This is a genomic window from Paenibacillus paridis (assembly GCF_006345825.1).
Taxonomy (GTDB): domain Bacteria; phylum Bacillota; class Bacilli; order Paenibacillales; family Paenibacillaceae; genus Pristimantibacillus; species Pristimantibacillus paridis.
On the sequence record NZ_VCIX01000092.1, the window covers coordinates 980,418 to 1,095,760 of the forward strand.

Genomic DNA, 115,343 nt, shown 5'->3' on the forward strand with positions numbered 1-115,343 from the left:
CACCCCTTGAACCGACTGCTCTAGGTTCGACAGGGTACTGCTTTCGATATTTTCTTTAATGTAAAAATAAGAGGGAATGGAAACGCCAAGCGTACAGACCAGAATAATAAGCATGTAGGTTAGGAATAGTTTCGCGCGCAAGCTGCTGGAGGAGAACATGAGCATCCACCTATCATCTTCGAATTCGATTATTTTTTTAATACTGTAACATGAACCTATTTTAATTGAAATAGAATCAGGGTTAACTATGGAGCTAGACTGACGATTGCGTGATGTAGATAAGATTATCCACCTGCAATGAATAAGAATGTCTATTTTGTTTGAGGGATACAGGGCTTAAACTGAGACCGTTATAAACCTATCTTTTGATATGAAGGTAGGCCTTGAAGACAAGATGCACGGTTTCGCTTTGAGCGATCGAGTTGTACTGTGTTTGCAAGCTAACCATGAAGGAGATTCCTATGCCCAGTAAAGCCACTTATTTGCGCTGTGAATATTTGATCAATCCACTCGGGATCAGCACTCCCAAACCTAGATTTTCTTGGGAAATCGTAGATGAAAGAAGAAACGTTAAACAAGCCGCTTATCAAATCCTGGTTGCCTCCGAACCGGCTAAATTAAGGCCGGACTTGGCTGACCTCTGGGATTCTGGGAAAATTGACTCCGATGACACGCTCCATATCGAATATGGTGGGTCAGTGCTGTCTTCAGGAGACGGCTGTTTCTGGACAGTATATATATGGACGGTTGCGGCTGGCGGTATGGCAGAAAAAAGTGAAGCCGATGAGACTGCCGAATTTTCCATAGGGCTCTTGCAGAGTGAAGATTGGAAAGCTGAATGGATTACTGCTTTAGAGTTTATCGAGGATTCACCGGTTTGTCTCGGTTATATGTCTTTGGAAACACCAAATCCTTTGGAGCAGAAATGGGTGCAAATTGATCTTGGCCAATCACGCAAGATCGATGGCATTCGAATGTTTGCTGCAGCCGGAAGGCGGGGGTTACGCCCGGAGGGTGGTGAAATACCTCCGTCCGATGGTTTTCCTGTACGTTTCAAAGTCGAAGTTTCAGAAAATGTGGATATGCTGGACTGTACTCTGGCAGTGGACTATTCTGAAGTGGATGTCGCATTTGAATCGTGTGTATCCTCTGCTTTTGCTGAAACTAGTGGACGTTATATCCGATTGACTTCACTCAAGCAAACGGAAGCTGCATTCGCAGGCCCGACCTACTGTTTGAAGCTGGCCGAATTAGAGGTGCTGAGTAATGGCATTAATATAGCTCTAGGCTGTAAAGTGAGTGCGCTGGATTCCTATGAGAATGTGGAGGAAGGATTCGGAACGGTCTTTCTGACAGATGGGCAGACGGCATATGATCCCGGCAGTCGCCGTAATCTGCGCCCATCTCCGTTTTTTAGAAATGAATTTATGATCGGCCAGCCGATTAAACGGGCTATGGTTTATGTCACGGCCCTTGGGCTTTATGAGCTCTATTTGAATGGTTCACGTGTCGGTGACCACTGCCTGGCACCGGGTTTTACCCAGTACAACAAACGGGCCGCAGTGCAGGCATTCGAGGTAACCGCATTATTAAATCAAGGCGCTAATGCCATCGGCGCAATATTGGCTGATGGCTGGTACCGCTCACGCTTTCGCCTCGACGGGTACGATCAGTACAAGAACTTTGCCGAAGGGAGATACGGGGATGCGATTCCGCGAATAATTTCGCAATTGGAGATCGAATATACGGATGGTTCGCAAGTGACGATAGGCACCTGCTCCGACTGGACATATACCATGGACGGCCCCTATCGCAAAACTAGCATGTATGATGGAATCCATTATGATTCCCGGCAAGAGATGCCGGGCTGGGCTGAGCCCGCTTTCTCAGGTGCATCCGCTTGGAAGCTGGTTGAAGTATCGCCTGTTTCATGGGCTTTGGAGAAATCACCGCAAACCGTGCAGCCGATCCGCCGTTTATCGGAAATCCCTTCCGAGTCCGTCAAGGAGATTGGCTTCAACGTCTGGCTAGGTGACTTCGGCAAAACCGTCGGCGGCATTTGCCGGGTCACCTTGCAAGGTCCGGCAGGTTCCCGGATAAAGCTGCGCTATATCCCGGAATTGAAGGATGACGATTCACTTTATACAGACAGTCTCTGGGGTGCATATAATAATGGTGATGTTTATATTTTGAATGGCCAAGGAGTGCAGACGTTTGAAGCCTCATTTACCTTTCAGGGGTTTCGTTATATCGAGGTAACGGGCTTGAATGCACGGGACCAACTGGTCGATATAACCGCTATTATGATTGCGGATGATTATGCGGTGGCATCCAATCTGCAAACCTCGGACAGACGTTTGAATCAACTCTGGTCCAACATACGATCGACTTATCAAGCCTGTATGAAAAGTGTGCTTGTTGATGTCGTGGATCGGGACGAGCGCTGGCCTTGGCTGGGCGATTGCTTCACCACCCATTCCCAATCACTCCCTTATATGCTGGATATGTCCTCCCACTTTTCGCGCAGAATCACCGATATGGCCGATGAGCAGAGCGATGACGGGTATTTCTACAGCACGGCGCCACGGATGAGATTAATCTCTCCTTCGGCCGGCTGGTCCGATGCAGCTGTTACCACGGCATGGTCTTCATATTTGAATTACGGCAACAAACGATTGTTGGAGGAGACGTATCCCTTACTGCTTGCTTATTGTATGTTGCTGCAAAACCGGCAGGAATGCGGGCTGGAGCCCTTTGAGTATTGCTGGAATGATCACTTGGCATCCCACATGACGGTCCGGCCGGGAGCGACCTTATGGAAAGATACCGGACCTCCCTGCATGGACAAATATCATTATGAAATGCTGGCGTTTCTGCAGATCAGTCAACTGGTGCAGAAAATCGCACGCGTTGTCGGTGACTTAGATGTTGCTGATAAGCTTGAGCAGTTTGCAGCGAAGCTGTCTCAGGAATTTGTTGGTACGATAGTCGCCTCGCAGGAACCAGCTGTGGCTGCTCAAACCCTTTACGGTTTGCTGCTTGGCTATGGACTAGTGAAGCCTCTTGAAGCAGCCGTTGTCCTGAAAAGGATGCTGGAGGCGATTGAGCAGTATGACGGCTTCTTCACAACGGGTACATCGACTACGAATACTCTGTTAAATGCCCTTTCTGACAATGGGCAGCATGAGCTGGCTTTCCATATGGCCATGCGGTCGGAGTCACCGTCTTTTGGCCATATGATTGATCACGGAGCCACCGCGGTTTGGGAGCGCCTCGACTCCTATGTTGCCGGATTAGGCTTTAACCCCAGCGCGATGAACGGCTTTGTTCATTCCGGTTTCGGCTCCATTGCCGAGTGGATGCTTCAAAGCTTCGGCGGCATTCGTCCGGATGAATACGCACCCTCGTATAAGCGGGTCCGAATTGAGCCGAAGATCGCCGGCTCAATCGACTGGGTGGAGGCTGCTTACCACTCAGTTCGAGGAACTATTTCTTGTGAATGGAGCAAGAATGAGGACGAACTGAAATTAAAGGTTGAGGTGCCGGCCAACACATCGGCTACAGTTATTATTCCGACCTTCCCGCAGCAAATGGTTACAGAAAGCGGAGTATTAGCTGGCGATGCATCGGGAGTCACGCTCGTCTTAGCGACAGAAAGTTCCATAGAATATCTCGTTTCATCCGGATGTTATTCGTTTCATTCGCGGTGAACCAAGTGTGGCTGGCGGGTGTTTTGCCAATGGAACTCGGTTGTCATTTAAATAGGGCTTGCTGACAAATGAAAAAGATTATAAAAAACGCATTAGAACACTAGGGCATTAACCTTTCCGTTTAGACAAATATATTTCCCCCCTTTAGCTATCATTCTTAAGAGGGGAAATTGTTGTTTCATAATATTTTTATTGGTGAATTTTGAGGATGTTAGTTATTTAATATAGGTCCTGAAGCCAAGACCGTATCGGTATTGCCGACAGTATCATGATTCAGGTAGAGCTGCGTGCTTATATGATCAAATTTATTCTGATAGGCATCTTTGAAGCCTATCATTTTTTAATGCTGTAACATGAACCTATATCAATTGAAACAGAGTCAAGGTTCACTATGATGATTAGACTGACGATATCGAGAGGTGGATAAGATTATCCACCTGCGATGAATAAGAATATCTATTTTGTTTGATGGATTCAGACGGTACACTGAGAACGTCTCAACCAATATTGATTCGAAAAGAGGGGAAAAGTTTGAGAAAAAAACATTTTGGAAAAGTTTTTGCTGCAGCGATATTAGCTTTGTTGATGGTGGTCGTTACAGCATGTGGCAGTGGGAATAATGAGGGTTCAAGCAGTTCCACAAACAATGGGAGTTCACCAAGTGCTAGTCCATCTACACCTGAAGAAAGCCCAAGTGCACCTTTGGAGAAAATCAAGATCAAAGGGATTGGACATGCGAGCTGGTTTAAAAGCGGTATGGATGAAGTCCTAATCGCAGCAGCCGAGAAAACAGGCATTGAATTAGAAATAGAGAAAATCCCAGAGGGCATGGATGGGGTCAATCTAGTAAAAGCCCGCTTTGCTACTGGCGACAAGCCGGATCTGCTATTCTATTACGCTGGGCTAGGGGATACTCAAGGCTTCGGTAAAATGTCCGATACATTCGTAAGCCAAGAGGATCAGCCGTGGATAACTAACTTTGACAAGGAATCCTGGAAGGGCATTATGACAGCTCTTGAAGACGGTAAATATTATGGAGCTCCATATGGCGGTTCTAATACAAGTGTTGTTCTGTATAACAAAAAGGTATTCGAAAGCCTAGGGCTTCAAGTACCCACGACGATGGATGAATTCTGGAGCGTTAGCGAGGCGCTCAAGAAAGGCGGGAAAATTCCGGTATACCTCTCGGGTAAAGATGCATGGACATTGCAATTACCCGTGCAGCATGCACAAGCCACACCTTCAACGGCTGAGATTCTCGCTAAAATCGATGTTAATCAAGCAAAATTCACAGATTGGACAGCTCGTAATACAGGGCTGCAGTTCCTTAAAGATGTGACGTCTAAAGGGCTGACAAACAAGGACGTGCTTTCTGATACTTACGATAATGCACAGAAGGCTTTGGCAACGGGCGAAGCAGGCATGTACATTATGGCGACTTGGGTGATGACCGATATTGCCAGTAAATTTCCGGATCAGACAGCAGACATCGGCGCGTTCATTATGCCTTATCAGGGCGCTGATGCCGACAAAAGCTATATTTTTGCACCAAATGCTGTCTTTGTGGTCAAAGGTAAAAATGAAGAAGCTGCACAGAAGTTTGTTAACTTCTTCGAATCCCTTGAAGCGCAAAATATTTTCTTCGGCAAAGATGGCGGTATTCCAGCAATTAAGGGAGTAACGGTGACATCACTAACCCCAGCAGAGCTTGAAGCTAAAGCCTTTTTGGATGCCTGTAGAGCGAGTGGCGACGGGTTTAGTATGAAATACGACATCAACGCGGCTTTCCCAGCTTATTTGCAGGATATCATTATTGGCGGAAAAACACCTGAACAAGTGCTAGAAGCACAACAAAAGGATTATGAAAAAGCAGCAAAAGCCAAGGATGATTCGAACTTCAAGTAAAGACATTAGAAAAAGGGGGGAGTTCTTACTCCCTTCCTTTTATATAGAGGTGCCGAATGATAAAAAAAATGTATTATAGCTACTGGTTACTGTTGCCTGGCTTGTTGATTTTTAGTGTTTTCTTCATTTATCCGAATCTAACAGGATTTCTATATGCCTTTACGAATATGGACGAAAGTTTCAAATATACTCGTTTTGTTGGATTCGACAATTTCAAATCCTTGTTCCAGGAGGATGATCAGGTTATCGCGTTCAAGAATACCTTTATCTTCGCCATTATTACGACCGTTTTTAAGATTGTTTTAGGCTTGCTGCTTGCGTTGCTGGCTAACGCTAAGTTAAGGACAACACTCTTTTTTCGGTCGATGTTATTTTTCCCAGTTCTTCTAAGCACATTGGCAGTTTCCCTTGTATTCAGTGCTTTGCTGCATCCAAGCAGGGGGCTTTTAAATGTGTTTCTCGAAACGCTTCATTTGGATATGCTTGCGCAATCATGGTTGACTGATCCGCAAATAGTTATCTTTTCTGTGAGTTTTGTTGAAATATGGAAGTGGACGGGTCTATCGATGATTCTATTCCTAGCGGCACTACAAACCATCCCTCAGGAATTGAAGGAGTCGGCCATGGTTGAGGGCGTTAATTCCTGGCAAATGTTCAGACATATTACGATTCCCTTGATCATGCCAATCGTCAATACAAACGTGATTCTCAGTGTAATCGGCGGCTTGAAGGTATTTGATATCGTATATGCCTTGACAGGAGGAGGACCAGGAAATTCATCTCAGGTCATTAACACAATCGTATTTAAGAATTTTGCTGCAGGTAGAAATGGGGAGGCTACGGCAGCAAACGTCATGTTGTTCCTGATTGTCCTGGTGATTGTGCTGCTGGTCAACAAAGTGCTGAACCGGAAGGTAGAAGGGTGATCAGATGCGCAAATGGAAAAAAAGAGTACTAGAGCTGATTTCCTTGATTCTAAGCGGAATTGTAGCAATTCCCTTATACATGGTTATTGTGAACTCTCTTAAGAATCAAAGCGATGCAGCGGACCTAAAGTTGACACTTCCTAAAGATTGGTCAGGTTTCAATAATTATATAGAGGTATTTAGAATTGCACGTATTCCACAAGCGTTCTGGATTACGCTGTTCATAACCGTTGTGTCTGTTGTCCTTATTATTATCGTTTGTGCAGTTGCCGCTTTTGTTATTGAACGCAGAGACAGCCGTCTTATGAGACTGTTGCAGCACATTCTAATAGCGGGAATGATTCTTCCTGGCTCTATTATTACGACCTATTATTTAATGCAATCGCTGCATCTCATTCGTACGCTCACGGGGATTGTTTTACTTTATGTAGCAACCAATTTCCCCTTCATGACTTATTTGTATATTTCCTTTCTTCGAGGTGTGCCTAAAGAACTTGACGAAGCGGCTATTATCGATGGAGTAGGAAGGTTTAAATTATTTTTCAAAATTCTCTTTCCGTTATTAATGCCAGTCAATGCATCTGTTGTCGTCCTTTCATCCATGAACATATGGAATGATTTTCAAACGCCATTTTATTTTCTGAATACGGCAAGTCGCTTTACGTTAAGCATGACCATTTATTTCTTCTTTGGTCAACATTCCAGTGACTGGAATTTGGTGTTTGCCAATATTGTGATTGTCTCGTTACCCGTTATTTTATTGTATATATTCGTCCAAAAATACATTGTTTCAGGTCTTACTGCTGGTGCAGTTAAGGGTTAATAGAGATAGCAATTCATTATAAGAGTAATGGGAGGCGTTTTCTAAGATGATACAAGCTATGAAAATGATGAAAAATAAACTTCTAACGGTAACGCTCGTTTTTGCTGTATTGGTGGCTACTTTTCCATCTTATGTTATTTACGCCGAAGATGATAGTGGCGTTAATACACCCATTTTACAATCAACGTCTGAATACTTATGGCTAGAAGGAGAGAATGCACAATCCTACGACGGAGGCTACCAAGTTGTCGGAGAAGGGGCTTCCAGCGGATCCAGTTTTCTGAAGTTATATACTCATGATGCGAATACCATCGCTACTGCGGATTATCAATTGGATATTCCAGCAACGGCTAAATATGATATTTGGGTGCTGGGTACGCCTGGAGATAACATATGGCTGTCGGGTTACAATTGGAAGCTGGATACAGGTGCTTACAGCGCTGCGGGCTCCTTTTACGGAGAAAGCGTATTTACTACGCCGGATGGCATGCCATTCTATTGGATAAAGCTGAGCTCAACTGATTTGGAGCAGGGTCAGCACGTTTTGGGGTTTCAAACGAATACCCCGAGACAGGGAAATTCGGACGGGTTATACTCGCAAGGAATTGATGCCGTGGTAGCTGTGCCGCATGCATGGGAATGGAAGCCTAATGGATTGGAACAGCCTACAAATATGGTTCTTCCTGAAGCGGATTCCCTGTGGGTAGAAGGAGAGGATGCGCAAGCCATCAATGGAGGATATCAAGTCGCGGGTGAAAGCGCCTCCAGCGGAGCTAGTTATTTGAAATTATATACTTACGATGCAAATACGGTCGCTACGGCGGATTATCAATTGGATATTCCAGCAACGGCTAAATATGATGTTTGGGTGCTGGGTACGCCTGGGGATAACGAGTGGTTATCCGGTTACAAGTGGAAGCTGGATACAGGTGCTTATAACACTGTTGGCGAAGCTTTCGGAGAAAGCGTGTTTGGTACGCCGGAAGGCATGCCGTTCTATTGGGTAAAACTAAGCTCAATGGATTTGGAGCAGGGTCAGCACGACTTGAGGTTTCTAACGGATGCCCCGAGACAAGCCGCGTTGGACGGTTTATATTCTCAAGGGATTGATGCTGTGGCTGTCGTGCCGCAGGTGTGGGAATGGACACCAAATGGGTTGGAACATCCTGCACCCAAACCTATTATTCCTCCTAAATATGTTTGGATGGAAGGCGAAGCTGCTTCTATAACCGGAGAGTATCATTCGAAATATAATGCTAAGGCAAGCGACAAACAAATTCTTGAAATGTATACAATGGCACCGGGGGCTACGGGTACAGCGGATTATGAGTTTGATATTCCTGAAGCCGGAAGCTATTCCATCTGGGTATTGGCTTCACCCGGAGATAACCCATGGCTATCCCCATTTAAGTGGAAGCTGGATGCTGCCAGCTATAAAGTCGTCGATTCCCCTTCAGCTAATACGGTGTATGTCACACCGGAAGGATTGCCTATGTCATGGCAAAAGCTAGGTGTATCTGAATTAAGCCAAGGCCAACATTCGCTAGGCTTCTTAACGGATACGCCAAGGCAAGCCTCTTTAGATGGCTTGTATTCGCAAGCTATAGATGCTTGGGTCATCGTTCCGGATTCGTGGGGATGGTCACCGAAAGGCCTCAATAAGCCGTTTAATGGGCAAGAAGTGAAATTTAGTTATGTTGGCGGCGAACTAGATAAGACGATTGTGCAAAGAGAGGACATATTGACCGTCACCACTACGAACAAGGTGGAAGCAGATTTTAACGGCGAGCTGTACTTCTTTGCCGATCTGATGCTAAACGAAGAAGTCGTATCACGCGAGGTTGTTCCCTCCGTTAAGAAGACATGGACGAACGGGGAACAAAACGTTCAGACGATGCAATTGAAAATTCCGTTTAATGCACCTGACGGCTCTTACGAGGTAAGAACTGGAATCGTCGATATTCCCTACACGAATGCGCCGGATGGTAACGACTCCGTACTCGTGCAGTCATTCGCAATGGGATCGGCTCAAGGGGATGCGCCGGAGCTTAAGGCGGAAATACAGGAATTGATCATACCGCAACAAATGAACAGTGAGGCGACCCTGCAGGGAACAGCTTCCTTCGAATTGCTGCAAGCTGTGGATTTCGATACGACAGCCTATCTAAGCTTCTGGAAAGATGATGTATTGTGGGGCATATCGGAGCTTGCATCGGTGAGTACATCTAGCTTGCCCGTCGGTGAAAATAAGGAAGTCGCGTTCGATTTCCAGCTGCCCAAGGACATTCCAGCCGCGAGCTATGTCGTCAAATTTGGACTTCATAAGCTGCAAGCGTTACCATCAACACCGAGCTTGGCGGTGGTTTCCACTACGGCATCGAGCGATGGCTACAAGCCGCTCACGAATGGCAGCTTCGTTGACAAGAAGCTAGGTGAAACCCACTTTTGGTATGCAGACCAAAACCATACGATGATCTGGGATGGGGCACCGTTTGTTCCCGTCGGGGGGTTGTTTACCTCTGACTATTTGATTTATTTCTCCACAACGGATGCGGCTGCCAACAAAGCGCGTTGGGAAGACGATAAGCAGGTTTTACAATATATGAAGGCTCAAGGGTTAAAGGACTTGTATATCAATGCCGTTGTGCATGGAGCTGGAATACCGGCATGGGCATGGCAGTGGTTACTCGATTATTTGGACGAAGAAGGATTTACTTACGGTATTCAATTTAATGCGATCAACCACGGAGATGAGGAAGAGGTCGTTCAGACTGCGTATATGCCTAGGGCGAGCGATGGGGCTACGTCACTCAAGGCAGCCAGTGGCGGACAATTCCTGAAGATGTACACTAAAATTCCGGACTCTAAGGGGACAGCAGATTATTCATTTCATCTTCCAGCCGCGGGGAACTATGACATTTGGGTGCTAGGCACGCCGAATAATCAATCCTATGTTTCCACTTACCAGTGGAAGCTTGACAACGGGGCTTATCAATCAACGGGAGCTGCATCTGGCGAACCGGTATACAGTACCATTGAGGCCTTGCAAATCGGATGGCATAAGCTGGATTCTGTACAATTAGCAAGCGGAACGCATTCACTTGGCTTCTTGACCGACTCGCCGAGGCAAAGTGTCAATGACGGCTTATACGCCCAAGGACTCGACGCGATCGCGGTAGTACCTCAAGATTGGGCATGGACACCGAATGGAATCGCTAAACCGAATCATCCGATCAATGATTACGCCTGGATTGAGGCGGAATCAGGGAACGTTACAGGAGCATATCTATCTGGCTGGCTGAAAGTGGAGGACATTATCCAAAGTGGCGAAGTCTCTCTCACCGTTCCATCCGCTAATGTTCAGAATGCTGTAGCGCCAGCTTCGAGCTTTAGCATAACGGCTATATCTAATTTGTTTACAGTCATTAATCCCAAGACGGGGGAAGTAGTCGCCTCGGGCAAAGGGACGGTGGAGAAGCAGAGCGGCAGCATGCTTGAATTTAAGGCGGATGTCACGGTGCCGACTTTAAGCGATGGCACGTATACGGTCTACTTTACTCCGCAGGTGAAATACAAGAGTCACGTACTGGTCAATATTTGGGATAAGGGAGATCTCTTTCTTGATAAAATCAAGAGCCATGTCAGTAAGTTAAGGCTCGGGCCTAACTTCCGGTTATTCGTAGACCCGGTCAATAACGAATCGGGCGTATATGCCGAGAACGAGAGCATGTTGATTGATTCGCCTGTCTATCGCGCTCAATTTATTACGTGGCTGAATCATCGTTATTCGACGATTGAGGATTTGAATGAAGCATGGAAAATGCTTACACCGCTTCCTTCCTACGAAGCAGCAGCCCGTCTCGTGCCTATCGTGAGGGGGGAGAGGGAAGAAGCTTGGAAAAACCAGCTTTTGCTAGTCGATTCAGCATCTCCTGATGTCACCTATAAAGCGGATGCCTATCAGGGTCGATTGTGGGATGATTATGCTGATTTCCGGGACGATTCCTTTAACGATTATCAAATGAAGGTGGCCGACGCTATTAATGAAATTGTATCCATACCTGTCATTTATAAATACGTTTCAAGCCAAAGGAAGTATTTTATCAACCATAAGCAATCCGGCGGTTTTCAAGGCATAGGTGGAGAAGTATACGGAAATACAGAGTATTTGGTAAGGGAGCGGGCCGGATATCCTTACTCGGCAGCCGAACAGTCGGCGCAAACGATGTGGCTGATTACAACCGAAACACAGTTAGATGAGAATATGGAGCTGAAGTATAATTCGGGTGTGAAAGGCTATCCGGATCAGCAAACGATGTACAATCATTTCGATAATTTGATCAAGAGCGGCTCGAAAGGCATTTATGATTTCTTGCTCAATTGCAGCTATCATACAGCTTGTACCGAAGCTTATGCCTATTACACAGCCAAGCCTATTCAATTTGAATGGCTGGATGAATATCGGACGAATCTATTAGATCCAGATTCGTTAGCTGAGCTGGTTGCTTATCGTCCGGAGGTTTATTATGCCTACCCCGCAGGAGAAATGTGGTGGGGACCTAACCGACGCAATGTCGTATTGCCTGGAAATGACTATCAGGGTGGAGCAACGCTTACGACTGCGAATGACAAATGGGTGCTGCCTACATTCGATCCTAAGGTAAAAACCGATGTACTGCTCGTCAATCTCGAGGATGACCCAGCGACGACGGTTTATGGAAAAGCATTGCTGGAGTTAGGGAGCTTAAAGGATGGAACGCGGGATACCGTCTATATGGGTTATCGCCGAAATTTAGGCGCATTGCCGGAGATTGATAGCTATTTCACGAACGAATTTACAACGTTAGAGAATGGGACGGTTGTTCAGGTTCTGAACCCACAGGCAAGTGCTACCGCTGAGATTGTATATCAGACGGCCGAAGGCAAAGTATGGGCACTCAGGGACGGAAACCTTTGGATTATTGGGGATACAAACTGGATACAAAGCTTTGAAGGCAAGGAGCCGAAAGGAACGGCCAAGTACATTGATGAGTTGGATTTTGCAGCTGTAAATGGCACTACGCCGACACCATCACCAATAGCAACGCCAACGGCAACGCCAACAGCAACACCAACGCCAACAGCGACACCGACAAGCAACAATAGTAATAAAACAAGTCGTTTTGTGATCGATGAGGGCAAGGTGATTGTAGAGCTTGGCAGCAATGAAACTCTCTTTTCAGTACCCCTAGAGAAAGTGGGGAACCTTCCTGTGCAGGTGAAATCAGGAGCGGCCGTATTTACGATTAATCCAGCCGTACTTAGCAGGCTTTCGGAGCAGGCGGGGGTAACCTCGGGCGCTATTCTCGAGGTTCAAATGTTGCCTGTAAAAGATTCGAACATCTCGAACTCTCCGGTACGGGGAGGGAAAGCGCGAGTAGTCGCCGCAGGCCAAGTGTATGAGCTTGGCATTACGTTAACGAAGCCAGATGGAACGGTTTACACAGCTGAACAAGTATCGGGTGACGTGGAGATCACATTGCCTTTTACAACGGGATTGGATCAGGATCTTCTAGGCATTTATTTCTTTAACGAGTCCACAAAGCAATGGGAGTATGTAGGCGGCACGGTAGATACGGATACGATAAAGGTCAAGCTGAAGCATCTTAGCAAATACGCAGTGCTGGAGTATAACAAGACATTCGAGGATGTTCCAGCAGCTCATTGGGCCGCTAGCACACTTCAAGTACTGGCAGCGAAGCATCTTGTAACCGGCGTGACCGAATCCATATTCAAGCCTGCAGCCTTGACGACCCGAGCTGAATTCACTGCTCTACTGGTTCGGGCATTAGATCTTGAGCTCACGGACATTGCTACAGGATTTAAGGATGTTAAAGCGGATTCGTGGTATGCGAAAAGCATTCAAGCTGCTGTAGCGGCGGGTATTGTTACAGGAATAAGCGAAGACAGCTTCGGGCCGAATCAACCGATCACACGTGCGGAAATAGCGGCTCTGATGGGGAGAGCACTTAAGCTAACGGGGAATACCGCTAGCGGTGATTTGTTCTCCGATACGCAAGAAATACCAAGCTGGGCATTGTCTTACGTAACGGAGCTTAAGCTTGCAGGCCTTGTCCAAGGCAGAACAAACAATCGTTTCGCGCCACAGGAAAAGGCAACGAGGGCGGAAGCCGCAACCTTTATCTTTGCCATCATCAAGGATAAGAACTAAGACGGTTAGGTTGGCGGCCTCATAGCCTTTCGTGAGGCCGCTCCACCCCTCTTCAATGAAAGTAGCGCAGTTGGTCAACAGGGTAATTATCATAAATAAGAGGTGTTAGTATGTCGAAAGCAGGTTTCATTCCTTTTGGTTTTCAGTATTACCGTTCCCCAACTCCTTATCGGGATCAATGGGAAGAGGATCTACGCAACCTATCCCAAATGGGATTTAACTGCGTAAAGTTCTGGGTGCAGTGGCGGGCGAGCCATCCAGCCGAAAACACTTTTGTGTTTGATGATATCCGAGAGTTAATGGATATCGCCGGCCGCTATGGATTAAAGGTTGTGCTCAACACCCTGTTTGACGTCGCTCCGGCGTGGTTTTACAAGAAATATCCAGATTCCAAAATGATCACATCAGATGGAACGGTTATTGAACCGAGAGCGTTAAGTTACCGACAAATAGGCGGAGCTCCAGGCCCTTGCTATCATCATGCGCCGGGACAACTGGAGAAAGACAAGTTTTTGGCGGAGGCGGTAAAGGCGTTTAGGGATCATCCTGCTTTGTGGGTATGGGACTTATGGAACGAACCTGAGCTGACAGCCGGAATTAAACGTGAGCTGTCCTTTGATAATCAGGTTTGTTATTGCGGGCATTCTTTGCAAGCATTCGGAGGATGGCTGGAGCATAAATATGGCACGCTGGAAGCACTTAATTACAAATGGCAGCGTACCTATCAAGATTGGGATGAAATTGAACCCCCTCGCGGGCAAGCCGTATTTAACGATATGGTCGATTGGCGCTTGTTTATGTCAGATGCTTTAACGGATGACTTGAAAAGCCGCGTAGCGGTAGTCAAGCAATTCGATTCCATTCATCCTGTCATGGTGCATACCGTTCCCTCCCCGATTTTTAATCTCATTACAGCAGGGTCGGATGATTTCAAATTGGCGGAGCCTTGCGACTTATTCGGCAATAGCTTGGGATCGTCGGCCTGGTCCGCGGATCTCTTGATCTCAGCGGCGAAGGGAAAGCCGATTATTAATTCGGAAATTCATGCGCTGCCTGGAAATACGGCACTCAAACCGCAAAAGCTTCCATGGCTAGAGCTGAAAAAACATATATTAATCCCGCTCGCTAGAGGCATAAGCGGTTTTTTGTTCTGGCAATACCGTCCAGAAGTGCTAGGACATGAGGCGCCAGCATGGGGAAGCACTTACTTGGATGGAAGCGAAACACCGTGGCTAAGGGAAATGGCGAGCTTAAACGAGACGATTCAAGCGAATCGCAATTCATTGCTCAATTCGTACAGACCATCGGATGGAGTCGCCATTTTGTTCAGCTCGGAAAACCAAATTGCTAATTTCTCCGTTTACGCGCATTTGGATACCTATACAGATTCCGTACAAGGAGCACACAAGCTTCTGCATGATTTGAACTACAAGGTCGAATTTATTCATGACCATGATATTTCAAAAGAGGAATTGGCCAAGTATAAATGCCTGTGGATGCCTTACCCTCTCTATTTAAACAAACAAATGACGGATGTCATTCGTGAGTGGGTAAGGGAAGGCGGAATTCTTCTGTCCGAATGCTCCTTTGGAGCTTTGCAAGCGGAGGATGGCACGCATAGTTATCAAGTGCCTGGTTATGGGTTTGATGAAGTATTTGGAATACGTGAAACGTGGATTCACTCTATAGAAAATTTAGATCATAGCTATCATCATGTTACAGTTCAATCCAAGCAGAAAATTCCATTGAACAGTGCGCTTGGAAATGATCCTGCGCAAGGTTCCTACTACAAAACGGAAATTGAGCTGCTAAAGGATGTAAGGGTTGCCGCAACATTTAGTGAAGATAGCTCGGCTGCCGTAACGGTTGCAGATTACGGGAAAGGGAAAGCGGTTTGGGTAGGCACCTTACTCGGCGCATCCTATTGGCAAGATGAGGATAAGAATACGCTTGATTTTATACGAAAACTACTCGGGGAAGAACTTGGTATGGAGCCTTATGTGAAGGTTCATGGCGGTCAGGCTCGTGCAGATGTTCTGGAATGGAAGCATGATGGCGAAGCGGGAGCTTTTCTATTTGTTCATAACACGACGAATAGGGATACGGAGTTTACGGTGAGTTTACCATTCACCTATGAGCGAGTAACGCCATGGTTTCCAGAAGGAGCTAATACCTTAGAAGAGAACGATGTTACCGATTCTATAAGGCTATCCCTAAAAGCAGGCGATATCCAAGTGTTTCAATTGCATCAGCCATTTACTCGTTAATTCAAGCAGCAGCGCTTTTTTTTTAATTGCATAAGCAGACAAACTAACGAAATGGATGGGGACTAGAACAATGATAACGATGAATTGGCAAGCAAAGTGGATTTGGGGAGAAGGTGAGGAAAGTCCCCGCAATGAATGGAGATGCTTCCGTAAAACATTCGACGTGTCGGCTGTAACCGAGTCTCTCTCAGGCGCAAAACTAAGAATTACGGCTGATTCACGATATGTTCTATACGTAAATGGAACTAGGCTTGGGCGGGGACCTGTTCGATCATGGCCGAACGAGCAGTCTTATGATACGTACGAAGTTAGTCATCTTCTAAATGCTGGCGAAGAAAATACGATTGCTGTGCTCGTCATGCACTTCGGGTTGTCGACGTTCTACTATGTAAGGGGACGGGGAGGTTTGTTGGTTGAGCTTAATGATGCGGATGGGAATGTCCTCGTCGCGACCGACTCGACTTGGCTGAACTCGCGTCATCTTGGGCAGCATCCACGAGCACCGCGGATGTCTGTTCAGCAAGCATTCTCCGAATACGTTGATGCTACAGCTTGGGATTCATCATGGATGGAGCTGGCAGATAACAATACGGGATGGACGAATGCGATCGCTCTTGGTTCGGTCGGTATGGCGCCTTGGACGACGCTTAAGCCGAGGGACATCCCGATGCTGACGGACGAGACCGTATACCCTGTGCGGGTGGAGTCATTGGCGAAGGTGAGATCGTTCCATGCGACAACAGCGATTGATGTTCGGAATGCGCTGAACGACGGCAGTGAGGACCATGCGAATAGGTTGGAATTCACGGGATTCCTGGTGACTGCAATTCGCGCAAAATGTGCGGGTGCAGTAACGCTTGGCTTCCTGCAGGGGGGAGAATGCTTTCGCGAGCTGTCCGTTAATGGTGAATTGGTCACCGAGGATCGGATATATGGGACCGCTCCCGAACGTTATATGGATGTTAACCTGAACGAAGGGGATAATCTGCTCATCATCGATGTATCTGGCAGCCTCCATGCCGGCAAGCTGCAGCTCGGCATATACGGAGAAGAAAGCGGGGAATTGTCATTCGTTGCCCCTTTAGAGCTGCAAGCAGATCATTCTACATCCACCTTCTTACGAATCGGTCCATTCGACGCTATCATGCCAATTGATCATCAGCCCGTTCGTGCGCTCGATTGGAATCATCCGACCTATCTTGAATTGCTCGGAGCGCTGAAACGACCGGAGGATTTGGAGCGATACGAAAAATGGATAAGCCCCATTGATCCGAAGTACGTGTCCGAGGTCGATGTGTTCGCACTAAGTGTTTGGCGTAAAGAAAACGTGAAATTTGCGATCCCCGCACAGCTTCAGAACGCTATCATTCCGAATACTGAGGCAGGTATCGTGCCCTTATTCGAAGGCTACGATACCGAGGTGCTGTTCGATCTGGGCAAGGAATATTCGGGGTATCTATCATTTGAAATCGAGGCAGAAGCGGGAACGGTACTTGATTGGTACGGATTTGAATACCTATCTGGACAATATCGACAGGATACATTCGATCTAGATCATACGCTTCGTTACGTATGCCATGAAGGCAGGCAAGTGTATGAGACGCCTATTCGCCGTGGCTTCCGTTACTTGGCGTTGACGGTGCGCGGGGCAAAGGTACCGGTGCGTATTTATGGCGTGACCTTCATTCAAAGCAACTATCCGATGGCTGAGATTGGGCGGTTTGAATGCTCCGACGCGCTTCTGAACGATATCTGGGAAATTAGCCGGCATACGACAAAGCTGTGCATGGAAGACACATTCGTTGATTGCCCGGCGTATGAGCAAACGTTCTGGGTCGGTGACAGCCGGAACGAAGCGCTTGTTAGCAATTACTTGTATGGGGTGCAGGATATTCTGAAGCGTTGCTTGCGACTTGTCCCAGGCTCCAAGCACCATTCGCCTCTCTATGCGAACCAAGTGCCGAGCGGATGGAGCAGCGTGATTCCGAATTGGACGTTCTTCTGGGCGATCGCTTGTGCGGAATATTACGAGCAAACCGGGGATGAAGCGTTCGCGGTGGAGATGTATGACGCTATTCGGTACACGGCGGAGCATTATTTGCTCAAGATTGACGAACGCGGCTTGTTTAATGTAGAAGGCTGGAACATGCTGGATTGGTCGCCAATCGACCAGCCGAATGATGGTATTGTTACGCATCAGAACATGTTTTTGGTTCAGACGTTACGGGTAGCTGCACAATTGGGGAGGATCGCGAAGGATGAGGGAGGCGCTGCGAAATTCGAAGCAGCAGCTAACGATCTTGCAAGTGCAATCAATGAGCAGCTGTGGGATGAAGAGATGAAGGCGTATATCGATTGCATCCATGCGGATGGCCGTCGTTCCGAAAGCCTTAGCATACATTCGCAGGTTGTAGCCTCACTTACAGGAGTCGTTCAGGGGGAACGCAAGCAAACGATTGATGCTTATCTTGTTCAACCTCCTGAACACTTCGTGCAAATCGGTAGCCCATTCATGTCCTTCTTCTATTATGAGTCGTTGGCCAAGCTGGGCGAAGTTCGTCTCATCTTGGACGATATCCGCCACCACTATGGCATGATGATCCGTCATGGCGCAACTACGTGCTGGGAGCAATATCCGAACTTCCTCGAGAATCGGGCTAATCCGGATATGCTATCGCGCAGTCACTGCCATGCATGGTCGTCTGCCCCAGCCTATTTCTTAGGTCGTGAGGTGCTCGGCGTGAGAAGCTTGACGACGGGCTGGACCGAAGTTGAAATTGCGCCTGTTCCATGCGGGCTTACATGGGCGAAGGGCAGTGTTCCTCACCCGGCAGGCGGACGGATTGATGTGTCATGGACCGCTGATGAGCGTAACCGGACGATTCAACTGCACGTGTCCTATCCGGAAGGGATGATGGCTCGTTTCCGTTTGCCGGAAGGCTATACGGGATCGATCACTGAAATGAAGCTGGGAAATTTATAAGCTAAGCTGTGAATGTAATGAAGAGAGGCTCTAAGGCTGCTATTACCTTGGAGTCTCTCTTTTCGTTTTGATACTTGTGCTTCCTGTCTCCAATTTCTCTTCATTATTTTATTTGAAATACCTCTTGAATGTATCAGTGACACATAATAGTATTAAGTGTATCAGAACATATCAATTAGGATCAATTGATTCGGAGGAGTGTTGGAATGGCCAATTTAAAGCTGGGAATCAATCTTGGTTTTGCAATCAACAAGTACGTTGAGCCAGAAGTGTGGACGCGTATTGTAGCTGAAGATCTCGGGATCAAATACGTTCAATTCGTCGCCGATTTATTAAATGTCTTTCTACCGCCCGACATTGTGGACCGCCAGGTGGAGAGGATTAATGAATGTACACAGAAACATGATCTTGCAATTACGAGTACGTTTACAAGTGCATTTACGCGTGTTAACCACTTCATGCATCCAGATGCAGATACCCGCAAAGCTTGGCTGAATTGGTTTAAGCGATTCGCAAACATCTCTGTTCAGATGGGTGCGAGAACGACAGGCAGCCATTTCGGCATACTCACCTTTGCTGATTATGACGATGTTCGGCGCAGAGAATTTATCATCGAAGAAGGGATCAAGAATTGGCAGGAGCTTAGCTGGTATTGTAAGGAGCTCGGCATGGAATATTTGAATTTTGAGCCGATGTCTATTCCGCGGGAAATGGCCAATACGGTCGAGGATACCAAGGAGCTGCTGGCAAGATTAAACGATGGTGCCGGAATTCCGTTCAAGGTATGCCTGGACGTGGGCCACGCTCCCCATCCGAATGACCGTGATCCGTACCGGTGGGTTAGGGAGCTTGGCAGCGTCTCGCCAATCATCCATATCCAACAAACCGAGAAGGACCATAGTCGGCATTGGCCCTTCACGGAAGAATACAATAAGCTTGGCATCATTCATGGCGAGCCATTGATCGAAGCAATTAAACAATCGGGTGCGACCGAGGCGGAAATTATATTCGAGCTTTCCCATCGGGAGGCGTGGTCGACCGAATTCAGAATTATCCAGGATCACATAGAGTCGGTAAACTACTGGCGCCAATTCATTAAGAACTAAGCAGCACGGATAACAGATTGGAGGGGGAAGGATGAAGGGTTGCGTACTGCACGGACTCGGAGATTTGAGAGTGGAGGAAGTCGATACTCCCACGCCCAAAGAGGGCGAAGTGCTTCTGCAGATTAAAGCATGCGGGGTGTGCGGCTCCGATATTCCACGGGTATTCACCAAGGGAACCTACCGTTTCCCGACCATACCCGGGCATGAATTCTCCGGGCTAGTCGTACAAGCGGGAGAAGGCGTTGATCCCGGCTGGATCGGAAGAAGAGCAGCAGTCTTTCCTTTGCTGCCTTGTCGCAAATGCGCTTCTTGCGAGATTGGCGAATTCGCCCAATGCGAGGACTACGATTACATGGGCTCGCGGCGAGATGGTGCTTTCGCGGAATTTATCTGCGTCCCGATATGGAATTTGGTCGCTGCGCCCGATACGTTGTCCTATGAGGAATTGGCCATGGTTGAGCCGGCGGCAGTAGCCGTACATGCTTTGCGGCAAGCTGGAATTGGCATCGGAGATCAGGTTCTGATCAGCGGAGCAGGTCCGATCGGCATGATGCTGGCATTGTGGGCCAGAGCCTGGGGGGCATCCCGTGTATTGCTCGCGGATATTGATCCGGCTAAGCTTGATTTTGCTGTAGGCAAGGGGTTCCCGGATGTATGCAATCCCTTGCAAGGCGACATCAAAAAGTGGGTATACGGTCTGACAGGACGAGGCGCAGATGTATCGGTAGAAGGAGCCGGAAGCCCGGTTTCATGGGAAAATTGTCTAAAATCAACTCGGAACTTTGGTAAGGTAGTGCTGATGGGCAATCCAGCCGGAGGCATGAGCCTGACGCAGGATGGCTATTGGGAAATTCTCCGCAAGCAGCTGACGCTAAGCGGTACTTGGAATTCCTCCTATTCGGACATTCCTAAGAACGAGTGGAAACTAGCCGTCGATTATATGGCAGCGGGCAAGCTGGATGTGAAGCCCCTCATTAGCCATAGGCTTACGCTTGAGGGGATCTATGAGGGAATGGTTATGATGCGTGACCGTAAAGGCTTTTTTAACAAAGTCATGTATGTCAATTCTAACGAATCCATAAAGGTGGAGATGAATAAATGATGAAAGCAGCTGTTTTAGAGCAATTAGAGCAACTGGTCGTAAAGGAAGTGGAAAGACCAACCGTAGATGGGGACAGTATTCTAATGAAGGTCGAGGCTGTAGGCATTTGCGGTTCGGATATCCGGATATTCCGCCATGGGAACAACAGGGTGACGCTTCCGCAAGTGCTCGGGCATGAAGCTGCGGGGCGAATTGTTGAACTAGGCTCCAATATAACCAAATTCAAAATGGGAGATCGAATTTCCCTAGGTGCGGACGTACCTTGCGGGGAATGTATCTTCTGCGAGGCTGGAATCGGCAACAATTGCCAGATCAACTACGCTATGGGCTACCAATTCGCGGGGAGCTTCGCAGAATATGTGCTTCTGAACAAGACGATGGTGAATTACGGTCCGATCCACAAGATCCCGGATCATATCTCCTACGAGGAGGCCGCTTTGGCCGAACCGCTTGCTTGCGTTCTAAATGCCTTGGAGCTATCGAATATTAAGCTGGGGGATTCGGTCGTTGTCATCGGTGCAGGTCCAATTGGCTGCATGATTATAGAGGTTGCGAAGCTGATGGGCGCCACGAAGGTGATCCTCGTGCAACGTTCCAGACCCCGATTGGAGATGGCTAAGCAGTTCGGTGCACACGCTTATATCTGTTCATCGGAAGAGAACGCCATTGAACGGGTATTGGAGGAAACGGGCGGACTCGGAGCAGACGTGGTCATCACTTCGAACCCATCGCCGGAAGCACAGGTAGATGCGATCCATATGGCGAAAAATCGCGCGCGGGTGAACTTTTTCGGCGGTCTGCCTAAGGGGAAATCAATGGTTACGCTAGATACCAACATTATTCATTACAAAGAGTTGTTCGTTCACGGGGCGCATGGTTCCTTGCCTGCACATCATCAGAAAGCCATTGATTTAATTGGCTCCGGCGTCATCGATATGAAGCGTTATATCTCTCATCGCTATCCCCTTGATGAGATCAACCAAGCGATAAGCACGGCAGAAGATCATGTCGGGATGCGGGTTATTGTGCAACCGTAACCCTTAATAACTAAGGAGGTGCAGGTATGGGAGGCAGAATATCGCCGTCTATCATGTGCGCAGATTTCAGAAATTTGGAGACTACGATAAGAGCCTTGGAGCGAGCCCATGTTGATTATTTGCACGTGGACATCATGGATGGCAGCTTCGTGCCTAATTTTACCCTCGGCCCAGACTTTATGAACAGTGTCAGAGAGATGACGGACATTCCGCTCGATATTCACCTGATGATCAACCGGCCAGAGGATTTTCTTCCGATCTTCGCGATTCGACCCGGTGATATCGTCTCGGTCCATCAGGAAGCCACGATTCATCTGCAACGAACGCTTCAACAAATTAGGGACAAGGGGGCGAGGGTTTCGGTCGCGCTAAATCCTTCCACGCCAATTTATACGCTAGACGATATTCTCGACGATATCGATATTGTATTGATTATGACGGTAAATCCGGGATTCGCTGGCCAGAAGCTTGTCCCAGCGACTCTAGGAAAGATCCATAAATTGAAGCAATATCTTCAACAATCCGGCCATTCGCATATCGAGATTGAAGTAGATGGCAACGTTAGCTGTGAAAATGCGCAAAAGATGCGCTTGGCGGGTGCGGATATATTCGTGGCAGGCACCTCGAGTATTTTTAAGAAGGATCAGGATTTGTACGAATTGACGGAGAAGTTCCGCGAGTATATTGCGTGAGGTTGATTAGTCGATCCAGATGCATTATGTTAGTATCAGTGATACATTGCTGATGAAGGATGAGCGGATATGAACAAAAACATAAAGGAACAGCTGACTAAAGGACCAATCGCGTTATATGAGCAAATGCGGCAGAAGGTCATGGCTTTAATTGTGGAGAGACAACTGAAGCCCCATGACCCGGTTCCGTCAGAGGGAGAGCTTGCTGACCTGTTTGGCGTAAGCCGAAGAACAAGCAAGCAGGCGCTCGAGCTTCTCGCCAAGGAAGGCATTCTCTATCGCTTGCCTCGGAGAGGGACTTTCCTCTCCGAGAATACGGAGACGATGCTTAAAGCTGCCGCTCTGTCAGGAATGTCGCTGGTGCCCCAGCAAGCGGTCGTCATTGTTGTTCCTATGCTGGATGAGTTTATTGGTTTGGCCGTTACTGCGTTCCTGCAGGAGGGGGCTTTCCATGGTTGGGAAGTACTCATCCGAGTGACGGGTAACGATCTTGAGCAAGAGGACGCAATTCTACGGGAAATTAGCAGCGGGGGAAGAGTGCGCGGTATTGTGCTATTTCCGGGCGAGCGGAGGATGTGCGGGCAAGAGGTGTTACGGCTGCACTTGAACGATTTTCCGGTCGTTATTATCGATCGGGTGTTTCGTGAAGTGGACATTACGGCGATCTACCATGATCATTTCTTGGGAGCGTACGAGATGACCAAGTATTTAATCGACAAAGGACATCGTAATGTGGGTTTTATTTCTGAGCCGATTACGGGCATTATGAGCAGGGAAGACCGCTATTATGGGTTTATTCAAGCTCAGCTTGATGCTGAGATCCCCTTTATGAGCAATGCCATCATCTCGGATTGGGATAACGAACAAAAGGATGCTAGCAGATTGGCTCGTTTTTTTGAGCAGAACCCAGACATGACGGCTCTATTCTGTTCGAATGATTTAGTCGCGATACAAGTGATGAATATAGCCGAAGCATTAGGCCGTAAAATTCCGGAAGACTTATCCGTTGTCGGGTTTACAGACCTGATGATTTCCAGAGTGGGTAGAGTTTCGCTAACGACCGTGATGAAATCTCCAGAACAATTAGGCAAAAAAGCTTTTAGTTTACTCCTTCAGAAGATGGCCTCAGAGGGTAGCAGAATTGAAAGCATTAAGCTTCCTACCCAGATTATTGAACGTGGAAGTGTTCGGCAAGTGAACGTGTAATTAACAAACCCGCCAATGCAACATGGCGGGTTTGTTGTTTGTCTAGCAATACATACAATTGCTTATGGGATTAACCAGATCGATCAGCATGGCCATTGCATTGAACGCTACCTTTTAAATCCAATCTAAAATAACGCCAAGCTTAGCCTGTTTCGAATCCAATAATAAATCCCATGCTTCCTTTGCCTGTTCGACAGGAAAGCGATGAGTAACAAGTGATGTGGTTTGAAGCCAACCTTCTGCGATTCCTCGCAAGGTCTCATCCATATCTTCTTGGCTCCAGCCGGATGGGCAATGCAAGGTAACTTTTTTGGTACGCAGCATTTGGATATCAATCCGGCCATCCTCGCCGAGAAATCCAGCCGATACCAAGTGACAGCCGTACTGCGCGAATGAGATTAATTCCGTTACCGTTGCTAATGATCCCACCGTATCCACTATGATCGAGAATGTATCCCTGACATCCTGAAGGGCTTCCTTCATAGAAGATACTTTCGTGTTTACTTTGCGAATGCCTTCAGGCAGCTGGTCCAAGCGGTCATTATGTCTGCCAAGTACAATGACATGAGCCCCGCGATGTTTTAGCGTTTGGGCAGCCCATTGCCCAACCATTCCATCTCCAATAACGACTGCATAATCGCCTTTTTTAACGGGTGGACACATGCCACAGCTATAACCAACCTGAGTCAATACGAGCCCTGAATAAGCAAGGGGTTCAGCTTCAGCCGGTAGTTTCCATATTTGGCTTTGATGGGTGACAGCAGGGCTGACATGCCCTCCAGTAGAAAAAAACATCCCATTCACCTTGCTGATCGTAGCAAAGACTCGATCGCCAACTTTAAAGCCTTGCACATCTTTCCCCAGTGAGGTGATTACGCCAACCTTTTGATACCCTGCTACTTGTGGAAATGGAAGCGGATCGCCATCCCTGTACGGTGTTTCCCCATCTATTCTCTCGCCTCGGAGAAAAGAGGACTCTGTTCCATTGCTAATCCAAGAATGCTCGATGTCTATCATAACCTCATCATCCTGTAGATCGGGAATGCTGACATCTTGATAGGCTACTTTCAGTTTTTCGGTAAAAACGACCCCTTTTCCAATCATAAGGATTCACCATTAACGAAAGCATCGTTGAAGTCTTCTTGGGGATGGAAATAAACCTTAATCGCTTTTTGCTCTCTTAGCAGCTGCACCGCTTCATTATATTTCGTAAAGGAGCCATGATGGGTTTGGAGGCACTCCATGTTTAAGCCTTTATTCGCGACCAGATCGATCAACAGATCATGATCTCTCTGAACGAGTCCTCGATATTTGTAAGACTCCAGCTTAAAGCCTTTAAACCATAAATGGTCGGCGTATTTCAATTCCCCTCGTAATACGCCGAAAATAACGATATGCTCCTCTACGAAGTTGAATAGATTTTGCACCGAAGGCGCTGCTCCTACACAGTCGTAGCCAAGGTCGAACCTCTCATCGGTCAAATCGCTAACTAGCATGGCTTCAGCAAGACCAAGATCGTGAATAAACTGTACACGCTCTTGGTTTAAGTCTATCCCAACAACACGGGAAGCCCCCCATAATTTAGCCATTTGTACGGCCAAAATCCCTGCAGGTCCAAGCCCTGAAATCAAGATGGTTTTCCCTTTCAAATCCCCGAGCTGCAGCATTCCGATCATAACGCATTTAAGCAGCTCGAATGAAACCGCTTGTTTATAAGTAATCGAATCGGGCAGCTTCAGTAAATCCTCTTCTCTGAAGCAAACATATTGCGCATAAGCACCTGGAGCATCGCCAATATGTTCAAGCGCCGCAACGCGATCACCCACTTTAAACTTACGGATTCCGCTACCGACCGCTTTTACTACACCCGCCATTTCATGTCCGGGAAAACCGTATGGCAAAGGATAATCGGGAGCAAGCGAATAATCGAACATATTAATTCCGCCAAGCATATTCATATCCCAGCGCGGACAAGTCGAAACAATTTGAATTTCCACCAGGATTTCAAAGTCTTTAACATCAGGGATTGCAGTCTCGATAATTGAATATTGCTCTTTTCCAGCAATTTGCAATGCTTTCATATCAAAGCTCCATTCTATAGTTGAAGTGTGATTATCATTCCTCCTTCATTGTAAGAGATATATCCTTCGAAGTATTTGTTAAATCTTACTTTAATTCATCTAAGCAGCTGTGAAATTCTACTTATTCAATACCTATATAGACTTTTAATTTATATAATATTTCACTCTTTCAGATATATTGACTTGAAAAGGGTTTACAAGCGATTCGGCTTTAACTAATGTTAGGCATATAGATGTGTACGGAAAAGGGAGGCGGGATGAAATGAGGGTAAGAAATTATGGTAAGGTCTATCATGATTCTACGGTTACTGTTAAACCAGAATACAAAACGGGCGGCATACACCCGACCTATGAATTGCTATTTCTTGCTTCAGGTTCTTTCCAGCTGCATTGGTTAGGTGAACAATACGAGGTCTCGCCGTCATCGTTATTTATTTTGACGCCTAATACCCCGCATGATTTAATGATCTACTCCAAAAATGCTGTTTTTTGGTATATCGAATTAACGGGTATTGAGGAAGAACCGTACCTTTCGAAATTACAAAATATTTTATTGTGGAATAGGCTGCAATCCGGATTAGATCCCCACTTCACGTCATCCCCCCTTATACAACTATGTTTGAATGAAATCAGCCAAATGCTGGACATGAAAGTTCACGATCAGCCCTATGGCGAACAATTACTGCTGCTAAACGTCCAAAAAATCTTGCTCCTGGTTAGGGGTACGCTCGAGTTGTACGGAAAAGATAGGAAGTTGAGTAACAGCAGCACGGCACTCTCATCCGGTTATTCTTTAAGCAAAGAAGTAATCAAAACGTTAGCAGGTTACATGGAATCCACCTATAAAAGCAAAATTACATTACAGGATTTAACGCGTATTAGTAATTTTCAAGCCACTTATTTAATTAAAAGGTTCAAAGAGGAAACGGGGTTTACTCCGATTGATTACTTATTGGAACTGCGTATGGAAGCGGCCAAAACGTACTTATCCACTACGGAAATGCCGATCCAAAAGGTGGCTGAAGAAACGGGGTATCCGAATATCCATCATTTCAGCGGAGAATTCAAACGGAAAACAGGCCTAAGTCCAACGAACTGGCGAAAGCAAAAATCATCATTGGAATAGCTAATATTCTGTAAATACTTCCCTACTCCATTGAGGTAGACTGAGCTTGAATTACGATCAGATTACTAAGGGAGTATGCCATTTATGAGTAAAAATGAATTCCCACGGCTTCATCAACGGTTGAAGGATAAGTCCGAGAATCCAGGAGCAAGAACGGTGATTTATGTTGCCATAGGGGACAGCGTCACCCAGGGCTGCCTAGGCCCGAATGAGATTGAGCATGAACAAGTCTATCATGAGCGTTTGCGCCGTCGGGTAGAGAAGCATTATCCGGAGGCTAATTTTAATGTCATTAATTCAGGTGTCAGCGGGGATACGGCAGAGCAATCGAGATCACGTTGGGAGCGTGATGTCCTCCAATACAAGCCGGATTTAGTAACGATATGCTTTGGTCTCAACGATTGTCATGGGGGCGAAGCAGGAATCGAAACGTATATAACGGCTATTGGTGACCTTGTTAATCGGATACGGCTAGAGACAGAAGCGGAAATACTACTCTTAACCACGATTATGATGCTCAAAACCGATCATCCAAACGTCCCAGATTGTTTTCAAGCACAGGTTCCTGATTTTATCCGCCTATATGAAGAGGGTACCTTATTAAAATATAACCAGGCGCTTCGCAGCTTTGCTTCTGGTCATGCTATCCCTTTGCTTGACGTATATGCGATCTGGGAGCAGATGGATCAAGCTGGCGTTGATATTCATACCCGCTTGTCGAATGGAATCAATCACCCGGATATTGCCTTCCATCAACAGTTGTCTGCTCTGCTTGAAGCAAGGCTGTTGGAGTAATCAATCGTATGCGTATGATCGAGAGCTTTATTAGAAGGGGCTGGGGATTTAAATGGGGCAAATAGGCGTGATCATTCAACAATGCCCACAGCATTGGGCGATTATTCAGCAGGAAAAAGGCTTTGGAAGCGTAGCTATATCTGGCGTTTGGGCGGGCATGGTCGATCGGGTAATCCACCACGCTCAGGTTTTGGCTCGAATTGTTCATGAAGCGGATGGTAGAATAGTGGTCCCTTGGCAGACCTGTAGAATGCAAGAGGGGCAGGCTTGGGAGATTCTCTTGGATGAGATTCCGGCAGGAGGATTATATCGACTTGAAACCTGTCTGCAAATCGATAACCATCCGGCTTTGGAATGGGCTGCCCGAGGGGATATGATCCACCATTTCGGAGTAGGGGATATCTGGGTTATAGCAGGGCAAAGCAATGCTGCTGGATATGGCAAAGGTCCTATTCAAGATGCGCCGCAGCTCGGCATTCATTTGCAGCGACACAACGGGATATGGGATTTGGCGTCCCATCCGTTTAATGAATCTACAGCTTCCATTCACTACGAGAATAGAGAATTTGCCAATCCAGGCCATTCCCCGTTTCTAGCTTTTGGTAAAATGATTCAGGATAAAACGTGCCTACCCATCGGATTCCTGCAAACCGCCTTTGGCGGATCGCCTTTAAAGGCTTGGAATCCGGAAGAGGACGGTTTTTTATATCGCCATATGATGAAAATCATTGCATCCGCTGGGGGGAAAGTTCGCGGTATTTTGTGGTATCAGGGCTGTTCGGATTGCAATCCTGAGGAATCCTCCAGCTATCTGGAACGATTCGAGAAGTTTGTACAACACGTTCGTCGAGAGCTAAACGTTTTGGATTTGCCAATATTAACCGTTCAGCTTAATCGATGCACGGATGCGGCGACCATAGAGGGTGACCAGTCATGGGGTAGAGTGAGGGAAGCCCAGCGGCAAGCCGCACTTACCATTCCGGAAGTGTACATGGTCCCTGCCTTAGATTCTCCCTTGTCAGATACCATACATAACAGTCCCGCTGGAAATATAATCATTGGCGAGAGATTGGCTAAGGTTGCGTTAGGTCATCTCTATTCGAATACGCTTGAACCTGCAGCCGCCCCTAATTTATCCTCCGTTGTTTGGCTGAATGGAGACAGGATTCCTAGTATTTGCTTGAAGTTTGCCAATGTGGCTGGTTATCTTATTGCCATCGGCCCGACGGATAAAGTGTTCTCTGTTGAAGATGCAAACGGAGAAATTGAGCTTACTCAGTGGGAAATAACGGCACGCGATGAGATCTCGCTGCGCTTATCTAGATCTCCAGAAGGGGATACTTTCGTTCATGGCGCCTATGAAATGAATCCTTCCAATCATTTGCCGTTAGATACGGGCACTTATATGCCGATGCTCGCTTTTTATAAACAGCAAGTAAAGTTAGGGGAGTAATAGCGTTGGACGATTAGGTTCATTTCATAGATGCTACATACACATGTTTTTTATAAGCCTCCAGAAATGAGGGGCTTTTTTTCGCATTTAAGTTTATGATCAAAAGGTTCATTTGGACAAAGCCGGAATTTATTGTTATCCTATTTTTAGTAGATTTAAGGATGAAAGGAAGAAAGCTGTGACTCCCAGAAAATATGTGCCTTTTTTTGTTGGCATGTTGCTGTTGGCAGCGTTGTTGCTGATCCCCTTTTCCAGAAATACGAATCAGGTCAGTATTGGCAAGCCGGACGGAAAAACCAGTGTTCAACCCGTACCTGGCAAGCTCATCGTTGATCAGTCCGCTCCTATTCATGTAAACGTTTCCTTGCCTGAACCGCAATTTGAGCAGCTCAAGGAATTGAACCGGAATTTTATTATGAAATATCCTCATATTCAAGTGGAGCTTGCCAATGAGCCAGTTAAGAGCGTGGCCTATGAGTCATGGGAGCTGGAGAGCCAGCAAGGGGAAGGAGCCGATATTTTTCTGCTGGACAGCAGCTGGATCAAGACGTTTGCTGTACGAGGATACCTTAAGCCGGTGGACAGTATGATGACCGGCGATATTTTATCCGACCAATTAGCCGGTCTGCTGGAGCCGCTCAAATGGAATGGCTATTTGTGGGGGGTGCCAAGGGATGTCAATCCCTACGTCATTGTCTGGAGCAAGGTGCTGCTGGAGGAAGCGGGACTTACGGAGCCACCTGCGGATTGGAAGGCTTATCAGGACGTTGCAGCGAAAGTGATAACGATCCATCCGGAAGCGAGTATACTCAATTGGAGCCCAGGGGATTTGCGGCAGCAGCTGATATGGTTGAAATCATTTCAGCAAGGGTCTTCCCGCTTGCTCAGCATTGTGCCTTTGGATGAATTTCAAATCACGCAGCTGGCATGGCTGCAAACGATGGAGTCGCATATTAGCAATCTCTCTATGGAGGTCATTCACCCGCTGAACGCAGCTTTTCAAGATATGCGTTTATTAGCTGCAGTTATGCCTTGGACAAATTATGAGCTTCTAAGCGAAAGCATACGCAGCAAGCTGACGGTTGACCAAGGCCAGATATCATTTCCTTGGTTAAACGGCCGAAGTTACGCGATTTCATCGAATAGCGAATCGGAAGAAGAAGCCATCTTATGGATTCAGGAAATGACGGATGCGAATAATCAACAACTACAGTATAACGAAGCTGGGGAGCTGCCAACCAGAGCATCCTTATATTCTTTGAATAGCTCCATTCAAGTTGATCAGGTACTCGTGCCGCCTGCATGGTGGAAGAAGGTGCTCAATACAAAGCCATCGGAATCTGAATTACTGCCAGCTGACCCAAGATGGATCAAGAAATGGCATTTTCGTGAGCAGATGTGGAAGCAGCATTCGGTAGGCTCTACATTCCAATTGACCGCGTATTTGGAATCGCTTTCCTTAAACGGAGAATAAAGAAGAGCCTAACCACCGCAAGTGGACTAGGCTCTTCTTTCATAGGGAAGAGAATGCTATAGCTTTAGCTGGAGCTTAATGGTAAGCTCGCCGTCCTTGATCTCGACTGCATTTGCTTTCAGGAATGAAACGATCAGATCGGGATAAAAGCCTAAATCAAACTCTTCTTCAAGCGCTCGGCTAGTCGTGTCCGGTAGCGAGAATCCATTGAATACAAGTTCGTCGGAATGGAAGAGAATCGCGTTTTTAGGGTCGTTTTCTATCGTATAATGTCCAGTAATCTTTATTTCCATATTGTCGCTTTTACCTTGGGCAATGATTTTATCGTCCTTGAACGTAAATGCGAAGTTGTTGAAAATATCGTTTTGCTCGCGCAAAAACGAATTCAAATCATCCTCAGGCACCCGAATGGTGTAATTAAACCCTTTAATTTCGAGCAGCTGTTTGTTATCCTGTACCCAAGATGGCAAGTTCTTCATGGCCTTCGAGAGGGCTCGGAAATATTGTTTGACTTCGGTAATGCCCGCGCTTTCCCAATAAGAGGTAAGCTCGTTCATCAAAATACGGATTCGGTCAGCATCTGAACGTCCAGAGAGCTGGGCATCGAGCTGTTGTTCGAGCGCAAGTACCCGTTTTTTTTGCGTTTGAAGCTGCTCCTCAATGGCGGTAAGCTCCGCTTGGCGGGTCTGCAGCTGTTCATAACCTTGCTTGACCTTTCGATATTGCCCAACGTATGTATTCAAGGTATTTTTGTCATGAGTAAGAATAATTTCGGCGTAATCCAGCATTTGAAACAGCTCGGATAAGGAATTAAAGGACAATAGCGCTTGAAGTAAAAAATCCCTGTCTCCCATATAATAGGCGCGAAGAACATTTCCCGCTTCTTCCTGCTTGTCCGATATTTGCTGTTCCTGCAGCAGCAGCTGCTTCTCTGTATCTGTCATGGTAAGCATTAGCTCCTGCTTTTGCGCAGAAATTCGGCTGATTTCCTTATCAATTTCCACAACGGATAGGCTTTTTTCAAGCAGTGAATGCATTTCCTCTTCATCGGTTGGCAAGGGCTCAGCCCAGACGGGAAGCCGAATCAGCAGTAATGCGACCAGAAGCATAGCTGTTGCTGCTGCGGAAATACGATTGCGCTTGGCTGTCCATGTCAACGGCATCGTCCTCCTCAGCATTCATTTTATGCGGCAATCCATTCTATTATATCTTACATTTGGAAAAGGATGAACCTTATGATGAAGGAAAATGCTCTTGCAGCCGCATTAACGATAAAGATATCCGCTTCCCCTTTGAGCGGCTGGCATATCAATACGGCTGGAAGTCATAGAACGGTGCCATGCATCACGTTTCGTGACTTCATGGAAGCCTGTTTGTACGATGCGCAATTGGGCTATTATCGTTCAGGCCCAGTTCGAGTAGGCAAGGAAGGTGATTTTTACACGAGCTCAGCCATTGGAAACGTGCTTGCGCAGGTGCTTGCTAAATTCGCGCTGGACTATGCGCAGGAAATAGGAGAACCGCTGGGCTTCGTTGAATGGGGAGCCGGAACGGGAAGACTCTCAGCGCAAATTGCAGAAGCTGGTTGCAAACAAAGCATAGTGTGGGGCCATAAATTTCACAGTATTCTGATTGAGGACCATCCGGGACACCAGAGAGAAGCCATGCAAATGTTTTTGGAGATCGGAAATCGGTTTGGGGTTCATATGCAAATGTTGTCTTCCGAGGAAGGCTGGAAGTCTGAGTTGCTGCAAAAACCAGCGCTAATTCTTGCAAATGAGCTTTTGGATGCTTTTCCCGTGCACCGCATTCAAAAGATAAATGGTCAATTGCTGGAGATTGGGGTAGCACATAGTGTAGAAATGGGTTTTTATGAAGTATATATGCCAGTAACCGATGACCGAATTGAGGGATGGCTCATTCGCGATGGCATGGAGCTGAGCGAAGGACAGCAAACCGAGATTCATGCCGATGCTTCATCGTTTTTAAAAAAGCTGGGGACAGTTGTGAAGAGGGGGAGGCTCGTCCTCATAGATTATGGGCATGAATCCGCCGAATATGCAGCCAAGCACCGGATGATGGGAACGCTTATGTGCTACTATCGGCACCAAGCGGGTGGTTCCCCCTATAGCCGAATCGGGGAGCAGGATATCACTTCGCATGTTCCCTTTACATTCATAAAGCATGAAGCGGAGGAGAGCGGCTGGCAGGTGAGCAGCTATGCTACCCAAAAACAATTTTTGATCGAGCATGGTGTACTGGAGCTTCTGCAAAATCATAACAGCTTCGACCCGTTTAGCGAGGCGGCGCGGGCTAACCGTGCCATTAGGCAGCTATTGCTTAGTGATCAAATGAGCGAATCGTTTAAAGTGATGGTACTGGATAAAAAGTAGCAGAAATAAACAAAAAGGTACCGTCCTGGATAAGGACGGTACCTTTTTGTTTGAAATATAGGAAAGGATATCATTCGCTATCCCTTCATTACATTTCTCGGGATGAAACGCGCTGCGCCGCCAAAGGCTGGAGCAGCTGCTTCACCTTGGTTGTTTAAACCTTGCTTATGTATGCGTGTGACGTATACATTTTAAGGGAATCGGTGAGCAGGCTGCTTGTCCCGATTAGAGGCAAGTGCTGATCACGTTTCGCTTTGTAGTTTGCTTGCCACGGCGTATTTCTCTGTTGCCTTGGTTAGAAAGGCAAGCCCATCTTGAAGACCGACCAATACGTGAAACCCACGAATGAAATGATCATATATCCCCAGAACATTACAATGTAAGTTCTTTCGGAGAAATTCAAGTAGCCTAGAAATACGAAAGCTACGGCTTGCGCGAAAAACAATAGCGCAAATTCCGTCATATGGCCTGCAAAAGCCATTAGTCCGATTACCAGGGTCCAAAAGCCAAGTACCCGATACATGCGTGCCATGATAACATCCCCCTTTCGCTGCGACCCGATTTTCTAATGATCATTATAACGTTTGATGAAATAAGTGTAAACTAAAAACCTTGACGAAATCGCAAATTTTTTGTTTAAAGGCCGATAATGCATACTGTGCTTGAATATAGTTTGCTCAAATATAACGGATATCATGTATGAGCAAGCGAAAATTTGGTTATACAAATTAGTATCCAATAGATTCTATGAACTCTACCAAGGGCATAGAGATAAAGTAAGCGCCTTTACGTTAGGAGGTTTTTGTTGCATGACAGCAGTTAGACAAGATGCGTGGAGTCCGGACGACGATCTAATACTCGCCGAGGTTACACTACGCCATATTCGCGAAGGCAGTACACAGCTTGCAGCATTTGAGGAAGTAGGAGAGAGGATTGGCCGGACGTCCGCAGCCTGTGGATTTCGGTGGAACAGCTGTGTTCGCAAAAGGTACGAGGATGCCATACAAATCGCTAAGCAGCAGCGTCAGAAACGTAATTATTTAAAGAAACAGACCATTGTCGCTACGCCTCATGTCTCATCGATTGCTGTATTTGAAACCGATGATCGCGGATTGAGACAAGAAAGCAATTCAATGGAAGAAGGCTTGTCGGTAGATGCTGTTATTCGTTTTCTTAGAGGATGGAAGACGACCTATCAGGATTTAGCTCGTCAAATCAAATGGTTCGAGAAGGAATTGAAAGAGAAAGACGATGAGCTTTATCGCTTGAGGGATCAGAATGAGAGATTGTCCAAAGAGGTTAACAATGTTCAGACGGACTACCGCGCAGTAAACGATGATTACAAAACGCTGATCCAGATCATGGATCGTGCACGGAGACTGACGGTACTCACAAGCGACGATGAAGCAAAACCGAGATTCAAGATGGACGCGAACGGCAATTTGGAACGTATTGAATAAGATATACCGATTGAAAAAAGAGAGGCAGCCCTTATGAAAAGGCCAGCCTCTCTTTTTGCATGCGTGCATAATATTGCTGAAGGAGCATGACAAGCAGCATATTTAATGGTTGCATTATTTTCGGCACCTTTGATACGATAACTGAAAATTGACAACCACTATTGGCTTGCAAGGAGGAACATGTGAGAATCGATGTAGTTGGAGCAGGGGCGATAGGACTTCTCTATGGAGGAAGGCTGGCTGAAGCTGGCGCCGAAGTGACGGTCTGGACGCGAACCATGGCGCAAGCAGAGATGATTGCAGGTTCAGGCATTCGTCTCCGTGATCTCGGTGAAAGAAATGAGCGGATCGTTCCGCTCAAAAGCGGCTGGATCGGACAGGCTTCCGCACTTGAAAATGCAGAGACTGCATCCGAACAGGGAGGAGCCTACCGGTGGATATGGCTGACGGTCAAGCAAACGGACATTAATGATGAGCTTCTGGCAGCCTTAAAAATAATGACGTCAGGCAGTGAGCGAACGGCTGTTGTATGCTTGCAGAACGGTATCGGCCATCTGGAGAGAATTAAAGAAGAACTTCCAGCCATTCCGCTATTTGCAGCGGTTACAACAGAAGGGGCTAAACGTCTGGATATGCGCTCGGTTGACCACACGGGCCGAGGGCAGCTATGGCTAGGCGAATGGAAGGGAGAGCCCCTCTTTCCTGAGGCGTGGCATGATTTGTCACAGCAATTGTTGATTTCTATGCTGCAAACGGCAGGATTTTCCTCTACACTGTCGAATGAGTTGAATAATCGTATTTTTAATAAATTGCTTATTAATGCCGTTATTAATCCGTTGACTGCTATTTTTGATGTGGAAAACGGTGATCTGCCCAATCATCCGACCCGGGAGACGCTGATGCGTTCGCTCTATGCCGAAACGGAGCGGGTGCTCGTCACAGCAGGCATGAACGCACCCGAGGATGGTTGGCGGCTCATTCTTGATGTGTGCCGGCAAACCAGCCGCAATATTTCCTCCATGCTAAGCGATGTACGTGCAGGAAGAATAACAGAAATCGATGCCATCAACGGCGGTGTTGTGAGGCTAGCCAAGAGGCATGGTCTGCAAGCGCCGCTCAACCAAGCAATTGCTGAACTAGTGCAAGCGCTGCATCCTAAGCAGAAGTAGGGGGTAATGAAGAAAGATGGAGTTCATCAAGCATTTGTATGCTTATATGGCGGTCCTTCCAATCATACCTTTCGCAATCATATTATTTGGTTACGGGGCATACATTCAGGATCGGAAGAAAGCCTTCCGGTTAGCCATGGATATTACAACAGCATTATTGATCGGCTGCGTAGCGGTGTTGTTTGATGATTTATTCAAAAGCAACTTCGGTCTCTACGGCATCATGCTGTTTATGCTGCTTGGAGGAGGGCTCCTCGGAAACGCGCAATTTCGCAAGCGGGGAGCGGTTGACGTCAAAAAGGTTTTTCGGACGATATGGCGGCTTAGTTTCTTTACGATGAGCTTGCTGTATATCCTGTTCATGTTTATCGGGATTGGAAGAATGGTGTTTACTGTCTGACTCCGCCAAGCGGGCCAAACGTCTCTCCTATGCAGAGGCGTTTTTGTTTTGACGGACGGCTTCTCCTTTGTGTACAATTATGGAGCTAAGTTTATTTATATTAAAGTCGTCGTTGACGACTATAAAGCGGGAGGTTGCAGGCTGCGCTATGAGAGAAGAAAACTATGCATTGAAAAGCGCTCAGCCTTTGACAGAGGCTTATATACATCGCACTGATGAACGTGCTGAAGCTTTGTACGGCTATCATGCGGGAGCGAAGCAGGATTGGGAAAGACGGTTTAAACGGCTGCAGGAGAGTGCCCATGTGCGGGCAGAGGCAACGGAGGCAGCGAGCGTGCTCCGTGCATACAATGAGAAGGCGGGCGCAGCTCCTGAGGTGTTTGCATCTATTTCAGCGATTGCGGAAGGAGCGCCTGTCGTGATTGGCGGCCAGCAAGCAGGCTTATGGACCGGACCGCTGCTCGTCATACATAAAGCGGTATCCATTATTGGTGCTGCAAGATCGGCGAGTGAGCAGCTCGGACAAAAGGTTGTGCCTGTGTTCTGGATTGCGGGTGAGGATCATGACTGGGACGAGGCTAACCATGCCTATGTGCTGACGGCAGACCAAGAGCTGCGCAAGCTATCCCTTGCCCGGCCCGAAGGGCCCCGCACGTCGGTCAGCCGAACGGAAGTAACCGCTGAAGATTGGACACAGTTGCTCTCTGAACTGGAGCAGGCTCTTCCATCCTCTGAATTTAAGCCCGTAATGCTTGAGGAATTGCGTACAATGTCGGAGAAAGCGCGTTCCTTGTCCGATTTTTTCGCCATGCTGCTTAGCCATTTGTTTGGAAGCCAAGGCCTGGTGCTGCTTGATTCCGATGACGAAAGCATTCGCCGCTTGGAGTCGCCTATGTTCAGGCGCATCATTGAGCGAAATGACGACTTGGAGAAGGCTTATGCAGCCTCAGCTGCCAAAGTTAAGGAGCTTGGTTATCAACTGCAGGCGGACGTAACGCCTGGAAGCGCGAACCTGTTTCTTTTTCAATCATCGAATGGCAATGAAAGAACGCTTCTCCATAAGAAGGACGGTCGTTACGAGGACCGTAAAGGCCAGGTATCCCTTACTCAGGAAGAGCTGCTTAAGATTGCACAGGATGAGCCTTATCAGCTGAGCAATAATGTATTGACCAGGCCGCTCATGCAGGATTATTTGTTTCCGGTTCTGGCAACCGTGCTTGGCCCCGGCGAAATTGCCTATTGGGCGCTGACAGGAGAGGCTTTCCGTACCCTTGACATGGAAATGCCGATCATTGTTCCGCGCATGTCCTATACTTTAATTGAAGGAATCGTAGCGAAGCATATGGGCAAATATGAGCTTTCCTTTGCAGATGTGATGGAGCGTTTTGAGGAACGCAAGGCTTCTTGGCTAAAAGAGCAGGACGGATTATCGATTGAACAGCAGTTTGGCGAGGCAAGGGACACTTTTGAAGAACTCTACAAGCCGCTGCTTGCGCTCGCTGCATCTGTGCAGCCATCCCTCTCCAAGCTCGGAGATACCAATCTGCAGAAGATCTTGGAGCAGATCAATTATATGGGATCCAAGACGGTTGATGCTTTTAATAAGCAGTTCGAAGCTTCCACGCGTCAGCTTGACCGCATTCATCTATCGATTCAGCCGTTAGGAAAGCCGCAGGAACGCGTAATGAATATGGCGGCCTACTGGAACCGCTATAGCTTGAATTGGCTGGATTCCCTGCTGGAGGCGCCTTATAGCCGAACGGGCGGTCATGAAATCGTATATTTATAACATTACAGGAGGTTTTTTACGATGAGCACAGCAAACAAAAGCATTGTTGCCGATATGTCATTGGCGCCCGAAGGGCATTTGAAAATCGATTGGGTCGCGGCACATATGCCGGTTTTAAATACGATTCGCAAGCAATTCGAAAAGGATCAGCCGTTTAAAGGGTTGAAGGTAACCATTGCGCTTCACTTGGAAGCGAAAACGGCCTATTTGGCTAAGGTTGTCAAAGCGGGCGGCGCGGATGTCACGATTACCGGCAGTAACCCGCTATCGACGCAGGATGATGTGTGTGCTGCGCTGGTGGAAGACGGCATTACCGTTTATGCGAAATACAACCCAAGCGCAGAAGAGTTTAAGGCATTGAATGTTAAAGCGTTGGAGTGGAAGCCTGATCTCATTATTGATGACGGCGGAGATCTTGCGACTATTCTAAACTCAGAGCATCCGGAGTTTGGTGAAAATCTTCGCGGCGGGGCGGAAGAAACGACAACGGGTATCATCCGGCTTAAAGCAATGGAGAAGGATGGTTCTCTGAAATTCCCAATGGTTGCTGTTAATGATGCTTATTGCAAGCATTTGTTCGATAACCGATATGGCACCGGACAATCGGTATGGGACGGCATAAACCGGACGACTAATCTGATGGTTGCCGGCAAAACCGTAGTTGTGGTCGGTTATGGCTGGTGCGGCAAAGGTGTTGCGATGCGTGCCAAAGGACTAGGTGCAAACGTTGTTGTCACTGAAATTGATGCAATTAAGGCTGTTGAAGCCTATATGGATGGATTTGCGGTGATGCCGATGATTGAAGCGGCTAAAGTTGGCGAGTTTTTCGTAACTGTTACCGGAAACCGGGACGTTATTCGCGGGGAGCACTACGAGGTCATGAAGGACGGAGCGGTTATTTCCAATGCGGGGCACTTTGACGTGGAGGCTAACAAGCCGGAGCTTACCGCTTTGTCGGCAAGCGTACGTACGGTCCGCCGCAATATTGAGGAATATAAGCTGAAGGATGGACGCAGCATTTATTTGCTGGCTGAAGGACGTCTGGTTAACTTGGCAGCCGGTGACGGACATCCGGCAGAGATTATGGATATGACATTTGCGCTACAAGCGGTCGCACTGCGTTATGTGAACGAACAGTACCAATCCATCGGCGCGAAGGTCGTTAATGTGCCTTATGAGCTTGATGAGCAGGTCGCAAGATTGAAGCTTGAATCGCTGGGCTTTGGCATCGACAAGCTGACAGAGGAGCAAATCGCATACCTAGACAGCTGGAAAGAAACCGAATAAATTTGGAATCATGCAGATTATAGGTATTACCGACGAGAAAACCGCGAGCAATCGCGGTTTTTTCTATTTCTATGAGAGACGGACCCCTCCTCTTACAGAGGGTCGTGGTGATGTTAATTCTTGAATTGGATATGTAACCTTTTATTCCCAGACAGCGTCTATAGGGGAAATGAACAGGGGGGGATATCCATGTATAAACAGAAGAAAGAGAAAAAAGCACGGGCAGTTTGGGCCGTCATTGTCGTTATATTGGGCTTGCTTGCGGGCTGCTCATCCGCAAACAGCGATTCAGCTAATTCCAAGGCTTTAGCTGATCAATTAAGTAAGGATACCAATGGTGCTGCTGCGAGTGAAGCTTATGTTACTGAAAACGGTAGTCCGGTTGCACAAGAGGCAAATGGAGAGGCGTTAAGATTTTCAATTGCAGCTACAGCCGGAGGAGGCATGGCTGCGGATACCGCTGTTGGTTCCGAAGAATGGAATCAGAAAATTATTTATACCGCCTCGTTAAATATGCAAGTAGCTATTCTGGCCGAAGCCGCGACCGAGCTGCGCAATGCCATTCATCAGAGCGGCGGTTACATTTTACAATTCCAAGACACTAGAAATGAAGGTGAAATCGGTTCAACCTATACCATCAAGGTTCCGGCTGACGGTTTTATGTCATTCATTGACCGTATTGAGCTGATTAAGCATAACGACTTTGAACGTAAGATTGGCGGGAAGGACGTATCGGAGGAATATGTAGATCTAGAGTCGAGATTGAAAGCGAAGCAGCTTGTGGAAAAAAGGCTGTTAACGCTGATGGAAAAGGCGGATAAGGCCGACGATTTACTCAAATTCTCCCAGCAGCTCGCAAGCGCTCAAGAGGAAATCGAGCAGATTAAAGGAAGAATCCGTTATTTGGACAAAAATGTCGCTTTCTCAACGGTGGAATTGCGGATGTACCAGACAGAGCAATCCCTAACAGATGCAGGTGGTAAAAACAAGCATCTTGGAGGAAAAATGGCTGATGCGCTCAGCGGCAGCACAAAGGTCGTATGGGAAACGCTTAAGCTGCTTCTCATTGTGATTGCCGGAGCTGTTCCGGTTATCGTCGTGCTTGCTGTGCTTGCTATTCCCGCAATTTGGTTGGCAAAACGAAACAAGAAGCTTCGATCTGCGAAGCTGCCTGACAAGGACGAGGAGCAGCCTCCCACCCTTTAATTATTAATAATCATTAATACTATGAAATATTTTAGAAAAATCCTGCTCTTAGAGCAGGATTTTTATTTTAGGTGGCGAACTACTGTATCTTAGTGGGGAAAAGTGGGGCAAAGTGGTGGAGATAGGGGAAGGGGTGGGGCGAACTCATGTTTATGGGTGAATATCAACATAGCATTGATGACAAAGGCCGCATCATTATTCCTTCGAAATTCCGCGAATCACTTGGCGCTTCGTTTATCGCAACACGCGGATTAGATAATTGCTTGTTTGTGTATCCCATGAGCGAGTGGAGTGTATTGGAGCAAAAGCTTAAATCATTGCCTCTTATGAAATCCGACGCGCGCGCGTTTACCCGATTTTTCTTTTCTGGGGCAACCGAATGTGAGCTGGATAAACAGGGAAGGGTAAACATACCCAGCCATCTCCGCGAATATGCGAAGCTGGACAAAGATTGCATGGTGCTCGGGGTATCCGGTCGTGTTGAGATTTGGAGCAAGCAGACATGGGATGGCTACTATGAGCAGTCGGAGCAAACCTTTAACGAAATCGCCGAGAAGCTCGTCGATTTTGATTTCAACTTCTAGAATGGACAACAAGAATGGGAGGGCTGAGGCGTGTTTCAGCATATTACAGTGCTATTGGAAGAAGCGGTTGACGGTTTGGCTATCAAGCCGGACGGCATCTACGTCGATTGTACGCTTGGAGGAGCTGGCCACAGCGAGCTGATTGCATCTAGGCTAGGCGAAGGAGGGCGGTTAATCGCTTTCGATCAGGATGACTGGGCGCTGGATAATGCTCGCGTGAAGCTGGCTCCATATATGGATAAAGTAACGCTGGTCAGAAGCAATTTCCGCGATTTAGAGCAGGAGCTGCGGGGCTGCGATGTTCCAATGGAGGACGGCATTCCGCAGGTGGACGGCATTTTGTTCGATCTGGGTGTCTCCAGTCCGCAGCTTGACGAGGCTGAGCGTGGTTTCAGCTACAATCATGATGCGCCGCTCGATATGAGGATGGATCGGGAGGGCGATTTAACAGCTCACGAAATCATCAATACTTGGGAAGAAAGAGACATTTCCCGTATTTTGGACCGCTATGGTGAGGAGAAATTCGCGCGTTCCATTGCGCGGAATATTATAAAAGCAAGAGAAAAAGCACCGATTGAGAAAACCGGCGAACTTGCCGAGTTGATCAAAATGTCTATACCAGCCGCCACAAGGCGCACGGGCGGTCATCCCGCCAAACGTTCGTTCCAGGCGCTCCGCATTGCAGTAAATGATGAGCTTGGAGCCGAAGAAGAAGCGCTTGAACAGACGATTCGCTGTTTGAAGCCTGGAGGACGAGCCTCAGTGATTACATTTCATTCGCTAGAGGACCGCATTTGTAAGCAAATATTTGTTAAGTTTGTGGAGAAATGCACGTGCCCGCCTGACTTTCCGCTATGTGTGTGTGGAAACGAAGGAAAAGTGAAACTGGTTAATCGCAAGCCTATCGTTCCTTCCGAGAGAGAGCTGGAGCTTAATCCAAGGGCACGGTCGGCAAAGCTTAGAGTCGCAGAAAAATTGTAAGAGGGGGATTTGAATTGGCGTATGTGAATGGCAATTTAGCGCTGCAGCCTAAGCGCAAGCAGGATCAGCAACCGGTAATCAAAGAAACAAAACGATTGGTAAAAACACGTAAATCCTTACCGGTTCAAGAAAAGCTATTGTATATGTTTACCGTATTAATGTGCGTTGTAGTCGCTGGTGTCATTATTTTCCGCTACGCGCAAATCTACGATATGAATCTAGAAATTAAACAATTGAATACTCAGTATCAGTCGATGAACATTGAATTGGAAGATTTAAAGAAACAGGTGGAAACGCTTAGCGATCCGGAACGGATTCGCAAGCTGGCTGAGACCCAAGGAATGGTAAGCGCGCTGGAAGGCGGCATTACGGTGAATACCGGCGACAGCGAGTTGAAATCGGCTATGAGTGAATAAGGTGATGAAGATGAAAAAGAGAATCAGATTGCGCACACTGTTGTTTGGAGGGGTAATGACCCTCCTTTTTCTCATTTTAATAAGCCGAATGTATGTTGTGCAGGTAGTAGAAGGCGCGAAATGGTATGATCTTGCGAAGATTAGGTGGTCTGCAGCCGAGGAGCTTGTTGCCAAGCGTGGCACAATCACAGACCGGTCAGGCAATGTTCTAGCGATGGATACGATTGCTTATAACTTGTCCCTTAATCCGAAAGTGATTAATGAAGCAGAGCTTGCCGAGGAAGTTATTGACGGGCTGCACGAAATTCTTGGCATATCGAAGGACGAGTTAAGAAAGAACGTAATGGCCAAGAAGGAGGATGGTAACTTCGTCGTGCACCGGGAGGTGCGTAATGGCGGCTGGCAGATGGATAAGTCGGTCGCGGACCAAATCAAAGCGTTCCGTGAAGAGCTCTTGAAAGAAAATAAAGAAAAGAAGGTGTATGATGTTGGCATCGATTTGACCGATAATTTAAAACGCTATTATCCCCGTAAAAATTTGGCATCACAGCTGGTCGGTTATTTGGACCGTGACGGTGCTGCGATGACTGGCGTGGAAGCTTCCTTTAATGAGCAGCTAAGCGGCGAAAATGGCTACATCAAGTATGAGAAGGACGGAAAACGGGTCCAATTGGCCGAAGGCGACGTGGATTATAAGCCGGCAGCGGACGGGCAAGACATCAAGCTGACCATCGATAACGATATTCAGCTCTACGTCGAAGAAGCGCTGCAGGAAATTGTGAAGAAGTATGCGCCAAAAAGCGCAACCGCCATTGCGGCGGATCCGAACACGATGGAAATACTCGCAATGGCGAATATGCCGCAATTCAATCCAAATGAATATTCCGTAAATAATTCAAGCTCTTATAATCATGCTATTAAATCACTTTATGAGCCAGGCTCAACCTTTAAGATCGTTACGCTTGCCGCAGCGGTGGAAGAAGGCGTATTTAATCCGGAGGAGATGTACAAGTCCGGGCAAATCAAGCTCAAAGGCGTGCCTACTCCCATTCGCGATATTAAGCGTGACGGCTGGGGAACGATCTCGTTTCTGGATGGCTTAAAATATTCCAGTAACGTTGCTTTCGTTAAGCTTGGTTATGAAAGATTAGGCGAAGAAAAGCTTAGAAAATATTACACTAATTTCGGTTTCGGCCAAAAAACAGGCATTCCGCTAGGCAACGAGTCGACCGGAACGATTAATTTCCGGTATGCAAGTGATATCGCCCGGGCAACTTTCGGGCAAGGGGTTGTTACGGTAACGCCAATCCAACAGGTTGCGGCCGTTGCGGCCGTTGCTAACGGAGGAAAGCTGCTGCAACCGCAAATCGTGAAGAGCATTACAGATCCGGTAACGAAAACGACCCAAACCTTCGAGCCAAAAGTGGTCCGCCAGGTTATTTCGGAGGAAACCTCCAAAAAAGTCGGAGAGTATTTGGAGCAGGTCGTCTCCGATCAGGAGAAGGGTACAGGGAAAAACGCCTACATTGAGGGTTACCGCGTAGCGGGAAAAACCGGTACAGCCCAAAAAGTGGATGGCAAAAACTACTCGACTACCAAGTTTGTCGTTTCTTTTATCGGTTATGCGCCCGTGGATGACCCTAAAATTGTCGTCTACGTTGTAGTCGATGAACCCAATGACCCTTTGGTAGGGGGAGGTAAGGTAGCTGCTCCTGCATTCAAGCAGATTGTGCTCAAAAGCTTGCGCAAAATGGGCGTAGCTCCTAACTATCCGGCAGATTCCGAAAGTGCCCAAAAAGAAGTATCCATTACCGTACCGGATATGAAGGATTATAAAGTCGCCCAAGCCAAAGCGGAATTAACCGCCAAGGCGATGACCTTTGAATTAGTCGGAAATGGTAAAACGGTATTGCAGCAAATTCCGGCTGCAGGCTCCGCGGTTCACCCAACGCAGCGGATCTATTTGATTACAGAGCAGCGGGAGAAGCTTGCGATTCCGGATTTGAAGGGAGTCTCCTTGCGTGATGCGCTGGAAATTACGTCGCTGATCGGCATTAGGCTCATCCCTGAGGGACAAGGTTACATCGTCTCCCAGAAGGAAGAAACCTTGAATAACGTCAGAGTGTTAAAGGTCGTGCTGGCACCGCCATTTAGCGAGGCGCCTTCAACTGACAATACAGATGCAACCGGAGATTCAGAGCAGCAGGGCGATGGAGAAACGGGTGCCGAGGGCGAAGCCTCGGGCACGGATGGTGCGACTGCGCAAACCGACCAGCAGAACACGGCTGGCGATGAAGCTTCCGTTAACTCTGGGCCCTAAGCTCGCGGTTTACAAACGTACTAAAGCCGTTAATGCGTAAAGCTTGTTCTATCCGCCGCTTGTCCCGAATAATCTGGGAATGAGCGTCAGTGTACGCTCCTTCGAAACAGTCAGGCGGAGGGGGAACAAGTGGTGAAGGTATCTAATGTAACTGTAAGGCGACGTTTATTTATCGTTCTTATATTGGCCGGGGTTTCATTCCTAGCCTTATGTATCAGACTTAGCTACGTCCAGCTATGGCAAGGGGAAGAGCTTGCGAATAAAGCGGAAAACTCATGGCGGCGCGATATTCCTTATGTGGCAAAGCGCGGCGAAATTGTGGACCGCAACGGCGTTCAGCTGGCTTATAATATCAGCTCGCCGACCGTCTATGCGATTCCTGTGCAAATCAAGGATAAGGAAGCTGCGGCTGTTGCTCTTGCCCCTTTGCTGGATATGTCGCAGGAGACGTTGCTTGAAAAAATTAAAACAAAAAAGATGATCGTTAAGCTCGGGCCAGGCGGCCGGAAAATTACGATTGATAAGGCAAAGGAAATCCGCGACCTAGCTCTACCAGGCGTAGTCGTGGCGGAGGACAACAAGCGTTTTTATCCTTACGGCAGCTTGGCCGCGCATGTGCTTGGTTTTACCGGTATTGATAACCAAGGATTAACTGGCATTGAGGCAAAATACAATGCCGAGCTTAGCGGGATCGGCGGCAGCGTATCTTTTCTGTCCGATGCAGCCGGCAGGCAAATGCCGAATTCCTCGGATACCTATGTCGAGCCGAAGGACGGGCTTACGATGCAGCTCACGATCGACAAGCAAATCCAGACCGTTATGGAACGAGAGCTGGATCAGGCGATGACGAAGCTGCAACCAAACGGAATCATTGCGATTGCCATGGACCCAAATAATGGCGAGATTTTGGGGATGGCCAGCCGGCCTACCTACGAACCTGACAAGTACCGCGAGGTGCCGACGGAGGTTTACAACCGGAATCTTCCTATCTGGATGACTTACGAGCCAGGGTCTACCTTCAAAATCATCACGCTTGCCGCCGCTTTGGAGGAGAAGAAGGTTGATTTGAACAATGAACGCTTTTTTGACCCTGGAGCGATTGAGGTTGGCGGTGCAAGGCTTCGCTGTTGGAAGAAAGGCGGCCATGGCAGCCAGACGTTTCTTGAGGTGGTTGAAAATTCCTGCAACCCGGGGTTTGTCACGTTAGGGCAGCGGCTTGGCAAGGATATGCTGTTCGACTACATCAAAAAATTCGGTTTCGGCACGAAAACAGGCATCGACATTGGCGGGGAAGAAAACGGGATTTTATTCAAACTTAGTCAAGTTGGTCCTGTAGAACTGGCTACAACGGCCTTTGGGCAAGGGGTTTCCGTAACGCCGATTCAGCAAATTACAGCTGTATCCGCCGCGATAAACGGCGGTACGTTATATAAGCCGCATGTGGCAAAAGCATGGATTAATCCCGAAACGGGAGCAACGGTAGAGACGGTAGAATCTGTCGCCGTGCGGAAAGTCATATCGGAGGAAACCTCCAAACAGGTGCGCGAGGCTCTTGAGAGCGTCGTTGCGAAAGGGACGGGGCGCAATGCGTTTATCGATGGCTATCGTGTTGGCGGCAAAACCGGGACAGCCCAGAAAGTCATTAACGGACGTTATTCGCCGAATGAGCATATCGTATCCTTTATTGGCTTCGCGCCTGCCGATGATCCAAAGATTGTTATTTATGTGGCGGTAGACAATCCCCAAGGGATACAATTCGGAGGCGTCGTTGCCGCTCCGATCGTCCGAAATATGATGGAGGACGCTCTCTCTATACTGGAGATTCCAGCTCGTGAGAAGCAGATCGACCGCATCTACAAATATGGGGAGACTCCGATCGTAACGGTACCGAATCTGGTTGGCAAAACCGTCTCCGATATTTACGAGGACATGAACATGAATTTCAACCTGACTTCTGCCGGATCCGGGAAAACGGTTATCCGCCAGGCGCCAGCAGCCGGAACCCGCGTGGACCGTGGGTCAACCATTCGAATCTATTTAGGCGAAGACGATAATATATCCCACTCCCATTGACTATAATGGTACTTAACGAGGACGTTCCTGCGGCCTAACGGTTTTTCGCCGGCGTCCAAGGGGGGAGTGGGGCAGATGCGTTTAAAGGAAGTGGCTGAGCTGCTTGTCACCGCGCGGCTCATGGGCAACGGGGAAACGGAATGGAACGGAATTGAATCCGATTCTAGAGCTGTTTCGAGCGGTCAATTGTTTATCTGCTTGCGAGGGCATACCGTCGATGGCCATTTGTATGCACCAGAAGCTGTAGAGGCTGGCGCTGCCGCGATTGTTGCGGAAAGAGCGCTTGATCTTCCGGTACCGCAAATCATCGTTAGGGATTGCAGGCTTGCGATGGCTGCGATCGCCAATCATTTTTATGCCTATCCCAGCCAGACGCTAAAGCTTATCGGAGTGACGGGTACCAACGGAAAAACAACAACGACCTATTTAATTGAGCAAATTTTAAATGACCAGCTCCTGCCTTCAGGAGTGATCGGCACGATTGAGCGCCGCTTTGCCGGAAAGTCCTTTCCGATGAGCAGCACGACTCCGCAAACCCTCCAGCTTCAGCGCTATCTCGCCGAAATGCGGGATGCAGGCACGAAATACTGCGCGATCGAGGTTTCCTCGCATGCGCTGGAGCAGGGCAGGGTCAAGGGCTGCCGCTTTCGAACGGCTGTCTTTACCAACTTGACGCAGGACCATTTGGATTATCATGAAACGATGAGCCGCTATGCTGCTGTAAAGGGCTTGTTTTTCTCAAGGCTTGGCAATGAATATAAAGCGGTAGAGAATGATCGCTCGTATGCCGTCCTCAATGCAGATGATACCATCTCCTCCGCATATGCAGAGCTTACGGCAGCCGAGGTGATCACTTACGGCATAGATAATGAGGCAGACATTCGTGCCTCGAACATACGGATTAATGCTCAAGGAACTACCTTTCACGTTCATACGTTTCGAGGCGAGGCAGACATTACCTTGCAGATGGCCGGGAAATTTAATGTATATAATGCGCTTGCTGCTATAGGAGCGGTGCTGATCGAGGGCGTAGAGCTCAGTGCGATTGCAGAAAGCCTTCGTGGCATTCCCGGCGTGCCTGGCCGGGTAGAAGCGGTCAACGCCGGCCAGCCCTTTGCGGTTATCGTGGATTACGCGCATACGCCTGATGGGCTGGAGAATGTGCTCCGGGCCGTGCAGCAGTTTGCGGAGAAGCGAATTTTATGCGTATTTGGCTGCGGAGGCGACCGCGATCGTGCGAAACGGCCGCTAATGGGAAAAATTGCCGTTCAATATGCGGACTATGCGATCATTACGTCGGATAATCCCCGAACGGAGGCGCCAGAGCTCATTTTAAAGGATATTGAGGATGGGCTTATTCGAAGCCATATTGAGCCGTCTGTGTATGAATTAATAGCTGACCGCAGGGCAGCGATTCAAAAAGCGGTTGAAATGGCAAGCCCAGGCGATGTAGTATTGATTGCGGGGAAAGGTCACGAAACCTACCAGGATATCAATGGAGTTAAATATCCATTCGATGATCGAGAAGCAGCGAAAGAAGCGATAAGGGGAATCATACATTGATTAAACGTACGATCAAGCAAATAGCCGAGATGAGCGGCGCAAGATGGAACGGCAAAGAGACTGAGCTTATGATTACGGGCGTGACGACGGACTCGCGGCAAGCTGCCGCGGGCCAGTTGTTCGTTCCGCTAGTTGGTGAGCAATTTGACGGGCATGCCTATTTGGAGCAGGCTGTCCAAAACGGAGCGGTTGCTTCGTTATGGAAGAAGGGGCAGGAGGTTCCCGAGTCAATGGCCCATGTGCCACTCCTTATTGTTGGCGATACCCTCGTTGCCTTGCAGCGACTGGCTACGGCATACCGAAGCGAGCTGTTCGTGCGCGTGGTTGGCATTACGGGCAGCAATGGCAAGACGACGACAAAGGATATGGCGGCTGCGATTCTTGGCACTTCCTACAAGGTGCACAAAACAGAAGGCAATTTCAACAATCATATCGGGCTGCCGCTAACGGTGCTTCAACTTGAAGAGGATACCGAGGTTGCGGTGCTGGAGATGGGCATGAGCGGCTTCGGCGAAATAGAGCTGCTAACGAAGATTGCCCAGCCTGATGCTGCTATTATAACGAATATAGGCGATGCCCATATGCTGCACCTAGGCTCCAGAGCGGGAATCGCGAAGGCTAAGCTAGAGATTGCACTCGGATTAAGTGAGGATGGATTGCTGCTGTACAACGGCGATGAGCCGCTTCTTGAAGCGGAGCTTCAGAGCGCAATTCTGCCTGCTGGCATCGTTCGCCGCACATTCGGATTATCTGCGGATAACGAGTGGTCTGCCGCTGATATTCGAATTGAATCCGAGGCGTCTTCTTTTACGGCAATTTATAACGGAACGCCTAGCGGCCTGGGAGAGGTTCATATCCCGGTTCCCGGCCAGCATAACGTGAGTAATGCACTGGCAGCGATTGCAATTGGCCGTTTCTTCGGTGTCCCAGCAGCACAAATAGTCGATGGGTTAAAAGGGATGAAGCTGACGGGCATGCGCATTCAGCCGGTAAAAGCATTTAACGGCGCGATGCTCCTCAATGACGCGTACAACGCTAACCCTACAGCCGTACGCGCTGCTATTGATCTGGTTGAGCAATTGGACGGCTACAGCCGCAAATGGATCGTGCTTGGCGATATGCTAGAGCTTGGTCCCGAGGAGCAGGCGCTGCATTTTGAGGTCGGTGCATACATCACACCCAGCAAAGCCGACGCCGTGCTTGCGTTTGGTCCCCTAGCAGAGCATATAGCAGCAGGAGCGGCATCACAGTTTGCCTCTGTTCCGGCAGATGCGGCTGTCAAACATTTTAATGACAAAGAAGAGCTTGCACTGTGGCTAAAAACGAAGCTTGAGCCGACTGACCTGGTTCTAATCAAAGGCTCGCGCGGCATGCGGATGGAACAGATTGTCCAAGCTTTGGAAGTGGGGTGAGGATATGGACATGATGGTCATTTTATTTTCGATAGGCGCTTCTTTCCTGCTAGCGGTTCTTCTCGGACCATTGTTCATTCCGATGCTTCGAAGGTTGAAGTTCGGCCAGCAAATTCGTACGGAAGGCCCGCAGAGCCATCTGAAAAAGAGCGGTACGCCAACCATGGGCGGCATTATTATTATGCTCGCGCTTACTATTGCGTTCCTGAAGTTCTCGGATAAAACGCCTGAATTTTGGGTGCTGCTGACGGCATCGCTCGGCTTTGGTCTTGTTGGCTTCTTGGATGATTACATTAAAATTGTTTTCAAAAGGTCGCTCGGCCTTACGGCAGGGCAAAAGCTGTTCGGTCAGCTGTTGTTCTCCATCATCGTTTGCGCGATGCTCTATAATATGCACCACAGCACCGTGATCTCTGTACCTGGCACAAGCTGGGGCTTAGACTTAGGCTGGTTCTACTACCCGCTGGTGGTGATTATTTTGTTTGCGGCAAGCAACTCGGTCAACTTTACCGACGGGCTCGATGGCCTGCTTGCGGGAACGAGCGCAATCGCGTTCGGCGCATTCACGGTCGTTGCTTTGCAGACCTCTGCCCATGAATCAGCTGTCTTTTCTGCGGCGATGGTTGGCGCGGTTCTTGGTTTTCTCGTATATAATGCGCATCCGGCCAAAGTCTTCATGGGAGACATGGGCTCGCTCGGGATTGGCGGAGGCATTGCGGCCGTAGCCATTCTGACCAAAACAGAGCTCCTTCTTATTGTCATCGGCGGCGTGTTCGTGCTTGAAATGCTGTCCGTTATTTTGCAAGTAGGCTCCTTTAAACTCAGAGGCAAGCGTATTTTCAAAATGAGTCCTATCCATCACCACTTCGAGCTGGTTGGCTGGTCGGAATGGAAGGTCGTTACCGTGTTTTGGCTCGTCGGATTAGTGCTAGCTGCCATTGGCTTGCTGATTATACTATAATTGAGAGTAATATAACGGAAAGCGGCTTCCGATACCTATTGGGGCCGTTTCATGTATCTATATGTATCTATAGGAGGGACTGTCAGACATGAATCATCCGGCATCTTATCAAGGCCGCCGAGTTGTTGTACTAGGCTTGGCTAGAAGCGGCGTTAGCGTCGCTAAAGTTTTTCATCAGTTCGGAGCGGAAGTCGTTGTCAATGATAAAAAGGATCGCGAATTATGCCCCGAAGCGGACGAATTGACTGCTTTGGGCATTTCTGTGCTATGCGGTTATCATCCAGACGATCTAATTACGGAAGAGACCGCATTGCTCGTCAAAAATCCCGGCATCCCTTACAGCTCTCCTCCCGTTCAACGTGCGGAGGAACTTGGGGTTGAGATTATTACAGAGGTTGAAGCCGCATATTGGCTTTCCCCTGTGCCAATCATCGGTATTACAGGCTCTAATGGAAAAACCACTACCACAACCTGGCTCGGCAAGATTCTCAGCGATGCAGGCTTAAAGCCGATCGTTGCCGGCAACATAGGACGTCCCCTGTGCGAGGCCGCACTGGAGGCTGCCCCGGATCAGTGGATCGTCGCCGAGCTCAGCAGCTTCCAGTTGAAAGGGACTCATGCGTTCCGGCCGCATATCGCAATGCTGCTAAATATCGCGGAGACGCATCTGGATTATCACGGTGACATGGATGACTATGTCAACTCCAAGGCCAAGCTGTTTGATAACCAGACAGAGGATGACGTGGCCGTCATTAATTGGGATGATCCAGAATGCAGAGCTATCGCAGAGCATCTCATCGCGCAGAGATTTCCATTTTCCCTATATGAGAAGCTTGACGCGGGGCTGTATATCGATCCCCCCTATCAGCGCGATTCGAACGGTGCACTTATTTCGGATGAAACCGAAGAGCTCGCTGAGAGGCAAATTGTTTTTCGCCAAACGGACGGGGAGGAAACAGTCATCTTGCCTGTAGCCGAGCTAGGGATTCCAGGCGTACATAACGCCGCTAACGCGCTTGCGGCTATTGCGGCAAGTATTTCTGCGGGTGTGACCATAGAGCAGCTTAGAGCGCCCCTCAGAGAGTTTGATGCCGTAGAGCATCGTTTGGAGTTCGTGCGGGATGTGAATGGCGTCAAATATTACAATGACTCGAAAGCGACCAATTCGGTTGCTACCACTATCGCTATTCGATCCTTCACGGCGCCTATCGTACTTATCGCGGGTGGCTTGGACCGCGGATCGGACTATATGGAGCTTGAACCGCTGTTTAAGGAAAAGCTGAAGGCGCTTGTCGCTTACGGTCAGACCAGTGAAAAGCTTGCGAATGTCGCTAACCTTGCAGGTTTAGCCAGCGTGGAAATCGTCGAACCTAGTGAGGACGCTGAATCCGTTCTGCGGCAAGCGGTGAAGCGAGCAGCTGCAATTGCAGAGCCGGGCGACATCGTGCTGTTGTCTCCTGCTTGTGCCAGCTGGGACATGTTTGCTTCCTATGAGCAAAGAGGGCGCATTTTTAAAGATTCGGCGCATACCTTGTAAGTAGGGGGCATGTCCCTACTTTCCCATGCTAAGAGGTGTGTTCGCTATGGCCAAAGCGCGTTCTGCCCCGGATATCTGGATGCTGACTGCAATTGGGCTCATTCTCACGATCGGGTTAATTATGGTATACAGCGCCAGTGCGGTGCTTGCTTTTCATGAATTCGGCGACCGATTCTATTTCGTGAAGCGCCAGCTTTTATTTGCCGCTTTAGGAATAGGCGCGCTTCTGTTTACGATGAACACGCATTATACCGTCTGGAAAAAGTGGGCGCCGATGGCGTTGATCGTTTGCTTCGGCCTGCTGCTGCTCGTTCTCATTCCAGGCGTAGGCGTCGTCCGCGGAGGCGCACGCAGTTGGCTCGGCATTAGCTCCTTCGGCATTCAGCCATCGGAATTCATGAAGCTGGCCATGATATTGTTCTTGGCAAAGTGGCTTTCAGAGAAGCAGCAAACGATTACGCAGTTTAAAAAAGGCCTCGTACCGCCGCTTGGGCTGGTTGGACTAGCCTTTGGTCTGATCATGCTGCAGCCGGATCTCGGCACAGGCGCGGTCATGGTAGGCGCATCATTGCTGCTGATCTTTACGGCTGGTGCCCGGATGGCTCATTTGGGCGGCCTAGCGATGATTGGCGTTGCAGGCTTTGTCGGCTTGATCATTGCGGCGCCGTATCGGCTGAAGCGCATTACGAATTTTCTTGATCCTTGGGCCGATCCGCTTGGCGGCGGCTATCAAATCATCCAATCTCTTTATGCGATCGGACCCGGCGGCCTCGTTGGTTTAGGCCTAGGGATGAGCCGGCAGAAGTTCAGTTATTTGCCTGAGCCGCAAACCGATTTTATCTTTTCAATTTTATCTGAAGAGCTAGGCTTTATAGGCGGCGCAACCTTAATTTTATTATTTTTAATCGTTGTATGGCGCGGCATTCGCGCGGCGATTGCCGCTCCCGATACATTTGGGAGTTTGCTTGCCGTGGGCATCACGGGCATTGTCGGAGTTCAGGTGCTGATTAATATTGGCGTCGTCATCGGTATGATGCCGGTAACCGGAATTACGTTGCCGCTCGTTAGCTACGGGGGCTCATCACTAACGCTATTGCTGACGGCGCTAGGCATCTTGCTCAATATTTCGCGCTATTCGAGGTGAGGCCAGGTGCCTGTCCGGATCGTTGAAAATCAATTGTTCACATTGGTTCGGATTATGCTGTTGATGTTAAGGCTTTGCAACTCGAAAACCTGGATCCGGCTTCTGGCAGGCTGCAGTGCGCTTAGGCGCAGCTGTGCCTATTAGAGCCGGATATTGCTGTCGTATTTATAGAAAGCAACCGTGAATGCGAAAATTGGCCAATATGGGCGACTGTCACACAAGAGCCTATAAGGGCATAAGATACACTATATTCGTGACCGTCACCCACGTGGAGCGGTTATTGCAGCAGAAGCCTCCGGTTGCGACTTTTACAGCCGGAACGCAGCGAATTCTATTGATTATCATCATGTTGAGCAGTACATGAGCATGGGCATGCTTACGAAGTAGGTTTTGCTTCACAAAACCTAAGCGACTGCTTACGAAGTAGGTTTTGCTTCACAAAACCTTAAGGAGGTTCTACTAATGGAAGCATTTAAAGCGGAATTGGAACAAGCCAATCTTGGCGAAGTTTTGTACAACGAGCCGCTCTCGAACTATACGACATGGAAAATCGGCGGTCCCGCCGATATATTAATCCTCCCTCGTAGCAAAGAAGAATTGGTTGCTGCGGTTCGTTTGGTGCAAAAGCATCAAATGCCATGGACTAATTTGGGCAGGGGCTCAAACATGTTGGTGAGCGATAAAGGAGTTCGGGGTGTTGTAATTAAGCCGCACCGAGGATTGGATTATGTGCGCTTTGAAGGGCCTACAGTTACTGCAGGAGCTTCATATTCTTTAATCAAACTGTCAGTAATGGCGGGTAAGGAAGGCCTAACCGGTCTGGAGTTCGCGGGGGGAATACCCGGTACGGTAGGCGGAGCCGTTTATATGAATGCTGGCGCGCATGGATCGGATGTGTCACGTATTTTTAAGTCAGCTGATATTGTACTGGAAACAGGAGAATTGGTTCGCTACGAACGAGACGATATGCATTTCTCTTACCGGCATTCCATTCTGCATGAGCAAAAGGGTCTTGTCGTTGAAGCAACCTTTGAGCTCGCAGAAGGAGATAAGAAGGAAGTTCTTGCCATGATGGCCTCCTACAAAGAGAGAAGATTGAGAACGCAGCCGCTGCAGCTTGCTTGCGCAGGAAGCGTATTCCGCAATCCGCCTAATGATCATGCTGCCAGACTCATTCAAGAGGCGGGACTTAAGGGTGAGCGTCTCGGAGGTGCGCAAGTATCAGAGCAGCACGCCAATTTCATCGTAAACACCGGGCAAGCAACAGCTGAAGACGTTCTCGCCCTCATGACTCATATACAAAGCACTATTCAGGATCGCTATGACATCCTGTTGGTGCCGGAAGTATTGGTGGTGGGTGAGCGGTAATTCGGAGGTGATACATTGGACAAATTGGTGATTGAAGGTGGGAAACCTCTCTCAGGAACCATAGTTATCCAAGGAGCGAAAAATGCCGCTTTGCCGATTCTGGCTGCCAGTCTGCTGGCCGAAGGCACAACAACGATTGATCATGTGCCTGATTTGCTGGATATCGACGTCATGCTGAACATTTTGCGCGAATTAGGATGCCGCGCCGAGCATGTGGGAGGAACGGTTGTGCTGGATACAGAAACTGCACATACGTCCCACGTGCCGGAATCGTTAATGAGACAAATGCGCTCTTCTATTTTTCTAATGGGGCCTTTGCTTGCTAGGTTTGGAGAGACGCAGGTTTACCAGCCGGGCGGTTGTGCGATCGGCGAGAGAAAAATTGATCTTCACCTGGAAGGCTTGAAGGCTCTTGGTGCGGAAATTGAAGAAATTGGTAACCGTATCATTTGTCGTGCAGATAAACTGCAGGGCGCTGATATTCACTTAAGCTTCCCAAGCGTTGGAGCTACAGAAAATATCATGATGGCCGCTGCTTTGGCGGAGGGCCGGACCACGATCAGCAATGCTGCACGTGAGCCGGAAATACAAGATCTGCAACATTTTCTAAATGCGATGGGCGCGAAAATTATGGGTGCCGGTACAGATACGATAACGGTAGACGGGGTACAGTCGCTAACGCCATGCCGTTATAAAGTCATTCCGGACCGCATAGTAGCAGGGACAATTATGGTAGCGGCCGCCGCAACGCGGGGGCAGGTAACGCTCCAAAATACACAGCCCGCGCACTTATCCTCCTTGATTCATGTTCTGCGTCGTGCAGGTGTTCAAATTGTTGTCGACGGTGATATAATTAAAGTCGGCTGTGCAACGAGGCCGAAAGCGGTCGAAAGAATCGTAACCTCTCCATATCCGGCTTTTCCTACCGATTTGCAGTCTCAAGTAATGGTTCTGCTTACGCTGGCGGATGGCGTGAGTATACTAAAAGAAACGATTTTTGAAGGCAGATTGAAGCATGTCGATGAGCTGTCCCGAATGGGAGCGGATATTCGGGTAGATATGAATGCTGCATTTATTCGCGGTGTCCCTAGGCTTTATGGTGCCACAGCGGAAGCCACAGATTTGAGGGCAGGCGCTGCACTTGTTATTGCAGGTTTGGCTGCGCAGGGCAAAACCGTTGTTGAGCAAATTCATCATATCGACCGAGGCTATGAGAAAATTGAAACGATGCTGTCTAGATTAGGTGCACGGATATCGCGATATGCGCCAGTGCCTAATAATTAATACTATGCGTTTGAGCTGCAAGATAGAAACAGCCGGTTTCCTGGCACTGCTAAGCAATGGCTGAAGCAGAGAGGAGAGCCGGATGTTTTTTGGGGAAAGAAGGGACAAGTTATGAGCGCACAGATGCCTGTGCTGAAAGAGCCAAGTCGCAAGCGGATGGGCAGCCCTAAGCTGCTAACGATACTTATTTTATTGTTTGTTGCTCTTTTGGCTGTATTATTTTTTAATTCCTCTATCAGCAAGGTTTCAGAGATTCAAATAGAAGGAACGAGATTCGTGACGAAGGAAGAGATTGGCAAAGCGGCTGCGATTTTGATTGGGGATGCGTTTTTTCGAACCTCATCTTCCGCGATAGAGAGCCGGGTGCTTACGCTCCCGCAAATCAATGAGGTCAAGGTAACCAAGGTATTTCCCGGTTTGTTGAAAATAACAGTGGAAGAATACCCTGTGGTTGCCTTCGAACTCTCCAAGCAAGGTGAAATGACAGCGCTTTTGTCTAACGGAACGACGGTAGAAGCGGATAGCGACGTTATGCAGCTCGTGGACAAGCCCGTGCTTTCAGGCTGGGCGGATGATGACCCCGTCAAGGCTGAGCTGACGAAGCAGCTCGGTAAAATTACGGCAAAACAGCTGTCGGACCTGTCTGAAATTATTCCCAATCCCTCCTCGGCGTACCCGGATCGTATTTTAATGTATACGCGAACGAAATTTGAAGTCATTACTGCAGTCTCTGTACTTGTTGAAAAAATCGATACGTTGAATGCGGTAATTGAAACGCAGGAACCAGGGAAGATTACGATGCTGCTTGCAGATAAATATGAAGCATTTATTAATGAAAATTTAGACTCTGAGGAAAAAGAGACTACTCAATAGCTTGAAAGAATGGTAGAATTTTATTTATCGCTTTTATACTCGATGAAGCTGGATAACATTAGGATATATCAGGTGCCGCAAGGGGCGGGACTCGTCAGAAAATGAAAAAACAATGAAAACTTTGTTGAAAAAAGAGGGAAAATATTAAAGGCGTTGAATTAGTAGAAAGACCTTAACGAGCAATGTAATAATTTTTATTTGAAACGGAGGTGCCGCAAGATGAGCAGCAACGACATCATCGTCAGTTTGGACATCGGTACATCCAAAGTTCGTGCTATTATTGGTGAAGTGAATAATGGAGCCATTAATATTATTGGAGTTGGATCTGCCGACTCAGAGGGTATTCGCAAAGGAGCAATAGTAGATATTGACCAAACCGTGCAATCGATCCGTAATGCCATAGAGCATGCGGAGCGCATGGTAGGCATTCAAATATCCGACGTTTACGTGGGCATTCAGGGCAATCATATTGCACTGCAGACCAATCGTGGCGTCGTTGCAGTATCCAACGAGGATCGTGAAATAGGCGAAGAAGATATTGAACGCGTATTGCAGGCGGCTAAGGTTGTCGCGCTCCCGCCAGAGCGTGAGATCATTAACTTGGTGCCTAAGCAATATTTAGTTGACGGACTGGAAGGAATATCCGATCCGCGAGGCATGATTGGAGTTCGCCTTGAGGTTGAGGCGACAATCGTCACGGGGACGAAGACTGCCATACATAACCTTATGCGTTGTGTAGAGAAAGCAGGCCTTCGTATTTCTGGCGTCATATTGTTATCATTGGCGTCCGGCGTAGTTTCTCTTACTAAAGACGAGAAAGCTATGGGAACTGTACTAACGGATATTGGAGCGGGCTCCTGTACCATCGCCATTTACGATCAAGGCGGACTGGCAGCTACGTCTACCCTGCCAATCGGTGGCGAATACGTAACGAATGATATCGCGTATGGCTTGCGTACACAAAGCGATCAAGCAGAGAAAATTAAGCTGAAGTACGGCTGTTCGAATGTACTGGATGCAGCGGAAGACGTAAAGTTTAAAGTGGCACGCATGGGCAGCAATGTGGAGAAGGAATTTTCACAGGTTGATCTTGCAAGCATCGTGGAGCCTCGCATGCAAGAAATTTTCCATCTGATACGGCAAGAGGTACGTCGACTTGGATACGGAGACAAGGTAAATGGTTATGTCCTGACCGGCGGTTCCGTATCCATGCCAGGAACGCTCGCTTTGGCCCAGACAGAGCTGGAGGCTTCCGTGAGAATCGCATTGCCTGATTATATCGGAGTAAGAGATCCGGCATATAGCAGCGGTGTTGGCATGATTCAATACGTGTCGAAGTATATGGGAGCTCGTGGAACTGGAGCAGTGAAGAAAACGGCAAGCCGCAAAGCAAGTCCAGCACCTTCAACCAAACCCGGTATGTTCGAGCGGATTAAAAGTATGTTCAATGAGTTTATCTAAAATATAATATAAGTTTCACCTTTAAAATATAGGAAAGCATATGGCTTCGCCATCCTTTCTCTATATTTCTTGGATTGAAACGCGCCGCGCCGCCATAGGATGGCGACAGCCGTTTCACCTTGTACGATGCTTATATTTTACCGCGAAACGTTGCTGTGCCGTCAGATGATGCTATCAGCAGTTTACGCTTGACTGGGGGAAAATGAAAGATGTTGGAATTTGACTTTGAGCTTGAGCAGCTTGCTCAAATAAAAGTAATAGGTGTAGGCGGTGGCGGCAGCAATGCGGTTAACCGAATGATTGAAAATGGTGTGAAAGGTGTAGAGTTCATTACGGTGAACACGGACGCTCAAGCACTTCATCTGGCGAAATCGGAACATAAGCTGCAAATCGGCGACAAGCTGACGCGCGGACTTGGCGCGGGTGCTAACCCTGATGTAGGCAGCAAGGCTGCTGAGGAATCACGCGAAATTATTATGAATCAGCTAAAAGGCTCAGACATGGTATTCGTGACAGCAGGAATGGGCGGCGGTACAGGTACGGGAGCAGCTCCGGTTATTGCCGAAATCGCTCGCGAATGCGGCGCACTTACTGTAGGGGTCGTTACTCGTCCTTTTACCTTTGAAGGACGCAAGCGTGCTGGACAAGCTGAGCTTGGCATTGAAGCGCTCAAAGAAAAAGTAGATACGCTTATCGTCATTCCTAATGACCGTTTGCTTGAGATTGTAGACAAGAAGACACCTATGCTGGAAGCTTTCCGTGAAGCGGATAACGTGCTCCGTCAAGCGGTTCAAGGCATCTCGGACCTTATTCAAGTGCCAGGTCTGATTAACCTTGACTTTGCAGACGTAAAAACAATTATGACCGAGCGTGGTTCAGCTCTGATGGGGATTGGTATCGCAACAGGCGAGAACCGTGCAGCAGAAGCAGCGCGCAAAGCAATTATGAGCCCATTGCTCGAAACGTCTATTGATGGCGCTCGCGGCGTAATCATGAATATTACAGGTGGAAGCAACCTGTCCCTTTATGAAGTGAATGAAGCGGCTGAGATTGTTATTTCCGCTTCCGATCCAGATGTAAACATGATCTTCGGTGCGATCATTGATGAGGATTTGAAGGACGAAATTAAAGTAACCGTTATCGCAACAGGTTTTGAACATAAGGCGCCAACACCGCGTCGTTCTCCACAGCAGCCAGAATCAGTGGATACAAGACCATCAGGCAATTCTGGGGCTGTTAAACCATTTGGTGCAAGCAACACGTCTAGCGACCAACTGGAGATCCCAGCATTCCTTCGCAATCGCCCACGCAGCGATCGCTAATCTTTTTTTGAAACGCCTCACCATTTATGGTGGGGCGTTTTTTTTGTGTTGAGGGACATTGTTTGTCGATGCGAGAGAGTGCTGTAAGCACGTATGTGCTCTTACCGCTAGCGAGAGGCATGAATAGTTGCTCTGTAAGCACGTATATGCTCTTACAGCATGAGAGCAACATGGATTAGTGGTCTGTAAGCACGCATGCGTGCTTACAGAGACCAAGCGGCGTAGGATTGAGGTCGAAAGAGTGCTGTAAGCACGTATGTGCTCTTATAGCCAGAGAGTAACCTGTATTAGTCGTCTGTAAGCACATATACGTGCTTACAGAGCCTAAGCGGCGTAGGATTGAGGTCGAAAGAGTGCTGTAAGCACGTATGTGCTCTTATAGCCAGAGAGTAACCTGGATTAGTGGTCTGTAAGCACACATATGTGCTTACAGAGTCCGAGCGGCGTGTGAATTGGAACCTAAAGAGTGCTGTAAGCACGTATATGCTCTTACAGCATGAGAGCAACATGGGTTAGTCGTCTGTAAGCACATATACGTGCTTACAGAGTCCGAGCGGCGTATGCTCGGGATCGAAAGAGTGCTGTAAGCACGTATGTGCTCTTACCGCTAGCGAGAGGCATGAATAGTTGCTCTGTAAGCACGCATGCGTGCTTTCAGAGACCAAGCGGCGTATGATCGGGATCGAAAGAGTGCTGTAAGCACGTATGTGCTCTTACCGCTAGCGAGAGGCATGAATAGTTGCTCTGTAAGCACGCATGCGTGCTTACAGAGACCAAGCGGCGTATGATCGGGATCGAAAGAGTACTGTAAGCACGTATATGCTCTTACCGCCAGAGAGTAACATGGATTAGTGGTCTGTAAGCACATATACGTGCTTATGGAGTCCAAACGCCGTATGATCGAGATCGAAAGAGTGCTGTAAGCACGTATATGCTCTTATCGCCAGAGAGTAACATGGATTAGTGGTCTGTAAGCACACATATGTGCTTACAGAGAGGTGAAGTTAGCCTCTTGCTTTTCCGGGTTGATTTTGTAACAACGGATTCTGGTGGTACCTTTGCCTGCGGGAAGTAACTGCTGTTTGGCTGTCATGCTTTGCAGAAGTTTAAGCGCATCACGCTTTTTGATTTTTAACAGTTCCATGACATCGGAAGGCCGGAGATGATGCTCCAAGCGGGACGCATGCCGTAATACTTCTAACTGCAAGAAAATTTCTGCACTGCTTTCAGATCTTCTGCCTAATAAACTTTTGCCCATAAATTGTTGGAGAAGCTGCTGACACATGCGTGGCCTTTCCTTCATATCGTCAAAAGAGAAACGCAGCACCTTCCAGCCATCCAATACGAGATGATTTTGGCGCATAAGCGAATCTGAGAACTGCAAACGACTGATTTCAGCAGAATGTGCTCGGTAACCGTCAATCTCAATGGCAAGCCGCAGCCCATCATTTAAGTAAGCAAAGTCTAGATATCTTATCCCATCGCGATAGTCGGCGACTTCAAACTCCGGATGCAATCTGTCGAGGTCATGGAATGCGGGATACCATATGTACTCGACAAAATGTCTTTCTGCATGGCCAAGCCCTTGTTCCAGCCTTCGTCTACATGCCCCTTTGCGATTAATCAGCTCCTTATCCATCCATTTCTGCAAATCCGCTTGAAACGACAAATCGATCACCCTTCCTTTTCAAATAAAAAAAACCGCATACTGCGGGTAGGTACTCCCGAGTAGGCGGTGTGCTTCACTGCTTTCCTTCTATGCTTCGTATCATACGATAATTTATAAGCGCGAACAAGTTTTTTCTGAAAGGAAGAATCGCATGATGTGCAAAAGTTGTGGCGGTTTTTATACTCCTACTCGACAAAAAAAGATATGTCATGCTGTCATGAATAGACAGACTTTGAAATAGGATTTTAATATACTAGTCTCAATCGTTCTCCCGGGAGCCGGATGCAGGTCCGTGTATCGCCAGTTGCAGGAAGGTGACCGAAGTGGCTGTTTATGTGGATGTTATGTTTTTGCGAGAGCTTCTCGTGGACGGTGCGATTCTACTAACTTCCGCATGGGCGCGTCATCTTAAACCTAAGCCTTGGCGGGTGTTAGCGGCTTCTGCTGTCGGAGCTTGTTATGTCGTTTTGATGCTTTTTCCGCAATTGTCTTTTTTATTTACGCTAGTTGTAAAGATCGGAGTATCGCTGCTTATGGTTTGGATTGCGTTTGGTTTTGCTTCAATTCAGCATTTTGCAAGGAACATTGCGGCATTTTATGCGGTTAACTTTGTGGCAGCGGGTGCCGTGCTAGGGCTTTATTATTTGTTTATGCAAGGATCAGGTGAGGTATGGAGAACGATTAGTTTCGTCAATGGCAGTATGCATGTGGAGCTTAAGATGGGATTGTTTTATTTAATTGCTGCGTTTTGTATCGGATTGTATATTTACCGTACCGTATTGACGCAAAAAAGAGAACGGGAGCTGGTGCAGACTCATTTAGCAGAAGTGAAGATTACGATTGGTGAACGAGTTCAAACCTGTGTTGGCCTAATCGACACCGGGAACCAGCTATATGACCCGCTAACAAGAACGCCAGTTATGGTGATGGAAGCTTCTATTTGGCAAGAAGATTTGCCCGAATCGTGGATGAATAGCATACGAGATGCACAAGTAGATCGTCTTGTGGCGGGAATGGATGAACAGCCTTACTTCATCTGGCAAGACAGGCTTCGTCTCGTTCCATTCAGAGGTGTCAACCGGGGATCACAGTTCATGCTCGCAATAAAGCCTGATGCGGTTGAGATTACTAGGGAAGGACAAGTTTTTGAAACGCGAAAGGTGCTTATCGGGCTTGACGGCGGAAAGCTAACGTCTGATGGGGCATATCGAGCCATTATCCATCCGTCTATGGTACAACAATAAAAACGTATGCTCATACAAACGAGGAGGGATGGGCCAAATGCTCGTCAAGTACAAATTGATCCTTCAGTTATATTATTATCGTGTCATGTTTTTATTCGGATTAAAAAGCGAAGAGATTTATTATATCGGTGGCAGTGAAGCGCTTCCACCACCCTTAACACGCGAAGAAGAAGAATATTTGCTGGAAAAGCTGCCTTCGGGCGATACGGCCATTCGGGCGATGCTGATCGAACGAAACCTGCGGCTTGTCGTATATATTGCCCGTAAGTTCGAGAATACCGGCATTCATATTGAAGATCTCGTATCGATAGGCGCGATTGGTTTAATTAAAGCGGTCAATACGTTTGATCCGGAGAAAAAGATCAAGCTGGCCACTTATGCCTCGCGCTGTATCGAAAATGAAATATTGATGTACCTGCGCCGCAACAGCAAAACGCGCACCGAGGTATCCTTTGATGAGCCTCTCAACATCGATTGGGACGGCAACGAGCTGCTTTTGTCCGATGTGCTGGGAACTGAAAATGATACGATCTACCGGAACATCGAAGAGCAAGTGGATCGCAAACTGCTGCATAAAGCACTCGATAAGCTTTCTGAACGTGAGCGGATTATCATGGAGTTGCGCTTTGGTCTGGCTGATGGTGAAGAGAAAACGCAAAAGGATGTTGCAGACCTGCTTGGCATTTCCCAGTCCTATATTTCAAGGCTGGAGAAGCGGATTATCAAAAGACTTCGCAAAGAATTTAATAAAATGGTCTAGAGGCCGCGTCCTGCCTACGGTTGTCGAACGATGTCACAATAGGAATAAAAAGGCCTCCTGAGGAGATAATGTACAGTAATGTTTCTCCTTGGGAGGTAATCACGTTGACCCGAAATAAAGTCGAGATCTGTGGAGTGGATACCGCGAAACTGCCTGTCCTAAATAATGTCGAGATGAGAGAATTGTTTACGGCATTGCAAACCCGCAACGAGTGGGCAGCAAGAGAGAAATTAGTAAACGGCAACCTGCGGCTGGTACTTAGCGTTATTCAAAGGTTTAACAATAGGGGAGAGTTTGTGGACGACCTATTCCAGGTCGGCTGCATCGGACTTATGAAGGCGATCGATAATTTTGACCTTAGCCAAAATGTCAAATTTTCCACCTATGCCGTACCGATGATTATCGGAGAAATACGCCGATACTTGCGAGACAACAACCCAATTCGCGTCTCGCGCAGCTTGAGAGATATCGCTTATAAGGCGCTCCAGGTAAGGGATAGCTTAACGAACAGGAATTCACGCGAGCCGACGATCTTTGAAATATCAGAGGCCTTGAACGTTCCGAAGGAAGATGTTGTTTTTGCACTGGATGCGATTCAGGACCCGGTTTCCTTATTCGAACCCATTTATCATGATGGCGGTGACCCCATCTATGTTATGGATCAAATTAGTGATGAGCGCAATAAGGATGTCTCCTGGATTGAGGAGATTGCGCTTCGGGAAGCGATGCACAAGCTGAACGACCGGGAGAAAATGATTTTGTCAATGCGTTTCTTTGAAGGCAAGACGCAAATGGAAGTAGCCGATGAAATTGGGATCTCGCAAGCCCAAGTATCACGTCTGGAGAAGTCAGCGATTCAGCAAATGCAAAAGCATGTAAAATCATAAAAAACGGTGCCGCGAGGCACCGTTTTTTTGTGCGTGAAAAAGCATATGCGGACGAGCTTTGCAAACTTGAAAAATTAGAAGCACGATTTTTGGATAAGAAGGACATTTTGGGCAAATGCCTCATATAGTTATAGGAGAGGTTAAAAGGACGATCACTCTACGTGAAAAGCGGTGAACGGTGATGAAAATATCTGATTTTCAGACGAAGGATGTCATTAATATTGTTGACGGGAAAAAACTCGGTCAAATCTCCGATTTGGAGCTGGATTTAAGACAAGGGCGCATTGATTCGATTGTTGTGCCTCAGTTTACTAAGTTTTTGGGGATGTTTGGCGGCGGAGGGACGGAGGTTGTTATCCCTTGGCGCAACATTGTGAAGATTGGTGCGGATGTTGTGCTGGTGCGCATGGATGATACGAAGCAGCTCCGCGCTGAAGAGGATGATTTGCACGCCCGCTCTTAACGCGGTAAACTATTTTTAGAAAATAAGGCAGAGACGCTGGTCGCTGGGGGAAATGTCCGGCAGCTCTCGGCATGGCTGGTGATGCAGCCAGCTTCTCGAATCTTTGGATAGAGGTGGAACAGTGGAAGCTTTCGAACATTTTCAATTAGCGAAGGGGCCTTCGCTTTTTTTATTGCCCAATTGGACGGTCCGAAATGAACGGTTAACCGTCGGTTTTACAGGCCGGGATGGCGGCTCTAGCGAAGCGCCGTGGTCGTCCTTGAACATGGGACTGCATGTTGGGGACGAGGATCACTCGGTCATCGCTAACCGGAGAGCATTAACAGATGCGATAGATTGGCCATTTGACGCGTGGACATGCGCGGAGCAGGTCCATGGGAATGCCGTGAAGCAAATGATGGAAGGAGACAAGGGACGCGGCAGAGACTCGTTAGGCAGCGTCATAAAGGATTGCGATGCGATAATGACGGATGTTCCAGGCGTGCTGTTAGCTTCATTTTATGCGGATTGCGTACCTCTTTATTTCTATGATCCCGAGCATGATGCAATAGCCCTTGCGCATGCGGGCTGGAAAGGAACGGTACAGGAGATTGCGGCAGTGACAATTCATGCGATGGAAGCCGCGTACGGGACCAATCCTAAGGCTCTTCTTGCAGCGATAGGGCCATCGATTGGCGGATGCTGCTATGAGGTTGATGGTCCCGTCATTAACCAGGTGCAGCGGCTGCTGCACGAGCTTGGCGTAGAAGCGGATACCGCAGAAACGATGTTGAAGTTGTCTGGGGATGGAAAAGCGAACTTGCACTTGAAAGAAATAAACCGACAGATTATGATAAAAGCAGGAATTTTGCCGATCCATATCGAATTAACAGAGTGGTGCACCGGATGCAGACGAGATTTGTTTTTTTCTCATCGCAAAGAAGGTGGCCTAACCGGCCGGATGGCCAGTTGGATCGGCATTCGGGAGAGGTGAAGCATGTCATCTGCATTTGAGGATAGAATAAGGCTCGTAGAAGAGCGGATTAGACAAGCTTGTGAGCGTTCAGGACGCAGCAGGGATGAGGTTCAAATTATCGCAGTGACCAAATATGTGTCTTTGGACACAACAAAGGAAGCGCTAGGACATGGCTACCGGCATCTAGGCGAGAACCGTTGGCAGGATGCACAGGCTAAATGGGAGGCCATTAGCGGCAATCCTATCGGCGTGCCTGACGATCAGCCCATCTGGCATTTCATCGGTTCATTGCAAACGAATAAAGTGAAGGACGTCATTGGGAAGTTTACATACATGCATTCGTTGGACAGGCTATCGCTTGCCGAAGCCATCGACAAGAAGGCCTCTCAGCTTGGTATTGTCGTTCCTTGCTTTATTCAAGTTAACGTATCGGGCGAGGATTCGAAGCAAGGCTTGGAGCCAGAGGACCTGGTTCCGTTTGTGGAACAGCTGAAGCGGTTTCAGTCGATTAAGCCCATTGGCTTGATGACTATGGCGCCTTATGAGGCCGAACCGGAGCAAACAAGGCCCGTGTTTCGAGCATTGCGCGCATGGCGCGATGAGCTTCAGCGGCAATCGAACCATACTAGCACGATCACCCATTTGTCTATGGGAATGTCGAATGACTTTGAGGTCGCGATTGAAGAAGGAGCCACTTGGATTCGTCTTGGCACGATACTAGTTGGGAAAGAGGAGGAATAAAGGATGAGTGTCATGAACCGATTTATGAGCTTTCTTGGTCTGCAGGACGAAGAGGAAGTTGTAGAGAGAGAGCGTGTTGTACAGCAGGAAGAACAAGAAGCTGAAACCACACCGTTCGAAGCACGTAAGACTACAAAGAGCAATAACGTCGTCAGCATCCATTCGCAGAAAAATGTACGAGTTGTGCTTAGTGAGCCTCGTTCGTATGACGAAGCGCAAGAAATTGCCGATCATCTGCGCTCGCGTCGTGCCGTCATCGTTAATCTGCAGCGCGTCCGGAGCGATCTCGCCGTTCGCATTGTTGATTTCCTGAGCGGTACAGTGTACGCTTTAAGCGGGAGCATCTCTAAGCTTGGTCCTAATATTTTTCTATGCACGCCGGATTCAGTGGAAATTCAAGGCGCTATAACGGAAATGCTGGCGGAGGAGAACGACTACAACAAAATGAGGTGACCTTGAGTTGTTTAATAGTGTGGGAGATGTAATTGGTACACTGCAAAGTATTTACAGCTTTATGATTATTGGTTACGTGCTGCTGTCATGGCTGCCGAATGCCAGAGAAAGCTTTATTGGCGTTTTTCTAGGCAAAATGGTCGAGCCGTATCTCGGCATTTTCAGAAGATTCATTCCCCCGATTGGCGGAATGCTTGATCTTTCCCCGATTATCGCACTTTTCGCTTTGCGTTTCGTGGCGATGGGCCTGGTTGCGGTTATTGAATTTTTGATCCCGTAATGGAATGACTGATTTAAATAAAGGAATGAGATCGTATGAAACAAGGCATATATGATCATTTTCACCCCGATGAGAAGTCTTTCGTAGATCGGGCAGAGGAATGGATAGAGCGGTCCGCACAGCAGCATGAGCTGAAGCGGACCGATTTTTTAGACCCAAGACAAGCTCAAATATTGACGATTCTGGCTAATCGCAATCCGGATGTCAGCATTCGTCTGGATGGCGGATATGAGCAAGCTGAACGCTGCCGTGCGATCATTGGGCCGGAATACCGTCATCTCGATGACGAGGCAGCGGGCATTTCCGTTCTTGTGGTAAACGGGCCAGGACAAGCCCAGCTTGAACTGGACCATGGTGACTTTTTGGGTGCCTTGCTCGGACTTGGCATTAAGCGTGACCGAATTGGTGACATACATGTTCATGAACATTTTTGCCATATTGTCGTCATGGATGAAATTGCCGACTACTTAAATATCCATCTAAGGCAGGTCCATCGAATCAGCGTTCTAACCGACGTTATTCCTCTTCATGAGCTTAAGACGGTCGTTCCGAAGCTGGAGGAGATGAACTTGTCGGTCGCTTCCATGCGATTGGACGGTATCGCTAGCGACGTATACCGGATCAGCCGGTCCAAAATAGTGGACCCGATCAGGGCTGGCAGATGCAGAGTAAACTGGAAATCGGAGGAGGACCCTTCGAAGCAGCTTCGCGAGGGCGATGTGGTGTCCTTTAAGGGACTGGGCCGGTTTAAAGTACTAGAGATGGACGGAGTGACAAAAAAAGGCAGAATCCGAGTAAAGGTCGGCAAATTTATTTGAGTGAATGCAGGAATTTCACTGCGGTTGTCGAAAATGTTCACAACAAATAGTATTTCCGGTTGCCAGAGTCACAAATACCATGAGGAGGTGCGCCAATGCCGTTATCGCCATTGGACATACATAACAAAGAATTCGGCCGGAGACTGCGCGGCTATGACGAGGATGAAGTTAACGAATTTCTCGATCAAGTAATCAAAGACTACGAATCGCTCATTCGTGAAAATAAAGAGATGCAAAATCAAGTGCTGGGCCTGCAAGAGAGATTGAATCATTTTACGAATATCGAAGAAACGCTTAGCAAAACGATCATCGTCGCACAGGAAGCTGCCGATGAGGTAAGAAGCAATGCGAAGAAGGAAGCGCAGCTGATCATTAAAGAGTCGGAGAAAAATGCTGACCGCATTATTAATGATTCACTGGCGAAATCCCGCAAAGTATCGCTTGAGGTCGAAGAGCTTAAGAAGCAAGCCTCGGTCTATCGGGCACGTTTCCGTACACTAGTCGAGGCGCAGCTTGAACTGCTAACGGTTGACGGCTGGGATACGTTGGAGCCGCAGGCTTCCAGATCCTCCGAGCATGAGCTAACGAGAGGCTAATGTTTAAGATTTAGGCGAAATGCCATTTGACATTTGGCCTGTCGGTAAGCTATAACTAGGATAATGAATTGATGATCCAAACTTCGTTGATGAGAACAAGTACGCTTTACGTTCACTCCTCAGAGAGCCGGCGGCAGCTGAAAGCCCGGTGTGTGAACCATTGCGAAATATCCTCTCTGAGAAGCGGCGCCGAACCTGCAAATGCAGCAATAAGCGCTGACGGCCGTCCCCCGTTACAGGGAACGCGAACGAATCGTTCGCGACTAAGGTGCCGCATGAAGCACAGCTCGGCTTGAGCTGACTGTCTTCGGCTTCAAGCTTACTTTGTATGGCTGAAGCATGTGCGGAACAAGGGTGGTAACGCGACTAAGCCTCGTCCCTTCTCATAGGGATGAGGCTTTATTTTTGTTTAAAAAATAGGAGGCTGAACTGATGCAACGCGTAGACGTAAAGGAACGTGCACGCTCTCGTGAGCTGCGTGTGCTTGAGAAATGGAAAACGGAAGAGACATTCAAGAAATCAATCGAAAACCGGGAAGGCCAACCCAATTTCGTCTTTTATGAAGGGCCGCCTACCGCTAACGGTGCTCCGCATATCGGTCACGTGCTTGGCCGCGTAATAAAGGATTTTATTTGCCGCTACAAAACAATGGCAGGCTATCGCGTCATCCGTAAAGCGGGCTGGGATACGCATGGCTTGCCGGTCGAGCTGGGCGTAGAGAAGCAGCTCGGGATTTCCGGCAAGCAAGAGATCGAAGAATATGGCGTAGAGAAATTCGTCAAAAAATGTAAGGCAAGCGTATTTGAATATGAGAAGCAATGGCGCGAGCTGACTGAAGGCATTGCTTATTGGACCGATTTAGACAATCCATATATCACCTTGAAAAATGAGTACATCGAAAGCGTATGGCATATTTTATCGACGATTCATGGCAAAGGGTTGTTGTACCGCGGCCATCGCGTTAGCCCATACTGCCCGGATTGCCAAACGACACTCAGCTCCCATGAGGTTGCTCAGGGCTATGAGGATGTTAAAGATTTGAGCGCCACTGCAAAATTCAAGCTAATCGATTCAGGCGAGTTCGTACTGGCTTGGACGACAACGCCTTGGACGCTGCCGGCGAACGTAGCGCTTGCTGTCAATCCGGAACTGGATTACGTTCGCGCGGCTAAGAACGGCGAAGTATATATCGTTGCTCAAAACTTAGCGGAGAAGGTATTGAAGGATGAGTACGAAGTGCTTTCGGTCATAAAAGGTGCTGAGCTCGTTGGACTTAGCTATGAAGCGCCATTTCATTATGTAGCGATCGATAAAGGCCATATCGTTATTGCCGGTGATTTCGTTAGCGACACAAGCGGTACCGGTATCGTTCATATCGCTCCGGCTCACGGCGAGGATGACTACCGTGTTGCGCGCGAGAACGGCATCAGCATGCTGAGCGTCGTTGATTTGGCAGGCCGCTACGTTGCAGATGTAACTGATTTTGCCGGGCGTTTCGTCAAAGACAGCGAGCTTGATATCGATATCGTGAAAAACTTGAGCGAACGCGGCTTGCTTTACTCCAAGGAACGTTACGAGCATAGCTATCCGTTCTGCTGGCGCTGCAAATCGCCATTGATCTATTACGCAATGGAAAGCTGGTTTATTAAAACGACAGCGGTGAAGGATCAATTGATCGCGAACAATAATACCGTTGATTGGTATCCGGGCCATATCCGCGAAGGCCGGTTCGGCAAGTTCCTGGAGGATCTGGTTGATTGGAACATCAGCCGGAATCGTTACTGGGGAACGCCGCTGAACGTTTGGGTATGCGATGTGACTGGCAAGGAGTATTCGCCAAGCAGCATTGCCGATCTTCGTGCGATGGCTATCGGCGATGTACCGGAGGATATCGAGCTTCATAAGCCTTACGTGGATGGAATCAAGCTCAAATCGCCATTTGCTGAGGGAGCGGAAATGACCCGTACGCCTGAAGTTATCGATGTCTGGTTCGATAGTGGCTCGATGCCGTTTGCACAGCACCATCATCCATTTGAGAACGAGAAGCAATTTGCCGATCAATACCCAGCGGACATCATCTGCGAAGGAATCGACCAAACGCGCGGCTGGTTCTACAGCTTGCTGGCTGTCTCAACTCTATACAATGGCAAAGCACCATACAAAGCGGTCATCTCAACTGGCCATATTTTGGATGAAAACGGGCAAAAGATGTCCAAATCCAAAGGGAACGTTATCGATCCTTGGGAAATCATCAATGAATACGGAACAGACGCGTTCCGCTGGGCTTTGCTAGCAGATAGCGCTCCTTGGAACAGCAAACGCTTCTCGCGCGGCATCGTTGGCGAAGCAAAATCCAAGGTCATTGATACGATCGTTAACACGCATGCATTTTTCGCATTGTATGCTTCCATTGACGGTTACGATTATAAGGCGCATGAAGAGAAGAAATCGGACAATAAGCTGGACCGCTGGATCATTTCACGCTTGAACAGCTTAATCAATACGGTGAATAAAGGGCTCGAGGTCAACGACTTCCTTAACCCTGCCAAATCCATCGAGCTGTTCGTTGATGAGCTAAGCAACTGGTATATTCGCCGCTCGCGTGACCGCTTCTGGGGAAGCGGGCTGTCAGAGGATAAGCTTGCAGCTTATCAAACGCTGCGCAGCGTTCTGCTGACGCTCTCGCGTCTAATTGCGCCTTATGCACCGCTTCTGGCTGAAGATGTTTACGGCAATCTTGGCGGAACAGGCAGCGTTCATCTCGCAGATTATCCGAAAGCGGATGAGGCGGCAATCGATGAAACGCTGGAGCTGGACATGGAGAGCGCCAAACAGATCGTCGAGCTGGCACGCAATGTCCGCAACGAAACAGGCATCAAAACTCGGCAGCCTCTTTCGGAGCTTATCGTATCTCTTGACCGTGAGTTTCATGTGGCGGACTACGAGGATATCGTAAAGGATGAAATCAACGTAAAATCCATTACGGTACAACATTCGGACAGCGGCTTTGTCGACTTTACTTTAAAGCTGAATCTTAAGGTTGCAGGCAAAAAATACGGCAAAAACGTCGGGGCTATCCAAGGCCAGCTTAAAGGCCTGAACGCTGATCAAACTCGCGATATCGTAAACGGCGGAAGCTTCGCCTTTACAAGCGTGGAGGGCGAGCAGCTTGCGATCTCCGTAGAAGAGCTTCTAGTCGAAAAACAAGCGAAATCCGGCTTTGCATCCGCATCCGGAAATGGCGTGACCGTAGCCCTGAATACGGATATTACGCCTGAGCTAGAGCAAGAGGGCTGGGTGCGTGAAGTAATCCGTGCCGTACAGGATACGCGTAAAAAGCTTGACCTTGCTATTGAGAAGAGGATTGATCTTGTCCTTGACGTGGACACTGAGCTTAAGGATGCGCTTGAAGCGTTCACTGAAGTGCTCTACGACAATGTGCTCGTTCAAAGCGTCACTTACGAGGCAGTGGCTGAGATGGAGAAAGTAACCCTCGGCAGTAAGGAAATAGGGATTTTCATCCGCGGTTAAGGATATAGTATAGAGTAGAATAACAAGCGAAAAACGAGGCCGTCGCCTGCCGGCTGCTGCAGCCCGCGACCAAACGGTCACATGGCGCAAGCAGCAGGAGGAAAGGGGCCTCGTTTTATTGTTTGACAAAGGGGATGCCTCGTATGAAACCAAATAACCCGGAACAGCCGAAAAATTTGAACGAGCTACATACTTCGTTAAACATGCTTGATAGACGGTTGCAAACGATCGCCGCCGATATGGAACGCTCGCAGATGGCCGAATATGTTGACTTATTGAATAGGCCGCGAGCGTTGATATGGAGAAATCTGCTCGCTGGTACGGCCAGAGGCGTCGGCATTGCCATCGGTTTTACTTTTTTTGCTGCGACTATCCTTTACGTGCTAAAGATACTTGGCGCTCTAAATCTTCCTATTATTGGCGATTATATTGCAGATATCGTCCGCATTGTTCAAATACAGCTGGAAGGGAAAACGTACTAATTATTCGTTTTCGTTCTGCTCATCGTTTTCCAGTCCGTGATCGCCTTCGCCTGCTTCTAAGTAATGCTGATATTCGCGGTTTCGAATAACGGACACATGTCGGCCTGTAATGTCAGTCGCCAAAAAGCTTTCAATGGACTCAACAAAACCGTCATGCTCAAAGGCATCGATACCTACATGCTCATAATCAGCGACATCGCGATTTTCAGACATAGCAGGTGAATCGGCATTGCCCCATTGCTCGACAATTTGCCAGGCATCCTCTCCGTCAAAGCCGTTATAAGAATCCTGCTCGTCCATGCTGGTTCGGCCAAATGGAGGATCAAGCAGCAATTCTTCTACGGGCCTGCGCAGCGACACATGCTGACGGGGAGCGTGCTCGATGCAATGAAGCGTGTCTGGAACAGCATCCAGCCGCTCAAGCGGAATCGGCTCATTGCAGGTTGCACATATCCCATACGTGCCATTTGCAATGGCTTCTAAAGCGGCGTCAATCCGCCTTAAATGAAGCTCCTCTTGTTCCAGCAGCGCGATATCCTTCTCACGCTCATAAAGCTCGGTTGCCGTATCGCCGGGATGGTTATCAATCGAGGTTAGCTCGCCGGTGTTGTCCCGCAAAGATTGTGAAAGCCCATAATGGTCTTCGTCGGATAGGCGATGTTCGATTTCGCGCTGCTCATCGAGCAGTCTGCTTTGAAGCAGCATGACATGAGCTGATGATGGGGTTGTCATTTAGAGCACCCTCCTTAAAAGGAAACATAATTGCTGTATTAGCTTAACCGAAAGCCGGCTTTTCAGTATGGACTTGAATGGAAGACAGGCCTTTATTCGCCGATGCTGGCTCTCTTTTGGTTCAATATGCTACAATTGATTGGAATAATAGGGACAAGCGTGATTATGAGGCTCGATTGAGCTGCTGTCATGGGTGTCGTGAAACGTGGCTTCACCAAAAAATAGGAGTGATCACATGCGTTTTTATTATTACTGGATCGCGGTATTGGTTTTTATTCTTGATTTTGCAACAAAAAGATTAATTGAATCCAAACTAGTCATTGCGGAGCAAATTAGCGTTATCGGTAATTTCTTTCTGATTACTTCGCACCGCAACCGTGGAGCAGCATTTGGCATTTTGCAGGAGCAGCGCTTGTTTTTCATCATTATTACCTTGGTTATTGTCTCAGGCATTATTTGGTACATACAGATGATGCGCAAATCTGCAAAGCCATGGCTTCTTGTAGGGCTAGGCCTTGTGCTTGGCGGGGCGATCGGGAACTTTTTGGACCGTGCTCGCTTTGGCGAGGTTACGGATTTCCTGCAATTTAATTTTGGCAGCTATGAATTTCCGATTTTCAACATTGCGGATTCGGGAATCGTTTGCGGCGTCGCTTTAATTTTAATTGACACGCTATTATCAGCTAAAGAAGACAAAAAACGTTCGCAAAATGGAGAGGACAAGGATCAAAACAATCATGAGCAACAGCCTATATAATGAAGAACCGCTCGAATGGATCGCAGAAGCGGAGCAAGCCGGCGAGCGAGTAGATAAGTTTGTAACCGACAGCATGGATGAACAAGGTGTGTCAAGAACGCAAGTACAGGAATGGATCAAGGCTGGAGCCGTTCTGGTAGACGGCAAGGTTGCGAAAGCAAATGTGAAAATTGCCGAGGGCAACAAAGTTGTGCTGCACATTCCGGAGCCGGAGGAAGCCGCAATCGTTCCTGAGAACATTCCGCTGGAAGTGATTTACGAGGATTCGGATTTGATCGTCATTAACAAAAAACGCGGCATGGTCGTTCACCCAGCGCCTGGACATTCATCGGGAACACTAGTTAATGCGCTAATGTATCATTGCAAGGATCTGTCAGGCATCAACGGCATGATCCGCCCGGGGATTGTACATCGTATAGACAAGGATACAACCGGATTGCTGATGGCAGCGAAAAACGATCTCGCACATGTTTCTTTGGCGGAGCAGCTTAAGGACCATACGGTTACCCGTAAATATATCGCTTTGGTGCATGGCAATTTGCCGCATGATCAAGGTACCATCGACGCGCCGATCGGACGTGACCAGAATGACCGCAAGCTGTTTACGGTAACGGAACGAAACAGCAGGCATGCAGTAACCCATTTCCATGTGCTGGAGCGTTTGGGAGATTACACGGTAGTGGAGCTTCAGCTGGAAACGGGCCGAACTCACCAAATTCGCGTGCATATGAAATATATCGGGCATCCGCTTGCCGGCGACCCCGTTTATGGAAGAAACAAGACCGTTGCACTGAAAGGACAAGCTTTGCATGCAACGCTGCTTGGCTTTACGCATCCGCGCAGCGGGGAACGATTGGAGTTTGAAATGCCTTTGCCCGCTGACTTTGAATTTGTGTTAAGCAATCTGCGTTCCAGATAATGTGAAACGTCCAAAAGTGCAAACTTTTCACCACTTTATTCATTATTTCGAGCTGAGAAGTAAGTTATTCTAACAATAACAACAGAAATCAATGAGAAAATAAGGATAGGTGACATGAAATGACATCCATTAATCAAAATTACTTGGAGCTGCAAGGCAGCTACTTGTTCTCTGAAATTGCCAAGCGCCGCACAAAATTTATTCAAGACAATCCGAATGCTGAAATTATCAGTTTGGGTATTGGCGACGTTACACGCGGTTTGCCAGATGCGGTATTAAACGCTATGCACAGTGCAGTAGATGAGCTTGCAGCTCCCGGTTCTTTCCGCGGCTATGGCCCGGAACAAGGATATGATTTCTTGATTAATGCGATTATCGAAAATGATTATAAATCACGCGGCATTGACATTGCCACGAATGAAGTATTCGTGAGCGACGGATCCAAATGCGATGTCGGCAACATTCAAGAAATTTTCAGTGAAAACAGCATTGTAGCCGTACAAGATCCCGTGTATCCGGTTTATGTCGATACGAACGTAATGGCGGGACGCTCGGGCAAATACAACCAAGAAACAAAGCGTTATGAGAATATTGCTTACTTGGAGTGCACAGCCGAGAATGACTTCAAGCCAAGCTTGCCGGACCGCAAGGTTGATATCATTTACTTGTGCTACCCAAACAATCCAACCGGCATGACGCTTACTAAAGAAGAGCTTAAAGTATGGGTTGACTACGCGAGAGCGAACAACTGCATCATTCTTTATGATTCTGCTTATGAAGCGTTCATTCAAGAAGAAGATGTTCCGCGCAGCATTTATGAAATCGAAGGCGCGCGCGAAGTAGCCATCGAATTCCGCAGCTTCTCCAAAACAGCAGGCTTCACAGGCGTACGCTGCGCATATACCGTCGTACCTCGTGAGCTGAAAGGTCTTGATGCTTCCGGCAACGAAGTATTGATCAATGATTTGTGGAATCGCCGTCACACGACAAAATTCAATGGCGTTTCTTATGTGACACAGCGTGGGGCTGCTGCGATTTACTCAGCCGAAGGCAAAGAACAAATCAAAACGCTCGTTGATTATTACATGACAAATGCAGCGATTATCCGTGATGGGTTAGCCTCGCTGGGCCTTGAAGTGTTTGGAGGCGTGAACGCTCCTTATATTTGGTTGAAAACACCGAATGGCATGGATTCTTGGTCTTTCTTCGACAAGCTTCTAACAGAAGCTAACATTGTAGGAACGCCAGGCGTAGGCTTTGGCCAAAGCGGCCAAGGCTACTTCCGACTTACTGCTTTCGGAAGCAGAGAAAATACAGAAAAAGCTGTGGAAAGAATTCGCAAGCTTAGTCTGTAACATTTTTAATCATTGAAGACTTGCTTACAACGCTTACCTTGTATAGCCAATCGGAATCGGATCACACTAAGTACAAGCGGAAATATTCGTTTGGACTTGACATCTTTTGTCGAACGTGGGATAATTCCTATGATATACATCAGTACCTTTAACTCAGTCCCGAGAGGCTGGCAAGGTAGCGTGAATAACAGGCACATCGAAGAGTGAAATAGGACAGCCTAAAGAGCAGCTTTCTGTGACGGAAGCGGCTTGGGCGTGTACCCTGTCTCTTCATGGCCGGTCACAAGCTCCTTGCGATTTATTGCAAGGAGCTTTTTTTGTCGCAACCTGGCATTTGGGCGATTATGGAAGGAGTCAGCGGAAATGACGGAAGAAGAGCATTTAGTCATCATGGATGAAACGGCAATTCGACGTGCATTAACGCGAATTGCTCACGAGATCGTGGAGAAGAACAAAGGCATCGATAATTGCGTAATCGTCGGCATACGGACGCGGGGCATCTACCTTGCTCACCGCATTGCCGAGCGCATCGGCGAGATCGAAGGCAAGCCAGTCATCGTAAGCGAGCTCGATATCACACACTATCGGGATGACCGGAAAGCAGGGATTGCAGCGGACATTGAAGTTGCCGCAGCAATCGGCGATACGGACGGCGTACCCTTTACGGTACAGGACAAACGGATTATTTTATTCGATGACGTACTGTACACGGGTCGCACGATTCGCGCGGCAATGGATGCGCTAATGGATTGTGGCAGACCACAAAGCATACAGCTTGCCGTGCTCGTGGATAGAGGCCATAGGGAACTTCCGATCAGGCCTGATTTTGTAGGCAAAAACGTGCCTACCTCAAAGCAGGAGCAAATTGAAGTGGCTTTAACTGAAATTGATCAAATCGACCAGGTAACGATCATTAACCAGAGGGGGCAAGCCGGATGACGATGACACAGCTTAAACAACGGAGTTTGCTCGGATTAAAAGAGCTTAGCAAGGAAGAGATTGAATCTATTCTAGATCGCGCCGCTTATTGGGAAAACCAACCGGTGAAAGTTCATACGACGATGCAGGGCAAGTTTGCGGCCAATATGTTTTTTGAAAACAGCACGCGCACCCGTTTCTCATTCGAAGTAGCAGAGAAGCGCCTCGGGACAGAGGTACTAAACTTCTCGTCCGCGGTGTCGAGCGTTCAGAAGGGTGAGTCGATCTACGATACGGTTCGCACCTTGGAATCAATGGGAATCGATGTGGGTATCATTCGATTGAAGCCCATTGGCGTCCTTGCCGAGCTGGCAACAAAAATCAAAGTGCCTTTGATCAATGCTGGTGACGGCAATAACGAGCACCCTACACAAGCGCTGCTCGATATGTATACGATGAGAAAGCATTTTGGTCAGCTGAAAGGCTTGACGGTGTCCATTATTGGCGATGTGCTTCACAGCCGTGTAGCCAGGTCTAATCTGTGGGCGCTTCAGAAGTTCGGGGTCAACGTAAACTTCTGCTCGCCACCGAATATGCAGGCTTCTGAGCTTGATGTCAATTATATATCTATAGATGAAGCTTTAAAATCAGACGTTGTCATGATGCTGCGCGTGCAGCTTGAGCGTCATGAGAGCGGCATGCTAAGCTCTGCCGAGAGCTACCGCGAGCACTACGGCCTTACAGTGGAGCGGGCAAGCAAGCTGGCCAGCCATGCGATTATCATGCACCCTGCGCCAATTAACCGCAATGTTGAAATTGACGATGAACTGGTAGAGCATTCGCAATCACGCATTTTCCCGCAAATGGAGAACGGGGTTCCGATTCGAATGGCCGTTGTAGAACGGGCTCTCAGCTAGCGCTAGCAGCATAGATCGAACAAATCCGGAGGGGGAATCATCAATGTCATTATGGATTATAAACGGTAACGTATGGAACGAAACCTCGGGCAAACTAGAAAGCAAGCATATTCAAATCGCAAACGGTAAGATCGAAGCAGTCATTGACGGCGGACAATCGCCGGATACGGGCAGCGCCGAGGTTATCGATGCGCAGGGCAAGCTGGTATCGCCAGGCTTCATCGACATGCACGTGCATTTGCGTGACCCTGGTTTCGAATATAAAGAAGACATTGCAACAGGAACTGCTTCGGCAGCCAAGGGCGGCTTCACAACGATCGCCTGCATGCCTAATACGCGTCCAGTAACGGACACAGCGGAAACCGTTCGATACATTACAAACAAAGCCGAGCAGGTGGGTGTGGTTAAAGTGCTTCCTTACGCATCCATCACCAAAAATGAGCTTGGCCGTGAACTGACTGATTTTGCTTCTCTGAAAGAAGCCGGCGCGATTGGCTTCACGGATGACGGAGTCGGCGTGCAAAACGCCCAAATGATGAAAAATGCGATGGCGCTGGCACAATCGATGGATATGCCAATCATCGCACACTGCGAGGACGATACGCTGGTTGAAGGTGCATGGGCTTCGGAAGGCGAATTTTCCCGCAAGCATGGCCTGAAGGGGATTCCGAATGAATCGGAAGCGATCCATGTCGGCAGAGATATTCTGCTCGCAGAAGCGACAGGCGTGCATTACCATATTTGCCACGTCAGCACGGAGCAGTCGGTTCGTCTGATTCGCTTAGCGAAATCGATCGGCGTAAAGGTAACCGCAGAGGTTTGCCCGCATCACCTGCTGCTGTCCGATGAGGATATCCCAGGCCTGGATGATGCCAATTGGAAAATGAATCCGCCGCTCCGCACGCCGCGTGACGTGCAAGCGGTAATCGAAGCGCTGGAGGACGGCACAATCGATATGGTCGTAACCGATCATGCGCCGCACAGCGCAGAAGAAAAGGCGCGCGGCGTTCAGCTAGCTCCTTTCGGAATCGTTGGCTTCGAGACGGCTTTCCCGCTCTTGTACACCAAGTTTGTACAAACCGGAAAATGGACGCTTGGCTTCCTGCTGCAGCGCATGACGGCTGACCCGGCTCGCGTCTTCCGTCTTCCGACTGGCCGCCTTGAGCAGGGTGCTCCTGCCGATGTCACAATCGTAGATCTGGATAACGAACGTTCGGTAGACCCAAGCACCTTCGCTTCCAAAAGCAACAATACACCGTTCGGCGGCTGGAAGCTTAGCGGCTGGCCGGTAACTACCATTGTTGACGGCGCGGTCGTCTGGTCCGAATAATACCTGATTAACAACTTACTTAAGCCTATATATAGGATGAATCAACACCTGAGGAGTGATACGGATGCAAGCAAGATTATTGTTAGAAGATGGTACGCTATTTACTGGCCTCTCGTTCGGCGCTGAAGCACAGATGATGGGTGAGGTCGTATTTAATACAGGAATTACCGGTTACCAGGAGGTTCTGTCCGATCCTTCCTACTGCGGTCAAATCGTGACGATGACTTACCCGCTTATCGGCAACTATGGCATCACTCGCGACGATTTTGAAGCGATGCGCCCATTCATTCACGGCTTTGTCGTGCGCCGTCATGAAGAAGTGCCAAGCAACTGGCGCGCGCAATATTCGCTCGGCCAGCTGTTGAAAGAGTACGGCATTCCGGGCATTAGCGACATCGATACTCGTATGCTTACTCGTAAGCTGCGCAACTACGGTACGATGAAAGGCCTTATTACAACAGGCAACGAACGTGTGGAAGAGCTTGCTGAGCGTCTGAACATTTCTAAGCTGATGACGGATCAAGTCGCTCGCACTTCGACATCGCATGTATTCTCAAGCCCTGGACAAGGCGAGCGTATCGTGCTTGTTGACTTTGGTGCGAAGAGCGGCATTTTGCGCGAGCTAACGAAGCGCGGCTGTGACGTCGTGGTCGTTCCTCACAATACAACAGCAGAAGAGATTCGCCGCCTAGCTCCGGATGGCATTCAATTGTCGAATGGCCCTGGGGACCCGCAGGATGTACCTTACGCCGTAGAAATGATCTCTGAGTTGCTTGGCGAATATCCGATCTTCGGAATTTGCCTTGGCCATCAACTGTTCGCACTGGCTTGCGGCGCACAAACGACTAAGCTGAAATTCGGCCACCGCGGCGGCAACCACCCAGTTAAAGAGCTGGCAACGAACCGTTGCTACATTACTTCCCAGAACCACGGCTACACGGTGCTTGAGGATTCTATCCAAAATACACCGTTGTCGGTTACTCATATCAACAATAATGACCGGACAATCGAAGGCTTGAAGCACAAGACATTCCCAGCGTTCTCGGTTCAATATCACCCTGAAGCAGCGCCAGGACCTTACGATTCCAGCTACCTTTTCGATGAATTCCTGGAGATGATCCGCACGCATAAGAAAAATAACCCACAAAAACGTCGTCAAGCGGTATTATCGGAGACGTTGAAAGGAGAGCTTCAGTATGCCCAAAAATAATGAACTCAAAAAAATTCTCGTCATCGGTTCCGGCCCAATTGTCATCGGACAAGCGGCGGAATTTGACTACGCAGGTACACAGGCTTGCCAAGCTCTAAAAGAAGAGGGCTACGAGGTTGTCCTTATCAATAGTAACCCTGCAACAATCATGACCGATACAAACATGGCAGATAAGGTTTATATCGAGCCAATCACGTTGGATTTCGTATCCCAAATCATTCGCCAGGAGCGTCCGGATGGTCTTCTTCCAACGCTAGGCGGACAAACGGGCCTTAACATGGCGGTTGAACTTGCGCGCGCTGGCGTTCTTGAACGCGAGAACGTTAAGCTGCTAGGAACGCAGCTGACTGCGATTGAGAAAGCGGAGGATCGCGATTTGTTCCGTGACCTGATGCGTGAGCTTGAGCAGCCGGTACCAGATAGCGATATCGTAACAACAGTAGAAGCTGCGATCAGCTTCGCCAACACGATTGGTTATCCAATCATCGTTCGTCCTGCATACACGCTTGGCGGAACTGGCGGCGGCATTTGCGCTAACGAAGAAGAGCTTCGCGAGACTGTAGCTTCCGGTATTCGTTACAGCCCAATCAGCCAGTGCCTGATCGAAAAATCGATCGCAGGCATGAAGGAAGTTGAGTACGAAGTTATGCGTGATGCGAACGACAACTGTATCGTTGTCTGCAACATGGAGAACTTTGACCCGGTTGGCGTACATACCGGCGACAGTATTGTCGTAGCGCCAAGCCAAACATTGTCTGACCGCGAGTATCAAATGCTCCGTTCGGCATCATTAAAAATCATTCGTGCTTTGAACATCGAAGGCGGTTGTAACGTACAATTCGCGCTTGATCCCCAAAGCTATCAATATTATGTTATCGAAGTTAATCCGCGCGTAAGTCGCTCTTCGGCGCTAGCTTCCAAAGCAACAGGCTATCCAATTGCCAAGATGGCAGCTAAAATTGCGATTGGTTACACCTTGGATGAGCTTGTTAACCCAGTTACTGGTCAAACATACGCTTGCTTCGAGCCTACGCTGGATTATATCGTATCGAAAATTCCACGCTGGCCGTTTGACAAGTTCGTGAATGCGAACCGTAAACTAGGCACACAAATGAAAGCAACGGGCGAGGTTATGGCGATTGGCCGTACGTTCGAGGAGTCGATCCACAAAGCTGTGCGCTCCCTTGAAATCGGCGCACACCGCATTCATTTGAAAGAAGCATCTTCATTAGAAGATGCTGTACTGCGCTCGCGCTTGGAGAAACCGGACGATGAGCGCATGTTCCTTGTAGCGGAAGCTTTCCGCCGTGGCTACAAGCTTCAAGAAATTCAAGACATTACGAATATCGACTGGTGGTTCCTAGATAAAATCCAATCGATCGTCGCGTTTGAAGATCGTATGCGCAGTGAATCAACCTTGTCGGCGCAGACGCTTTATGAAGCGAAACGTAAAGGCTTCTCCGACCGTTCGATTGCAGAAATTCGCAGCGAAGGCTTCCCTAATGGCAGCCATACGACGGAAGCAGACGTTCGCGCGCTTCGCGTACAGCAAAACCTGAAGCCTGTATACAAAATGGTAGATACTTGCGCGGCGGAGTTTGAAGCCTCAACGCCGTATTACTACTCGACTTATGAAGTTGAGAATGAAGTAACTCAAACAGACAAACAGAAAGTGCTCGTTCTTGGCTCTGGTCCGATCCGTATCGGCCAAGGTATCGAGTTCGATTACTCCACTGTTCACGCGGTTTGGGCGATTCAAAAAGCAGGTTTCGAAGCGGTTATCATCAACAACAACCCGGAGACAGTTTCCACCGATTTCAGCACATCGGATAGATTGTACTTTGAGCCTTTGTTCTTCGAGGATGTAATGAACGTCATTGAGCAAGAGAATCCAATTGGCGTAATCGTTCAATTCGGCGGACAAACGGCAATCAACCTTGCAGCGCCGCTTTCCAAAGCAGGAGTGCGCATTCTTGGCTCCAGCCTTGAGAGCATTGATGCTGCTGAGGATCGCAAGAAGTTCGAAGCATTGCTTCGGAGCCTGAGCATTGCTCAGCCTGATGGCAAAACGGTAACAACGGTTGACGATGCTGTCGTAACAGCGCAAAGCCTTGGCTATCCGGTACTCGTACGCCCTTCGTACGTGCTTGGCGGCCGCGCGATGGAAATTGTCTACTCGGACGAAGAGCTTCTGAACTACATGGAAGTTGCCGTAAAAATCAACCCTGAGCATCCGGTGCTTATCGACCGTTACATGCTTGGCAAAGAAGCAGAAGTAGATGCGATTTGCGATGGCGACACTGTCCTGATCCCAGGCATCATGGAGCATGTTGAGCGCGCAGGCGTTCACTCCGGGGATTCCATTGCAGTGTATCCGCCGCAATCATTGTCTGATGATATCAAGAAACAAATCGTTGATATTACGATCAGCATTTCCAAAGCGCTCAACGTTATCGGACTTGTCAATATCCAGTTCGTTATCCATCAGGAGAAAGTGTACGTGATCGAGGTTAACCCGCGTTCATCCCGTACCGTACCGTTCTTGAGCAAAGTTACAAATATACCAATGGCTAACCTTGCTACGCAAGCGATTCTTGGAACGAAGCTTGCTGATCTAGGTTATGTAGACGGCTTGTGGCCAGAAGATGAGTATGTATCGGTTAAGGTACCTGTATTCTCCTTCGCTAAGCTGCGCCGCGTTGACCCGACCTTGACGCCTGAGATGAAGTCGACAGGCGAAGTTATGGGCCGTGACGTACAATATGCGAAGGCACTTTACAAAGGCCTTATCGGTGCAGGCATGAAAATTCCAACATCGGGAGCGATTATCGCAACCGTAGCGGACAAAGACAAAGAAGAAGCAACGGAATTGCTGCGCGGATTCTTTAATCTTGGTTACAAAATCATTGCTACTGGCGGAACGGCCAAAGCGCTTGAAGAAGCAGGCTTGATCGTAACGACTGTCAATAAGCTAAGCGAAGGATCGCCGAATATTCTGGATCTGGTACGTGAAGGCCAAGCGCAATTTGTTGTCAATACGCTGACAAAAGGCAAAGCCCCTGAGCGTGACGGATTCCGAATTCGCCGTGAAGCCGTTGAGAATGGCGTTGTTTGTATGACATCGCTGGATACGGTTCGCGCATTGCTAGTCATGCTCGAAACGTTGAATTTCTCTTCGCGCTCGATGCCGGTGCTGCTTCAAAAAAAATAAGCTGATCTCAGCTTAAAAGTACGGCCAGCGTGATATGCTCCGCTATTCTTCGCTTGACATCCTGTCATGCGAGAATAGCAAGGGGCAGACGTATGGCCGTTTATTATGCCAATGAACAGAGAGAAAAGGAGCGATTTCGAATGAAATTGTCAAACGAGCAAGCAGCAGGGCGCATTATGGTTGCGCTGGACTACCCGGATGCGGCGGCGGCGGAGCGGTTAATCGCGGAGCTGGAGGGCATTCCTTGTTACATGAAGGTAGGAATGCAGCTGTTCTATGCTGCAGGCCCTTCGTTTGTGCAAAGCTTGAAAGAGCGAGGCTACTATGTTTTTCTCGATGTCAAAATGCATGATATTCCGAACACGGTCAAAGGTGGAGCTGGCAGCGTTACGAAGCTGGGCGTGGATATGTTTAACGTTCATGCGGCAGGAGGAAGCGCCATGCTGGAAGCTGCGATGGAAGGCGTGGATATCGCTCTTACGGGCAGCGGTCTGCAAAAGCCAGCCGTCATTGCGGTTACGCAGCTGACGAGTACAAACCAGGCGACGCTGAATGAACAGATTGGCATCGGAGGCACGGTTGAAGCGGCGGTATTGCGTTACGCGGAGCTAACGAAAAAGGCTGGTCTGGACGGGGTTGTAGCCTCGCCTTCAGAGGTGGAAGCGATTAAAGCGTTATGCGGCCCATCCTTTAAAACAGTAACGCCAGGCATTCGTCCCGCTGGATCCGATGTCAATGACCAGTCCCGCATTATGACGCCTAGCGAGGCTCTGCGGCAAGGAACCGATTATATGGTTATCGGCCGTCCGATTACAGCAGCGCCTAACCCGCGTCAATCGATAGAATCCATTATTGAGGAGATGACTACTCATGAGTAAATTTACAGTAGCCGAATTGCCTAACGAGATTGCTAAGAGCTTGTTTGAGATCGAAGCGGTCGCTTTGCGCCCAAATGATCTATTTACTTGGACTTCAGGCATCAAATCGCCTATTTATTGCGACAATAGACTGACGATGACCTATCCTGCCATTCGTGATTTGGTTGCGGAAGGCTTTGCTTCGATTATTCGCGAGCAATATCCAGATGCAGAGGTCATTGCGGGTACGTCTACGGCAGGTATCCCTCACGCAGCATGGGTTGCTCAGAAACTTAATCTACCCATGGCTTATATTCGTGACAAAGCAAAGGGCCACGGGAAACAAAACCAAATCGAAGGACGAGTTCTCCCAGGCCAGAAAGTAGTCGTTATTGAGGATTTGATCTCAACGGGCGGAAGCTCTTTGAAAGCGGCACTGGCCGTTCGTGAAGCCGGAGCTGAGGTTTTGGCGGTGCTTGCCATCTTTACTTACGAATTCGCGACAGCGATTCAAGCGTTTGAAACGGAGCAGGTTCCACTGGCAACGTTGTCGAATTACAGCGCCTTGATTCAAACGGCATTGGAGCTTGGCAAGGTTGCTCCTGAGGATGTAGCTTCCCTGCAAGCTTGGAGGCAAGATCCTCAATCCTTCGGTAAGTAATTGTAAAATTACGCGTAGACGAAAGGTATGCTCTCTGATTCAAGAGAGCATGCCTTTTTTTGTGCATTTGGAGCGAAAGATTCGACACAAAAAAATTAATATTTCTCATAAAACCTGTTGAATCGTTCGATTTCTCCGATAAATATAGATAGAAGTATTTTTTATGTTTGAGGGGCGGGGTTATTAATGAAATTTTCTTTGCGTCAGAGACTAGCTATGCTAGCGGTTTTGCCATTGCTTTGTTATGCGGGAACAGGGTTTTATTTACTTGGGGAGCAGCGTAGCGTTTTTACAGAAATGAAACATGATATTTATATGACATCAAACCAGGTGGATACGCTGGTCTTAAATGCCGATCGTGATATGTACCAAGCTTTTCAGGCTTATTTGAAAATCGAATCGGGTACGCTGAACGGCGCGGAGACGGAAGCGGAAAAGAAAGATTTGGCTGATAATATTCAGCAGGTAAGTGATCGGATTGAAGCGGCTCAAACTATTTTATATGAGAATAAGCTGGAGGAACTGGCAGAGGGAGAATCCAAAAGAACGATAGACCAAATTTTAATTGAATTCAAAGCTAATTTTAACTATTGGTCGGCCGCAGCGATTAAAGGAGCTGGAGATGCTTCACCAAAATTCAGAAATGATAAAATCAATGAAAGTTTTACGAAAAGTCGATCAGGCATCGATGAGATTGGACAAAGCATAGATATTTATTCGGAGCAGGCAATCGCTAAAATTGAGCAGGATCTTAATCAGACACAGCTCTTTACGTATACGGGCATTGGATTAATAAGTCTTCTACTGGCTATCCTTGTCTACTTTATGATACGTCAAATCATGAGGACCGTCCAAAGCGTTGTTTTCAAAACAGGACGTGTCTCAGAAGGCGATCTTACGCTTCCCCCTGACGAAAAATACAGCAAGGATGAGCTTGGTAGCATATCGAAGTCCGTCGACCACATGATCGAGGCGATGAAGAAGCTAGTTGGCGGCATTGCAGACAATGCAGCGGAGGTAACAAGCTCGACCCTGCAATTATCAACGGCTTCCAAGGAATCTGCTGCAGCGACAGAGCATGTGGCTTTGAATATTCAGGAAGTGGCAAATGGCTCTGAGGTACAGGCAAGAGGGGCCGAAGAGACCTCTCGCGCTGTTGAAGAGATGACCATAGGTATTCAAAGAATTGCGGAGAATACGGCATCTATCGCTGATAAGTCAACTTCAACCTCTCGCCAGGCCGAACTCGGGCATGAATCGCTGCTGCGCCTAGTTTCTCAAATGGGTGAAGTGACGGCGGTTATTGTGAAGCTGTCGGCTACCATTATGACTTTGGAGCAGCGCTCCAAGGAGATCGGTACGATTGCCGAGAGCATTACAAGCTTCGCTAATCAAACGAACATATTGTCGCTCAATGCATCCATTGAAGCGGCACGGGCGGGCGAGCAAGGCAGAGGCTTTGCGGTTGTTGCGGGAGAGATTCGCAAATTGGCAGCGGGTTCACTTGCATCCGCGGACGGTATCCATCAGCTTGTTGATGAAACCCGCGGAGAAATTGCGGGAGCATCCGCCTACATGGCACAAACGAAGGAAGAGATGGAGCGAGGCAGCGAGCGCGTAAATGACGTCCGGCAAAATCTCGATATCATTGTTGCTTCTATTAACCAGATGAGTGAGCAAATTCATGAAAACTCTGCGATTACGCAGCAAATGTCTGCAAGCTCAGAAGAGGTGAGCGCTTCGATGGAGCAAACTGCTTCAACTGCGGCTGCTAACTTGGAGAAGACGGAAAGCGTTGCGGCTGCGACAGAAGAGCAGCTGGCTTTGATGGACAATATTTCGTCTGCTGCCGGTCATTTAGATGCGATTGTTCAAGAGCTGGACCGTGCGATTTCGCAGTTTAAAGTGAAATAAGAAGCTTGCCAATAGCTGTCGTCAGCGGGATGAAACTGCCTGGTCTGCCGGCAGTTTTTTTGCGCTTACAAATGTTTTAAAAAGATGTTTAAATTTGACGTAACTTTTTGAGCATGTCCTACGTCTATCATGTAAGATGAGAATTATGAAAGTTGGTTAAGGAGGGATCGGAAGCGCTAATGGCTATTTCGCAGGGAGAAGATCAGACAACAGAAGCGCAGCTGGAACCCGCTGAAGAAAGGCGTAATCTACTAACCGTTACCGATGTAGAGCGTACATTTCAAGTTGGAGGTTCTTCGCTGCATGTATTGAAAGGCATTCGAATGGAGCTCAAAGAGCGCCAATTGGTGATGCTGAGGGGCAGATCCGGCTCGGGAAAGACGACGCTGCTGAATTGCTTGGGCGGACTCGATACTCCCAGCAAGGGAGAAATTTTGTTTAACGGCTTGCCTTTTCACACCATGAGCGATGACAAAAGAACATTAGTCAGGCGCAAGCACATGGGCTTTATCTTCCAAGCCTTTGCTCTTATGCCGCTTTTGTCCGCCCGGGAAAACGTTGAGCTGTCGCTTCGCATGGCCGGTGTTCCTAGGGCGCAATGGAAGGACAGGGTAACGCAATGCCTGGAGCTTGTTGGTTTGGAGCGGAGGATGAGTCATCGTCCCTTTGAGCTCTCCGGAGGCGAGCAGCAGCGTGTAGCTATCGCCAAGGCGATTGCCCACAAACCCATGCTGCTGCTGGCCGATGAGCCAACGGCAGAGCTTGATACCGGAATGTCTGCTCAGATTATGGCGGTTTTCCAAAATATTATTCGCACTGAACAAGTAACAATTTGTATGACTACACATGATCCTACGATTTTGGAGGTTGCCGACCGTGTCTATGAAATGGTGGACGGAAAATTTATTTAAACGTTCAATGGTTGTTGTAATGAGTGTATCCCTAGTGTTTGCGAGCGGCTGCTCGCTTCTTCCCGCAGAGCAAGAAGAAGAAGTATTGCCAGAAATTGCTCCACCGCAAATCTCGAAAAAGCCGGAGTATGAGGTGACGACGGCTAATCTCGAAACGAAGGTGCCTGTGATTGGGAAGCTTATTTCCCTGGAAGAAGAAACGCTGTTTTTCACATTGGACGGCAAGCATTTGAAGACGTTGAATGTGAAGGCGGGCGATCCGATTAAGGCGGGCCAGGTCATCGGTTCCTTAGATGTTGATGACTTGTCTAAAACCCTGCGCATGGCGAAACTAAACTTTAAAAAAGAAGAAATTGCCATGAAAGAAACGCTTCGTGCGCGCGATGAGATGGATCCGATCGAATTCGAGGAGAAATCCATTGCTTTCGAAGAGAGCAAGCAAAAGCTTGTGGACATGGAAGAGGAAATCGCAAAAGCAACCTTGACCGCACCGTTTGGCGGAACGCTAGTCACGCTTAACGTACAAAAAGGCGATCTAATCAAGGCTTATGCGCCAATTGCGATCGTTGCAGACACAAGCAAAATTACGGCTGCTGCGAAGCTCTCCAAAACCGAGCTGGAAAAAGTTGCTGTTGGTATGGAAGTCACTGTGAATATCAGCAACGTGGGTACATTTAAAGGGAAAGTTAAGCTGCTTCCCGTTAAGACAGAAGAAACGAACAACGGTGGAGGCGGCGGTGGCGTTGGCGGCGAAACCAAGCCTGAGAGACCTGAGGATTTTCTTATTCTTGATCTGAAGGACTTGCCGAAAAACCTGAACCGCGGAACGCCATTATCCATTAATATCATTACGAAGCGCACAGAAAACGCAATAGTCATTCCTCCTTCTACGCTTCGCTCGATTGGTTCCCGTACGTATGTGCAGGTTATTGATGCCGAGGGCAAACGCGAGGTGGACGTAGAGGTAGGCCAGCAAACCGCAACGCAGGTAGAGATTCTGCAAGGTTTGAAGCCAGGGCAGAAAGTCGTAGGTCGATAGCCGATGGGGATTCCGCTGTTTCGTTTTTTGTTCCGCAAAATGTGGAACACGCGCTGGCTAACCTTGAGTACGCTGGCGGGTCTGACCTTGGCGGTTGCGTTTGCGACCAGTATACCGATGTACGCGGATGGCGCGCTCAAGCGAGTCGTTGCTGAATCGCTGCAGCAGAAGAGCGCTGGTTTGCCGGCTGGCTCGCTGCTTATGAGGTATCAATCACCCGCTGGCGGGAAAACGGATTTATCGGCGTTATCGGAGCTTGAACGCTACATTTCTGAAGGCGTACCGAAGGAAATCGGTTTTCCATTCAATACTTTTGTCAATAGCTATTCCATTCGCAGTACGGAGGTTGTGCCAGAGGATTCCACAAAGGTGGATGCGGGGCGCAATCGGCAATTGACGATTATGACCATGTCCGGGCTTGAAGCCAATACGGAACTAACACAGGGCCGTTGGTTCGTCAATTCCGAAGGAGATGGAGATCTGCTCGAAGCGGTTATGTTCGAGGAGGCTATGTATCGAAATGATGTACATATCGGCGATGTATTTGAATACCCGGTATACGGCGGTTTAAACCTTACGCTAAGGGTCAAAATCGTCGGAGCGGTTAAGCCGCTCACGGAAACGAGCTCGTACTGGTATCAAGGAATGGAAAGCTTGCTGAATACGTTCCAAATCAGCGAGACTGCATTCGATAAAGTGCTGCTTGCGAAGAAAAACATTCCGCTTCATAATGCGAGCTGGTACTATGCTTTTGATCTCTCGCAAATTCAAACGAGCCAGCTTTCTCCGCTTGGAAGAACGCTGGAGCGACTGAATATCGAATTGTATCAGCGCCTTACCGATACAAGGGTTGAGATTTCCTTTGCTTCTACGCTTACGGAGTTTAAGAAGCAGAGCTTGCAGCTCCAAACGCTGCTGTTCACGCTAGCGGCTCCGATGCTCGCTATGGTCTTCTTCTTTATCGCAATGAATGCAAGGCAGTCGCTGGATAAACAGCGCAGTGATATTGCTGTACTGCGAAGCAGGGGAGCGGGCACACGGCAGATTATATGGATCTATCTGCTAGAGGGGCTGCTGCTTGGAAGCATAGCGCTTGCCAGCGGTCCGTTTATCGGCTGGTTTATGGCCAAGAGTATAGGGTCTGCCAACGGATTCCTCTCCTTCGTCAACCGGAAGTCAATTCCGGTCGGTTTCTCTACAGAAGCCATGATTGCAGGCGGGGCCGCAGTGTTGATTGCGCTTCTAGCGACCATCATTCCAGCGATTATTTATGCCAGATCATCGATTGTCAGCTACAAGCAGGATTTGGCAAGATCCGATCGCAAGCCCGTATGGCAGCGCTGGTTTCTTGATGTCTTGCTGCTGGCGGCAGCTGGATATGGCTGGTATATGTTCAACGAACGGCAAATGCTGACGTTCAAAACGGGAATGACAACGGATCAATTAAATGTTCAGCCGTTTTTGTTCTTTGTACCTGCATTATCGATCTTTGCGCTTGGGTTATTTTTCCTGCGCTTGTTTCCGTGGCTGTTGAAGGTATTCACTTGGCTCGGACGCAAGTTCTTGCCAGTACCGCTTTATTTAACGCTAACGCAGCTTTCCCGATCATCCAAGGGTTACTATCCGCTGATGATTCTGTTGGTGCTTACGCTTGGACTAGGGGTATATAATGCATCCGCAGCCAGAACGATCGATTTGAACTCGACAGAACGGACGCTTTATAAGTACGGAGCAGATGTGACGATTCAAACCGTCTGGGAAGGCTCAGCTGAAATTACGACGACACCAAGTGGCAACGGTGGAGGAGGAAATGGCGGCAATGGCGGAGGTTCGGGTGGCGGCTCGGGTGGCGGTGGCAACGGTGGAGGCTCTGGCGGGGGTTCCGGCGGTGGAGGCGGAGGCGGAGGCCAAAGCGTCCCTACCAAAATCTTGTATAGCGAGCCCCCGTTCGAATTATTCCGGTCTCTAGAAGGCGTAGAAGCTGCAGCGCGTGTATTGCAAGCGAAAGGCAGCGTCGTCATCTCAGGGAAGTCCATTGGTCAAGGTACGATTATGGGAATCGATAACGTGGATTTTGCCAAAGTAGGCTGGTTCCGCAATGATCTATACGCCGCTCATCCCAATTATTATTTGAACAATCTGGGCAAGTACGAGAACGCAGCGTTAATTCCTTCTAAAGTTGCCGAGAAATATCAATTGAAGCTGGGAGATCCCGTATCGGTAGGTTTCCCGGAAGGGAAGGTCGACTTTGTCGTTGTAGGCATATTGCCTTATTGGCCTAGTCAATATCCCGATAAGTCACCATTCATTATTACGAATCTGGATTACATTTACGATCAGCTTCCGCTAATTCCATACGAGGTATGGCTGAAGATGGAGCCAGATGCGAAGGTAGCGCCGATCGTTGATGAGCTCCAAAAGGCGGGTGTCGAGATTGCGGCCGTTAAGGACGTTAGGAGCGAGCTGATTTCTCAATCCAAGCTGCCGACAAGAGGCGGAGTTTTTGGCATTTTGAGCTTGGGCTTCCTCGTCTCCGTAGTTATTACTTTAGCTGGTTATGTCCTTTTCTGGTTCTTCAATCTATCTGGACGTGTTGTACAATTCGGGGTATTGCGAGCAATGGGATTGTCCCGCAGGCAGCTGACAGGCATGCTGCTGCTGGAGCAGCTATTTACGGCTGGTTTGGCTATAGGACTGGGTGTATTGATCGGAAAGGCAGTCAGCTTGCTTTTCCTGCCGTTTCTGCAAACCACAGAAAACGTTGCGGAAACCGTACCTCCTTTCCGGGTTATCTTCGAAGCGAGCGATACGAATCAATTGTTTATCGTAGTCGGATTTATGATGCTGATTGGCGCAATGCTGCTCTTCCTGCATATCCGCAGACTTAGAGTGCATCAAGCCGTCAAGATGGGAGAAGAACGATGACAACAGCGATGATCGATTGCGAGGATCTGGTAAAGATCTACAAGACCGACGATCTGGAGGTCGTCGCCTTGCAAGGCTTGAACTTAAAAGTAAACGAAGGCGAACTGATGGCGATCATCGGCAACAGCGGCAGCGGAAAATCGACGCTGCTCAATACGCTGGGCGGTCTTGACCGCCCTTCTGCCGGACAGGTGCATGTTGGGCCTTGGGATCTGCTCAAAATTACCGAAGAGGATCTTGTGAAATACAAGAGAGAAACGGTAGGCTTCATTTGGCAGAACAATGCCCGTAACCTCCTTCCCTATCTGTCGGCACTCGAGAACGTAGAAATGCCGATGATGCTCTCAGGGAAAGTGGATCGCCCTTACGCGAAGCAGCTGCTGGAATGGGTCGGGTTGAAGGAGCGCATGCACAACAAGCTTCATCAGCTGTCCGGGGGCGAGCAGCAACGGGTAGCGATAGCGATATCGTTATCCAACCGTCCCAAGCTCTTGCTTGCCGATGAGCCTACAGGCTCAGTTGATACGGCAACATCCGATTTAATTATGGGGATTTTCAGAAGGCTTAACCGCGAGATTGGCATTACGATTGTCATTGTTACGCATGATTTGACGCTTGCCGGCAAGGTCGATCGGGTAGTTGCCATTCGCGATGGATTGACGAGCACAGAGTTTATCAAACGCAATCCGAACATTAATTCTGATGGAGGTGAGGCCGAGCTTCCGGCTGCTGCCAGCGGACTGCAATCGGTGCATGAGGCATATGTCGTCGTTGATCGGGTCGGACGGTTACAAGTACCCAAAGAATATTTAACAGCTCTAAACATTAAGGACAAAGCAACTATGGAATTTGACGGTGAGCGGATCATTATAACTCCGCCAAAATCATTGGAGGTTAAATCGAATGAATAACAAACGAATGTCAGGAATGCGTTTACGCAAATTTACTATAGTGAGCCTCACGCTTGCGCTGCTTGTTGGCTTGCTTGCAGCTTGCAGCAGCGGCTCTGATGAATCTGCAGAGAAACGGGTACTCCGGATTGGCGTTCTATACGGCGGATCGGACAACGAGCCTTACTTCCGCCAACAGTATACAGATATGTACGAAATGTCTCATCCGAATATTGAATTTGAAATCGTGGGTGCTATTAATTACGACGAGCAGCGTTTTGAACAAACGGATTCAACGAAGCCGGTACCGCAGGCTGATCCGTACGAGAAAATGAAAGAAATGCTTAACGGTCAAAACCCGGTAGACGTTGTCGTTTTGGACTACAACATGCTTCGCCGGTTCACGCAGGATAACCTGCTTCAACCGCTTGATCCGCTTGTAGCGCAAGATAAGTTCGACTTGAGCGATTATGTACCGACGGTTATTGAGGGTATCAAATCCGCAGGCGACGGCACTTTGTATGCCCTGACGCCAACGTTCAGTTCTTCCGCACTCTTTTATAACAAAAAATTGTTCTCAGACGCTGGCGTGACGCCTCCGACGGACAAAATGCAATGGTCGGAAGTGCTCAATGTAGCTCGCCAGGTTGCTAAAGGCGAAGGAGAGGACCGTAATTTCGGATTCTCCTTCAACCGCTGGGCTTCGGATGGCTTTAATAACTCACAAGTATACAGCCAAGCGCTACAGTTGAAAATGTTTGATGACAAAGGCGAAAAAATGCTCGTTAACAGCGATCAATGGGAAGAGGTTTGGAGTACTGTAGCCTCGCTGGAAAAGGATGCAATCACGCCGACGCAGGAATTCATGAACAAATTGTATGAAAAGCAAAGCGCTGAGGGCGGCGGCAATGATCCGTTTTACGGTGATTTGTTTATCAAGGGTAAAGTAGCCATGACAATTGGCGACTATGGTTACATTAACGAATTGAAAAAAGCATCGGATAACGCGTCCAAAATTAAAGATTTTGAAATGGTAGACTGGGATGTCGTAACGGTTCCGGTCAGCCCGACCGATCCTGACGTTGGAGGAAGCATTTCGCTTAGCCAGCTCATGGGAATTAACAGCAAAGCGCAAAACGATAAAGACGCTTGGGATTTCATTAAATATTCAAACAGCAAGGAATGGGCAAAGCTTAAATCAAGAAGTCTTTATGAAATGGTTGCACGCAAAGAGTTCTTGACGCCAATTGGCGGTATGCAATACAATCTCGAAGCCTTTACTTCTTTGAAGCCATTGCCGCCATCCAGCACGGATAGCGAGAAAATTTACCGTGAAAACCCAGGCATCTGGGAAGCGCAGCAACCAGGCTATGAGCTATTCCAAGAAGTAGTTAAAGGAACCAAGACGGCACGCGAGGCACTTGCCGAGTGGGAAACCAAAGGAAACGCGGTGCTTGAGAGAATTAAAAACAATCCGACCGGCGGAGGCGTGACTGACGGCGGAGGCGGCATTGAAATTATGCCAGTTCCTAGATAACCGCCAGTAACGCAGAATGCCCGTAAACGACAGAAATGTCGTTTACGGGCTTTTATTTATATCGATGAAGTTTTTCCTCATCCTCTTAACAGAAACGACTGATAGGCGGTCCAGGAGCCGTTATCGGTCTGATAAAGCAAATGGATGCGGTCAATTTTCGTAAGCAGGTCGATCGATTGCATTCGGAGGTTCCCATATAAATCATGCAGCTCATCAGCCGACAGCTCTTGCCCAATGGTGACGTGGGGAGTGTAAACGTACTTTGGGGATGCGACGGTTAAAGGACCGCTGCAAATCGCCGATTGAAGCTTCTCCATGGCAGCTGTATCTTGCAGCGCGAGATAGAGCACATGACTTACAGGATAGAAAGTGGAGACACGGTTGAGGGATATCGTGAATGGCGGCATTGCTGAAGTCACCTGCTCCAGATGGGCGACCGTATGCTGCAGCTGCTCCTCGGACCATTCCTCCGCCTCTCTTAAAGTCATGTGAGCGGGAATGGAGGCATAATGCGGATCATGCCGTCTTCGCCAGCTATTAGCGATGTCCTGAACATGTTTTTCCGGGAAAGCGACGATTCCATATAACATGGTGCTCAGCTCCTTCGTATTGGCCTATTTTGAGTATACCCGATTTGCATGAATAATAAGAGTTCATAAGCGTGATATGAAATAGGGAGCGGGATGAGGACCACTGTGTTTCTTTTGCTGGCATGCTCTTCTTATAATAAGGATTCCATTGCTTCGCTTGTATTATCCGTATTTTGGGGTATTCTAATGGCTACAACCTTTGTTAATGCGGCTTAGCGGCTGCTTATCTTATCAGACAGCGGAGGGAATAGGATGAGATGGATATACTGGGTTCGCCTATATGAGTCGAAGTTTCAAGCGGGATGTCTCGTTAGAAGAATGGAAAATGATTGGTGGGTATACGGGTACGAATGTCCGCGTGAAATCGAGGTTTTTCGGTCTCGGAAAGGTCGTTTTGGCGTGAGGTATATTCCGTGAAAAATAAAGAAAAAATAAATTAGCATATTTTGCTTGACTTAAAACACCTCCATATAGTATATTATTTTATGTCGCCATTTCAAGAAGCTTTGCTCAAATGGATATACATCGCGGGGTGGAGCAGCCCGGTAGCTCGTCGGGCTCATAACCCGAAGGCCGCAGGTTCAAATCCTGCCCCCGCAACCAACCTTTCGATGAATACGTTGAAATAGACGTTTTTCGAGGGCCCTTAGCTCAGTTGGTTAGAGCGGTCGGCTCATAACCGATTGGTCGGGGGTTCGAGTCCCTCAGGGCCCACCATAAGCAAAACCTTCACAACATGCCGGGGTGGCGGAACTGGCAGACGCACAGGACTTAAAATCCTGCGGTGGGTGACCACCGTACGGGTTCGATTCCCGTCCTCGGCATACCAGAAAGCCTTGAGCTTTCACGAAGTACATAAGTTTTGTTTAGCTGAATCCTGTGTGTCTTAATCTAGTACACAGGATTCAAAAAGAAGACGATAAACCTCCTTTGTAGTATCTGACTAGAATCAGATGCAATCGAAGGAGGTTTTTTCGTTGTTTAAGTAATTGAACAAAGTGAAAAAGGTAGTGTCAGCTATAAAAATTGAATTGAAACTAAGGGCAATGGGAGTAAAACACCTTGGAATTACTGACAATTATTCTGAAAAAAGGATAGATTCATTACACATCGAAAAAAGGCTATATAGTTGCCAACACGAAGATTGAGCTCTGTGATATCACCAGTTAATGCGTTGGGACGAGGCATACCTTTCCTACATAGATAACTCTAGCTATCCATTTGGGAGTCTACTCGCAATCATTCCTTGTAGGCGTGAATTAATAGTCTATCATCTTGGAGACTTAAAACGTCAATACCCATAATATTGGGCATGAAGGTGATCTAGACCAATAAAATAGAACTATAACGATTATTGATCCGCCTATATACCTACTATTTTTACCTAAAAGCAGGAAAATAGTCGTAAGAGGTCGAATGTGTATGCTTTGGAATTATTTGTGTCACTTATCATATAAACATATTATCGTTTTGAGGGGGCAACATGGCTAGAACCTATTCTTCAGAGGGGAAACAAATAGCATATTTTTCAAGAGGAATCTTCATACTTGGGGGCTTAATCTTTTATTTCAAGGTTCCAGGATTACACTGGGGATTTTATTTTGGATTTATTATTGGAGCAGTGCTTATTGCAGAGATAATTGGATTATTATGGATAAACAAGCGACGTTCCAAGGCTAAATCAAAGAAGAAAACAGCGGTGAAGAAAGTTGTAGCCAAGCGTAAGGTTGCTACTTTAAACAAAAAGCTAGCTGATCATCAAATTATACAAGCTAACGTAGATTCACTATCTGGAACAGATTTTGAGCGGCTAATGGAGTTGTATTACATAGATCAAGGGTATCAAGTAGAACGTGTTGGTGGCGCGGGAGATCATGAGGTTGACCTTATTATTCGAGGCAAGGAAGGCTACAAAATTGCTGTCCAGTGCAAGCGTTGGAAAAAGGATGTTGGTAATGATATCGTTCTAAGGCTAAAGGCTGGTAAACAGGTGCATGGCTGTTATGATGCATGGATTGTGACGACAAGCAATTTTACAAGATCGGCTAAAGAGGCAGCTGAACGTTTGAATATAAAGCTGATTAACGGAGTCTCACTCCAAGACAAGCTGAGCAGATGGCGCAAGGCAGATCAAGGCAAGATGAGGCACACGAAAACATGAACAACAAAGACAGAGGTATCTAATGATATATTTACTTGCTGGAATACTGCTAAACCTATTTATACTGTCAAAATCACCTACCTTTAAAGGTTTTATTGGAGAAGCGTCTGTCCGAGCAAAGCTGAAAAAGCTTAATCCGAAAGAGTATATCCTTCTAAAGGATATCGTGCTTAAGAAGGCAGACGGAAGAACATCGCAAGTTGATCATATTGTGATTTCGAAATACGGTCTGTTCGTCATTGAGACTAAAAATTATACAGGTTGGATCGTAGGCAATGAGAAAGCGGAATATTGGACACGGGTGATTTATAAGCGTAAAGAGAAGCTGTACAATCCAATACGTCAAAATTATGGGCATATGAAAGCGATAGAAGCTGTGCTGGAAGACACTACAATTCTATTATTGCCTTCAGTACGCGAGCTGAACTAAAGCTGGATCCGATGAGTGCGGAGATAATTTACACAACCAAACTCGTTTCTACTATAAGGAAATATAATATTCCCGTGCTGAGTGACAGCCAGGTGAAGTATATACACGATGTATTATCAACAAGCACGATTAACAACAGACAAGAGAGAAAGCAGCATGTGAAGGTCATTAAAGGGAATATGATAGAAAACAGAGAAATGACAACCAGGTTTTTTGCCCAAAGTGCGGGAATAAACCGATGAAACAAAATGGGAAAAATGGTGCTTTTGTTGGATGCAATAACTATCCAAGATGTAGATTTACCAGCAATGCATAAACATTTTGATTGTGAGGGGTTATATGATGGACACCATATGCAGCGAGCTTCATCATTTTGCTTGGCAATCTCCCAGGTACAACTTCACTTTCGATAAAAAGATAACCCCGGAAAACGTCATCTATCATCTATTTGAAAAAGAAGGGCTAGGCCACGGTGGTGATTGCATTGTTCGAATTGGAACACATACTGGAGTGAATCAACTTCGTTCACGGTTCATGCAGCATTTTACGAATGATAAGAATGACAAGAGTATTTTTCGCGAAAATATTGGAAGATTCCTCTTGCACCGAGCGAATGGTTCATATCTTGTCGTGTGGGAGCTTGATGCAACTTCTTCAAAAGATAAACATAACCATAGCCATCTCATTATGCCCGACTATCAGAAGGAAATTGAGCGACAGGTAGCCTGGCTAGGGAAACTCGTGCAACAGGCTGGCTTCCCTCACTTGAAAACCTTTGAAGGTTACTTACGCAAGCACATCTCATTTCCCGGAGGTTGTACGTTTGAGACGTTGCTCGACATGAGATGGTTGACGCAGCGTGAAAACCTACTATTAATGGGGGCGGTTGGAACAGGCAAGACGCATATGGCCACTGCGCTTGGCGTAGAGGCTTGCAGGAGAGGATATGCCGTTCAATTCTTTCGAGCTACCGATTTAGTATGGTTACTGCAAGAGAAGTTTGCGGCGGGCATGCTCAGCCGCTTTCGGGAGAATCTGAAGAAGGTGGATATTATTATTTTTGGATGAAGTGGGCTATGTCCCGTTTAACCAAACAGGCTCAGAATTGTTGTTTAATGTGATTGCCGACTGCTACGAACAGCAGAGCGTGATCGTCACATTTAATCTAGAGTTCGGGCAGTGGACCTCGATTTTCGGGGATACGAAGCTGACGTCTGCTTTGGTCGATCGCCTTGTACATCATGCACACATACTTTCATTCACGAGCGATAGCTTCTGACTCAAGCAAGCGATGGAACATATACCGCAGTGACAATTTAACCGGCAAGCGGTCTCGGCATTTTTTGCAGCAAATTTAAGCATATTTCGCTTGCAAAAAACATGATCTTATCGCTAAGATATCAGGAAGAAGATGGGCTTAAAATATCAAAATAAACTCTTCGATGAATATGTGTATCAAGTTCATATACAGGAGTAAATAAGAAGCATTATACATTAAGCGCTATATGGAAGTTTTACTCCATAGCTAAAACGATCGCAAGAAGCACGTTATGAATTTGAAGGAGAGCATTAAAGTTGATAGGATGAAGATAAGTTTGGGTATATGGCTTAAGTGTCATAGCTTAGTTGAACGGTGTAGAAAGAATAGTGCTTTCATGTTGAAATCAAGGAGGTAATAAAGATTACTATTGAACTTGCAACATTACCAGAGAAACTCCGTCGATACAGAGATCAATTTCAAGTAAGTGTGATTGAATTATCCAAGCATACAGGTATAGAAGAGAAACGTCTGATTGCTTTTGAGGATAATTTGGTGGAACCCTCTGGGGATGAGGTTCTTATTTTAGCTGATTATTACAAGTGTGACTTCCGTTTTTTTATTTCAAACAAGAAAGTAACATCGTTCGAACAAACCGATTTTTTATTTAGAAAATATGGAACAGAACTATCCAAAGCAGATCGTTGGGCAATTCAAGAGGTTCTTTTTTTAGCGGAGAATGAAGCTTTTTTAACTGAAAAATTAGGTGAAGAATATACTTCCTTCCTTATCAGTAAAGTAGGTAATAACTATAAAAACCATGGAATTTCGGCATCTGTAAAACTTCGTGAACATTTAAATTATAAAGATAAAGAAATACCACTGAATATTTTTAAAGATTTTAGATCTATAGGTATTCGTGTCTATCGGCGAAAACTAGAGAATTCTAGTATCTCTGGTTTATATATAAAACATCCTGTTGCAGGTAAATGCATACTCATTAATTATTCTGAAGATATGTTCAGACAACGATTCACTGCCGCTCATGAGGCTGCACACAGTATGTTGGATAATGAAGACGATGTTATTGTTTCATTTGTTAAATGGGAAAAAAGTGACTTGAGTGAAATTCGAGCAAACACTTTTGCTTCGCATTATTTACTTCCTCGTTCATTTATTAGAGCTATACCGAATGTAAGTCGTTGGGATAAAGAAAAAGTTTTACATTGGTCCCTAAAGCTTAATGTAAATACTGAAACTCTTGCCATTTCATTAATGTCTGACAAGTTAATTGATAGAGAAATGGTGAAAATAATTAGATCAGTTAAGATTCCCAAAGAATTGAAGGACGATCCTGAATTGCGGGGCTTATCTCCTAAAGGGGAAGAACGCAAACGATTATTATTAGAAAAAGGTTTATCAACGCATTATGTCAGTCTTTGTATGGAAGCATATAGAAAAAATATCATCACTGCTTCTCGAATGGCTGAAATGCTGTTATTAAATGAAGAAGAACTAAGAGATATTATGAGTATTTATGGGGTGAATATTGATTATGGTGGTTAACGTAAGGTATTTTCATTTGTATAATGTTATTGATACGTGTTCTATTTGGAATATTCTTTCATCCAATATTTTCTATAATGCAGTACTGAAATCTGGATGCTCGTTAATGTGCACTCGATTTGTAATCTATGAGTGCCTTTACAAGCCAAGAAAGAACATATCAGAGGAGGAAGAAATATTAAAATCTAGATTGATTCAAGAAAGAAATAAAGGAAACTTTAAGGATCATCATATTAGCATAGCAGACTTACAGGATGTAGAGGTTCTTCAAAATAGTAAAAATTTATCAAAGGGAGAGCTGTCTTCAATTGTATTTGCTAAACGAACCAATCAAGCATTTTTAACAGACGATCAAGGTGCAAGAAAATTAGCCAATAAATTTATGGATAATAGCAAAGTTCAGACCACTCCTCAATTATTCGGATGGTTATATTTTGAAAATATTTTAATTGATTCCGAAAAGGAACAAGTGGTCAGGGATCATTTAGAATTAAATAGACCTTTGGTAAAATTTTTGAACGAAATGTATTTCGAGTCAATGCGAATGAAGTTGTATAAATAGTTGTTAATATTGTAAAGTAAGAACTTTTCAACTTGGAAATAAATAAGACAGTACATAAATAATATTAACGGAAAATTACTGAGTTTAATTAGGGAATATAAACTTTTTTATACACTATTCTAAATTTAATAGTATATTACGTTAGGAGGCTTACGATGGCATATGCTGCATTTTCAACAAAAGTTGCAGTTCGAATTGTTTTGGATAAATTAGAGATTCAATTAAGAAATTTATTTGTGAATAGATTAAATGAAAGATTTGGTAACGATTGGTGGGATACTAAGGTTCCTAAACATATATTGAAGAAATGTAGTTATTGGAAAAAAAATCATATTAATGATCCATTTAGAATTGGGGAAGTTAAAGAAACCTATCAATACATGTCTTTTGGTCACTTAATAAATATACTCGATTCAAACAAAGAGGTATTTGATGATCTTGTAAATGCTAGTAGTGTAACTCATTTATACAAATTAGTTGATCTTAGAGATGCATTGTCACATCCAACTGAAATTCAACTATTCGACATCGTTTCTTGTACAGCTGCTCTACGTGGTATTACTGAGCAAATAAATACACATTCGAAAGTGGCAGAGCTCATGGAAGAGTTCCATAGAGCAATTAATCAGACACAGTTAACAAAAGTACATAATTTACCCACTCCACTGTATAGTGAGTTTGTTGGTAGAAAAACAGATATAGAATTTATTGATACTGAGTTACTTTACCATCCTAACACTTGGATATTATTAATTGATGGTATTGGTGGTATTGGGAAGTCGAGTTTGGCTTATGAGGTAGCGAAGAATGTTGTAGATGAAATTGAACAGGGAGTAAGTGAGTTTCAGCAAGTTATATGGATATCAGCAAAATCCAACAAACTTTCTTATAATTTTGAGATCGAAGATATGGAGCCTGATTTCGAGAATCTTGAAATGCTTTTAGATAATATACTAGATTTTTTTCAGATCAATTACAACAATGAACTTTCAATTGTCGATAAAAGACAGATTGTGCAAGAATCGTTAGAAATAACAAAGTGTCTAATGGTATTTGACAATTTAGAAACTATTTCTGATGTAAGTATTTATTCATTCTTTGATAGAATACCAAGTCATAATAAAATATTATTAACTAGCCGAGATCGACGGTATAAACTATTAGAAGGAAAGGCTCTGCCATTAAAAGGTCTTGAAGATGAAGAGGCAATTGAACTAATAAATTCAAAAATACTTAAGAATAATATTGAGCCATTAATAGGAGCCGATTATGAAGTTTTAAAGAAAATAGCTGAAGTTTCATATGGGCATCCATTAATTTTGGACTGCTTACTTCACCAAATCTACTTAGGTAGGCCAGTAGAGCAAGTATTATCGGAAGTTGAAAATACAGAACTAGTTAAAGTTTTTGATTTTTGTTTTGGTTCAACATACAATCAAATTGGGCAGGAATCACAAAAATTATTAATGTGTATGGTACTATTCGACAAAGAGGTAACAATAAAGGAGCTTAGTTTTGTATGCAACTTGACCGATTATCACATAACTGAGGCAATTGAAAGATTAAAACGGTTCTCTTTAGTCCAAGAGAAATACAGTAAAGAAAGTTCATTGTTTTCATTACTTCCGATAATTAATAATTATGTATCATATCAAATGTCAGAACGAAAAATTTTGGTCACTGAAATTCTTCAAAGATTTGAATTGTATCAGAAAGAGATGTCGAGCATCGATTCATTAACTGTTGAAAATAATCCGTTATTAAAGAGTTTTAACTTCTCTAATGATTTTGATAAACTTGCAGCAGCGATCGCAAATTCAGCTTTAAACGAATATAACCACACTGGTGATTATAATCAGGTGGTTGAGGCATTAAACTCAGCTATGACGTTGAGTCCAAAGTCATCATTTGTATGCCAGATTCGTGCTTTAGTAGAAAAATCGGAAGGTTTTTTTGGGGAATCTGCAAAGTGGTATGATAGGGCTACTTCACATGATTCTAAAAATGCTTTGTTATGGAGATTATGGGGAGATCTTGAAAAGGGGTTCCCTAATTTTCCAAAGGCAATGGAGAAGTATAGTGAAGCAGTAGATTGTGATAAAAACGATCACAGAGCTTGGATGGGGTTAGGTTATTGCCAAAATCAAACTGCGAGAGAATTTTATGAAAGACAAAATTATGATTCACATATGAAATTTCGTTTGTTAGCAGACGAAAGTTTTACTAATGCAATCATTCTTAACCCTACTTCAAAGGCTGAAAAAATACACAATGTAAAAGTGTACCACCAAAAAGGGAGTAACCTCTTTCATATTGGTGAAATACAAGGAGCGCTTAATTGTTGTGAAAAGGGTTTTGAGTTTGATAAATATAACAAACAGCTGCTTTCATTGCGTGAAAAAGCTTTAAGGAGAAAGTAATTAATTTTTATACTCGATTGATTCCAATGACATTGGATTATGAAGTGCTATAAGTCACGTCGACGTTTGTAACAGGAGAAATATAACTACATCAAAGAAGCCATTCTAGAGCCATAAAAATGTAATGGGTGAATTTGTGTTCACTGATGTTTTTTTGGTATAATGAACTCAAAAGCAAAGGATTCGTAACAAACTCGAAGTATAAAATCCTGTTAAGCTAACAAAGTACGGATAGTGAAAAGTCAGTAATCATACGGGTTTGGCGGAACTGGCAGAAGCACAGGACTTAAAATCCTGCGGTGGGTGACCACCGTGCGGATTCGATTCCCGTCCTTGGCATACAAGAAAGCCTTGAGCTTTCACGAAGTACATAAGCGTTATATTTATATGAATTTCATACATAGTAATGTGTACATAAGATTCATGTAAAAGCTGAAGAACCTCCTTTGTAGGATCTGACTAGAATCAGATGCAATCGAAGGAGGTTTTTTCGTTGTTTAAAGAATATAGCGATTGTAGCTCAACATATAGTTAAGACAACCTACTTAGGTCAGCACCTAGTTGCATGAAATGATGTGTATATAATTTTACATGGGACATATTACCTATTCTATCGTATAATTGTTGGAAAAGGTTGGAGCTAATAGGTAGTGCTACGTGACCAAGAGGTAATCTTATTAAACTACTGAAAGAGGGAATTCATAAATGTTGTCATGGTTATTTGGCTCTAGATGTGCTTTATGTGGAAAGAAAGCTCGAGAAGCAAGGAACTATGTAGATGAGAAAGGGCAGCCAATTAAAGTATGTAAAATGTGTGTTCCTTATGCGGAAAGACGGGCATTTAGAAAACGTTAACTAAGTATAATATTATTGGAGGACGTATGAGTAAAAACAATGTTCTGATTACAACGACTAATGTTGTTCAAGGGATAGATATTAAGCAATACAAAGGCATAGTGTCAGCAAGAGTGGTAACGGGAACTGACTATTTTTCAGACTTATTCGCCGGCTTCAGTGATGTTTTTGGCGGTAGATCCAGCACTTATCAAAGACAGCTCAAAAGTATTTATGATGAAGTTATTGAAATATTATCAGATGAAGCTAAGAAAGTTGGCGCAAATGCAATTCTTGGTGTAAGTATAGATAATGATGAGATTACAGGAAAAGGAAAACAAATGTTTATGATCACGGCTACAGGAACTGCGGTGGTTAGTTCAACTGAAATCAATGGTGTTGAACACCCTACAGATGAAATATCTTTCGAAAGGTTCGATTTTGAATATAATAAATTAAAAAAAATCTTTTCTATTAAAAATGATATCTATCAAATTGAGCCTAATTGGTCTTTTTTAATTCAAAGTGGAGTTTATGAGGTAATGGAAGAAGTTTATAGATTTTACGTGTCTGATACCTATTCTTATCTGAATGGGAATGAGAACACTTATAAATATTTTAATGCTGTTGAGGAAACAAAAGCAAAGGCTTTTCTGTACGGAAAATTAGATGATATAGAAGAACAGATCAAATTGGTTAGTCTAATAAAAGCGACAAAATTGGTTGATTATGACTATATAAATAGTAAATGTTTAACGGAAAATGAAACGATGAAAAAATACTTATTCGCTCTCATCACAGGAAATAAGAAAAATTATTATAAAGAGGATATTCAAAAATTATCTGACTTAATGAAATTTTTCATAGAAGCATTTCCAATTAACGCTATCAGTATTGATAGGGAGAAATGGACTTGCAGATGTGGGAAAGTGAATAAAATTAATCAAAGGTATTGTAAATCATGCACCAAAGACGCAAGAGGATTAAAATTAGAAGAGATCGATTATGATCAATCAATCGCATTGCTTAAAGAAAAGCTTTTCGTACTCGAACATATTTTTATAAATAAAGTTAACTAGACTTTTGAAAAGAAACAGAACCGGAGGAACGATTGATGAATGCAGGTTTTTGGATTAGGTTTGGAGCGGGTTTATTAGATGGAATTATTGTAGGTATTCCTTTGGCGATTATTTCGTTGCTCATTTCGGGTTCGATGGAAGGCCTGAATTATATGACAGAATCGCTATCTTTTTTGTACTCTTTGCTGATTCCTGTTTTCTGGAAGGGTTTCACGATTGGGAAACGAATTTGCGGCATTAAAATTCAAAAACTCGACGGTACGCCGCCCGGGATTGGTACGATGCTGCTGCGTCATTTGCTTTGCAGTCTCATCTATGCGGTGACATTTGGGATTGCGGCTATCGTAAGCGCGTTTATGGTCGGTTTGCGCGAGGATAAACGGGCAATTCACGATTTAATAGCTGGAACCGAAGTTGTGTATAGCGAGTAATTTTTTACAAGCAGGCCTGCTGTATATCCTTACAGTAGGCTTTTTTCATGGATAAAAATGTAATCAAGCGTTATGGTTTTGCATTCTCTATTTTGGATGAAGTAAACTATAATGAAGGAACAGATGAAAATTGTCTTTAGGGAAGCGGGTGAAGGAATGAATCAGCAGGAGAACAAGGAGTCGTTACTGAGACAAAGCGCGCGCCGGTTATATGCGGAACTATTCTCCTTAAAGGATACGCTGTATAATGATCTGCTGAATCGCTTTAAGGATGATGCGTCCATTTTAGAAAAAGCAGAGCAGTGGAAGCTGGGCATCATGACTGCTTCTATGGCGACAGCCTTATATAGCAAGGTACTGGCAGGTAGCAAGGAGTTTCCTTATATTTATTCCTATTTAACGGTAAAGCTAAACGCCGAGCATCCAGAGGGAGAGGCGGCCTTTGAGGATTGCATGGGTGCGATCTCGAAGCTGCTGAATGATGCCGAATATCACGCGGGGGCATTTTCAGAAGGGCTGGCGCTATGGCTGTATTTTAGCATACGTGGAAGAGAAACGTTTGTAGAGGAAGAGACGCTGCCCTATCTGCTTGCCGGACAATATATTAATCAATCCTTCTACAATTGGTTTGATAAGCAATAATCAAAGGCAGCTGCGTAGTCGAGTAGGTTAGATGCATACAAGAAAGGTTTGCAACAATAGCGGCAGCAAGGCGCTCGTAAGAGTGTCCTTGCTATCGCTGTTTTTTTATGCCACATTTGTTTACTAAGGTCTGTTAGCTTCTATTCGTTTTCTTTTTATATTTCGCATTGATTAGACAGAGCTTATCTCATAGAATGATTAGAGAAAGCGCTTAACTACGTTTTTAACGCGTTTATATCTTATAAATATAGAACAAGATTATGTTATGATGATGCTTTTTTGAAGAATGAGGAGTGAGCGAAATGAAAAAGAACTGGTACCGCCGCATGCTGCTTTCCTATTTTCCGATATTTTTGTTTACGGTGACGATTTTAATCTTTTTGTCATTTATTATGGTCAATGAAATCTCTCATAAGGAAACGGTTAAAGCTGACCGTATATCAACGGGTTATATTACAGACACGCTGACGAGGTCGCTAAGAGTGATTGAAAGCAGCGTGCTTGAGGAAGTAGAGAAAAATGCTCATTACCGCGAGTTTCTTAATGTTGAGCGCACACAAGAAAATCGAGAGGCCATCTTTAACGTAGTAGATAGCATGCGCTCCTTAATTGCCAATGACAGCTTATTAGACTCTATGTATGTGTATCGAATTGAGGACAAGCAGGTGCTTACTCGAATCGGACTCGTGGCTTACGAGGATTTTGCAGATCGGTCGTTTCTGGATCAGGCGCTCCAAAATGCTTCCTATCAAGGCTGGTCTTCGATTCGGAATTATCATGAGCTTAGCATGGAAAGTGACAAACGGGTGATCACCATGTACAAAAGAGAACCGCTTCCCTTTGGGACCGAAGGGCTTGTTGTCATTAATGTAAACATGTATGCGGTTGAGCGATTGATTCAATCGATGAAAAGCGATAGCGTGACGTTTCTTCATATCAAGGACAAGGATGGCAAGCTGCTGTTTTCGACCGTACCGAATCAGGATAACAGCGGAAAGGTGCTTAACCAGGTCACGCTGGACTTAATGGGCTGGACTTTTGAGAGTGGGATCGTGGCCGGTCAGCTTTTCTTATGGGTATCGGTTATTTCCTACGTTTGGGTGATTATTGGTCTTCTGACCGTTGTTTTTGCTATTTTCTATATTATTTATATTACTCGGAAAAACTATAAGCCAATCCGAGTCATGATGAACCGAATCGAATCCATCCAGCTGCAAAATGACGGCTTTAGCATCAAGATGGATGAGCTGTCCCTCATTGACCGGACGCTTGAGAATTTGATTCAGCAGACGGAGGATTATGAGAAGGAGCAAAATGAAAATTTGCTGATTGGAAGAAAACAGCTGTTCTTTGAGCTGATTCAAGGGGAAAACGTATCGCAGATAAACGAGCGGCTGAACAAGCTCAAGCTGCTGCCTGAAGATAGAGATGTGCTTCAGTTTGCTTTTATCGTAGTTGAAATCGGGCATTATGGCCAATTCCGCAGCGGCTTTTCCGTTCGTGACCAGAATACGCTGAAATTTGCGTTAAGCAATGTGCTGCAGGAGCTTGCGAGAGACGAGGAAATGCAGGCGTGGGCGGAATGGATTGGCGAGAGCAGAATGGGCATCATTGTTGGCATCAGCGGCGGGGAACGGGAAGCGAAGGAGCATATTCGTCAATTTGCGGAAAAAGGAAGCCTATGGGTCACCGAAAACCTCCGTATGTCGTTAACCTTTGGCATAGGCCCTCTTATTCAAGGCTTGGAGAAAATTACGGCTTCTTATAAGCCGGCAGTGGAAGCCATGCATCATAAAATGTCACTCGGCAAGGATGCAGTCATCATGAGCGAGAATTTGCCCGGTCAGAAAGCTCGCAAGTCGTATAAGCATTTGCAGCTTGCAGCTGATCTGGTTCGAGAATTCCGTTTGTCTACAGGGGAGTGGCGCATCCATTTCGAACAGATCTTCGAAGCTTTGGAAGCGGATTGCCTGAAGGACGAAGACATTCGGATGCTGCTGCTGACCATGATGGATATGCTCGGCAGTGAGCTTGGCAACGTATCCGAAGATTTACGAGAGCATTTTGCAGGAGAGAAGGCTGAGCAGTGGAAGCAAACCATGGAGGAGACGGCTACGCTTGAACAGCTCCGTTCGCTCTTCTTGGAGCATTTAACCGAGATTTATCGCCTTTACGTTGCTTATTGCGAAACGAAAAATCATAAAGCAATGATCAATGAAATGAAAGCATACATCGAAGAAAACTTTGTGGACCCGGATTTGTCACTCAAGCATCTAAGTGACCGCTTTCATATTTCAGGCAAATATGCGAGCTATTTGTTCAAAGAGGAATTTAATATGAAATTTGTGGATTTTATTGTCCAGTTGCGAATGGAGCATGCGGAGGGGTTGCTTGCGGAAACGGAGGATTCCGTGCAAAGCATTGCTCTTCAGGTTGGCTATGCCAATTCGATTACGTTTGGCCGTGTGTTTAAACGGGTGGTGGGCGTCACGCCTGGCGACTACAGAAAATTGAAGCTAAAGCCTGGTAAAGCCCGTCATACCGGGCATTTATGAAAAAAGTTTAGCATACGAATCCGATCGGTAGTTCCATATAATGGGTATTCCTCTTAGGGTTTATCCATTAGAAACTAGTTTATTGCGCCTTGTTCGCGAGTCATGCCATACTTTGGTCATTCCAGTCGAGGCTGCAGCAACAGGAATGTAAGCGCTAACCAGAAAAGTGAAGCAGCCAGATTTGAATACTACTCGATTCGAAGAAGGGGTTGGAACGATGACTAGAAACATGAAAAGAAAACGGTTCATTGGTTCGAAAACATCTATGCTCGTGCTTGCGGTGGCGGGTTCATTATTATTTACCGCATGCTCATCGAAATCTTCACCAGACGCCGCTGAAGGAACTAACGGTGGAGGAGCAGCAGCGAAGCCGGTTACTCTTAAAGTGGAAGTGTTCGATCGGGGCAATTCACCCGCAGGTTCTACCATTACAGATAACTATTGGACCAAATGGGTAAATGAAAATTTCGGAACCCAAAGCAATATCGACGTGGAATATGTTCCGGTACCTCGCTCAGAGGAAGTGGAGAAGCTAAATGTTCTGATGGCAAGCGGAAGCAACGTGCCGGATATCGTATTTACTTATGATCCGAATACGTTTAACCGTTATGCGAAGCAAGGTGGGTTAACGGATCTCGGTTCGCTACTTGATGAATACGGACCGAATTTGAAAGCGTTTTTAGGCGATGATGTATTGAATTACGGAAAGTTCGAAGGTACGCAGTTTGCCATTCCGGCGAAGCGCTCGAATACTGGGAAATATGCATCTTTTATCCGTCAGGACTGGCTGGATAAACTCGGTATGCCTGTACCCCAAACGACGGATGAGCTTTACAACACTTTGGTAGCATTCAAAGAGAAGGATCCGGGCCAAATCGGAGGTCAGGTCATTCCGCTTGGCATGACAATTGCATCCGCACAGTATGAGCCACTGCTTTGGTCTTTCGTTAAAACGATGACAGAGGAACAGAAATTCACCTTAACACAACAGCTGGGCTCCAATGATTATCCGATTTTGCTCCCAGGCTTTAAAGATGGGCTTCAATTTATGAACAAGCTTTACAATGAAGGCCTCATGAATAAGGATTTTGGCCTTGATAAGGACAAGAAAAAATTAACGGAAGATATCTCCAACGGAAAAATCGGATTTTTCACGGAAGATGACGTTAATATCTACTATGAAAATGGAACCTACGCGCTGCTGCAAAAAAATGTACCGGGTTCTGAAATTGCTGCGGTAGACGTATTTACGAATGAGGAAGGCAAGCATGCCAAACCGAAATACGCGTCCAATGGTCTCTATATTATGATTCCAAAATCAAGCGAGCGTGCGATTGAGGCCATTAAATATTTGGATTGGATGGCATCAGGCGATAATCTGTTCCAGCTTCAAAACGGAGTCGAGAATGAAAACTATACCCTTGTCGAAGACATTCCTGTTGCCGCAGAAAATCCAACGGTAGAAGCGACCAATCGGATGTTCAATTCTGGAGATATGGCTATTATTTCAAACGGCAAGCAGCTGGGCAGCTTGGAGAAAAACCTGAAGGCCAGAGCGTTTCAAATGCCAAAGGCATTCCAAGAACAGGTTGCTGTAGCACAGGATATTGCAAACACGGATACCATTGATCTTATCTTGCTGGACAGACCGATCGAGGCGCAAACCAAATATGCAACGACTCTATTGGATAAATTCAACGAAATTATTGTTAAGACGACGATGGCGAAGCCGGACCAATTCGACAGCATTTATGAGTCGATGCTGAAGGATTACATGTCGAGCGGCGGCCAAGCGATTTTGGATGAGCGCACTGCCTTATATAAAGAGATGAAATCCAAATAAAGCGAGTGAAAATCGGTGAGCGCGGAAGAAGAGGCCATCCTCTTTCTCCCGCGGCATCCGGTTTTAATAGAGGAGGCAACCGCTGTGAGCATGACCAACTATTTCCGCAGATATTGGCAGCTGTATGCGCTGCTTGTTTTGCCGCTGTCGTATTTCATTATTTTTAAATACGGTCCGATGTACGGCATTCAAATCGCGTTTAAGGATTTTAATTTTTTCCAAGGGATTAACGGCAGTGAGTGGATCGGCTTTGAAGCTTTCAAAGAAGTATTCGGTATGCGTGATTTTTATATTACGCTTCGCAATACGCTGATGCTAAATTTTCTTGATTTGTTGGTATCCTTTCCTGCACCGCTGATTTTGGCGATCATGCTGTATGAAATGAAGATGGTTTGGTTCAAAAAACTATCCCAAACGATTCTATACATTCCTCATTTTATTTCGTGGGTTATTATCGGCGGAATCGTGTACCAGGTATTTGGTACGCAATCGGGCATGATCAACAATATCATTACTTCAATAGGCTTTGACGCGGTTCCCTTTCTTACAGACAAAAATGATTGGCTGATCACGTATTTGTTAGTCGGTGTTTGGCAAAGTGCAGGCTGGGGAACGATTATTTATTTGGCTGCGCTGACCGGGATCAACAAAGAGCTGTTCGAGGCGGCAGGCATTGACGGAGCGGGCAGGCTGAAGAGAATCTGGCATATTACGCTGCCAGGCCTCAAACCAACGATTGTGGTCCTGCTTATCATCAATCTAGGCCATATGATTTCCATCGGATTCGAGCGGCCTTATGTCATTGGGAATCTGGCGGTTCGCGAATATGCGGATGTGTTAAGTACATTTGTATATCGAACGGGTATTCAATCCGGTCAATATACGCTGGCGACAGTCGTTGGCTTGTTCCAAGCAGTCGTGGGGCTCGTATTTGTACTAGGCGCGAATTATGCTTCCAAAAAGCTGACGGACGAGAGCATTCTCTAATAGTAGGCAGGAACGATCCGTTGTATAGCTATGACTATTTGAAAGGAGCGGATCAGATGAGAGAACAAACCGCTAACCGAATATTTGACACCGTTAATTTTATTGTATTATGTGTTTGCACGCTGATTTGTCTTGCTCCATTTCTTCATATATTGGCCATTTCCTTAAGCTCCGTAAGGCCGATCGTGTCGGGGCAAGTAAGCTTATTCCCGGTGGAGCTTAATTTTGAAGCTTACTTTAAGGTGTTTTCCGATCCTGCGATGATCCGTTCACTAGGCTTTACGATATTGCTTACTGGTATTTTTACAATACTATGCATGGTTATGACGATTGCAATTGGTTATCCTTTGTCCAAAAAGAAGCTTAAGGGACGCAAAGTATTTATGTTTATCGTCGTGATTACGATGTTTTTCAGCGGCGGTATTATTCCTGAATATATTTTGATCCGGAACCTGCATTTGCTGGATTCGATGTGGGCGCTAGTTCTGCCTGGCTTGATCAATCCTTTTTATTTAATTATATTAATTTCTTTCTTTCACAATATACCTGAGAGCCTGGAAGAATCGGCTGAAATTGATGGCAGCAGCCATTTCCGAACGTTATTCAGCATCATGCTGCCGCTGTCGCTTCCCGTCATTACGACGCTCAGCTTGTTTTACGCGGTTGGCCGCTGGAATGGATTTACGGATACGTTGATGTATATTACGAGCCCGGAACTCTATCCGCTTCAATTGAAATTGTACCAGCTCATTCAAAACAATATGATTACCGAGCTCATGCAGATGGAAGGCGCTCAAATGGCGACCGTCGTGCCGGAAAGCTTAAAGGCTGCCAGCGTTATTTTTGCAACGGTGCCGATTTTAATTGTGTACCCGTGGCTTCAGCGTTATTTTGTAAGCGGTGTTATGCTGGGAGCGGTCAAGGGATAACGGGTTTCGATAGGTTTATACGGATGCAAGGAAGAGGAGGATGAGCATGTACGAGAAGCTTGTAGCACTAAATGATTATTGGGCAAACGAAGGTGCTGAACGCCAAGTGCTGGATCCGAATAACCGATATTACGGGGGAGTAACCGATCCGGAAAATGGCATAGCATGGCCTAGCCATGGCGGCTCTCCTATGGTGATGGCGCTTTGGGCAGCAGCTCTGGTTAACGAGGATTCGGCGTATTATCATAGCGAGGATTTGCTTGCCCGCTTGGAGCTAGGCACGCAGTTTATGCTGCGCTCGCAGCATGGGGACGGCACGATTTCGCCAGGCTGGACCAATATGCACTCCCCGCCGGATACGGCATTTGTCGTTGTTGGGCTTGCGCAGGTTTATCAGTTGCTGCACGAGCACCAATGGGAGCCTCTTCTCGAATCGGCAGCCCATATTCTTACATTCCTAGAACGGACGATTCCTGCATTGCTAACGGGCGGCTGTCATACGCCAAATCATCGCTGGGTGCTGACAGCTGCGCTCGCGTCGATGTATAAGCTGACAGGACGGGCGGAGCTGGCGGACAGGGCGAACGAATGGCTGGCAGAGGGGCTCGATTGTACTGAGGATGGGGAATGGACGGAGCGAAGCAACGGGATTTACAATGCAGTCAGCGACGTGATGCTCTACCATACTGCAGAGCTGCTGAACCGCCCTGAGCTGCTAGAGCCAGTTAGAAGAAATTTGCGAATGATGTCCTATCTGGTACACCCAAATGGCGAAGTCGTTACCGATTATTCAGGTCGGCAGGATTATGGCCTAAGCTTTACGATGGAAGGATATTTTCTTGTCTGCAAGCTAATGGCAGCAAAGGATCAAGATCCCTTCTTCGCGGCTATAGCGGAGCTGGCTGCTCAAACGCTTAACCATCCGGGTTGGTTGCCTAATAATGCGTTACTGGGGTATCTGCTGCACCCGGAGCTCCGTGACCTTACGATTGAGCCCAAGTCATTGCCAAGCAGTTATCGTGTAGTGATTAACGGAAACTTTCCTCGCGAGAAATACTTGAATGCGATAGACACGGCCGGGCATAACGGGAAGATTTACCATAGCCGGCTTCATCCGGATTTTGGAGCTCCGATTGCCCGTGAGCGTCAGGGTGCAACCAGCTTGACGGTGATTACGGAAGCGAGCTCCATTGCTGCTCTTCGGCATGGCGATGCTCGATTGCTGGCCGTGCAAATAGGAACTTCATTCGAGCCTGGTCACGTCAAAATGAATCAATTGCATATGGGGGAGCACGGTTACCGACTGGTAGCGACTGAGACCAAAGGTTATTATGGGCCGATTGCAGCTGCTAATTTGCCAGAGACGGCTGCCTCTGAGATTAGTCCCTGGTATTTGCTGCCTCACCAGTTGAGGGAAGTTACACATTTGCAGTATCATCATGTCGAGGCGGAATTGACGGAAAGCGAACAGGGCTGGCAGCTAAGCATCCGTTGTGCTGAACCAGAGGGCATGATGGTGCAGGTTGCGTTTGTGTTTGGGAATGAAGGAGTGCTCACAGGAGAGGCCTTAACACCTGTGGATGACATTCATTTCTGGAAGGAAGGCAAGGCACGTTATTCCGCTGGCGAAGATTGGATTGAACTGGACGGAGGAGCCCATGAGCACTGGGTGAAAGCTCTTCGAAATGCAAGCGTACCTGCCGGGTGTCAGTCGCTGGTCGTTAACTTAATGACGCCGTATGATCATACGTTCGACATTAAGCTCTCCGGGGGCAATCCAAAGTTTGCGAGGCATAGTGCTGCACAGGACGCAGAAGAGGGGCTGATCCGATGAGCACCTATTTGGAGCCACGTGAGAGCAGCCGTTATTGGTACGGCGAGGATGAGCAGCGCATACTAGAGGTACTGTCAGGCAGATACGTTGGAGCAAATCCGCCCATTCCTTTCGCGCTTCGTGCTTTTGCTAAATCGGGCATTTTGCAAAATGAAGAAGGTTTGTATGAAATGAACCTGCTGGAGAGGCTGCGAAATGCCCATATCGGCGATTATTCCTATTTATATGGCCTCGTCTGGAGCGACGATGAGCGTTCAATTGACGGACTAATGGAGCCGTTCGGGCCCATTCAGTTCTTTTTAAACGGAGAGCAGCTTTACCGATCGACAGTGGTTGATGAGCTGAAGCCGGGTGCGAGGG

General features: G+C 47.0%; 91 protein-coding genes, 4 tRNA genes and 1 other annotated feature (2 of these 96 cut by a window edge). Of the genes, 87 read left to right on the forward strand and 8 right to left on the reverse strand.

Translation table 11 applies throughout. From position 1 onward, the window contains the following. On the reverse strand, window positions 1-159 hold the beginning of the coding sequence (locus FJQ58_RS26170) for a sensor histidine kinase (RefSeq protein WP_162341779.1). 1,584 nt of this gene lie to the left of the window's left edge; the window shows 159 of its 1,743 coding nt (coding positions 1-159); it begins with the start codon at window positions 157-159; the stop codon falls past the left edge of the window. A gap of 302 nt (window positions 160-461) precedes the next feature. On the opposite strand from FJQ58_RS26170, the gene FJQ58_RS26175 reads away from it, so the two are divergent. From FJQ58_RS26175 to FJQ58_RS26230, 12 genes are all read left to right on the forward strand, one after another. Beyond that, entirely contained in the window at window positions 462-3,710 is a 3,249-nt protein-coding gene (locus tag FJQ58_RS26175) for a family 78 glycoside hydrolase catalytic domain (protein ID WP_162341781.1), read from the forward strand. A gap of 531 nt (window positions 3,711-4,241) precedes the next feature. Next, window positions 4,242-5,615 carry an ABC transporter substrate-binding protein gene (locus tag FJQ58_RS26180; RefSeq protein WP_162341783.1) on the forward strand — a complete coding sequence of 458 codons (1,374 nt, stop codon included), beginning with the start codon at window positions 4,242-4,244 and terminating at the stop codon, window positions 5,613-5,615. Between the two features lie 56 nt (window positions 5,616-5,671). Then, window positions 5,672-6,541 (forward strand): carbohydrate ABC transporter permease, encoded by an 870-nt coding sequence (locus tag FJQ58_RS26185; RefSeq protein ID WP_139997869.1) that lies wholly within the window; start codon window positions 5,672-5,674, stop codon window positions 6,539-6,541. Window positions 6,542-6,545: 4 nt separating this feature from the next. Beyond that, window positions 6,546-7,364 carry a carbohydrate ABC transporter permease gene (locus FJQ58_RS26190; RefSeq protein ID WP_139997871.1) on the forward strand — a complete coding sequence of 273 codons (819 nt, stop codon included), beginning with the start codon at window positions 6,546-6,548 and terminating at the stop codon, window positions 7,362-7,364. Between the two features lie 46 nt (window positions 7,365-7,410). Continuing rightward, window positions 7,411-13,575, forward strand: coding sequence for an S-layer homology domain-containing protein (locus FJQ58_RS26195; RefSeq protein ID WP_139997873.1), 6,165 nt, complete (start codon window positions 7,411-7,413; stop codon window positions 13,573-13,575). 110 nt (window positions 13,576-13,685) lie between these two features. Further along, window positions 13,686-15,842, forward strand: coding sequence for a beta-galactosidase (locus FJQ58_RS26200; RefSeq protein ID WP_139997875.1), 2,157 nt, complete (start codon window positions 13,686-13,688; stop codon window positions 15,840-15,842). A gap of 70 nt (window positions 15,843-15,912) precedes the next feature. Beyond that, window positions 15,913-18,825: a family 78 glycoside hydrolase catalytic domain gene (locus tag FJQ58_RS26205; RefSeq protein WP_202915328.1), complete on the forward strand. Its 2,913-nt coding sequence runs from the start codon at window positions 15,913-15,915 to the stop codon at window positions 18,823-18,825. A gap of 206 nt (window positions 18,826-19,031) precedes the next feature. After that, window positions 19,032-19,931: a sugar phosphate isomerase/epimerase family protein gene (locus FJQ58_RS26210; RefSeq protein WP_139997877.1), complete on the forward strand. Its 900-nt coding sequence runs from the start codon at window positions 19,032-19,034 to the stop codon at window positions 19,929-19,931. A gap of 31 nt (window positions 19,932-19,962) precedes the next feature. Continuing rightward, the gene (locus tag FJQ58_RS26215; RefSeq protein WP_139997879.1) at window positions 19,963-21,033 is read left to right on the forward strand and encodes a galactitol-1-phosphate 5-dehydrogenase; all 1,071 of its coding nucleotides are present in this window, start codon (window positions 19,963-19,965) and stop codon (window positions 21,031-21,033) included. Next, window positions 21,030-22,070 (forward strand): zinc-dependent dehydrogenase, encoded by a 1,041-nt coding sequence (locus tag FJQ58_RS26220; RefSeq protein WP_202915329.1) that lies wholly within the window; start codon window positions 21,030-21,032, stop codon window positions 22,068-22,070. Before FJQ58_RS26215 ends, FJQ58_RS26220 begins: the two co-directional genes overlap by 4 nt. Window positions 22,071-22,096: 26 nt before the next feature. Continuing rightward, the gene (gene rpe / locus FJQ58_RS26225; RefSeq protein ID WP_139997881.1) at window positions 22,097-22,762 is read left to right on the forward strand and encodes a ribulose-phosphate 3-epimerase; all 666 of its coding nucleotides are present in this window, start codon (window positions 22,097-22,099) and stop codon (window positions 22,760-22,762) included. A 69-nt stretch (window positions 22,763-22,831) separates the two neighbouring features. Continuing rightward, window positions 22,832-23,968 carry a GntR family transcriptional regulator gene (locus tag FJQ58_RS26230; protein ID WP_139997883.1) on the forward strand — a complete coding sequence of 379 codons (1,137 nt, stop codon included), beginning with the start codon at window positions 22,832-22,834 and terminating at the stop codon, window positions 23,966-23,968. Window positions 23,969-24,082: 114 nt separating this feature from the next. Here the strand turns inward: FJQ58_RS26230 and FJQ58_RS26235 are convergent, their stop codons facing one another. Next, window positions 24,083-25,072, reverse strand: coding sequence for a zinc-binding dehydrogenase (locus tag FJQ58_RS26235; protein ID WP_139997885.1), 990 nt, complete (start codon window positions 25,070-25,072; stop codon window positions 24,083-24,085). After that, a complete protein-coding gene (locus tag FJQ58_RS26240; protein ID WP_139997887.1) occupies window positions 25,069-26,049 on the reverse strand; it encodes a zinc-dependent alcohol dehydrogenase in 981 nt (326 codons plus the stop codon). The genes FJQ58_RS26235 and FJQ58_RS26240 overlap by 4 nt, the downstream gene beginning before the upstream one ends. A 262-nt stretch (window positions 26,050-26,311) precedes the next feature. Here FJQ58_RS26240 and FJQ58_RS26245 point away from each other — a divergent pair, with 262 nt between their 5' ends. From FJQ58_RS26245 to FJQ58_RS26260, 4 genes are all read left to right on the forward strand, one after another. Next, the gene (locus tag FJQ58_RS26245; RefSeq protein WP_139997889.1) at window positions 26,312-27,175 is read left to right on the forward strand and encodes an AraC family transcriptional regulator; all 864 of its coding nucleotides are present in this window, start codon (window positions 26,312-26,314) and stop codon (window positions 27,173-27,175) included. Window positions 27,176-27,259: 84 nt separating this feature from the next. Further along, the gene (locus tag FJQ58_RS26250) at window positions 27,260-27,970 is read left to right on the forward strand and encodes an SGNH/GDSL hydrolase family protein (RefSeq protein ID WP_162341785.1); all 711 of its coding nucleotides are present in this window, start codon (window positions 27,260-27,262) and stop codon (window positions 27,968-27,970) included. A gap of 52 nt (window positions 27,971-28,022) precedes the next feature. Then, on the forward strand, window positions 28,023-29,423 hold the full coding sequence (locus FJQ58_RS26255; protein WP_139997893.1) for a sialate O-acetylesterase: 1,401 nt from the start codon (window positions 28,023-28,025) through the stop codon (window positions 29,421-29,423). 178 nt (window positions 29,424-29,601) lie between these two features. Next, the gene (locus FJQ58_RS26260) at window positions 29,602-30,897 is read left to right on the forward strand and encodes an extracellular solute-binding protein (protein ID WP_139997895.1); all 1,296 of its coding nucleotides are present in this window, start codon (window positions 29,602-29,604) and stop codon (window positions 30,895-30,897) included. Window positions 30,898-30,953: 56 nt separating this feature from the next. On the opposite strand, the gene FJQ58_RS26265 is transcribed toward FJQ58_RS26260, so the two are convergent. Beyond that, on the reverse strand, window positions 30,954-32,054 hold the full coding sequence (locus FJQ58_RS26265) for a coiled-coil domain-containing protein (RefSeq protein ID WP_139997897.1): 1,101 nt from the start codon (window positions 32,052-32,054) through the stop codon (window positions 30,954-30,956). A gap of 78 nt (window positions 32,055-32,132) precedes the next feature. Here FJQ58_RS26265 and FJQ58_RS26270 point away from each other — a divergent pair, with 78 nt between their 5' ends. Continuing rightward, window positions 32,133-33,290: a class I SAM-dependent methyltransferase gene (locus tag FJQ58_RS26270; protein WP_162341787.1), complete on the forward strand. Its 1,158-nt coding sequence runs from the start codon at window positions 32,133-32,135 to the stop codon at window positions 33,288-33,290. Window positions 33,291-33,585: 295 nt separating this feature from the next. On the opposite strand, the gene FJQ58_RS26275 is transcribed toward FJQ58_RS26270, so the two are convergent. Further along, the gene (locus tag FJQ58_RS26275) at window positions 33,586-33,822 is read right to left on the reverse strand and encodes a DUF2626 domain-containing protein (protein ID WP_139997901.1); all 237 of its coding nucleotides are present in this window, start codon (window positions 33,820-33,822) and stop codon (window positions 33,586-33,588) included. A 277-nt stretch (window positions 33,823-34,099) separates the two neighbouring features. On the opposite strand from FJQ58_RS26275, the gene FJQ58_RS26280 reads away from it, so the two are divergent. The 21 genes from FJQ58_RS26280 to ftsZ all read left to right on the forward strand — a co-directional run bounded on the left by FJQ58_RS26280 (window position 34,100) and on the right by ftsZ (window position 59,900). Then, window positions 34,100-34,750 carry an RsfA family transcriptional regulator gene (locus tag FJQ58_RS26280; RefSeq protein WP_139997903.1) on the forward strand — a complete coding sequence of 217 codons (651 nt, stop codon included), beginning with the start codon at window positions 34,100-34,102 and terminating at the stop codon, window positions 34,748-34,750. 182 nt (window positions 34,751-34,932) lie between these two features. Then, window positions 34,933-35,919, forward strand: a complete 987-nt coding sequence (locus tag FJQ58_RS26285) for a ketopantoate reductase family protein (protein WP_162341789.1) — start codon at window positions 34,933-34,935, stop codon at window positions 35,917-35,919. A 16-nt stretch (window positions 35,920-35,935) separates the two neighbouring features. After that, the gene (locus tag FJQ58_RS26290; RefSeq protein ID WP_139997907.1) at window positions 35,936-36,319 is read left to right on the forward strand and encodes a DUF3397 domain-containing protein; all 384 of its coding nucleotides are present in this window, start codon (window positions 35,936-35,938) and stop codon (window positions 36,317-36,319) included. Window positions 36,320-36,467: 148 nt separating this feature from the next. Beyond that, window positions 36,468-38,108 carry a bacillithiol biosynthesis cysteine-adding enzyme BshC gene (gene bshC, locus FJQ58_RS26295; protein ID WP_139997909.1) on the forward strand — a complete coding sequence of 547 codons (1,641 nt, stop codon included), beginning with the start codon at window positions 36,468-36,470 and terminating at the stop codon, window positions 38,106-38,108. A gap of 21 nt (window positions 38,109-38,129) precedes the next feature. Next, window positions 38,130-39,395 carry an adenosylhomocysteinase gene (locus FJQ58_RS26300; protein WP_139997923.1) on the forward strand — a complete coding sequence of 422 codons (1,266 nt, stop codon included), beginning with the start codon at window positions 38,130-38,132 and terminating at the stop codon, window positions 39,393-39,395. A 189-nt stretch (window positions 39,396-39,584) separates the two neighbouring features. Continuing rightward, window positions 39,585-40,601, forward strand: a complete 1,017-nt coding sequence (locus tag FJQ58_RS26305; RefSeq protein ID WP_139997925.1) for a DUF4349 domain-containing protein — start codon at window positions 39,585-39,587, stop codon at window positions 40,599-40,601. Between the two features lie 146 nt (window positions 40,602-40,747). Continuing rightward, entirely contained in the window at window positions 40,748-41,185 is a 438-nt protein-coding gene (gene mraZ / locus FJQ58_RS26310; protein WP_139997927.1) for a division/cell wall cluster transcriptional repressor MraZ, read from the forward strand. A 30-nt stretch (window positions 41,186-41,215) separates the two neighbouring features. Further along, complete coding sequence (gene rsmH / locus FJQ58_RS26315; protein ID WP_139997929.1) at window positions 41,216-42,166, forward strand: 16S rRNA (cytosine(1402)-N(4))-methyltransferase RsmH; 951 nt, start codon at window positions 41,216-41,218, stop codon at window positions 42,164-42,166. A gap of 23 nt (window positions 42,167-42,189) precedes the next feature. Next, window positions 42,190-42,582 carry a cell division protein FtsL gene (gene ftsL, locus FJQ58_RS26320; RefSeq protein WP_238404438.1) on the forward strand — a complete coding sequence of 131 codons (393 nt, stop codon included), beginning with the start codon at window positions 42,190-42,192 and terminating at the stop codon, window positions 42,580-42,582. Window positions 42,583-42,592: 10 nt separating this feature from the next. Further along, window positions 42,593-44,902 (forward strand): penicillin-binding transpeptidase domain-containing protein, encoded by a 2,310-nt coding sequence (locus tag FJQ58_RS26325; RefSeq protein WP_139997933.1) that lies wholly within the window; start codon window positions 42,593-42,595, stop codon window positions 44,900-44,902. Window positions 44,903-45,034: 132 nt separating this feature from the next. Then, window positions 45,035-46,975: a stage V sporulation protein D gene (locus FJQ58_RS26330; protein WP_139997935.1), complete on the forward strand. Its 1,941-nt coding sequence runs from the start codon at window positions 45,035-45,037 to the stop codon at window positions 46,973-46,975. Between the two features lie 75 nt (window positions 46,976-47,050). Further along, window positions 47,051-48,538: a UDP-N-acetylmuramoyl-L-alanyl-D-glutamate--2,6-diaminopimelate ligase gene (locus tag FJQ58_RS26335; RefSeq protein ID WP_139997937.1), complete on the forward strand. Its 1,488-nt coding sequence runs from the start codon at window positions 47,051-47,053 to the stop codon at window positions 48,536-48,538. Then, the gene (locus FJQ58_RS26340) at window positions 48,535-49,950 is read left to right on the forward strand and encodes a UDP-N-acetylmuramoyl-tripeptide--D-alanyl-D-alanine ligase (protein ID WP_139997939.1); all 1,416 of its coding nucleotides are present in this window, start codon (window positions 48,535-48,537) and stop codon (window positions 49,948-49,950) included. Before FJQ58_RS26335 ends, FJQ58_RS26340 begins: the two co-directional genes overlap by 4 nt. Window positions 49,951-49,954: 4 nt before the next feature. Beyond that, entirely contained in the window at window positions 49,955-50,911 is a 957-nt protein-coding gene (mraY, locus tag FJQ58_RS26345) for a phospho-N-acetylmuramoyl-pentapeptide-transferase (RefSeq protein ID WP_140000103.1), read from the forward strand. 88 nt (window positions 50,912-50,999) lie between these two features. Beyond that, window positions 51,000-52,448, forward strand: a complete 1,449-nt coding sequence (gene murD, locus FJQ58_RS26350) for a UDP-N-acetylmuramoyl-L-alanine--D-glutamate ligase (RefSeq protein WP_139997941.1) — start codon at window positions 51,000-51,002, stop codon at window positions 52,446-52,448. Window positions 52,449-52,494: 46 nt separating this feature from the next. Next, on the forward strand, window positions 52,495-53,592 hold the full coding sequence (gene spoVE / locus FJQ58_RS26355; protein WP_139997943.1) for a stage V sporulation protein E: 1,098 nt from the start codon (window positions 52,495-52,497) through the stop codon (window positions 53,590-53,592). A 462-nt stretch (window positions 53,593-54,054) separates the two neighbouring features. Beyond that, window positions 54,055-54,960, forward strand: coding sequence for a UDP-N-acetylmuramate dehydrogenase (gene murB, locus FJQ58_RS26360; protein WP_139997945.1), 906 nt, complete (start codon window positions 54,055-54,057; stop codon window positions 54,958-54,960). A 15-nt stretch (window positions 54,961-54,975) separates the two neighbouring features. Then, entirely contained in the window at window positions 54,976-56,244 is a 1,269-nt protein-coding gene (murA, locus tag FJQ58_RS26365; protein ID WP_139997947.1) for a UDP-N-acetylglucosamine 1-carboxyvinyltransferase, read from the forward strand. A 111-nt stretch (window positions 56,245-56,355) separates the two neighbouring features. Further along, a complete protein-coding gene (locus FJQ58_RS26370) occupies window positions 56,356-57,117 on the forward strand; it encodes a cell division protein FtsQ/DivIB (RefSeq protein WP_139997949.1) in 762 nt (253 codons plus the stop codon). 219 nt (window positions 57,118-57,336) lie between these two features. Continuing rightward, window positions 57,337-58,578, forward strand: a complete 1,242-nt coding sequence (ftsA, locus tag FJQ58_RS26375) for a cell division protein FtsA (protein ID WP_139997951.1) — start codon at window positions 57,337-57,339, stop codon at window positions 58,576-58,578. 209 nt (window positions 58,579-58,787) lie between these two features. After that, window positions 58,788-59,900 carry a cell division protein FtsZ gene (gene ftsZ / locus FJQ58_RS26380; RefSeq protein WP_139997953.1) on the forward strand — a complete coding sequence of 371 codons (1,113 nt, stop codon included), beginning with the start codon at window positions 58,788-58,790 and terminating at the stop codon, window positions 59,898-59,900. Between the two features lie 988 nt (window positions 59,901-60,888). On the opposite strand, the gene FJQ58_RS26385 is transcribed toward ftsZ, so the two are convergent. Next, window positions 60,889-61,569 (reverse strand): DNA-binding response regulator, encoded by a 681-nt coding sequence (locus FJQ58_RS26385; RefSeq protein ID WP_238404351.1) that lies wholly within the window; start codon window positions 61,567-61,569, stop codon window positions 60,889-60,891. 323 nt (window positions 61,570-61,892) lie between these two features. Here FJQ58_RS26385 and spoIIGA point away from each other — a divergent pair, with 323 nt between their 5' ends. From spoIIGA to FJQ58_RS26445, 12 genes are all read left to right on the forward strand, one after another. After that, a complete protein-coding gene (spoIIGA, locus tag FJQ58_RS26390) occupies window positions 61,893-62,813 on the forward strand; it encodes a sigma-E processing peptidase SpoIIGA (protein ID WP_139997955.1) in 921 nt (306 codons plus the stop codon). Window positions 62,814-62,850: 37 nt separating this feature from the next. Continuing rightward, window positions 62,851-63,573 (forward strand): RNA polymerase sporulation sigma factor SigE, encoded by a 723-nt coding sequence (gene sigE / locus FJQ58_RS26395; protein ID WP_139997957.1) that lies wholly within the window; start codon window positions 62,851-62,853, stop codon window positions 63,571-63,573. Between the two features lie 104 nt (window positions 63,574-63,677). After that, entirely contained in the window at window positions 63,678-64,460 is a 783-nt protein-coding gene (gene sigG, locus FJQ58_RS26400) for an RNA polymerase sporulation sigma factor SigG (RefSeq protein ID WP_076339226.1), read from the forward strand. A 181-nt stretch (window positions 64,461-64,641) separates the two neighbouring features. Beyond that, a complete protein-coding gene (locus FJQ58_RS26405) occupies window positions 64,642-64,923 on the forward strand; it encodes a YlmC/YmxH family sporulation protein (RefSeq protein WP_053375508.1) in 282 nt (93 codons plus the stop codon). A 121-nt stretch (window positions 64,924-65,044) separates the two neighbouring features. Further along, window positions 65,045-65,896 (forward strand): peptidoglycan editing factor PgeF, encoded by an 852-nt coding sequence (pgeF, locus tag FJQ58_RS26410; protein WP_139997959.1) that lies wholly within the window; start codon window positions 65,045-65,047, stop codon window positions 65,894-65,896. A gap of 3 nt (window positions 65,897-65,899) precedes the next feature. Continuing rightward, window positions 65,900-66,619, forward strand: coding sequence for a YggS family pyridoxal phosphate-dependent enzyme (locus FJQ58_RS26415; RefSeq protein WP_139997961.1), 720 nt, complete (start codon window positions 65,900-65,902; stop codon window positions 66,617-66,619). A 3-nt stretch (window positions 66,620-66,622) separates the two neighbouring features. Next, a complete protein-coding gene (locus tag FJQ58_RS26420) occupies window positions 66,623-67,072 on the forward strand; it encodes a cell division protein SepF (protein WP_139997963.1) in 450 nt (149 codons plus the stop codon). 7 nt (window positions 67,073-67,079) lie between these two features. Beyond that, a complete protein-coding gene (locus tag FJQ58_RS26425) occupies window positions 67,080-67,352 on the forward strand; it encodes a YggT family protein (RefSeq protein WP_274382342.1) in 273 nt (90 codons plus the stop codon). A 35-nt stretch (window positions 67,353-67,387) separates the two neighbouring features. Further along, window positions 67,388-68,170 (forward strand): YlmH family RNA-binding protein, encoded by a 783-nt coding sequence (locus FJQ58_RS26430; RefSeq protein WP_139997965.1) that lies wholly within the window; start codon window positions 67,388-67,390, stop codon window positions 68,168-68,170. Between the two features lie 95 nt (window positions 68,171-68,265). Next, a complete protein-coding gene (locus FJQ58_RS26435; protein WP_139997967.1) occupies window positions 68,266-68,766 on the forward strand; it encodes a DivIVA domain-containing protein in 501 nt (166 codons plus the stop codon). A gap of 77 nt (window positions 68,767-68,843) precedes the next feature. Then, window positions 68,844-69,150: a binding site (T-box leader), on the forward strand. A gap of 48 nt (window positions 69,151-69,198) precedes the next feature. Beyond that, on the forward strand, window positions 69,199-72,297 hold the full coding sequence (gene ileS / locus FJQ58_RS26440) for an isoleucine--tRNA ligase (protein ID WP_139997969.1): 3,099 nt from the start codon (window positions 69,199-69,201) through the stop codon (window positions 72,295-72,297). 203 nt (window positions 72,298-72,500) lie between these two features. Beyond that, window positions 72,501-72,779 (forward strand): DUF5665 domain-containing protein, encoded by a 279-nt coding sequence (locus tag FJQ58_RS26445; RefSeq protein ID WP_238404439.1) that lies wholly within the window; start codon window positions 72,501-72,503, stop codon window positions 72,777-72,779. Here FJQ58_RS26445 and FJQ58_RS26450 read toward each other — a convergent pair whose 3' ends face one another. Next, window positions 72,780-73,511, reverse strand: coding sequence for a TraR/DksA C4-type zinc finger protein (locus FJQ58_RS26450; RefSeq protein WP_139997973.1), 732 nt, complete (start codon window positions 73,509-73,511; stop codon window positions 72,780-72,782). A gap of 235 nt (window positions 73,512-73,746) precedes the next feature. On the opposite strand from FJQ58_RS26450, the gene lspA reads away from it, so the two are divergent. From lspA to FJQ58_RS26530, 16 genes are all read left to right on the forward strand, one after another. Beyond that, window positions 73,747-74,268, forward strand: a complete 522-nt coding sequence (gene lspA / locus FJQ58_RS26455; protein ID WP_139997975.1) for a signal peptidase II — start codon at window positions 73,747-73,749, stop codon at window positions 74,266-74,268. Then, window positions 74,249-75,187: an RluA family pseudouridine synthase gene (locus tag FJQ58_RS26460; RefSeq protein WP_139997977.1), complete on the forward strand. Its 939-nt coding sequence runs from the start codon at window positions 74,249-74,251 to the stop codon at window positions 75,185-75,187. Before lspA ends, FJQ58_RS26460 begins: the two co-directional genes overlap by 20 nt. Before the next feature lie 119 nt (window positions 75,188-75,306). Then, on the forward strand, window positions 75,307-76,542 hold the full coding sequence (locus FJQ58_RS26465; protein ID WP_139997979.1) for an LL-diaminopimelate aminotransferase: 1,236 nt from the start codon (window positions 75,307-75,309) through the stop codon (window positions 76,540-76,542). 363 nt (window positions 76,543-76,905) lie between these two features. Continuing rightward, window positions 76,906-77,481 carry a bifunctional pyr operon transcriptional regulator/uracil phosphoribosyltransferase PyrR gene (gene pyrR, locus FJQ58_RS26470; RefSeq protein WP_139997981.1) on the forward strand — a complete coding sequence of 192 codons (576 nt, stop codon included), beginning with the start codon at window positions 76,906-76,908 and terminating at the stop codon, window positions 77,479-77,481. Next, the gene (locus tag FJQ58_RS26475) at window positions 77,478-78,377 is read left to right on the forward strand and encodes an aspartate carbamoyltransferase catalytic subunit (RefSeq protein ID WP_139997983.1); all 900 of its coding nucleotides are present in this window, start codon (window positions 77,478-77,480) and stop codon (window positions 78,375-78,377) included. The genes pyrR and FJQ58_RS26475 overlap by 4 nt, the downstream gene beginning before the upstream one ends. A gap of 43 nt (window positions 78,378-78,420) precedes the next feature. Further along, entirely contained in the window at window positions 78,421-79,707 is a 1,287-nt protein-coding gene (locus tag FJQ58_RS26480; protein WP_139997985.1) for a dihydroorotase, read from the forward strand. Window positions 79,708-79,771: 64 nt separating this feature from the next. Then, window positions 79,772-80,917 (forward strand): glutamine-hydrolyzing carbamoyl-phosphate synthase small subunit, encoded by a 1,146-nt coding sequence (gene carA / locus FJQ58_RS26485; RefSeq protein ID WP_139997987.1) that lies wholly within the window; start codon window positions 79,772-79,774, stop codon window positions 80,915-80,917. Next, window positions 80,904-84,128 carry a carbamoyl-phosphate synthase large subunit gene (carB, locus tag FJQ58_RS26490; RefSeq protein ID WP_139997989.1) on the forward strand — a complete coding sequence of 1,075 codons (3,225 nt, stop codon included), beginning with the start codon at window positions 80,904-80,906 and terminating at the stop codon, window positions 84,126-84,128. Before carA ends, carB begins: the two co-directional genes overlap by 14 nt. 140 nt (window positions 84,129-84,268) lie before the next feature. After that, entirely contained in the window at window positions 84,269-85,006 is a 738-nt protein-coding gene (gene pyrF, locus FJQ58_RS26495; protein ID WP_202915330.1) for an orotidine-5'-phosphate decarboxylase, read from the forward strand. Next, entirely contained in the window at window positions 84,999-85,646 is a 648-nt protein-coding gene (pyrE, locus tag FJQ58_RS26500) for an orotate phosphoribosyltransferase (protein ID WP_139997991.1), read from the forward strand. The genes pyrF and pyrE overlap by 8 nt, the downstream gene beginning before the upstream one ends. Window positions 85,647-85,832: 186 nt before the next feature. Then, a complete protein-coding gene (locus FJQ58_RS26505; RefSeq protein WP_139997993.1) occupies window positions 85,833-87,560 on the forward strand; it encodes a methyl-accepting chemotaxis protein in 1,728 nt (575 codons plus the stop codon). Between the two features lie 179 nt (window positions 87,561-87,739). After that, window positions 87,740-88,471 carry an ABC transporter ATP-binding protein gene (locus FJQ58_RS26510; RefSeq protein ID WP_139997994.1) on the forward strand — a complete coding sequence of 244 codons (732 nt, stop codon included), beginning with the start codon at window positions 87,740-87,742 and terminating at the stop codon, window positions 88,469-88,471. Next, on the forward strand, window positions 88,437-89,510 hold the full coding sequence (locus FJQ58_RS26515; RefSeq protein WP_238404353.1) for an efflux RND transporter periplasmic adaptor subunit: 1,074 nt from the start codon (window positions 88,437-88,439) through the stop codon (window positions 89,508-89,510). Before FJQ58_RS26510 ends, FJQ58_RS26515 begins: the two co-directional genes overlap by 35 nt. 3 nt (window positions 89,511-89,513) lie before the next feature. After that, window positions 89,514-92,435 carry an ABC transporter permease gene (locus FJQ58_RS26520; RefSeq protein WP_139997996.1) on the forward strand — a complete coding sequence of 974 codons (2,922 nt, stop codon included), beginning with the start codon at window positions 89,514-89,516 and terminating at the stop codon, window positions 92,433-92,435. Window positions 92,436-92,443: 8 nt separating this feature from the next. Continuing rightward, window positions 92,444-93,346, forward strand: coding sequence for an ABC transporter ATP-binding protein (locus FJQ58_RS26525; protein WP_140000113.1), 903 nt, complete (start codon window positions 92,444-92,446; stop codon window positions 93,344-93,346). Continuing rightward, a complete protein-coding gene (locus FJQ58_RS26530) occupies window positions 93,339-94,862 on the forward strand; it encodes an ABC transporter substrate-binding protein (protein WP_139997998.1) in 1,524 nt (507 codons plus the stop codon). Before FJQ58_RS26525 ends, FJQ58_RS26530 begins: the two co-directional genes overlap by 8 nt. Before the next feature lie 77 nt (window positions 94,863-94,939). Here the strand turns inward: FJQ58_RS26530 and FJQ58_RS26535 are convergent, their stop codons facing one another. Beyond that, window positions 94,940-95,452, reverse strand: a complete 513-nt coding sequence (locus FJQ58_RS26535; RefSeq protein ID WP_139998000.1) for a 2'-5' RNA ligase family protein — start codon at window positions 95,450-95,452, stop codon at window positions 94,940-94,942. A 526-nt stretch (window positions 95,453-95,978) separates the two neighbouring features. Here FJQ58_RS26535 and FJQ58_RS26540 point away from each other — a divergent pair. The 21 genes from FJQ58_RS26540 to FJQ58_RS26630 form a co-directional block, all read left to right on the forward strand. Further along, window positions 95,979-96,055: transfer RNA gene (locus FJQ58_RS26540), tRNA-Met, on the forward strand. 37 nt (window positions 96,056-96,092) lie between these two features. After that, window positions 96,093-96,169: transfer RNA gene (locus tag FJQ58_RS26545), tRNA-Ile, on the forward strand. A gap of 21 nt (window positions 96,170-96,190) precedes the next feature. Beyond that, window positions 96,191-96,276, forward strand: a tRNA-Leu gene (locus tag FJQ58_RS26550). Window positions 96,277-96,935: 659 nt separating this feature from the next. Next, window positions 96,936-97,613: a restriction endonuclease gene (locus FJQ58_RS26555; RefSeq protein ID WP_139998002.1), complete on the forward strand. Its 678-nt coding sequence runs from the start codon at window positions 96,936-96,938 to the stop codon at window positions 97,611-97,613. Between the two features lie 22 nt (window positions 97,614-97,635). Then, complete coding sequence (locus FJQ58_RS26560; RefSeq protein WP_139998004.1) at window positions 97,636-98,043, forward strand: nuclease-related domain-containing protein; 408 nt, start codon at window positions 97,636-97,638, stop codon at window positions 98,041-98,043. A gap of 238 nt (window positions 98,044-98,281) precedes the next feature. Further along, entirely contained in the window at window positions 98,282-98,359 is a 78-nt protein-coding gene (locus FJQ58_RS33440) for a topoisomerase DNA-binding C4 zinc finger domain-containing protein (RefSeq protein ID WP_140000115.1), read from the forward strand. Window positions 98,360-98,382: 23 nt separating this feature from the next. Further along, on the forward strand, window positions 98,383-99,111 hold the full coding sequence (locus tag FJQ58_RS33255; RefSeq protein ID WP_274382343.1) for an ATP-binding protein: 729 nt from the start codon (window positions 98,383-98,385) through the stop codon (window positions 99,109-99,111). A 1-nt stretch (window position 99,112) separates the two neighbouring features. Beyond that, window positions 99,113-99,322 carry an ATP-binding protein gene (locus FJQ58_RS33260; RefSeq protein ID WP_274382350.1) on the forward strand — a complete coding sequence of 70 codons (210 nt, stop codon included), beginning with the start codon at window positions 99,113-99,115 and terminating at the stop codon, window positions 99,320-99,322. Between the two features lie 468 nt (window positions 99,323-99,790). Continuing rightward, window positions 99,791-100,867, forward strand: coding sequence for an ImmA/IrrE family metallo-endopeptidase (locus FJQ58_RS26575; protein ID WP_202915331.1), 1,077 nt, complete (start codon window positions 99,791-99,793; stop codon window positions 100,865-100,867). A 106-nt stretch (window positions 100,868-100,973) separates the two neighbouring features. Next, a complete protein-coding gene (locus FJQ58_RS26580) occupies window positions 100,974-101,429 on the forward strand; it encodes a hypothetical protein (protein ID WP_139998008.1) in 456 nt (151 codons plus the stop codon). A 155-nt stretch (window positions 101,430-101,584) separates the two neighbouring features. Then, window positions 101,585-103,849, forward strand: coding sequence for a tetratricopeptide repeat protein (locus tag FJQ58_RS26585; protein ID WP_139998010.1), 2,265 nt, complete (start codon window positions 101,585-101,587; stop codon window positions 103,847-103,849). A 261-nt stretch (window positions 103,850-104,110) separates the two neighbouring features. Continuing rightward, window positions 104,111-104,185 (forward strand) — tRNA-Leu (locus FJQ58_RS32440). Window positions 104,186-104,730: 545 nt separating this feature from the next. After that, the gene (locus FJQ58_RS26590) at window positions 104,731-105,762 is read left to right on the forward strand and encodes a YbjQ family protein (protein WP_139998012.1); all 1,032 of its coding nucleotides are present in this window, start codon (window positions 104,731-104,733) and stop codon (window positions 105,760-105,762) included. Between the two features lie 35 nt (window positions 105,763-105,797). Beyond that, window positions 105,798-106,193, forward strand: coding sequence for an RDD family protein (locus tag FJQ58_RS26595; protein WP_139998014.1), 396 nt, complete (start codon window positions 105,798-105,800; stop codon window positions 106,191-106,193). A gap of 111 nt (window positions 106,194-106,304) precedes the next feature. Then, a complete protein-coding gene (locus FJQ58_RS26600) occupies window positions 106,305-106,835 on the forward strand; it encodes a hypothetical protein (protein ID WP_139998016.1) in 531 nt (176 codons plus the stop codon). 302 nt (window positions 106,836-107,137) lie between these two features. Next, window positions 107,138-109,390 carry an AraC family transcriptional regulator gene (locus FJQ58_RS26605; protein WP_139998018.1) on the forward strand — a complete coding sequence of 751 codons (2,253 nt, stop codon included), beginning with the start codon at window positions 107,138-107,140 and terminating at the stop codon, window positions 109,388-109,390. A gap of 217 nt (window positions 109,391-109,607) precedes the next feature. Further along, window positions 109,608-111,233: an extracellular solute-binding protein gene (locus tag FJQ58_RS26610; protein ID WP_139998020.1), complete on the forward strand. Its 1,626-nt coding sequence runs from the start codon at window positions 109,608-109,610 to the stop codon at window positions 111,231-111,233. 90 nt (window positions 111,234-111,323) lie between these two features. Then, window positions 111,324-112,220, forward strand: coding sequence for an ABC transporter permease (locus FJQ58_RS26615; RefSeq protein WP_140000117.1), 897 nt, complete (start codon window positions 111,324-111,326; stop codon window positions 112,218-112,220). Window positions 112,221-112,276: 56 nt separating this feature from the next. Beyond that, window positions 112,277-113,149, forward strand: a complete 873-nt coding sequence (locus FJQ58_RS26620) for a carbohydrate ABC transporter permease (protein ID WP_139998022.1) — start codon at window positions 112,277-112,279, stop codon at window positions 113,147-113,149. 46 nt (window positions 113,150-113,195) lie between these two features. After that, window positions 113,196-114,983: a hypothetical protein gene (locus tag FJQ58_RS26625; protein WP_139998024.1), complete on the forward strand. Its 1,788-nt coding sequence runs from the start codon at window positions 113,196-113,198 to the stop codon at window positions 114,981-114,983. After that, window positions 114,980-115,343 carry the start of a glycoside hydrolase family 88/105 protein gene (locus FJQ58_RS26630; RefSeq protein ID WP_139998026.1) on the forward strand. Its footprint extends 1,910 nt past the window's final position, so 364 of the gene's 2,274 nt are visible here — the first part of the coding sequence; it begins with the start codon at window positions 114,980-114,982; the stop codon falls past the right edge of the window. The genes FJQ58_RS26625 and FJQ58_RS26630 overlap by 4 nt, the downstream gene beginning before the upstream one ends.

What these genes read in the sequence shown, in the direction of transcription:
- FJQ58_RS26175 (WP_162341781.1), top strand. Translation starts at nt 462, where the DNA reads ATGCCCAGTAAAGCCACTTATTTGCGCTGTGAATATTTGATCAATCCA.
- FJQ58_RS26185 (WP_139997869.1), top strand. Translation starts at nt 5,672, where the DNA reads ATGATAAAAAAAATGTATTATAGCTACTGGTTACTGTTGCCTGGCTTG.
- FJQ58_RS26190 (WP_139997871.1), top strand. Translation starts at nt 6,546, where the DNA reads ATGCGCAAATGGAAAAAAAGAGTACTAGAGCTGATTTCCTTGATTCTA.
- FJQ58_RS26195 (WP_139997873.1), top strand. Translation starts at nt 7,411, where the DNA reads ATGATACAAGCTATGAAAATGATGAAAAATAAACTTCTAACGGTAACG.
- FJQ58_RS26200 (WP_139997875.1), top strand. Translation starts at nt 13,686, where the DNA reads ATGTCGAAAGCAGGTTTCATTCCTTTTGGTTTTCAGTATTACCGTTCC.
- FJQ58_RS26205 (WP_202915328.1), top strand. Translation starts at nt 15,913, where the DNA reads ATGATAACGATGAATTGGCAAGCAAAGTGGATTTGGGGAGAAGGTGAG.
- FJQ58_RS26210 (WP_139997877.1), top strand. Translation starts at nt 19,032, where the DNA reads ATGGCCAATTTAAAGCTGGGAATCAATCTTGGTTTTGCAATCAACAAG.
- FJQ58_RS26215 (WP_139997879.1), top strand. Translation starts at nt 19,963, where the DNA reads ATGAAGGGTTGCGTACTGCACGGACTCGGAGATTTGAGAGTGGAGGAA.
- FJQ58_RS26220 (WP_202915329.1), top strand. Translation starts at nt 21,030, where the DNA reads ATGATGAAAGCAGCTGTTTTAGAGCAATTAGAGCAACTGGTCGTAAAG.
- rpe (WP_139997881.1), top strand. Translation starts at nt 22,097, where the DNA reads ATGGGAGGCAGAATATCGCCGTCTATCATGTGCGCAGATTTCAGAAAT.
- FJQ58_RS26230 (WP_139997883.1), top strand. Translation starts at nt 22,832, where the DNA reads ATGAACAAAAACATAAAGGAACAGCTGACTAAAGGACCAATCGCGTTA.
- FJQ58_RS26235 (WP_139997885.1), bottom strand. Translation starts at nt 25,072, where the DNA reads ATGATTGGAAAAGGGGTCGTTTTTACCGAAAAACTGAAAGTAGCCTAT.
- FJQ58_RS26240 (WP_139997887.1), bottom strand. Translation starts at nt 26,049, where the DNA reads ATGAAAGCATTGCAAATTGCTGGAAAAGAGCAATATTCAATTATCGAG.
- FJQ58_RS26245 (WP_139997889.1), top strand. Translation starts at nt 26,312, where the DNA reads ATGAGGGTAAGAAATTATGGTAAGGTCTATCATGATTCTACGGTTACT.
- FJQ58_RS26250 (WP_162341785.1), top strand. Translation starts at nt 27,260, where the DNA reads ATGAGTAAAAATGAATTCCCACGGCTTCATCAACGGTTGAAGGATAAG.
- FJQ58_RS26255 (WP_139997893.1), top strand. Translation starts at nt 28,023, where the DNA reads ATGGGGCAAATAGGCGTGATCATTCAACAATGCCCACAGCATTGGGCG.
- FJQ58_RS26270 (WP_162341787.1), top strand. Translation starts at nt 32,133, where the DNA reads ATGATGAAGGAAAATGCTCTTGCAGCCGCATTAACGATAAAGATATCC.
- FJQ58_RS26275 (WP_139997901.1), bottom strand. Translation starts at nt 33,822, where the DNA reads ATGGCACGCATGTATCGGGTACTTGGCTTTTGGACCCTGGTAATCGGA.
- FJQ58_RS26280 (WP_139997903.1), top strand. Translation starts at nt 34,100, where the DNA reads ATGACAGCAGTTAGACAAGATGCGTGGAGTCCGGACGACGATCTAATA.
- FJQ58_RS26290 (WP_139997907.1), top strand. Translation starts at nt 35,936, where the DNA reads ATGGAGTTCATCAAGCATTTGTATGCTTATATGGCGGTCCTTCCAATC.
- bshC (WP_139997909.1), top strand. Translation starts at nt 36,468, where the DNA reads ATGAGAGAAGAAAACTATGCATTGAAAAGCGCTCAGCCTTTGACAGAG.
- FJQ58_RS26300 (WP_139997923.1), top strand. Translation starts at nt 38,130, where the DNA reads ATGAGCACAGCAAACAAAAGCATTGTTGCCGATATGTCATTGGCGCCC.
- FJQ58_RS26305 (WP_139997925.1), top strand. Translation starts at nt 39,585, where the DNA reads ATGTATAAACAGAAGAAAGAGAAAAAAGCACGGGCAGTTTGGGCCGTC.
- mraZ (WP_139997927.1), top strand. Translation starts at nt 40,748, where the DNA reads ATGTTTATGGGTGAATATCAACATAGCATTGATGACAAAGGCCGCATC.
- FJQ58_RS26325 (WP_139997933.1), top strand. Translation starts at nt 42,593, where the DNA reads ATGAAAAAGAGAATCAGATTGCGCACACTGTTGTTTGGAGGGGTAATG.
- FJQ58_RS26335 (WP_139997937.1), top strand. Translation starts at nt 47,051, where the DNA reads ATGCGTTTAAAGGAAGTGGCTGAGCTGCTTGTCACCGCGCGGCTCATG.
- mraY (WP_140000103.1), top strand. Translation starts at nt 49,955, where the DNA reads ATGGACATGATGGTCATTTTATTTTCGATAGGCGCTTCTTTCCTGCTA.
- murD (WP_139997941.1), top strand. Translation starts at nt 51,000, where the DNA reads ATGAATCATCCGGCATCTTATCAAGGCCGCCGAGTTGTTGTACTAGGC.
- spoVE (WP_139997943.1), top strand. Translation starts at nt 52,495, where the DNA reads ATGGCCAAAGCGCGTTCTGCCCCGGATATCTGGATGCTGACTGCAATT.
- murB (WP_139997945.1), top strand. Translation starts at nt 54,055, where the DNA reads ATGGAAGCATTTAAAGCGGAATTGGAACAAGCCAATCTTGGCGAAGTT.
- FJQ58_RS26370 (WP_139997949.1), top strand. Translation starts at nt 56,356, where the DNA reads ATGAGCGCACAGATGCCTGTGCTGAAAGAGCCAAGTCGCAAGCGGATG.
- ftsA (WP_139997951.1), top strand. Translation starts at nt 57,337, where the DNA reads ATGAGCAGCAACGACATCATCGTCAGTTTGGACATCGGTACATCCAAA.
- ftsZ (WP_139997953.1), top strand. Translation starts at nt 58,788, where the DNA reads ATGTTGGAATTTGACTTTGAGCTTGAGCAGCTTGCTCAAATAAAAGTA.
- sigE (WP_139997957.1), top strand. Translation starts at nt 62,851, where the DNA reads ATGCTCGTCAAGTACAAATTGATCCTTCAGTTATATTATTATCGTGTC.
- FJQ58_RS26405 (WP_053375508.1), top strand. Translation starts at nt 64,642, where the DNA reads ATGAAAATATCTGATTTTCAGACGAAGGATGTCATTAATATTGTTGAC.
- FJQ58_RS26415 (WP_139997961.1), top strand. Translation starts at nt 65,900, where the DNA reads ATGTCATCTGCATTTGAGGATAGAATAAGGCTCGTAGAAGAGCGGATT.
- FJQ58_RS26420 (WP_139997963.1), top strand. Translation starts at nt 66,623, where the DNA reads ATGAGTGTCATGAACCGATTTATGAGCTTTCTTGGTCTGCAGGACGAA.
- FJQ58_RS26430 (WP_139997965.1), top strand. Translation starts at nt 67,388, where the DNA reads ATGAAACAAGGCATATATGATCATTTTCACCCCGATGAGAAGTCTTTC.
- FJQ58_RS26435 (WP_139997967.1), top strand. Translation starts at nt 68,266, where the DNA reads ATGCCGTTATCGCCATTGGACATACATAACAAAGAATTCGGCCGGAGA.
- ileS (WP_139997969.1), top strand. Translation starts at nt 69,199, where the DNA reads ATGCAACGCGTAGACGTAAAGGAACGTGCACGCTCTCGTGAGCTGCGT.
- FJQ58_RS26445 (WP_238404439.1), top strand. Translation starts at nt 72,501, where the DNA reads ATGCTTGATAGACGGTTGCAAACGATCGCCGCCGATATGGAACGCTCG.
- FJQ58_RS26450 (WP_139997973.1), bottom strand. Translation starts at nt 73,511, where the DNA reads ATGACAACCCCATCATCAGCTCATGTCATGCTGCTTCAAAGCAGACTG.
- lspA (WP_139997975.1), top strand. Translation starts at nt 73,747, where the DNA reads ATGCGTTTTTATTATTACTGGATCGCGGTATTGGTTTTTATTCTTGAT.
- FJQ58_RS26460 (WP_139997977.1), top strand. Translation starts at nt 74,249, where the DNA reads ATGAGCAACAGCCTATATAATGAAGAACCGCTCGAATGGATCGCAGAA.
- FJQ58_RS26465 (WP_139997979.1), top strand. Translation starts at nt 75,307, where the DNA reads ATGACATCCATTAATCAAAATTACTTGGAGCTGCAAGGCAGCTACTTG.
- pyrR (WP_139997981.1), top strand. Translation starts at nt 76,906, where the DNA reads ATGACGGAAGAAGAGCATTTAGTCATCATGGATGAAACGGCAATTCGA.
- FJQ58_RS26475 (WP_139997983.1), top strand. Translation starts at nt 77,478, where the DNA reads ATGACGATGACACAGCTTAAACAACGGAGTTTGCTCGGATTAAAAGAG.
- FJQ58_RS26480 (WP_139997985.1), top strand. Translation starts at nt 78,421, where the DNA reads ATGTCATTATGGATTATAAACGGTAACGTATGGAACGAAACCTCGGGC.
- carA (WP_139997987.1), top strand. Translation starts at nt 79,772, where the DNA reads ATGCAAGCAAGATTATTGTTAGAAGATGGTACGCTATTTACTGGCCTC.
- carB (WP_139997989.1), top strand. Translation starts at nt 80,904, where the DNA reads ATGCCCAAAAATAATGAACTCAAAAAAATTCTCGTCATCGGTTCCGGC.
- pyrF (WP_202915330.1), top strand. Translation starts at nt 84,269, where the DNA reads ATGAAATTGTCAAACGAGCAAGCAGCAGGGCGCATTATGGTTGCGCTG.
- pyrE (WP_139997991.1), top strand. Translation starts at nt 84,999, where the DNA reads ATGAGTAAATTTACAGTAGCCGAATTGCCTAACGAGATTGCTAAGAGC.
- FJQ58_RS26505 (WP_139997993.1), top strand. Translation starts at nt 85,833, where the DNA reads ATGAAATTTTCTTTGCGTCAGAGACTAGCTATGCTAGCGGTTTTGCCA.
- FJQ58_RS26510 (WP_139997994.1), top strand. Translation starts at nt 87,740, where the DNA reads ATGGCTATTTCGCAGGGAGAAGATCAGACAACAGAAGCGCAGCTGGAA.
- FJQ58_RS26520 (WP_139997996.1), top strand. Translation starts at nt 89,514, where the DNA reads ATGGGGATTCCGCTGTTTCGTTTTTTGTTCCGCAAAATGTGGAACACG.
- FJQ58_RS26525 (WP_140000113.1), top strand. Translation starts at nt 92,444, where the DNA reads ATGATCGATTGCGAGGATCTGGTAAAGATCTACAAGACCGACGATCTG.
- FJQ58_RS26530 (WP_139997998.1), top strand. Translation starts at nt 93,339, where the DNA reads ATGAATAACAAACGAATGTCAGGAATGCGTTTACGCAAATTTACTATA.
- FJQ58_RS26535 (WP_139998000.1), bottom strand. Translation starts at nt 95,452, where the DNA reads ATGTTATATGGAATCGTCGCTTTCCCGGAAAAACATGTTCAGGACATC.
- FJQ58_RS26555 (WP_139998002.1), top strand. Translation starts at nt 96,936, where the DNA reads ATGGCTAGAACCTATTCTTCAGAGGGGAAACAAATAGCATATTTTTCA.
- FJQ58_RS26560 (WP_139998004.1), top strand. Translation starts at nt 97,636, where the DNA reads ATGATATATTTACTTGCTGGAATACTGCTAAACCTATTTATACTGTCA.
- FJQ58_RS33440 (WP_140000115.1), top strand. Translation starts at nt 98,282, where the DNA reads ATGAAACAAAATGGGAAAAATGGTGCTTTTGTTGGATGCAATAACTAT.
- FJQ58_RS33255 (WP_274382343.1), top strand. Translation starts at nt 98,383, where the DNA reads ATGATGGACACCATATGCAGCGAGCTTCATCATTTTGCTTGGCAATCT.
- FJQ58_RS26580 (WP_139998008.1), top strand. Translation starts at nt 100,974, where the DNA reads ATGTGCACTCGATTTGTAATCTATGAGTGCCTTTACAAGCCAAGAAAG.
- FJQ58_RS26585 (WP_139998010.1), top strand. Translation starts at nt 101,585, where the DNA reads ATGGCATATGCTGCATTTTCAACAAAAGTTGCAGTTCGAATTGTTTTG.
- FJQ58_RS26590 (WP_139998012.1), top strand. Translation starts at nt 104,731, where the DNA reads ATGAGTAAAAACAATGTTCTGATTACAACGACTAATGTTGTTCAAGGG.
- FJQ58_RS26595 (WP_139998014.1), top strand. Translation starts at nt 105,798, where the DNA reads ATGAATGCAGGTTTTTGGATTAGGTTTGGAGCGGGTTTATTAGATGGA.
- FJQ58_RS26600 (WP_139998016.1), top strand. Translation starts at nt 106,305, where the DNA reads ATGAAGGAACAGATGAAAATTGTCTTTAGGGAAGCGGGTGAAGGAATG.
- FJQ58_RS26605 (WP_139998018.1), top strand. Translation starts at nt 107,138, where the DNA reads ATGAAAAAGAACTGGTACCGCCGCATGCTGCTTTCCTATTTTCCGATA.
- FJQ58_RS26610 (WP_139998020.1), top strand. Translation starts at nt 109,608, where the DNA reads ATGACTAGAAACATGAAAAGAAAACGGTTCATTGGTTCGAAAACATCT.
- FJQ58_RS26615 (WP_140000117.1), top strand. Translation starts at nt 111,324, where the DNA reads ATGACCAACTATTTCCGCAGATATTGGCAGCTGTATGCGCTGCTTGTT.
- FJQ58_RS26620 (WP_139998022.1), top strand. Translation starts at nt 112,277, where the DNA reads ATGAGAGAACAAACCGCTAACCGAATATTTGACACCGTTAATTTTATT.
- FJQ58_RS26625 (WP_139998024.1), top strand. Translation starts at nt 113,196, where the DNA reads ATGTACGAGAAGCTTGTAGCACTAAATGATTATTGGGCAAACGAAGGT.